The organism is Agrobacterium sp. CMT1 (genome assembly GCF_037203725.1).
In the GTDB taxonomy this organism is placed as follows: Bacteria; Pseudomonadota; Alphaproteobacteria; order Rhizobiales; family Rhizobiaceae; genus Agrobacterium; species Agrobacterium pusense.
Genome location: NZ_JBBCAR010000018.1, coordinates 57672 through 171050, shown reverse-complemented (window position 1 = coordinate 171050; position 113379 = coordinate 57672). Strand labels below are relative to the sequence as shown.

Sequence of the window (113379 nt, the reverse complement as noted above, 5' to 3'; positions counted from 1 at the left end):
TCATGTCGCTCTGCTATGTTGGATTTCCGCTGGCCGCCTATGGTCTCAGCTACTGGCTTCCAACCATCGTGAAGAGCTTTGGCGTTTCCAACACCGCGAACGGTTTCATCAACATCATCCCCTGGGTGATCGTTGCCGTTGCCTTGTTCGTCGTGCCTCTGGCGGCCGATAAGGCAAAGAACAAGACGCCCTATATCGTTGGTCCTGCCTTTATCGGTGCGTTTTGCCTGCTGATGTCGGCATTGCTGAGCGACCCGGTGTTGCAGTTCGCTTTCCTCTGCATCGCCGCTGCAGGTATCTTTGCAGGCCAGCCGGTGTTCTGGAGCCTGCCCGGCCGCTTCCTCAAGGGAGCGGGCGCTGCTGCGGGTATCGCCGCCATCAATTCGGTCGGCAATCTCGGTGGCTTCGTGGCGCAAAACGTCGTGCCCTGGATCAAGGATCAGACCGGCAGCACCATTGCGCCGATGTTCTTCCTTGCCTTCTGCCTCGCGCTTGCCGGTGTGCTAGTCATCATCGCCACCCGCAAGATGGGCAATCAGGCTCAAACCGCCTGAACCAAAAGAGAGGGATGGCCGGATTGCTTCCGGCTGTCCCCTTTCCCTCATCCTTGTTTCGAGCGCATCGCCTTTTCAATCCGCCGCAATATCAGTGATAGGCCTATGGTCAAGATCAGGTAGATATAGGCGACGATCGAATAGGTCTCGAAAAACCGGAAAGAACCGGCGGCATAGACTTTTCCCATTTGGGTGATGTCGGTGACGCCGAGCACCGAAACAAGTGAGCTGTCCTTCACCATCGACACGAAATCGTTCGAAAGCGGCGGAAAGATCGTCCGGGTCGCCTGTGGCAGAGTGATCAGCCTGAAGCGCTGATAGCGGCTGAAACCGAGGGCCTTTGCTGCCTCGATCTGCCCCTCCGGAACGGCCTGTATGCCGGCGCGGAATATCTCTGCAATGAAAGCCGCATAACCGATGGTCAGTGCGATGATCGCCCGCCAGATCAATGATACGTCCCGCACAAGCAAAGGCTCCACCCATCCCTGTGAGACAAGCGGAGCAGTCAGCCCGTTATAGAGCGCCACCAGGCCTGGCGTTCCCACAAAAGCGATGTAGAAAAGCAGAACGATGATCGGTATGCCGCGAACCACTTCGATGTAAAACCGTGCCACTTGCCGTGCCACGATATTATCAGCCATTCCGACGAGGGCGATGCAAAGGCCGAGCAATGTTGCCAGCATAAAGGCCGTGAACGTGACGGAAACCGTGATGCCGACACCTTTTGCCACGGTGCTGAACACCTGCGTGTAAATGCCATTGACAGCGATCATCGCGGCAAGGGCAATGCCGATCACGAGGATCGCGAGCAGCCACCAGGGAAAATCCTCGCTCGTGCTGTTCTGCGTGTTCCGCTTTGTTGTGGCGTCGTGCAGCGTCATTCGCCAAGCTTGTAGTCGAGGAACCACTTCTTATCGAGTGCGGCGAAGGTGCCGTCCGCCTTCAGCGCCGCGATCGCGGCATTGACAGGGGCAACGAGATCGGAACCTTTTTTGAAGATGAAACCGAAGTCATCGCCGCCAAGCGGACCACCGATCAGTTTGAGCGTGCCGTTTGACGCATCGACATAACCCTTGCCGGCAACGCCATCGGTGAGCACGAGGTCGACATCGCCTGTTTTCAACGCCTGAACGCTGGCGCCGAAGGTTTCCATCAGACGAAGGCGCGGATTTTGCTCGTTGCCATCCAGAACATCGTAAACGGCGGTGTAGAAGGGCGTGGTGCCGGCCTGTGCGCCAACGAGACCTTTATCGAAGGCGGCGAAACTCTTTGCGTCGGTAAAGCGGTTTTCATCTGCCCGCACCAGCATGAACATTTCCGAACGCATATAAGGGACGGAGAAATCCACTTTTTCCCTGCGGTCGTCCTTGATGCTGATTCCGGTCATCCCGATGTCGTATTGCCCCGCAGAAACTGACTGGATCATCGCGTCCCAGGAAATATTCTGATATTCGACCTTGAAATTCAGCCGTCTGGCGATCTCTTCCATCGCATCATATTCCCATCCGATGGCTTTTCCGCTTTTCGGGTCGACGAATTGCAGCGGCGGATAGGCATTTTCCGTGACCACGACGACGGTGCGTCCCTCAAGATCCGGCAGATCGACGGCGCCGGCGAGTGCAGGCGTCATGGCCAATACGGCGAGGGCGGCGAGAAACGGGCGTCTGGCGATCATGAAAGGCTCCGGAGCGATTTTTCTCAAATTGCACGCTTGCCGGAGCGAGAGCAAGACATGTGAGCGCAACAAAAAAAGGCGGTCCCAAGACCGCCTTTTCCGTAAATCCAGTAAACTGGAAATCTTATTCTGCTGCGGTTTCTGCAGCCTTTGCTGCTTCTTCTGCTGCCTTGGCTTCAGCAGCTTCGGCTGCTGCCTTTTCGGCGGCGAGAGCCTGTGCTGCTGCTACCTTTTCAGCTTCCAGACGTGCCTTTTCTTCGGCAGCTGCCTGGCGCTCGGACTCGTTCAGCTTACGGGCGCGCGTACCGGTGTTTTCAACGATACGGGCAGCCTTGCCGCGACGGTCGCGCAGATAGTAGAGCTTCGCACGACGAACCTTACCGCGGCGAACGATTTCAACGCCTTCGACCAGCGGCGAGTAGATCGGGAATACGCGCTCTACGCCTTCGCCGTAGGAGATCTTGCGAACGGTGAAGCTTTCGGAAAGGCCGCCGCCGGAACGGGCGATGCAAACGCCTTCATAAGCCTGAACGCGGGTACGGTTACCTTCGGTAACGCGCACGTTGACGCGCAGCGTGTCGCCCGGAGAAAACTCAGGCAGGGTGCGCTTTGCTTCGATCTTGGCAGCCTGTTCGGCTTCCAGCTGCTGAATGATATTGGTCATGTTAACCTCTGATTTCTTCTGAAACAGCCAGAGCGCTCAACGGTTGCCTGTCGGTCGATGCCTTCAGGCCATGCCTTGCGGCAGGAGCGGGTTCGCCATTCTTTGCTTGCGGTTAAAGGGGTAAACCCCAATTCCACGCGGGCACATACACGAGGATGCACCGTTTGTCATCCCTTCATGACAATTTTTATCAATTCTTCGCCGCGCTCTGACAGTTGCGAAGCGGCTTTCGGCCGGATATGGCATGAAAACCTTGGGAGGGGCCATGTCCATATTCATCGTTCTCATGCTGTTTGCAACCGGCTTTCTGTCAGGTGTCGTCAATGCGATTGCCGGCGGCGGCACATTCCTGACCTTCGGTGCGATGACGCTGGCCGGCCTGCCGCCGATTGTCGCAAACGCCACGTCGGCGATCGTGCAGTTTCCGGGCTACGTCACGTCCGTCATCGCCTATGGGCCGGAGATACGCGCCCATTGGCGCGAGGCGATCCTTCTGTCGGCTGTTTCCGTCGTCGGTGGGCTGGGTGGATCGGTCCTGCTTCTGTCGCTCGACAACCCCTCCTTTCGTCAGCTGGTTCCATGGCTGCTTCTCGCCGCCACCGCCGTTTTTGCCGCCGGCCCGTGGCTCAGGCCGAAGGCAAGCACCGAGCGCTCTCCCGGCAATCTGCCGAGCCTCGTCTTCCAGGGGCTTGCCTCCATCTATGGCGGCTTTTTCGGCGCAGGAATGGGCATCATGATGCTTGCCATCCTCGGAATAACCTCGGGCGGAAGCTATCATCATCTGAACGCTTTGAAGAACCTGCTGTCGGTGGTGATCGCGGTCATCGCGATTACGATCTTCGTCAGCGGCGGTGTTGTCTCCTGGTGGGCGGCGCTCATCATGTTTCCCGCGGCAGCGCTTGGCGGCTATGCGGGCGTGCACACGGCGCGGCGGGTGCCGCAGTGGGTCATTCGCTGGCTGGTGATTGCGGTCGGGCTGGTGCTGACGGCTTATTATTTCGTCTCGACCTGAGGCTTCTCAAGAAGGTCGGGCCGCCTTTCCTTCGTCAGCTTCAGCGCCTGTTCATGACGCCATTTGTCGATGACGGCGTGATTGCCGGAGGTGAGAACGGCGGGGATATCGCGGCCTTCCCAGACCTGCGGGCGGGTATAATGAGGATGTTCCAGCAGCCCGCCCTCGAAGCTTTCATGCACGCCGGAAAGGTCATTGCCCATGACGCCCGGCAGGATGCGGACGACGGCGTCCAGCAGCGTCAGCGCCGCCGGCTCACCGCCGGAGAGGATGTAATCGCCGATCGACACCTCCTCCAGCGCGCGCGCCTCGATGACCCGCTGGTCGACGCCTTCAAAACGGCCGCAGACGATGATTGCGCCGTCACCCGCCGCAAGTTCGCGCACACGGTTCTGGGACAAAGGCTTGCCGCGCGGGCTCATCAGCAGGCGCGGGCGCGTGTCACCATTGGAAACGTGGTCGATGGCCGCGGCCAGGACATCGGGTTTCAGCACCATGCCAGCGCCGCCGCCTGCGGGCGTGTCATCGACGCTTCTGTGCCTGTCGGTGGCGAATTCGCGGATCTGCACGGCGTCCAGCGACCATTGTCCCCGCTCCAGCGCCTTGCCGGCCAGCGAATATCCGAGATGTCCCGGGAACATTTCCGGGTAAAGCGTCAGCACGGTAGCCTTGAAGGTCATCGGTTACTTCTTGCCGAACGGCGGTACGCCGGTTTCGTCCTTGTCGTCGGGATTGTCGATCAGGCCGGCGGCCATCGGATCGATAAGAATGCGTCCGGCTTCGAGGTCGATCTCCAGCACCGCCGCCTCTGAAAAGGGAATGAGGGCCGGGCGACGGCCCGCACCCTTCAGCTCCAGCAGATCACCCGCGCCGAAATCATAGACCGCACTGACGGCGCCATAACTCTTGCCTTCGGCATCAACTGCCTCCAGCCCTTCGAGATCGGCATAATAGAATTCGTCGTCATCAAGCTCGTCGTCGGGCAGATTGTCGCGTTCGATGAAGAGTTCGAGCCCATTCAGGCTTTCGGCCGCATTGCGGTCGTTGACGCCCCTGAAGCGCACAATGACAACGTTCTTGCCCTCGCGAATTTCCAGAATTTCAAAAATGCGGCCATCGGCGCTGACCAGATTGCCGTAATCGCCGAGCGCCAGCGGGTCATCAGTATATGTGCTGACACGGACTTCGCCACGCAGACCCTGCGCGCCACCGATTTTTGCCATGAGTATCGGGTTTTCCAGCTTTGCCATCGGGCCGTCCGTCTTCTGGTATTGGTTGCGTCAGCTTTAAGGTTTGTTGACGCCAAAATAAACAAAAAACGGGCGGCGTGGAAATCCACGCCACCCGTTCCTCAAAAGTTTCCGTGCAGATTATTCTGCAGCAGAGGCTTCCGCAGCGGCAGCGGCTGCATCTTCAGCCTTCTGCTTCTTTTCAGCAACGCGTTCCAGAGCGCGCTTGCCCGGCTTTGCCTTTTCCGGGTTGCTGCGAGCGGCGCGCTCGGCAAGGCCGGCTTCTGCGAGGAAGCGCAGAACGCGGTCGGTCGGCTGTGCGCCCTTGGCGATCCATTCCTTGATGAGGTCAGCCTTCAGCTCAACGCGCTGCGGGTTGTCCTTGGCAAGCATCGGGTTCCAGGAACCGACCTTCTCGAGGAAGCGGCCGTCGCGGGGCGAACGGGCGTCAGCAACAACGATCTGGTAATACGGGCGCTTCTTGGAACCACCGCGTGCGAGACGAATTTTCAGTGCCATGTCATTTACTCCTTAGGATGGCTTGTCCGCCTTTCAGGCGGTCTTTTCTGTGCCGCCATGTTCGGCGGCGATTGCTTCATGATGCCGGATGACTTCCTTGATGATGAAGTTCAGGAACTTCTCGGCGAAATCCGGGTCCAGATTGGCGTCCTTTGCCAGGTGGCGAAGGCGTTCGATCTGGTATTCCTCGCGCGCCGGGTCTGCCGGCGGCAAATTGTATTTTGCCTTCAGCACGCCCACCGCCTTGGTACAGCGGAAACGTTCGGCAAGAATGTGAACCAGTGCGGCATCGATGTTGTCGATCGACTGGCGGTATTCGGAAAGCTGGGCTTTCACCTCTGTATTGTTCATTGGCGTCCCCCTCACTTCTTTTTCGGAAAGCCGGGAAGGCCCGGCATGCCGCCAAGACCCGGCAGCTTTGTGCCTCCGAGGCCCGGCAATCCGCCCGGCAGACCGCCAAGGCCGGGCATTCCACCCGGCTTGCCGAGGCCGGCGGCTTCCGCCTGCTTCTGGAGCGCTTCAAGCTGCTTCGGATCGATGTTGGACAAATCAGGCATGCCGCCGCCCATCATGCCACCGAGACCCATCTTGCCGGCAAGGCCGCCCATCATCTGCTTCATGATGCCGCCTTTGCCCTTGCCGCCCATGGCTTTCATCATGTCGGCCATGCCGCGATGCATCTTCAGAAGCTTGTTGATTTCGGCGGCATCGGTGCCGGAACCGGCAGCGATGCGCTTCTTGCGGCTGTGTTTCAGAATATCCGGATTGGCGCGCTCCGCCTTGGTCATGGAGGAGATGATGGCAATCTGGCGATCGAACATCTTGTCGTTCATGCCGGCTGAAGCCATCTTGTCCTTCATACCGGCCATGCCGGGCATCAGCCCCATGATGCCGCCCATGCCGCCCATCTTTTTCATCTGGGCAAGCTGGTCGGCCAGATCGTTGAGGTCGAACTTGCCCTTGGCCATCTTCTCGGCCATGGCGCGGGCTTTTTCCGCATCGATGTTTTCGGCGGCCTTTTCGACCAGCGAGACGATGTCGCCCATGCCGAGAATACGATCGGCGATACGGCGCGGGTGGAACTCGTCGAGTTCGTTCATGCGCTCGCCGATACCGATCAGCTTGATCGGCTTGCCGGTGACGGCGCGCATGGAGAGGGCCGCACCGCCGCGGCCGTCGCCGTCCATGCGGGTGAGAACAAGGCCGGTGATACCGACACGCTCATCGAAATTTCGCGCCAGATTGACGGCGTCCTGACCGGTCAGAGAATCCGCGACCAGCAGGATTTCATGCGGGTTGGACTTCTTCTTGATGTCGGCCATTTCCAGCATCAAGGGTTCGTCGATGTGTGTGCGGCCGGCGGTATCGAGAATGACGACGTCATGCCCGCCGAGCTTTGCGGCCTGCACGGCACGTGCGGCAATATCCGTCGGCGACTGGCCGGCAATGATCGGCAGCGTGTCGACGCCGGTCTGGACGCCGAGCTGGCGAAGCTGCTCCTGTGCGGCCGGACGACGCGTGTCGAGAGATGCCATCAGCACCTTCTTCTTGTCGCGGTCGGTCAGGCGCTTGGCGATCTTGCCGGTGGTTGTGGTTTTACCCGAGCCCTGCAGACCTACCATCATGATGACGACGGGGGCGGCCGCATGAAGGTCGATCGAGACGCCTTCGGTGCCGAGCATTTCGACAAGCTCGTCATGGACGATCTTGACGACCATCTGGCCGGGCTTGATGGATTTCAGAACGGCCGCGCCGACGGCCTTTTCACGCACTCTGTCGGTGAAGGAACGTACGACTTCCAAGGCCACATCCGCTTCCAGCAGCGCACGGCGAACCTCGCGCAGGGCGGCGGCAACATCGGCTTCCGTCAGCGCGCCACGGCCGGTCAGTCCATTCAGAATGGAACCAAGGCGGTCCTGGAGGTTTTCAAACATCGTTTCTTCCTTCTTCGTTCCGGGTTTCCGAAACGTCGGTGCTTTCGCTGGCAAAAACAAGACGCAAAGCCAAAAAGCACCCGAGGGCGCATCGCGCTGTCGGGTGTTGACCTCCGGGATCTCTTTATACCTTTTCGGGTCCCGGTCGGCGGCTTGGAGTCGTGAAACTGCCAGCTGATGGGCGGGATAAACAGGAAAGTGCCGGAAAAGTCAAGGCAGCGTTGGTTTCCGCCCGACAAAGCCTGCATTTCATCTTTGCGTGATCGGTCGTCGGCCGCCAGAGGCGGTGCTTGAACGGCGCCATTCTGCTCCCTATACATTTGTCATGAACCGTCGAAAATTTTTCCGTTTTTCCGCTGTTGGCCTGCTCGCTCTGGCGGGCGGCGGCCTTTATGCCCGTCGTTCAAGCGCCGGCGCTTATTATAGCGGCCCTATCTCCGATCATTTCGACGGGATACGCTTTTTCAATCCCGGTGGTACGCCGCCCAGCAACTTCATGGGTCTGCTGAAATGGCGCTTCAACGGTGAACGCGCCAAGTGGCCGGAAAGCTATGCGAGCCCGTTTCCGTTTGCGAAACCGGACAGCCGGGTCGAGGGTAAAGACATGCGTGTCACCTTCATCGGCCATGCTTCCTTTCTTATCCAAACAGCGGGCCTGAATATTCTCGTCGATCCCGTGTGGTCTGAGCGCACCAGCCCCTTCAGCTTCGCCGGGCCCAAGCGCGTCAACCCGCCCGGTATCCGTTTTGAGGATCTGCCGCCCATCGATCTCGTGCTGGTAACGCATAATCACTACGATCATCTGGATCTGGAGACGCTGAAGCGCCTGCATGTGGCGCACAAGCCGCTTTTCATCACGCCGCTCGGCAATGATGCCATCATCCGTACCGGCGTTCAGGCGGCGCGCATCGAGGTGGGCGACTGGGGGGATCTGATTGATGCCGGTGCGGTGAAAATTCACTTCGAGCCGTGCCATCATTGGTCGGCGCGTGGTCTGAACGACCGGCGCATGGCACTCTGGGCGGCGTTCGTCATCGAAACGCCGGGTGGGAAAATCTACCATATTGGCGATACCGGCTTCCACGAGGGCCTCAACTATCACGCCGCGCGCAAGAAGCATGGTGAGTTCCGCCTCGCCAACCTGCCCTTCGGCGCCTATGAGCCGCGCTGGTTCATGAAGGGCCAACACCAGAACCCGGCGGAAGCCGTGGAAGGCATGAAGCTTTGCGGTGCGGCGCATGTCTGCGGCCACCATTGGGGTACGGTGCAGCTGACCGATGAGGCGGTCGATGCGCCGCTCGCAGCCCTCAAGGTTGCGTTGACCGAACACGGGGTGGAGGAGAGCCGTTTCCGGCCGATGCGCCCCGGAGAGGTTTTCGACGTGCCTTCCGCCTGACAGCCGCCCCGTTTGCGACGCAACAGTCTGGTAATTTGCCGGTGTTTCCGCCATATAGGGCGAAAGCACGGGAAAATCCCGTATGAAAAGCGGTTTTCAGGTTTAAAGCGATGGCGAACACGGTCGAATTTGCGAAGATGAACGGGCTTGGCAACAAGATCCTGGTTGTCGATATGCGCGGCCGAAAGGATATGGTCACGCCAGAGGCAGCAATTGCCCTCAATGCCGATCCTGCCACCCAGTTCGACCAGATCATGGCCATCCACGATCCGCGTATCGCAGGAACGGATGCCTATATTGACATCCTCAACTGCGATGGCACCAAGGCGCAGGCCTGCGGCAACGGCACGCGTTGCGTGGTGCAGGCCCTGTCGTCCGAAACCGGCAAGACCAGCTTCACCTTCCAGACAGTGGCGGGTATTCTGAATGCCGTCGAGCATGAAGACGGCATGATATCGGTCGATATGGGGCTCCCGCGTTTCCGCTGGAGCGACATTCCGCTTTCGGAAGAATTCCACGATACCAGCCGCATCGAGTTGCAGATCGGGCCGATCGACGCGCCGATCCTGCATTCGCCCGCTGTGATGTCGATGGGCAACCCGCACGCCGTATTCTGGGTTGATCGTGATCCGATGGAGTTCGATCTCGAACGCTTCGGCCCGTTGCTCGAAAACCATCCGGTGTTTCCGGAAAAGGCCAATATCACGCTGGCGCAGGTGATTTCAGACAGCGCGCTTCGCACCCGCACCTGGGAGCGCGGCGCCGGGCTAACGCTTGCCTGCGGTTCGGCCGCCTGTGCTTCAGCTGTTTCCGCTGCCCGCACCGGCCGCACCGGCCGCAAGGTCAGCATCGATGTCGCCTCAAGCCCGATCCGCGTGCCGCTGACCATCGACTGGCGTGAAGATAACCACGTCATCATGACCGGCCCGGCCGAATGGGAATGGTCGGGCTCCGTCGATCCCATTACCGGCTTGTGGGCGCGGGATGCTGTCGAGCGGGGGGCTGTATGAGCGGGGTCGAGGTCATAACCTTCGGCTGTCGTCTCAACACCTATGAATCGGAAGTGATGCGGGCGGAGGCCGAAAAGGCCGGGCTTAACAATGCCGTGCTGGTCAATACCTGCGCGGTGACCGGGGAAGCGGTGCGACAGGCTCGTCAGGCGATCCGCCGCGCCCGGCGCGACAACCCACATGCGCGCATCATCGTGACGGGCTGTGCCGCCCAGACCGAGAAGCAGACCTTTGCCGACATGCCCGAGGTGGATGCGGTGCTGGGCAATGAGGAAAAGCTGAAAAGCGCCTCCTATCGCGCGCTGCCGGATTTCGGCGTTTCGGCGGAAGAAAAACTGCGCGTCAACGATATCATGAGCATCAAGGCGACCGCGCCGCAGATGGTGAAGCACATAGACGGGCATGTGCGCGCCTTCATCCAGGTGCAGAACGGCTGTGATCATCGCTGCACCTTCTGCATTATTCCCTACGGGCGCGGCAATTCGCGCTCCGTGCCGATGGGTGCGGTGGTGGATCAGGCCCGCCGGCTGACGGAGAGCGGCTACTGCGAGATCGTGCTGACCGGCGTGGATGCGACCAGTTACGGCGCCGACCTACCGGGTGAGCCTTCCCTCGGTTACCTCGCCAAGACATTGCTGAAGCAGATACCGGACATTCTGCGCCTGCGCCTTTCTTCCATCGACAGTATCGAGGCCGACCACCATCTGATGGATCTGATTGCCGGTGAGCCGCGTTTCATGCCGCATCTGCACCTGTCCCTCCAGCATGGCGACGACATGATCCTGAAACGCATGAAACGCCGCCATTCACGTGCCGATGCTATCCGCTTCTGTCAGGAGGTGCGGGCGCTCAGGCCAGATATCGCTTTCGGCGCGGATATGATCGCCGGGTTCCCGACCGAGACGGAGGAGATGTTCGAAAATGCCGCGACGCTTGCGGAAGAATGCGGGATTTCCAGCCTGCATGTCTTTCCCTACAGCCCGCGTGCCGGCACGCCAGCCGCACGCATGCCGCAGCTCGACCGCGCGCTTGTGAAGGAGCGGGCAGCGAGGCTGCGTGATCGCGGCGAAGTTCTCAAAGTGGCGCATCTGCAAAACATGGTCGGATCGGTGCAGACTCTCCTCGTCGAAAACAACGGTTTTGCCCATACGGACAATTTCACGCTGGTGGCGGCGCCCGATCTTGCCCCACGCACTCTTGCGCGGGTTGCGATTACCGGCCACAACGGCAAACATCTGAATATGAGGCTTCTAGCCGCAGATGCGGCCTGAGGCAGCGCAAGAAAAGAGACACGGGAACAACCATGGCCCTCGGCTTCATCAAAAAAGTCTTTTCGTTCGGCAAGGACAAGGCCGAAACGGAAGAGCGGCCGCAAGAGGATGCTGCGCTTGAGCGCGGCAATGAAAACGCCTCTTTCGAAGCGGCGCTGAACGACGCCGAAGCGCATGATGCTGTCGACAGGGATCCTGTTTCCGAACTGGAGATGGAGACGGCCGGCGGCCCGGCCCCCGACGAGGCGGAAGATCTAGCCTCCTCCGGCGAGAATGAAGACGAGGACGCGCCGCTTCTCCCCGGTGCCGAGCTTTCCGGCGATATGGGCCTGGTGCCACTGTCACTGCTACAGGCGGAAGCCGCTGCCGAGGAGCAGGTCGAGCCGATTCCGGAGGCTGCCGACGTCGTGCTTGATGCCGATGCGATGGATGCGCTGCTTGACGAGGCGGAAGCCGCGACAGCGCCTGAACCCATTGCGGTTCCACCAGCTCTGCCAAAGGGCTTTTCGTCCGCCAGTGAACGGCAGGAGCCTGCGCCTGCCGTAGCTGAGGTGAAACTGACGTGGTTCCAGCGCCTGCGAAACGGGCTTGCCCGCACGTCTTCGCAGCTAACCACACAGATTTCGGCGCTCTTCACCAAACGCAAGCTGGATGAGGACACGCTCGACGAACTGGAAGATCTTCTCATCCAGTCCGATCTTGGTGTCGAGACCGCCATGCGCATCACCGGCGCGTTGTCATCCGAACGCTACGGTAAGGATGTGAGCGGTGAAGATGTGGCGCGCATCATGGCTGGTGAAATCACCAAGGTGCTAAAGCCTGTTGCCAGACCTTTGGAACTCGATCTCTCGCACAAGCCGCATGTCATTCTCGTGGTCGGCGTCAACGGTACGGGCAAGACGACGACCATCGGCAAGCTCGCCGCCAAGCTTTCTGGCTCGGGCCTCAAGGTGATGCTGGCGGCCGGCGATACTTTCCGCGCAGCGGCGATCGAGCAGTTGAAGATCTGGGCCGACCGCACCGGCTCGGACTTCATCGGCACCAAGCTTGGGGCAGATGCCTCGGGTCTGGCTTACGATGCCTATGAGCAGGCTCGGGCGCAGAAAAGCGATGTGCTCATCATCGATACCGCTGGCCGTTTGCAGAACAAGACGGAACTGATGGCGGAGCTGGAAAAGATCGTGCGCGTGCTCGGCAAGCTCGATCCGGATGCGCCGCACACCGTGCTACAGACACTGGATGCGACAACGGGCCAGAACGCCATGAACCAGGTGGAAATATTCCGCAATGTTGCGGGCGTTTCGGGCCTGATTATGACAAAATTGGATGGCACGGCGCGGGGCGGTATCCTCGTCGCCATCGCTGCAAAACACAAGCTGCCGGTCTATTTCATCGGCGTGGGTGAAGGTGTTGACGATCTGGAGCCCTTCGAGGCGGAAGATTTCGCCAAAGCCATTGCGGGAGTTTGAGTATGGATATTGAAAGCAATTCCAAGGAAAGCGAAAAGATGGTGGCGGAAATCAGCCCGCTCCTGAAATTCGTGCTTGAGCTTGGCCCGCTCGTCGTTTTCTTTTTCGCCAATTCCCGCGGCGAATGGCTTGCCACCACTTTTCCGGTTCTAACAGAGTTCGGTGGCCCGATCTTCATCGCCACCGGCCTGTTCATGATCGCGACGGCGATTGCGCTCTCCGTTTCCTGGGTGCTGACGCGCAAGCTGCCGATCATGCCGCTGATTTCAGGCATCGTGGTCTTCGTGTTCGGCGCTCTGACGTTGTGGTTGCAGAACGACACTTTCATCAAGATGAAGCCGACCATCGTCAACACGCTGTTTGGCGTCATTCTGCTGGGCGGCCTGTTCTTCGGGCATTCGCTGCTCGGTTACGTCTTCAATTCCGCCTTCAAGCTTACGGATGAGGGCTGGCGCAAGCTGACGCTGCGCTGGGGTATCTTTTTCCTCTTTCTGGCGGTGCTGAACGAAGTTGTCTGGCGCATGTTCTCCACAGACGCCTGGGTGGCCTTCAAGGTCTGGGGCACGATGCCGATCACCATCATCTTCACCATGGCGCAGATGCCGCTTGTGATGCGCCATTCTGTCGAGCCGCTTGGCAAGGACGAAAAATGACAGTTGCGGAGATGCCGGCTTCCCGTTCGCGTTCGCTTAAATGGTTCGGCGTGGCCGCCGGGCTGCTTCTCCTGCAGATCATCATTCTCTACGCCATGGGCCGCATTCCGATTTGTGAATGCGGTTACGTGAAGCTGTTCGAGCCTGGCGTGAATACACCGGGCAACTCCCAGCACATCGCTGACTGGTACACCCCATCACATATTATCCACGGCTTCCTGTTCTACTGGTTTGCGTGGCTGCTGTTCCGCAACAAGCCGCTTTCCATGCGGCTTTCCCTTGCGGTGCTGGTAGAGGCCGCGTGGGAAATTCTTGAAAACTCGCCCATCATCATCGATCGCTACCGAACCGCGACGATGGCGCTGGGGTACACGGGCGACAGTATCCTGAACTCGGCGATGGACACGGTTTTCATGGCGTTGGGTTTCTTCTTCGCCGCCCGTGCGCCGGTGTGGCTAACGGTGGTGGTCGCCATCTTCTTCGAGATATTCACCGGCTGGCTGATCCGCGACAACCTGACGCTCAACGTCGTCATGCTTGTCTGGCCTGTTGAAGCCATAAAGGAATGGCAGAACGCGCTCCCGCAAATGTGAACGGTGTTCGTCGACATTGCAGTCCGAACGGCCCTGGAATCGCGCGATATATGCAGGCTTTCTTAAGGGCATTGCGGTAACATCCGGGTTCAAAGGCTCGTCTCTCCCTCCGGCAGAACCCATTGCAAGACAATTTCGCCTATCTTCTTCCCTTTATCATGCTGACATTCGGCGTGGTGTTTCTGTTCCTGCAGAGGACCGGGCAGGCTTCCGCCCGCTACTGGGGTATCGGATATCTTTCGGCGGCCTTTGCTTTTGCAACACCGCTGGTGCTTGGCGGGCTGCCTTTTGAAGTTCAGGCGATCCTTTCGAATCTGTTGTTCTTTTCCGCCTTCTTCCTCTATGGCCACGCGTTGCTCACCCATTTCGGGCGGCCGCTCTATACCAAGGCGCGGCTGTCGATCGTCGTGGTTGCGGTGTTGCTGGTTTCTTTCCATGTTTTCATCACGCCCGATCTGAAACGCGAACTCGTCATCGGCGATCTCGTTTGCGCCCTTTTGCTCGCTATCCCGGTCTGGCTCGTGCGAAAGCGCCCGGCTGCGCTTGCCGACAGGCTGATGGTGGGAATCGCCTGTCTCGTGGTGGTGGAGACGCTGGTGCGCATCGGCTTGCTGCTGGTGATGACGCCGGGAGGCTCGATGATCGAGCTCAGCGAGTTCTTCGAGTCGGATTATGCTTTCTACATGCAGCTTGCTGCGAGTATTTTTGGTTTCCTGCTCGCGCTTTCGGTGCTCGCGAGCCAGATTTCCGTCACCGTGGACCGGCATCAGCACGCGGCGGAGCATGACCCCCTGACGGACGTGCTGAACCGCCGTGGCTTCGACCGGCGTGTGCCCGACTTTCGCAATGATACGCCTGATGGCGCGGTGATTGCCTGCGACATAGACCATTTCAAGCGCATCAATGATGTCTACGGCCATGCGGCGGGAGACATCGTCCTCATCGGCCTTTCCGATCTTCTCACAAAAAATGTACCCGAGGATGCGCTGGTAGCGCGTTTCGGCGGCGAGGAATTCGTGGTGTTCCTGCCCGGTCAGACGGCTGATGCGGCCAGCCAGCTTGCCAATGGCATGCGGATAGGCCTGTCGTCACTGGATTGGCGCAACCGGGGTGTGACCAGTCAGATCACGGCGAGCTTCGGTGTTTCGGCGGTCGCGAGGGGCGATCATTCCATTCACGACGCCATCAAGCGTGCTGATGACAGTCTTTATGCCGCAAAACGCGGCGGTCGCGATCAGGTGGTGCTGGAAGGCATGCGTCTGCCGGCGGAAGGCCCGCCTCTGAGGGTCGTTAACAAGGCGTGATGCCTTACGAGCGGTTATTTCCCGGCTGCGGCCGCAATGGCCGGTCGCAGGTCGCGCTCGACGCTGCGGGCATCGAAGGGGCCGACCTTTTTGTAAAGGATCGTGCCGTCCGCGCCGACCAGGTAACTTTCGGGAATGCCATACACACCCCAGTCAATCGCCGCCTTGCCGCTGGGATCGATACCTATGGCAGCAAAGGGGTTGCCGAGCTCGCCGAGGAAGCGCAGGGCATTGTCCGGCTTGTCCTTGTAATTGATGCCGACGACAGTGATGCGGTCGTCTTTCGCCAGTTCCTGCAACAGCGGATGTTCCTGCCGGCAGGGAATGCACCAGGAAGCGAAGACATTGACCAGCGTCAGCTTGCCCTTGATGGCGGCATCCGTCAGTGCCGGCAGGTTCGAACCTTCCAGCGGCGGCAGCGACAGGGTCGGCGCCCTGGTGCCGATCAGCGCTGACGGTATGGCGCTGACATCCAGTCCGTTGACATCCTGATCATATAGCATCTTGCCGGCAACGAGGGCAAAGCCGCCGAACAGCAGCAAGGGAAGAAGCGCCAGCGCGTAACGTGCGCGGCCAGACGACCTGGATTTTGATGTGTCATTCTGGTTAGTCTGCGTCATTTGCCGTCACCAGCGGAACCGGCTCTTGCCCTGCGGCGCACGCCGGATGCTTCGAGTTCCTTCAGTTCCCGCTTGCGTGCCTGGCCGTCAACGACGACCCAGGCGATGAGACAGAGAACGACAAGGCCGGTCGCCGCATAGGACATGCCGATATAAAAGGCGTGTGTCATCCCTCAACCCTCCCGGTTCGCCATGCGAGCGGCAAGCCGGCGTTGCGCGGCCACGCGGCGGCGCCAGATTTCATTGCGCATGGCGGCGATATGCAGGGTGAAGAACAGCAACGTGAAACCGATCGCCATGGTCAGAAGCGGCCAGAGAAACTCCGCGTCGATGGCGGAGCCGCCCATCCGGATGACGCTTGCCGGCTGGTGCAACGTATTCCACCACTCGACCGAAAACTTGATGATCGGAATATTCACGAACCCGACGAGGATCAGCACCGCGCTGACGCGGGCGGCTCTGGATGGATCGTCCATGGCGCGGTTGAGTGCGATGAGCCCGACATACATCAGGAAAAGCACGAAAACGGAGGTCAACCGCGCATCCCACACCCACCAGGTTCCCCACATGGGTTTGCCCCAGAGCGAACCGGTGATAAGTGCGATGAGCGTGAAGGCTGCACCGATGGGGGCTGCGGCCTTATGGCTGACATCGGCTAGCGGATGGCGCCAGACGAGGGTGCCGATAGCGGATATTGCCATGACCGAATAACACATCATGGCCAGCCAGGCGGACGGAACGTGCACATACATGATGCGCACCGTGTAACCCTGCTGGTAATCTCCTTCCGAGGTGAAGGACATGTAGAGGCCGGCCGCCAGCACCAGCGCGGTCAAACCGGCGAGCCATGGCAGGATGCGTGCCGCCAGCGCCAGAAACCGCGTGGGATTGGCGAGATCGCTGAACTTGGTGATGGAGAAAGTCCGCTCGTTCATGCCGTTTGTGTAACCCGAGAATGGCCGCCCCGCAATTGATCCCTGTCAACAGGGTATCGTGCGTTGCGGTTTCCTCAATCCATAACATTGCGCAGTGCCAAAGCGGCGAAGAAAGGGCCGGTCACGGCTGAAAATAACGTGATCGCGCAGAGAATGAGAAAGGGTGGCAGGAAAGGCGCCGGGTCCTGCACTGCCGCGTAGGAAGCGCTGACACCGAAGATCAGCACCGGAATGGCGAGCGGCAGGACGAGGATGGAGACCAGAAGGCCGCCGCGTGGCAGGGCAACGGCAACCGCCGCCCCTACCGCGCCGATGAAGGTGATGGCGGGAGAGCCGACGAGAAGGGTGAGCATCACCGCGCCGATTGCCACCTCGTCCATGTTCATGAACAGGCCGAGAAGGGGCGATGCCAGCACCAGGGGCAGGCCCGTTGATACCCAGTGCGCCAGGCATTTGACGAAGACGGTCAGCACCAGCGGCGTTTCCTGCATCAGGATGAGATCGAGGGAGCCGTCGTCGCGTTCGGCCTGGAACAACCGGTCGAGGCCGAGAAGGGCGGACAGAAGTGCGCCGATCCAGACAATGGCCGGGCCGATACGAGCAAGCAGGTTGAGATCGGGTCCAACGCCGAAAGGGATGACGGCAACCACTGTCATGAAGAACAGGACGCCGATCAGCGCGCCGCCGCCGGCGCGGATGGAGAGCTTGAGATCGCGGAGGAAGAGAGCGGTCATTGGGGCGACCTCGGTGGGTGTAGTTTACCCCCCTCTGTCCTGCCGGACATCTCCACCTCAAGGGGGGAGATCGACTCGCGGTTAGGTCTCGTCCAACTCAATGCTCGAGAATCGAGTGGCTGTAGCCCCTCTTGCCGATCTCCCCCCTTGAGGGGGAGATGCCCGGCAGGGCAGAGGGGGGTAAGCCGCGTGCACATCGCCATCACGCCCAAGCCTCCACGCCCGCGAACCCGGTCATTTGTAACTCCTGCGCCTTCTCCAGCCCCAAAGGCTGATGGGTTGCCGCCAGCACGATCCCGCCTTTTGCAAGATGACCTTTCACAAGGTCGGTAAACATGTCGTCTGCCGCCCTGTCGAGCGCCGCAGTCGGTTCATCGAGAATCCATACCGGCCGCCATGCGACAAGGAGCTTTGCCATCGCGAAGCGGCGCTGTTGACCGGCGGACAGGTAACCGAAAGGCAGGTGGGTAATGCCGGCAAGGCCGACACTCTCGGCCGCTTCGTCAATCGCTACGCCCGCCGCGCCATGAAAGTCTCCAAGGAAATCCTTCCAGAAGCGCAGGTTCTCGGAAACTGTCAGTTCCGTCTTCATCGCATTGCGATGGCCGAGATAATGGCACGCTTCCGAAGGGCGCATCTCGGCTTCTATTCCTTCGCCGGCTATCTTCACTTGCCCCCGCTCGGGTCGCAACAGACCGGCCACCGTGCGCAGCAGCGTCGATTTTCCCGAGCCGTTACGCCCGGTCAGCACCAGCGCCTCACCGTCGCTTAACTTGAAGGAAATGTTCATGAATATGAAATCTTCGCCGCGTCGCACGCCAAGATTTTCCGCCGTCAGATGCATGCTGCGGTTCCGATTAAAATTTGCCGTTCGATCATAAAAAAATCGATTAGCGTCGTGGAATGGTCTGGCACGTTTGTCTGAAATTATCTATATGGGTGTCAACACGCCAGCGGCCGGCGTGAACATCATCTTGCGCCGGACTTGACGATTGCGAGGAGCAATTTTCACGTGCGGACAGCGGAAATGGTCGTACCCGCATCCTGATGTGCATGAGTGCATAGGTGTCCGCACGAACGTGTTGGCTATCAGTGTAAGCGGGGTTTTTATCCATGCCCAAATCACTCGACAGTTTCAAATGTCGTTCCGTTCTTACCGTCGATGGTAAGGACTATGTCTATTTCAGCCTGCCCAAGGCTGAAGCCAATGGCCTGAAGGGCGTTTCCAAGCTGCCCTATTCCATGAAGGTCCTGCTCGAAAACCTCCTGCGTTTCGAGGACGGCCAGTCCGTTACCAAGGAACACATTCTGGCGGTTTCCGAATGGCTCAACAACAAGGGCCTCACCGAAAACGAAATCGCCTACCGCCCCGCCCGCGTTCTCATGCAGGACTTTACCGGCGTTCCTGCCGTGGTCGATCTTGCTGCGATGCGTGATGGTATCAAAGCGCTGGGTGGCGATCCCGAAAAGATCAATCCGCTGGTTCCTGTCGATCTCGTCATCGACCACTCCGTTATCGTTGACGAATTCGGTACGCCGAACGCTTTTGCCCGCAACGTCGAACTTGAATATGAGCGCAATGGCGAGCGTTACCGCTTCCTCAAGTGGGGCCAGCAGGCATTCAAGAACTTCCGCGTTGTTCCCCCCGGCACGGGTATCTGTCACCAGGTCAACCTGGAATATCTCGGCCAGACCGTCTGGACCAAGGAAGAGGACGGCGAGACCATCGCTTATCCGGATACCTGCGTCGGCACGGATAGCCACACGACCATGATCAACGGCCTCGGCGTTCTCGGCTGGGGCGTCGGCGGTATCGAGGCTGAAGCGGCCATGCTTGGCCAGCCGGTTTCCATGCTTCTGCCTGAGGTCATCGGCTTCAAGCTGACTGGCAAGGTTAAGGAGGGCGTCACCGCGACTGACCTCGTTCTGACCGTCGTGCAGATGCTGCGCAAGAAGGGCGTCGTTTCCAAGTTCGTCGAATTCTTCGGCCCCGGCCTTGATTCGATGTCTTTGGCCGACCGTGCGACCATCGGCAATATGGGCCCGGAATATGGCGCGACCTGCGGCTTCTTCCCGGTTGACAGCGAAACCATCAATTACCTGACGATGTCCGGCCGTGCAAAGGATCGTATTGCCCTCGTGGAAGCCTACTCCAAGGCCCAGGACATGTGGCGCACCGGCGACGGTTCCGATCTTGTCTTTACCGACACGCTCGAACTCGACCTCGGCGACGTCGTACCGTCCATGGCCGGCCCGAAGCGTCCGGAAGGCCGCCTGCCGCTCGAAACCATCGCGCCCAATTTCGCGACTGCTCTCGAAAACGACTACAAGAAGCCCGGCCAGCTTTCGAGCCGCTACGCGGTTGAAGGCGAGGACTTCGATCTTGGTCACGGCGATGTGGCAATTGCCGCCATCACCTCCTGCACCAACACGTCCAACCCCTCCGTCCTCATCGCTGCCGGCCTTCTCGCCCGTAACGCTGTCGCCAAGGGGCTGACCTCCAAGCCATGGGTGAAGACGTCGCTTGCACCTGGATCACAGGTGGTTGCCGAATATCTCGACAAGTCGGGCCTTCAAAAGGATCTCGATGCGATCGGTTTCAACCTCGTTGGCTTCGGCTGCACGACCTGCATCGGCAACTCCGGCCCGCTGCCGGCGCCGATCTCCAAGACGATCAACGACAAGGGCCTGATTGCGGCCGGCGTTCTCTCCGGTAACCGCAACTTCGAAGGCCGTATCTCGCCTGACGTGCAGGCGAACTATCTGGCCTCTCCGCCCCTCGTCGTCGCTTACGCTCTTGCCGGTACGGTCCAGAAGGACCTGACCAAGGAGCCGATCGGCAATGATAAGGACGGCAACCCGGTCTATCTCAAGGATATCTGGCCGACCTCGAAGGAAATTCAGGAGTTCATCCTGAAATACGTTACGCGCGAGCTTTACGAGACGAAGTACGCCGACGTCTTCAAGGGTGATGCCAACTGGCAGGCCGTTCAGGTGCCGCCGGGTCAGACCTATGCCTGGGACGACAACTCGACCTATGTCCAGAACCCACCCTACTTCGTGGGCATGGGCAAGACGGGCTCGGGTCTCAAGAACATCAAGGGCGCGCGCGTTCTCGGTCTCTTCGGCGACAAGATCACCACCGACCATATTTCTCCGGCCGGTTCGATCAAGGCGGCATCGCCTGCCGGTGCTTATCTCACCGAGCATGGTGTCGGCGTTGCCGACTTCAACCAGTACGGCACACGTCGTGGCAACCACGAAGTGATGATGCGCGGCACCTTCGCCAATATCCGCATCCGCAACCACATGCTCGGCCCGAACGGCAAGGAAGGTGGCTACACCATTCACTATCCGTCCAAGGAAGAGATGTCGATCTATGACGCGGCCATGAAGTACAAGGCTGAGGGCGTTCCGCTCGTCATCTTTGCAGGTGTCGAATATGGCAACGGCTCATCCCGTGACTGGGCGGCCAAGGGTACCAACCTGCTCGGCGTCAAGGCGGTTATCGCGCAGTCCTTTGAGCGTATTCACCGTTCGAACCTGGTCGGCATGGGCGTCGTCCCCTTCGTCTTTGAAGAGGGAACGTCCTGGGCGAGCCTCGACCTCAAAGGCGATGAAATCGTTGAGATCGACGGTCTCGAAGGCGAGATCAAGCCGCGTGAAAAGAAGATCGCCAAGATCACTTACAGCGACGGCACGGTGAAGGAAGTTCCGCTTCTTTGCCGTATCGATACGCTTGATGAAGTGATCTACATGAACAATGGCGGTATTCTGCAGACCGTTCTGCGCGATCTGGCTGCGTAAAGCTTCGACAATCGAAGGCGCCGGGAGGAATCCCGGCGTCTTTCCGTTTCAAGTCGCTTGTTTTGTGATTGTCGCTCACCCCTTCGTGACTTTCTATTGAAGGGCGTTAGACGTTATTTTCCGGTTTGCATCCCGGCGGAATTGATCGCATCAATTCGTCTGGATCTCTTCCGGACAAAGGTTTTTGTAATGCCGCTGAAATTCCCCCTGTCGATATGTCTTCTCGGCACGTTGCTCGTCACCTCCGCGCAGGCGCAGGAGGCGGTGAAGGGCGTCGTCGAATTGTTCACATCGCAGGGATGTGCATCCTGCCCCCCGGCGGATGAGGCCCTGCGCAAGATGATCCAGAAGGGCGACGTCGTCGGTCTCTCCTACCATGTCGATTATTGGAACTATCTCGGCTGGACGGATTCGCTCGCATCCAAGGAAAATACCGAACGGCAATACGGTTACATGCGTGCACTCGGCCGCAACGGGGTCTACACGCCGCAGGCCATTCTGAACGGCCGTGACCACGTAAAGGGCGCGGATGTGCGCGGGATTTATGACAGGCTCGACTCGTTCAAGCATGAGGGCAAGGGATTGAACGTACCCGTCTCGTCAAAATTTGCGGGTGATGAGGTGGAGATCGATATCGGTGCCGGCAGCGGCAAGGCCGATGTCGTCGTCGCATATTTTACCCGGGAGCAGACCGTGGATGTGCAGAAGGGTGAAAATCAGGGGAAAAAAATGTCCTACTGGCATAGTGTTTATGACGTGCAGACGGTCGGCATGTGGGACGGTTCGCCGATGACGGTAAAGCTGCCGGCGAGCGTGGTGGCCAAGGTAAAAAAGGGCGGGTGCGCCGTGCTGTTGCAGACGGCGAATGCAAGCGGTGATCCCACGGCAATTGTCGGTGCAAGTATTTTATTGGGGAACGAAACGCCATAATCGCCGATCTGGCGATTGAAGATCCGGTCCGGGCACTGGGGGCTGGGGGTAAAGGGTCAATGCACCGGACCGGGTCATCTTGGTGCCTAGGCATCAATTGACAATGCGACTATTCCACCCAATTCAGGCCATGGTTTGACCGAAATACGGCAGGCGCCCGTAAAATGGGTGCCTAAATGGTTACCGTTTTTACCCTGCTTTTGCGCGGGACTGTTTGTCGGTGATGTTGGGGCAGATGCTCGTTGTCGCATTGTTTTCCTGCCTGCAGAGCTTTCGAAGCCGAGAAACCCCATCTGGTTCCTGTGAGCGCCGTAAGTCGACAACACTTGCAATTTCGAGCCGCCAAGCTCACATTGATCTGATGATTTGGGTGGAATCGGAGGTACTGGATGACCGATCAACCGGATGTGCAGCAGGCTCAAACCGCTTCACGCGACAGCTCCACCGTTATCGATCTCCGTGAATACAAGAAGAACAAGGATCCATTGCCGGTGACCTTTCACCGCCGCGAGCTGGATGCGATTTTGCGCATTTATGGCCGCATGGTGGGAGAAGGGGAGTGGCGGGATTACGCCATCGATCATCTGAAGGAAAAAGCGGTGTTTTCCGTCTTTAAACGGTCGGGAGAAATGCCGCTCTATAGGATCGAAAAGAACCCCAGGTTGGCGGCGAAGCAGGGAGCTTACAGCGTCGTGAATGTGGATGGCCGCATTCTGAAGCGCGGCCACGAGCTGCCGCAAGTCCTCAAGGTTTTCGACAAGGTTTTGAAACTTATCGAATGAGCTCCAGTAACGTCAGTCTCCTGCCTTAACGGACGATCAGGCGCATTGGGCGAAATGAGGTAATAAAAAAGGCGACCCTGAGGTCGCCTTTCTTTTTTCCGTAGGACCCAATCCCTTAGTCGTCGCGGTTCCCGAGGAACTGCAGGAGGAAGGTGAAGAGGTTGATGAAGTCGAGATAGAGCGTCAGCGCACCCATGATGGCCTTGCGGCCGGCGACTGCAACATCGTCGGCATCGAAATACATTTCCTTGATCTTCTGGGTGTCGTAGGCGGTCAGGCCTGCGAAGATCAGCACGCCAATCGCGGAAATCGCGAACTGCAGCGCGGAGGATGCAAGGAAGATGTTGACGATCGAAGCGATGATCAGACCGAACAGGCCCATGATCAAGAACGAACCCATGCCAGACAGGTCTTTCTTGGTCGTGTAACCGTAAAGCGAGAGCGCACCGAACGAGGCCGCGGTCACGAAGAAGGTCTGCACGATGCTCTGGCCGGTGTAGACCAGGAAGATCGAGGAGAGCGAAACACCCATCAGCGCGGCGTAAACCCAGAAGGTCGTCTGCGCAGCGGAAACGCTCATGTTCTGGATGCGGAAGCTAAGGAAGAAGACCAGTGCCAGCGGAGCGAGCATCACGACCCAACGAAGCGGCGACGCGAAAAGCAGCTGCTGGACAGCCGGATTGGAAGCGGCGAGCGTATAAGTGCCGAACGCGGCAACGCCGGTGATGACCAGAGCCAGCGCCATAAGGTTGTAAACCTTGAGCATATAGGCGCGAAGACCTTCGTCGATCAGCGCACCAGACTGTGCACGCGTCTGCGCCATGCGGTTCTGGTAGTTATTAAAGTCAGCCATTGTTTCCTCTTTTGAGCTCCGTAATTGCTACGGTGTCGGGATACCTCCCGGGCGCCGCTGCGGAGCTTCAGCAAGCCTGCTCAAGAATATGATGGCAGAACGTGTTCGATACAAGGCCTTTTCCCGCCGAAAAGACACCGTATGCGCGAAAAGCGCTCACGTTTTGGCGATCATTACAAAGAATTAATCGTTAAAGTTAAGCGGCGCACAACCGATGATCATTCACCGGCCTGTCTGAGAACAGGCGCTGCCTTCTGCCCGAGAATCCGCCAGGTGCCGATGAGGCCGATGCCCACAGTCATCACAAGGGCGACGACAAGGGTTCCGATTGCCACATCCGGCAGGAAGCTGGAGGGTAGCTTCATGATGCGGGCGATCACGAACCATGCGGAGACACCGCCGGCGAAAAGCGCGAAGACGGCGGTGGCGAGACCGAGGATCATGTATTCATAGGAGAAGGCGCGTATGAGCAGGCTTCGCGTGCCGCCCAGCGTTTTCAGGATGACGGCGTCATGCGTACGGGCGCGATTGCCGGCCGCAAGCGCGCCGGCGAGAACCAGGACGGACGCAATGAGCGCAACGGCTGCGGCGGCGCGGATCGCGGTCGCGAGCTGGCCGACAAGCCGGTTGACGACGTCGAGCGCATCCTTCACGCGGACGCTGGTGATCGTGGGATAAGTATTGGTGACGGCGCGCAATATGCGGCCTTCGTCGGCCGCAGTTGCGGAAGGATCGGCAAGTGTTGCCAGCCAGGCATGGGGCGCGCCGCGGAAAGTATTGGGCGAAAACACCATGACGAAGTTGATCGACAGGGATTCCCATTCGACATTGCGCAGATTGGCGATCTTCGCCGTAATGCTGCGGCCAAGCACGTTGACGGTAACGCTGTCGCCAATCTTCAGGCCCAGATCACCCGCCTCTTTCGCTGCGAAAGAGACCAGCGGTTCGCCGCTATAATCCGTTGCCCACCATGCGCCCTCCGTCAGCTTGGCATTTTCAGGAATGTTTTCGGAATAGGTGATGCCGCGGTCACCACGCAGCACCCATCGCCCGGACGAGGGTACGTCCATTTTCGTCACGTCTTCTCCGTTGAGAGCGAGGATGCGGCCGCGCAGCATCGGCACTTCCGTCAGGGTGCCATGCGGCGCTTCCTGTTTGAGAAGATCGCGGAAGCCTTGCACTTCGCTGCCCTGAATATCGACGAAAAAGAAATTCGGCGCTTTCTCCGGCAGGCTGTCCGTTAGTTCGCGGCGCAGGTTGCCGTCGATCAGTGTCAGCGTCACGAGGAGGGTCAGGCCGAGGCCGAGAGAAAGAACCACCGAGGGGGTGAGTGCGCCCGGTCGGTGAATATTGCCGATCGCCAGTCTCAGCGCAGCCGAATGAACGCGCGGACTGCGCTTGGCTATGGCCTTTACGCCGGAGGCAACCAGCCGCAGCACTACGAAGGCAAAGGCAATGGCCGCGAGGAAGACCGAGGCTATGAAACGGTCTTCCGCCGAGAAGACAGCAAGGGCCGCAAGCGCCGCCAGAAGCACACCGGTCGCGGTCAGATAAGGCCAGGACGGCAAGCTTCCCTCCTCGAAACCCTGTTCGCGGAAGAGCGCCGTAGCCGGCACCTCGCGTGCCTGACCGAGTGGTACGATGGCGAAGGCGAGTGTCGTCAGGAGGCCGAACAGGGCGGCGAGACCGAGCGCGCCGGGATAGAAGGCAAGTTCTTCCGGCACTGGCAGCACGCCCTCCAGAAACCGCATGGCGATGAGTGGCGCAACGGCACCGACCATAAGCCCGATGACAATGCCGACGGCCGCAATGAAGGCGATCTGGAAGAGATAGGTCATGGTGACCACGGAGGCTGGCGCACCCAGGCATTTCAGCGAGGCGATGGTGGTGCGCTTGGAATCCAGAAATGCGCGAACGGCATTCGCGACGCCGACACCGCCGACGATCAGGGCAGTGAGGCCAACCAGCGTCAGAAACTGCGAGAACCTGTTGACGTTTTCGGTGAGCGACGGGGCAGCCCGGTCGCTGGTGCGGATCGACCAGCCGGCATCGGGAAAGGCCTTGTTGGCTGCATCGGTCATTGCCGCCCGTGCTGCAGGATCGTTCAGCTTGATCTTGTAAGCGTGTTCGACGAGACTTCCCGTCTGAACGAGACCAGAGGCGAAAAGGGCGTCGCGGCTGACCATCAGTCGAGGAGCAAAACCGAAACCATCAGATAGGGCATCCGGCTCATCGATCACGGTGCCGTTCAGTTTCAACGTCACATTACCGAGCAGGATCTCATCGCCGACCTTGATTCCGAGCCGTTCCAGCAGAAGCGGCGCGGCAATCGCGCCATAGGTGTCGTCATTTCCGGCCAGAAGCTCGCTCAGCGGCCGGTTCGGCTCGGCCACGAACGTTCCATAGAGCGGGTAGGAGCCGTCAACGGCCTTTACTTCCGTCAGGGTCTGTTCTGAGCCATTGGCGAGGCGCGCCATGGAGCGTAGACCGGTGGAAACCGCGACGGTGCCGAGACTATCGAGGTAAGCGCGCTCTTCTGCCGTCACTTCCCTGTTGCGCAGCTCAAAACGCACGTCGCCTGCCAGTATGGACTGCCCCTCCGTGGCGATGGCGCTGGTGACCGCGCGCGAGACGGAATTGACGGCGGCGATGGCGCCGGTTCCAAGCGCGATGCAGGCGAGGAAGATGTAAAAGCCCCGCAGGCCGCCGCGAATTTCGCGCCGCGCGAGCCTTGCGGCGTTTCTGACATTTGCAAAAGACGGAAGAAAGATTCCGGTCATGCGGATACCGCCCGAGCCATCTGTGAGCGGGCGCTGTCGCCCTCGATTTCGCCGGAGCGGACCTTGATCTGCCGTGAGCATCGGGCCGCCAGCGAGGGATCATGGGTAACGAGGATCATCGTCATGCCGCGCTCGGCCTGTTTGGCAAACAGAAGATCGGCGATCTGTTTGCCCGTGTCGGTATCGAGGTTGCCGGTCGGTTCATCGGCTATCAATACGGCTGGCGACGGGGCGAGTGCGCGGGCGATGGCCACACGCTGCTGCTCGCCGCCGGAGAGCTGTCCGGGATAATGATTGAGGCGCTCGCCGAGACCGACAGCGACCAGTTCACGCTCGGCGATTTCGAACGGGTTCGGAACGTTTGCCAATTCCAGCGGCACTGCGACATTTTCCAGTGCGGTCATGTTGGCGATGAGGTGGAAGGACTGAAAAACGATGCCAATGTTGCGGCCGCGGAAATCCGCGAGCGCGTCCTCACCGAGCTCGTGCAGCGGCGTATCCGCAATGATGATTTCGCCGCTGTCGAGCCTCTCGAGCCCGGCAAGCACCATCAGAAGTGTCGACTTTCCCGATCCGGAGGGGCCGACGATGCCAACCGCCTCGCTCTCTCTGATTGAGAGATCGATGTTCTTGAGAACGTGGACGGAGGCGGCGGCATTGCCGAGCGTGAGGTCGGCTTTCTTCAGCTCTATGATGCTTTTCGTCACAATTCTCGTTCCTATATAGGGTGATGAAAACGGTCTGGCGGTAGATGCGGTCAGTATTTCAGGCAATGGGAACCAAGTTAGGAAAGCCGTGATGAGATTTAAAGCTGCCCTGTTTCACTTCATCGTCATTTTCGCCACCGCCCTTTCCGCCACTGCTGGCTTCGCCCAGGAGAGGACATTGCAGCTGGTTGGCCTCGGCGACAGCCTGATGGCGGGTTATCAGCTTCCCCCGACTGACAGCTATACCGCACAGCTTGAAGCTGCATTAAAGGCCAGGGGGATCAATGTCGCCATCGCCAACGCAGGTGTGTCCGGTGACACTTCCTCAGGCGGTCTGGCGCGGGCGGAATGGTCTGTTCCCGATGGCACTGACGGCGTCATTCTGGAACTGGGCGCCAACGACGCCCTGCGGGGAATTCCGCCGGAACAGACCGAAAAGAACCTCGACACCATCATTTCCGGTTTTCAGAAGCGCAACATAGCCGTGTTGCTGGTCGGTATTATGGCGCCGCCAAATATGGGTGATGATTATGCAAAGCGCTTCAATCCGATATTCCCGAAGCTTGCGGAAAAACACAACCTGCCGCTTTATCCCTTCTTTCTGGATGGCGTGGTGACGGATGATGCGCTGAAGCTGGACGACAAGATGCACCCCAATACCAAGGGGGTGGCAGTGATGGTCGAAAAATCTTTGCCGGCTGTTGAAAGCTTCATCAAGACAATCGGTGCGCAAAAAAAATAAGCACTTGCGCCCGTCTGCATTGCGTGATTCGCTATGCTTGTTCTGCCAAGAGATTCGGGGAGCTCGCCATGCCGAGACTGTTTACCGCCCTCGAAATTCCGCGCAATGCGGCGATGAGCCTCTCATTGTTGCGCGGTGGTCTGCCGGGAGCCCGGTGGATCGATGTGGAGAATTATCACATAACCCTGCGTTTTATCGGTGACATCGACGGTCGTACCGCCGATGAGGTCGTTGACAGGCTGGACCGGATAGACCGGCCGGAATTCCAGCTCAACCTCACCGGAATGGGCTCCTTCGGCTCCAAGAAGCCGCATTCCATCTGGGCTGGCGTTTCTCCCTCGCCCGAAATGCATGCGCTGCAGGCGGAAATCGAGAGAATCTGCCAAAGGATCGGTCTCCCGCCCGATCCGCGCAAGTTCATGCCCCACGTCACGCTGGCGCGGTTGCGCTCCTCCCGCGTGGACGATGTGGTGCAGTATCTTTCCGGACGCGGCAACTTCCGCACCTCACCCTTTACGGTAGGGCGCTTTGTGCTGATGTCGTCGAAGGAATCGGTGGGTGGCGGGCCCTATATCGTCGAAGAGGTGTTTCCGCTTCACGAGGCGCGGTCCAGCTCGATCTTTTCGAGCAGCGATCTGCATCCCGCCAAAAGCATGTTGTAAACTGTGAGGAATCCGTCCTCGGCCCCGTAGTAGGGATCGGGGATGTTCTCGCGATGCCCGGCGGCATATTCCATGAAAAGATGGATTTTGTGGCGGTGCCTTTCGGAGCTCAATCGCAGCAGGTTCGCCAGATTGTTTTCGTCCATGGCGAATACCAGATCGAAGGTCTCGAAATCCGCCGCAGTGACCTGTCTCGCCCGTTGAAGTGAAATATCGATACCGTGCCGGCGCGCCATGGCGATGGATCGCGGATCGGGCGCGTCACCCCTGTGCCATCCGCCGGTGCCGGCGGAATCGACGGTAAGCTGATGAAGCGCTGCGCTGTCGGCAAGGTTCCTCAAAATCCCTTCGGCCAGCGGTGAGCGGCAGATATTGCCCATGCAGACGAAGAGAATAGCTGTATGTTTCATGGAATATGCGTCGATCCGGTCGTTGAAGAGTTAATGGGTTTTAAAGCGGAGGCAAATTCATGAAATATCCCAGACTCGAGCCCGATGCCATCCGGCAGGCCCTGCAGAAACTGGAGGGTTGGTCCCTGCGGGAAGACGGGGCGGCGATCGTCCGTTCCTTCAAGTTTTCCAGCTTTGCGGAAGCCTTCGGTTTCATGGCTGAATCCGCACTCGTCGCAGAGCGGCTCAATCATCATCCCGAATGGTCCAACGTCTATTCGCGGGTCAAGGTATGCCTCACGACCCATGATTCGCAGGGTGTGACGGAGCGCGATTTTCTTCTGGCCGAGGCCATGCAGAAGGCCGCTGCCGGCCGAGGCAATTGAACGCTCCGCCTTAAATCCCATATAATAGCCGTGACCGGAGGACCGTCGATCATGGATGATGTAAAAATCGGTGAAATTCTTCTGCCGGGTGAAACCGACAGGCAGCGTGAGCGCGAAGAGGTTGTTCGGGCCAGGTTCTGGCCGAAGCTGAAACGTGTCATGTCGAAAGTGCCGTTTGCCCGCGATGCGGCCGCGGCCTATTATTGCGCGATCGATCGCGACACGCCGCTGCGCGCCAAGGGTATCATCCTCGCTGCGCTGGCTTATTTCATCATGCCTTTTGATGCCGTGCCGGACATGCTGGCCGTCGTCGGTTTTACTGATGACATAGCCGTCATTACCGCAGCGCTCGCGATGATCCGCGCCAATATCAAGATGGAACATTACGACGCGGCGGACGCCATGTTGAAGCGGCAGCAGGAAGCCGGGTAACGCCTCTGTGATCTGCCCGTTCCGGCGCGCCCGACGGGCGACAAATTCTTGCCTGAATTTATGTGTCATACACACGGAGGAAGGATGTCGCACGCCCTTCTCCTCAGGGCGTCGGGAGTCGCCAATCTGTAACACTGCAAGACGTTTCCGGCATTTTATGCGTGTTGTTGACGGTTTGGTAACCGCTTCCCGACCACAATGAGAAAAGACGATCCGCACCTGAACGTGGCCGATCCAGACTCTGGGCTCGCCGATGCTTCGGGCCAATGGAAGACAATAACCCGGCAGGAAATTCTATGTTTGTAAGAAGTGTAGCAACCGCAGCGGCCATTTTGCTGACCAGCGTCGGCGTAGCATCTGCACAGTCGCCCACGCGCATCCAGCAGTTCAATGCTTGGGGTGCCTATTCGTACAAATCGGGCAACAGCACCGTCTGCTACGTTCTTTCCATTCCCACCGCTAAGGAACCGGCGAGCGTCGACCACGGCGATATATTCTTCATCGTCTCCCAGCGCCCGGGCCAGAACATCTCCTACGAGCCGCAGGCCATGGTAGGTTATCCGCTGAAGCAGGGTTCGAAGGTCAATGTGACGATCGACAACAAAAATTTCGTCATGTTCACCAAGGACAAGGCCGCCTGGGTTGAAAACGCTGCGGAAGAACCGGCTCTCGTGGCTGCCATGAAGGGCGGCAAGTCCATGACCGTCAAGGCAGTTTCCGGCCGTGGCACCGCGACCTCCTATTCCTATTCGCTGTCGGGTATTTCGGCTGCTCTCAAGCAGATCGAGAGCTGCAAGTAACGCTGACCCTTCATCGCGTTTGACAATGGCCGGTCCTAGACCGGCCATTTGCGTTTTTGCCAGTTTGATGCTAAAGGCGCGGCAATATTGACAGGCGGATGCGCGAAAAGTGCTCCGCCTTTGATTTTCTCGACATGCAGACGATTTTCCGCCTTCCCGACAGGCCGGTCGTGCGACGCATGGAACGATGGGATAACGTGATGTCCGTAATGCAAGCTCCTGCCGGTCTGGCAGTCAAAACCCCGCTGATCGCCAATAGCGATCTCATGTCCGGCAAGCCGTCGCTGATCGGCATGACCCGTGAGGAGATGGGTGAGGCGCTCGCGGAAATCGGTGTGCCGCAAAAGCAGGTGAAGATGCGCGTCAGCCAGTTGTGGAACTGGCTTTATGTGCGCGGCGTTTCCGATTTCGACAATATGACCAATGTCGCCAAGGAGCTTCGCGAGAAGCTGAAGGCGGCCTTCACGATCGCCCGACCTGAAATCGTCGAGGAGCAGATCTCCAATGACGGCACCCGCAAATGGCTGATGCGCTTTCCGCCGCGGGGCGCTGGTCGTCCCGTCGAGATCGAAACGGTTTATATTCCGGAAGAAGGGCGCGGCACGCTGTGCATTTCGAGCCAGGTGGGCTGTTCGCTGACCTGTTCTTTCTGTCACACCGGCACGCAGCGTCTGGTGCGCAACCTGACGGCCGAGGAAATCCTCTCGCAGCTGTTGCTGGCGCGTGATCGGCTCGGTGATTTTCCCGATGGTTCGACGCCGGTTGGCGCTTATGTGCCGAGCGAAGGCCGCAAGGTTTCCAACATCGTGATGATGGGCATGGGCGAGCCGCTTTACAATTTCGAGCATGTAAAGACCGCGCTTCTGATCGCCACCGACGGCGATGGCCTGTCGCTTTCCAAGCGCCGCGTCACACTCTCCACCTCGGGTGTGGTGCCGGAAATCTTCCGCACCGGCGATGAGATCGGCGTCATGCTGGCGATTTCGCTGCATGCGGTGCGTGATGAGTTGCGCGACATGCTGGTGCCCATCAACAAGAAATATCCGCTGAAGGAACTGATCGAAGCCTGCCGCAGATATCCGGGCCTCTCCAACGCCCGGCGCATCACCTTCGAATATGTGATGCTCAAGGACGTCAATGACAGCCTGGAAGACGCCAAGATGCTGGTGCAGCTTCTGAAGGGGGTTCCGGCCAAGATCAACCTCATTCCGTTCAACCCGTGGCCGGGCACGAATTACCAGTGCTCGGACTGGGCGCAGATCGAGAAGTTCGCCGATTTCATCAATCAGGCAGGTTACGCCTCGCCGATCCGCACGCCGCGCGGCCGCGATATCCTAGCGGCCTGTGGCCAGCTGAAGTCGGAATCCGAGCGCATGCGCAAGACCGAAAGGCTGGCTTTCGAGGCGATGATGATCGCCAACCACGGCGCAGACGACTGAATAAGCCGGTTTTGCCTCATAAAGCTGGGTTTCCGGCGGTTCTCCGATTGATTTCGGCCTGTCTTGTTCCTAAGAAGACGAAAACAGGGAACCAACAGGAGGATATCCATGCGCGCATTCATTCTGGCTCTCGCCGCTGCGAGCGCCATCGTTCTGCCGGCGAAGGCTGAAACCGTCACCGTTGCCGTGACCGCCATCGTCGAACATCCGGCACTCGATGCCGCCCGCGATGGCGTGAAGGCTGCCCTTGCCGAAGCGGGCTACAAGGAAGGTGAGAACCTCAAGTTCCTTTACGAATCCGCGCAGGGCAATCCCGGCACCGCAGCACAGATCGCGCGCCAGTTCGTTGGCGAGGCACCTGCTGTCATCGTGCCGATTTCCACGCCGTCCGCCCAGGCCGTCGTTGCCGCCACGCGCGACATTCCGGTTGTCTTCACGGCGGTTTCCGATCCGGTCGGCGCACAGCTCGTCAAGGATATGCAGAAGCCGGGCCGTAACGTCACCGGCCTTTCCGACATGTTGCCGGTCGGCGAACATCTGGCGCTCATCAAGGAAATCTCGCCGAACGCCAAGTCCATCGGCTTCATCTACAATTCGGCCGAGGCAAACTCCGTTTCGACACTCGCCCTCTTGAAGACCGAGGCCGAGAAGGCGGGTCTCAAGGTTGTTGAATCCGTCGCCACCAAGTCGGCTGAGGTACAGGGTGCGACCCGTGCGCTGGTCGGCAAGGCCGACGTGATCTACGTTCCGACTGACAACACCATCGTTTCGGCTTTCGAGGCTGCTGCCGGTGTTGCGTCTGAAGCCAAGATCCCGCTTTATGCCGCCGATACGGATTCCGTTGCTCGCGGTGCGGTTGCTGCCCTCGGCTTCAACTATTTCGATGTTGGCAAGCAGACCGGTGCCGTCGTTGTCCGCATCCTCAAGGGTGAAAAGCCGGGCGATATTCCGGCAACCGTTGCTGTTGGCACCGATCTCGTGATCAACAAGAAGGCCGCTGAAAAAGCAGGCGTCACCTTCCCCGAAAGCGTTACGAAGCGCGCTACCAAGGTCATCGACTGAACCGAAACCTGACTGAATAACGGGCGGCGGCAAACTCGCCGCCCGTTTTACGTGGCACGAGACGGTGCCCGTATCCGCCCGATGGCGGCAATAACAAGGACATTACCGTGAGCCAAATCGCCTTCTGGGGTGCCGTGGAGCTGGGACTGGTCTTCGCTTTCGTGGCGATCGGCGTTTACCTCGCTTTCCGGGTGCTTGATTTTCCTGACCTGACCGTGGACGGTTCGTTTCCGCTTGGCGCTGCCGTGGCAGCCGTGCTGATCATCGCCGGTCTGAATGCATGGGTCGCGACGGCGATTGCGATGGTGGCCGGTGCGGCTGCCGGCATCGTGACCGCCACACTCAATGTGCGTTTCAAGATTCTGAACCTGCTTGCCTCGATCCTGACGATGATCGCACTGTTTTCGGTCAACCTGCGCGTGATGGGAAAGCCGAATGTAGCGCTGCTCAATCAGGACACGATGATATCGCCGTTTTACGGCCTCGGCCTTTCTGAATATCTGGTGCGGCCGCTCTTCGTCGGCGCTTTGGTGCTGATTGCGGTCATTCTCGTCTGGCGTTTCCTTGAAAGCGATGCGGGTCTTGCCATGCGCGCGACGGGTGCCAATGCCCGGATGGCGCGGGCGCAGGGCGTGAAGACCGGTAGCCAGATCTATCTTGGCATGGCGCTTTCAAATGCGCTTGTGGCTCTTGGTGGTGCGCTGTTTGCCCAGACCAATGGTTTTGCGGATGTGACTTCCGGTGTCGGCACCATTGTTGTCGGGCTTGCGGCCGTCATCATCGGTGAAACCCTGTTTGGCGCGCGCGGCATCCTGATCGCGCTGATCGGCTGTGTCTTCGGCTCCATCGCCTATCGTCTCGCCATCCAGCTTGCTCTGTCGAGTGATGTGTTGGGTCTCAAGGCGTCCGATCTCAATTTTGTAACGGCGGTACTGGTGGCCATCGCATTGATCCTGCCCCGACTGCGCCGTGGGGGAGCAACATCGTGATTTCGCTTTCCGACATCCAGGTCGTCTTCGGGCGCGGCACGCCGCTGCAGAAGCAGGCGCTGTCCAAGATAGACCTAACCATTGAGGATGGCTCCTTCGTCACGGTCATCGGTTCCAATGGTGCGGGCAAATCCACACTTCTCGGTGTTCTGGCCGGCGATGTGCTGCCCACGGCGGGCAGGGTGATGATCGGTGGCGCCGATGTTACCCGCAAGCCGACCGCCAGCCGGGCGGGGCGGGTGGCACGCGTGTTTCAGGACCCGCTGGCGGGCAGCTGCGGCGCGCTTACCATCGAGGAAAACCTCGCGCTGGCGGCATCACGTGGTGAACGTCGCGGTCTTTTGCCTGCGCTCGGACGTGGCCGGCGGGATTTTTTCAAGGAGCGTATCGCTTCGCTCAATCTCGGTCTGGAAAATCGTCTGAAGGACCGCATGGACCTTCTGTCGGGTGGCCAGAGGCAGGCGGTCTCTCTCGTCATGGCGACACTGTCAGGCTCGGACGTGCTTCTATTGGACGAACATACGGCAGCGCTCGACCCCGGCATGGCGGAATTCGTGATGGAATTGACCCGCAAGGTGGTATCGGAGCGCAAGCTGACGACGCTGATGGTCACCCATTCCATGCGTCAGGCGCTGGACTATGGCACGCGCACGATCATGCTGCATGCCGGTGAGATCGTGCTCGACGTTTCCGGCGACAGCCGCAAGGATCTTGAGGTGGAGGATCTGATCGACATGTTCCGCAAGATACGCGGCCAGAAGCTCGATGACGATGAGTTGCTGATTGGTTGATTCTAAAAAAGGCGCCGTAAGGCGCCTTTTGTTTGCCGTCAGCGCGCCTGCGTGAAGAAAATCTTCACGGCGAAAAGCGAAAAGACGCCGGCGATCGTATAATCCAGTCCGCGCAGAATTTTCCGGTTGCGTTGCAGCCAGGCGGAGAGAACATCTGCGGCGATCACGATGCCGATGCCGATCGGCAGTGCGACGATGATTGACCAGATGCCGAGGAAAATCAGCTTGCCGGTCACATGCGGATCGGATGCGCTGACGAATTGCGGCAGGAAGGTCATGAAGAAGATGATGATCTTCGGGTTCAGCAGGTTGACCCAGATGCCGTTCAGCAGGGCGGATTTGAGGGAGGCCTGCGCTTTTTCGCCGGTGCCTTTGACCATCACAAAATCCGAGCCCTTGCGGACCGCCTGAATGGCGAGCCAGACAAGATAAGCGGCTCCGCCGGTCTTCAGGATCATGAAAGCCGTCGGCGAGGCGACGATGAGGGCGGCGACACCGAAGGCGACCAGTATCGTGTGCACGGTGATGCCGATATTGGTTCCTACCAGGGTCATGAAGCCCGCCGCCCGGCCTTCGCGCAGGGAGCGGCTGATCCAGAGCGTCATGTCCGGACCCGGCGTTACCGCCAGGAGAAGGATGGCGATGGTGAAGGCGATCAGTGTTGGCAGGCTTGGAACGAAATCCATCGCGGCACCCGTAAAGCTGGAGACGGCCGTTGTTTAACGTGATTGCGGATTTCTGCCAATGTTTTTGAGTGGCGGCCCTAGCGCAGCGGTGGATTAAGCAGGGCGGGGCACCGCAATTTTCAGATCGCGGCGGCCCCTAGGCGTCAGTTCTTGAGGAAGCTGGTGAAGGCGGCGGAATATTCCGTGTGCCAGCGCGAGAGCGGCGGGCGGTTCTGGACGATATCATAAGCCGCCCAGAGAATGCGTTTCTCGTCCGTCGGGCGGTCAACCTCGCCATCCGGGCAGAGAATGTAGAAATCGCCCCGGCCGATGCTTTCGAGCATGAACTCGATGGTCTGTTCGCCGGTCCAGGCGCCTTCCGGTTTTTCCGTTCTGCCTTGGGCTGTAAGGCCTGTGAAGACGAAGCCGGGGATGAGGAGATGAGCGGAAACTCTACCATTTGGAACATTGCGCAACTCGTGTTGAAGCGCTTCCGTGAAGGTTTTGACGCCCGATTTCGAGACATTGTAGGCGGGATCGCCGGGAGGCGTGGTGATGCCCTGTTTCGAGCCGGTGTTGATGATGAGTGCCGGCTCACCATGGGCGATCATGCCCTGACCGAAGACACGGCTGCCATTCACAACGCCCATCAGATTGACGCTGATAATCTTTTCCCAGTTGGCCTGGGGACCGAAAATGGCGCTGCCAGGCTGGATGCCGGCATTGTTCATGAGGACGTGAACGCGCCCGAAACGCTGAATTACGGCGCGTTCCAGCGCCTCCAGCTCATCGAGTTTCGAGACGTCGGTCGGGATCGCAACGATTTGCGCCTCGCCGTCCCGGGCAAGTGCCAGAACGTCCGCATGCGCGGCGGCGAGTTTCTCGCCATCGAGATCGACGAGCACGACACTCATGCCGAAACCGGCGAACTTACGGGCGGCGGCGAGTCCGATGCCAGAGGCCGCACCTGTTATGACGGCGACATTATCTTCCTTGAATGCGGGGTGGATGGTCGTCATAGGTTTCTCCTTCGCGTCGTTTCTGCTGTTTCCAGCGGTTTGCAACGTTGCCTGAACCTGAGTGGCTTCATTCACGGTTTTCAAGTCGATCGCGCCGCTTCATCATAAAGCGCGAATTTTCTAAATGCATGTGACAACGGCTTCGTTCCCCTCGGTGTAGCTGTCGTCACGTGCATCACGCGTGTCCATCAATTGTTTTGTCGCTTATCTCACGGAAAAGCGCTTCACACATTTCGGGTTGCACTGTAAAAGTGCCAAAATCCCAAGGAAATGGCGGTGTCCCGATGCCGTCATCATGCAGATGGACATCACTATGGCACTCCCGAAAGACGTTAAGAAAGTCGTTCTCGCCTATTCCGGCGGCCTCGACACCTCGATCATTCTGAAATGGCTTCAGACGGAACTCGGCGCTGAGGTCGTTACCTTCACCGCCGATCTCGGCCAGGGCGAAGAGCTTGAGCCGGCACGCAAGAAGGCCGAGATGCTGGGCATCAAGGAAATTTTCATCGAGGACGTCCGTGAAGAGTTCGTGCGCGATTTCGTGTTTCCGATGTTCCGCGCCAACGCCGTCTACGAAGGCGTCTATCTGCTCGGCACCTCCATTGCCCGGCCGCTGATTTCCAAGCACCTGATCGAAATCGCCAGGAAGACCGGCGCCGACGCCATCGCCCATGGTGCGACCGGCAAAGGCAACGACCAGGTCCGTTTCGAGCTTTCGGCCTATGCACTGAACCCTGACATCAAGATCATCGCCCCGTGGCGCGACTGGACGTTCAAGAGCCGTACCGACCTCCTGAACTTTGCCGAACAGCACCAGATTCCGGTTGCCAAGGACAAGAAGGGCGAAGCGCCGTTCTCCGTCGACGCCAACCTGCTGCACTCCTCTTCCGAGGGCAAGGTTCTGGAAGACCCGGCGGTGGAAGCTCCTGAGTATGTGCATATGCGCACGATCTCCCCGGAAGCCGCTCCCGACAAGGCAACCGTCATCAAGGTTGGTTTCCGAAAGGGTGATGCCTGCTCGATCAATGGTGTCGAGATGTCGCCTGCAACGCTTCTTGCCACGCTCAACAATTATGGCCGCGAAAACGGCATCGGCCGTCTCGATCTGGTCGAGAATCGCTTCGTCGGCATGAAGTCGCGCGGCGTTTACGAAACGCCCGGCGGTACCATCCTTCTTGCCGCGCATCGCGCCATCGAGTCCATCACGCTCGACCGGGGTGCTGCGCATCTGAAGGACGAGCTGATGCCGCGCTACGCCGAGTTGATCTATTACGGCTTCTGGTTCTCGCCGGAGCGCGAAATGCTGCAGGCCCTGATCGACAAGAGCCAGGAGCATGTGGAAGGCGAAGTGACGCTGAAGCTCTATAAGGGCAACGTCATGGTAACCGGCCGCGAGAGTGCCAAGTCGCTCTACTCCGACGCGCTGGTGACCTTTGAGGACGACCACGGCGCTTATGACCAGAAGGATGCGGCAGGCTTCATCAAGCTCAATGCGCTGCGTCTTCGCACGTTGGCAAAGCGCAATCTCAGCAAGTAATTCTTTTCTTGAAAAAATAACGAAACCCGCTGGTGGTGACACCGGCGGGTTTTTCATGTCGCTCTTCTGGAGACGATGCGGAAGCCGATGTAGCTGGCAACGGCCGTGAATTCCATCATGGGAATGATGACGCCGAAGCCGGTCAAAGGTGAACCGATGAGGGAGGCTGCAGCACCGCCGGCGAAGCCCGATCCCATCTGGATAAATCCCATCATGGCCGATGCCGAACCGGCGATATGCGGGAAGGGCGCAAGCGCTGCTGTCACCATCGAAGGGGTTAGCAGGGCGATGCCGACAGTCGCGACTGCAACGGGCCCCATGATCGAAAGGAACGATGGCGGCATCAGGAAAACTGACAATAAAATAAGGAGGCCGCCGGTTCCGGAAAAACAGAGGCCGATCACGACCGAGCGCCGGTCTCCCAGTCGGGGGGCGATGTAACGCAGGGCAATCGAGCCGAAGAAGTAGGCGCCTGTCTGCATCAGCATGCCGATGCCGAAGGCGGTGGGTGTCATGCCGACCTCGTTGATAAGGATGAAAGTCAGCATGGTGGCCTGCGCATAAAGCGCGCCGATGGAACCACCGAGCACCAGTGCAGCCAGAAGGAAACGTGGCGCGCTGAGCAGCGTGCCATAGGCCGACAGGAGCCGCCTGGGCCGGATCAGGCTCCTGTCCGGAACCGTTGTTTCCCGCAAAAAAATCACGACGGATAAAATGGCGATGGCTCCGAGCCCGACCATCAGAAAAAACACGGATTTCCAGCCGAAAGCCGCGAGTGAAAGTCCACCGATCGTCGGTCCGAGAGCAGGGCCGACCGCCAGCATGATACCAATGAGATTCATGATGCTGGAGGCTTCGGCGCCGGTAAACTGGTCGCGCACCACGGCACGCGCCACCGTCATACCGACCGAAGCACCGATGCCCTGAACCAGCCGGGCGAAAAGCAGCACTTCGATCGTCGGCGCGGAAATGGCCACCAGGCCGCCGCCCAGAAAGATCAGGAGGAAGACGATGCTTGCCTTTCGCCGACCGAAGGCATCCGATGCCGGCCCGGCGAGCAGTTGCGCCAGCGCGAACCCGGCAAAATAGAGGGACAGGCTGAGCTTGACGGCGGACTGGTCAGTGGCAAAAACCCGCGTCAGTTCCGGCATGGCGGGTGTGTAAATCGCCATGGATATGGGCGCAAGCGCCGTCAAAAACGCACCAAGCATCGCCGTGCGTTTCGTGGACATGATCGGTTTTGGCGACATGGTGATCAGCCGTTCTGCCCCGGTTGTTCCGGCTGCAGATTGTCACGAAGGGTTTGCAGAAAGTGGCGGAACAGCGCCACCTCCTCGTCATTCAGGCCCTGGGTGGCGTGGCGGACGAGTTCATCTATTTCCTGCCGCACGGCTTCCAGCATGTCGGCTGAGGATTTGGTCAGCACAATACGCTTGGAGCGTCTGTCCTGCGGGTCCTGCTGCCGCTCGATGAGATCGAGGGACTGCAACTTATCAAGATAGGCGCAGATCGTCATGGGTTCTATTCCGAGGCGAGCGGCGATGTCCGACTGTTTGCTGCCGTCAACGACAGCGACCGTCAGCAGTGCGCGCGCCTCGCCGGGGGTCAGGCCCAGTCCGGCCTCGGATATACGGCGCTCAAAAGCACTGTTCAGCAGGCGTGCACCGCTGTTCAGCAAAAATGCCAATGAATCTTTTTCGCGTTTCGTGCCCATGCTTCGCCTTTTCGTAAGTCAGCCTTACTAAAATCCGGGCGATAATCAATGGTACACAAATCATATTACCGAAAATCGAGTAAACTATATGTCACTTCCATTGCGGTGTGCCCCGCAACGCGGTTCAGGGCCGTCACGCCAAAGCAAAAAAAGACAGAACGTCCTGCATTTTTTCAACCTCGTCTGCGGTGCCGATGGAACGGGCAATTTCAGCTCGGTCGGAAAAATAGGTCAGGAAGTCGAATTCCGTGTCCTCGGTCACATCAGCTATGTCGATGACCTCACCGCTGGCACTAAGGGTTTGTGCCGGAAGTTCGGACGAAAGTTCAAAAAGGGTGTCCTGGCTGATTTTTCCCGCATGGTAATAATCTCGGGCGATTTCGCGCAGGTCGCGCGGGCTGATGCGGGTAAAATCTATCCCTCTTACCGTCTCTTCAAAGCCTGAGGCTGCATCGGATTTTCCGGCCTTGCCGAAATCGGCAATGCCCACGGATCTTGCGTTTCTGGAATTGTCCCTGAAAAGGAAATTATTAGAGGCCCTTAAAGAATAAATCTCCATAATACATATCTCCGTCATGGGATATTATTTAAAGAAGCAGACCATGATGTCGTCATATCGGTCAATACTTGGCAATGAGGGCGAGTGCGTATTCCACACCAAATTCCGATATTGAATTGGCGGCGGCGGCGTGCCCATATGGCTAAACCGGAATTGTACGAGGAACATGAAATGCCATCTGAGACCGCGCTTTATCCCGCACTCGTTCACTGGAACGGTCACAATGGTCTGCCAAAATTCGATGCAGTCAGGGATGAGGATTTCGCTCCGGCCTTTGAAGCCGCACTTGGTTCCCATGAGCAGGAGATCGATGCGATCGCAGCCAATGTTGAGGTGCCCACATTTGCAAACACTGTAACTGCGCTTGAGGTCGCGGGTGACGATCTTTCACGCATTTCGGCGCTGTTCTGGAACAGGGCAGGAGCGAACACCAATGGCGTGATCCAGGCGCTGGAGCGGGAGATTGCTCCGAAAATGTCGCGGCACTATTCTAAGATCGGCATGAACGAGGCTCTGTTCAAGCGCATCGATACCTTGTGGGAAAAACGCGAGACAATTGGGCTGACGGGTGAGGAAAACCGTGTTCTCGAACGGCACTGGAAGGGTTTCGTGCGCTCCGGCGCGAAATTGCCGAAAGACCGGCAGGAGCGGCTGGCGGCGATCAATGAGGAGCTGGCCGGTCTCGGTGCAAAGTTCGGGCAGAATGTACTGGCGGATGAAAAGAACTGGAAGCTCTTGCTTTCCACGGAAGAGGAACTTGCCGGCATTCCCGGTTTTCTGCGCGACGCAATGGCGGGTGCGGCCCGTGAGCATGGCGAGGATGGCATGTTCGCCGTCACCCTTTCCCGTTCCATCATCGAGCCCTTCCTGACATTTTCCGAACGTCGAGACCTGCGTGAACAGGCCTTCAGGGCATGGGTGGCGCGCGGTGAAAACGGCGGCGAGACCGACAATCGAGAGATCGTCCGCCGCACGCTTGAACTGCGAGAGGAGAAGGCGAAGCTTCTCGGTTATGCGAATTTCGCCGCCTATAAGCTTGACGACACGATGGCAAAGACGCCCGATGCCGTGAACGGCCTTCTGGGGCAGGTCTGGGAAAAGGCCGTTCGCCGCGCGGGTGAGGAGGAGGCTGAGCTTGCCGCCATCATCGCCGCGGAGGGCAAAAACCACGACGTTCTGCCATGGGACTGGCGACATTACGCCGAAAAGCTCCGCGCTCAGAAATTCAATTTCTCCGAGGCGGAACTGAAACCTTATCTGCAGCTGGAAAAGATCATTGAAGCCTGCTTCGATGTGGCCGGGCGGCTGTTTGGAATTCGTGCCGTCGAGGTCAAGGGTGTCGCCGCCTATCACCCGGACGTCCGGGTTTTCGAGATCCGCGACGACCAGGGCGATCTGAAGGCCATGTTCCTCGGCGATTATTTCGCGCGGCCCTCAAAGCGATCAGGCGCATGGATGAGTTCGTTCCAATCGCAGCACAAGTTGCCGCTGAAAAATGGTACGGTCGGAGAAATCCCGATCATCTATAATGTCTGCAACTTCGCCAAACCGGCCGAAGGTAAGCCCGCGCTTCTTTCGCTTGACGATGCGCGTACACTCTTCCACGAATTCGGCCACGCGCTGCATGGCATGTTGTCCGATGTCACCTACCCCTCGGTGTCGGGAACGGGCGTATCGCGCGATTTCGTCGAATTGCCCTCGCAGCTTTACGAGCACTGGCTGACTGTGCCGGAAATCCTGGAAAAATATGCCCTGCATTACGAAACCGGTGCGGCAATGCCGAAGGCGCTGCTGGACAAGGTTCTGGCCGCACAGACCTTCAATGCCGGCTTCAGCACGGTGGAGTTTACCTCTTCGGCGATTGTCGACATGGCGTTCCACACGCGCGACAGCGTCGACGACCCGATGGCCGTGCAGGGTGAGGTTCTTTCAACGCTCGACATGCCTGAATCCATCGTCATGCGCCATGCGACACCGCATTTTCAGCACGTTTTCTCCGGCGACGGTTATTCCGCTGGATATTATTCTTACATGTGGTCGGAAGTGCTGGATGCCGATGCCTTTTCCGCCTTCGAGGAAACCGGCAATGCCTTCGATAGCGATATGGCGCGACGGCTGAAGGACAACATCTACTCCGTCGGTGGTTCCGTGGATCCGGAGGAAGCCTATCTCGCCTTCCGCGGCAAGATGCCGAGCCCGGACGCGATGCTTTCGAAGCGCGGTCTCCTATAAGAGACTGTCATATTTCTGAGCTAGAAGCTGAGCGCAGGGGGCTTATGACATGAGCCCCCCTTTCGCATTTGCAAAAAAAAGGTTATGAGCGCGCCAAACTAAATTGGCGTTTCTCATCAATATAGCGCCCAACCTCAGAGATTTTGAACAATGGCACTTCGCAACATCGCGATCATCGCGCACGTTGACCATGGAAAAACGACGCTTGTTGACGAGCTTCTGAAGCAATCCGGTTCGTTCCGTGAAAACCAGCGCGTGATGGAACGCGTGATGGATTCCAACGACATCGAAAAAGAGCGCGGCATCACCATTCTCGCCAAGGCCACCTCGATCGAGTGGAAAGATACCCGCATCAACATCGTCGACACCCCCGGCCACGCCGACTTCGGCGGTGAAGTCGAGCGTATCCTGTCGATGGTGGACGGCGCCATCGTTCTCGTTGACGCTGCCGAAGGCCCTATGCCGCAGACGAAGTTCGTGGTTGGCAAGGCGCTGAAGGTCGGCCTTCGCCCGATCGTCGCCATCAACAAGATCGACCGTCCGGATGCCCGCCATGAGGAAGTCGTAAACGAAGTCTTCGACCTTTTCGCGGCTCTGGATGCAACCGACGAGCAGCTCGACTTCCCGATCCTCTACGGCTCGGGCCGTTCCGGCTGGATGAACGTCAATCCGGAAGGCCCGACTGATGAAGGTCTTGCGCCGCTCCTCGATCTCGTCGTCAAGCACGTGCCGGAGCCCAAGGTTGAAGAAGGTCCGTTCCGCATGATCGGCACGATCCTCGAAGCCAACAACTTCCTCGGCCGCATCATCACCGGCCGTATCGCTTCCGGTTCGATCAAGCCGAACCAGGCGGTCAAGGTTCTCGGCCAGGATGGCAAGCTGATTGAAAATGGCCGCATCTCCAAGATTCTTGCTTTCCGTGGCATCGAGCGCACCTCGATCGAAGAAGCCCATGCAGGCGACATCGTCGCCATCGCAGGTCTCTCCAAGGGCACCGTCGCCGACACGTTCTGTGACCCGGCCGTCATGGAGCCGATGCAGGCGCAGCCGATCGATCCGCCAACCGTTACCATGTCCTTCATCGTCAACGATTCGCCGCTCGCCGGCACCGAAGGCGACAAGGTGACGAGCCGCGTCATCCGCGACCGTCTGTTCAAGGAAGCCGAAGGTAACGTTGCGCTGAAGATCGAAGAATCCGCCGACAAGGATTCCTTCTTCGTATCTGGCCGTGGCGAATTGCAGCTGGCGGTTCTGATCGAAAACATGCGCCGCGAAGGTTTTGAGCTTGCCGTTTCGCGTCCGCGCGTCGTCATGCACAAGGATGAGAACGGCCAGCTGATGGAGCCGGTCGAAGAAGTTGTCATCGACGTGGATGAGGAGCATTCCGGCGTCGTCGTGCAGAAGATGTCCGAGCGCAAGGCCGAAATGGTCGAGCTTCGCCCCTCGGGCGGCAACCGCGTCCGTCTGGTGTTCTTCGCGCCGACCCGTGGTCTGATCGGTTACCAGTCGGAACTTCTGACCGACACGCGCGGTACGGCCGTCATGAACCGCCTGTTCCACGACTACCAGCCTTACAAGGGCGAGATCGGCGGTCGCGTCAACGGCGTTCTGCTGTCGAACGAGTCGGGCGAAGCTGTTGCCTATGCTCTGTTCAACCTCGAAGATCGCGGCCCGATGATCATCGATGCAGGTGAGAAGGTTTATGCAGGCATGATCATCGGCATTCACAGCCGTGACAACGACCTCGACGTGAACGTGCTGAAGGGCAAGAAGCTCACCAACATCCGCGCCGCCGGCAAGGATGAAGCCGTGAAGCTCACCCCCCCGATCAAGTTCACGCTGGAGCGCGCGCTTTCCTGGATTCAGGATGACGAACTCGTTGAAGTCACGCCGAAGTCTATCCGTCTTCGCAAGCTCTATCTCGATCCGAATGACCGCAAGCGTTTCGAAAAGGCAAAGCTTGCTGCCAGCTGATCGGGTCGATCCCTGTTTCGAAAACCCGGCCTTGCGCCGGGTTTTTTTATGCATTCTTTTTTATGTGTGCATGAGTCGAAAGGAGCTTTGCCAAAGGTTAAGGATGCGTTAATTTTTTCTGGTCGTCCACATGAATAGGCTGTGGGTAAGCTTGCCGGCGTTAACCTTTATGACTGGTAAGTTTCAGTGGCCGGGGCCAGAATCGCGTTATGAAAACGTTATCCATCGATGTTCGCCGTGCTGAACCGCATGATGCGCGCGCCATATCCGAGGCGCACCGTCTGTCGTGGCAACAGGCCTATGCCGGGCTTATCCCGCATCGGCCGTTGACGCAGATGCTCGAGCGCCGTGGCGAAATCTGGTGGAAAAAGGCAACCAAGGGTTCAGCAACCATGCTGGTGGTTGAAGTGGCGGGCGTTGTTGCCGGCTACGCGACGCTGGGCCTCAGCCGGGCGCGCGGACTGCCGCATGACGGCGAAATTTACGAACTCTATCTCCGTCCGGAATATCAGGGCATCGGCCTCGGATCACTGCTTTTCACGGAAGCGCGCCGGTTGCTGACCTCGCTTGGCTGCAACGGTATTGTCGTCTGGTGCCTTGAGGACAGCGATGTAGCCAATCGCTTTTTCCGCTCGCATGGCGGGCGCGACATTGCCGAAGGCATGGAAGATTTCGGTGGCAAATCACTTCGCAAGGTCGGTTTCGTCTGGAACTGACGGCGCAAATTCCGGGATTGTCGTTTCGCGTCCGGTCGTGACCGCATCGCTGGCACCCAATTTATCCATTATGCCTTATATGCCCACAGCCGTGTTGCAATGCGCAGACTTTCCCAGTATCGAAAACCAAATCCAACCCGCGAATGAGGGAAGCGAATGCGTATCGATGCAATTTCCGTAGGCAAAAATCCGCCGGAAGACGTTAATGTTATCGTTGAAGTGCCGGTCGGTGGACACCCGATCAAGTACGAGATGGACAAGGATGCCGGTGCGCTGATCGTTGATCGCTTCCTCTACACGCCGATGACCTATCCGGGTAACTATGGTTTCGTACCGCACACCCTGTCCGACGATGGCGATCCGATCGACGTTCTCATCTGCAACACCCGCCCGCTGGTACCGGGCTGCGTCATCAATGTTCGTCCCATCGGCGTGATGATCATGGAAGATGATGGCGGCAAGGACGAGAAGATTCTGGCGGTTCCGGTTCCGAAACTGACCCGTCGTTACGACAAGGTCAATAATTACACCGATCTTCCGGAAATCACGCTGAAGCAGATCGAGCACTTCTTCGAGCACTACAAGGATCTGGAGCCCGGCAAGTGGGTGAAGATGGGCGGCTGGCAGGATGTTGACGTTGCCAAGAAGCTTATCGTCGAAGCCATCGAGCGCTACAAGGCGCAGGGCTGATCTGGTCTAAAGCTCTTTCAATCGGTCTTCAAAATCCTCCGGGTCGGTGTCGATCCGGAGGATTTTTTTGCGCGCTGTTTCGCCCGAAACGAAGCTGATGGCGGTTTTGGGTACGCCAAGTTTCTTTGCCAGCAAAACAGCCAGGGCCTTGTTCGCCTTACCGCCTTCCGGCACGGCGCTGACCCGGGCCTTTAGCTGTGCGTTTCCGTCCGCATCGAGCTCGACTCCATCAATCGCGTCCCGCCCGCCATTCGGCGTGAGGCGAACGGAGAGCCGGATATGATCACCGTGTTTTTGCCAGCAGCCGTTCACGCGAACATCGGGTACAGCGTGTTCCACATGAAGGAGCGGATGAAGAAGATGATCAGGAGCACGATGATCGGCGAAATGTCGATGCCACCGAGATTGGGCAGAACGCGACGGATGGGGCGCAGAACCGGTTCCGTGACATTGAACAGAAAGCTGCCGATGGCGTTCACGAACTGGTTGCGGGAATTGATGACGTTGAAGGCGTAAAGCCATGAAAAAATGGCGCTGCCAATCAGCACCCAGGTATAGAGGTTCAAGGCCAGATCGATGGTCTGAAACAGGGCAAGCATCAATATCTCCGTATCTTGGTTGCAAGACATTTAGACATTCGTCGCTGAACCGGCAAGTGTTGCGCCGAATCGTAATCATCACCGGTTAGATCCACCTGCTGTGATCGTGGTCTAACTCATAACCGGGCGGCAGGATTTCACGCAAAAACCGCTCACACTTTGCGCGATCGCGATGGTGAGGGCTGGTGATTCCTGTCATATCGCTTTATTGCCATCACACATTTTCTTCGCGAGCACCCAGCCGATGTCTCTTCCTTCTGCCGAAAACCGTTTCGGTGCATTCCGGCATTCATCCTATCGACGTTTCTTCAGCGCCCGGTTTTTTTCGGCCTTTGCCATACAGATCGTCAGTGTTTCGGTTGGGTGGCAAATGTATGAAGTGACCGGCAATGCCTTTTATCTCGGCCTGATCGGTCTTTTCCAGTTTCTGCCGTCCCTTCTTTTGATCCTTGTTACGGGAACGGTTGCCGACCGTCACAATCGCCGGCGTATTATGGCCATATGCCTGATGGTTGCGGCGCTCTGTGCCGTCGCTCTTCTGGCGCTGACACTCGCGCACAGCTTTTCCCCTTGGCCGGTATTCGCCATTCTTGTCGTCTTCGGCATAGAGCGCGCTTTCATGGGACCGGCGGTCCAGTCGCTGGCGCCCAATCTCGTGCCGGTAGAGGATTTGCCGAACGCCATCGCCTGGAATTCTTCTTCCTGGCAGATGGCCTCCATTCTCGGTCCCGTTGCCGGCGGCCTGCTTTATGGTCTCGGCGCCTCCGTTGCCTACAGTGTGGCGCTCGTGCTTTTTATCGTCTCCGCAGGACTTGCGGTGGCGATCCGCAAGCCGGAACAACGCGGCCCGGCAAAGGCGATCAGCCTCGAAACCATGCTCGCCGGGTTTAAATTCATCTCGCAGGAAAAGATCGTCCTCGGTGCAATATCGCTCGATCTCTTCGCGGTGTTGCTGGGTGGCGCGGTTGCATTGATGCCGATCTTTGCCAAGGAAGTGCTGACGCTCGGCCCGTGGGGCCTCGGGCTTCTGCGCGCGGCGCCCGGTATCGGCGCCATCACCGTCGCCGTTATTCTGGCATTCAAGCCCATTCGTCACCATGCCGGCCTGCTGATGTTCGCTGGCGTTGGCCTTTTCGGCGTTTCAACCGTGGTCTTCGGACTTTCGCAAACCGCGTGGCTGTCCATCGCCGCGTTGGTAGTCATGGGCGCATCGGACATGGTATCGGTTTATGTGCGAGAAACGTTGATCGCGCTTTGGACACCGGATGAGGTACGCGGGCGTGTGAACGCGGTGAACATGGTCTTCGTCGGCGCATCGAACGAACTGGGTGAGTTTCGTGCCGGCACCATGGCTCATGTTGTGGGCGCCGTTCCAGCCGTTGTCATCGGCGGGGCTGGCACGCTCGCCGTGGCGGTCATCTGGGCGCTCGGCTTTTCCAAGCTGCGCAAGATCGACAATCTCGACGCGCCGCACTGACAGCTATGGGTCTCAGATCGTCTTGGCTTTTCTTCGAAGCGCAAAAACGATCCAACTTTTTGTCTTCACGGATTTTCCGGACGTAACACCGCAGCGCACCTTTACCGGAAATGCTCTAGCGCTGCGCCTTGCCCTCAAAAACCAGATCGAGAAAATTGCTGAGCCATGCCCTGAGCGGCGTATCGAACAGCATGCGGCCTTCCAGATGCTGGCTGCCCACCTGGGCATTGGGCATGCCGAAACGCTGCGCGCCGCGCACCACCCAGCTATGCATCATGGCACGGGTCAGCTCGGCGTGAAACTGCAGGCCCCAGGCATTTTTTCCATATCGATAGGCCTGATTGGGGTAGGTTTCGCCCGATGCCAGAAGTTCGGCTCCACGCGGCAGCTCAAAGCCTTCGCGATGGAAGTGATAGACCATCTTCGGCCAGTGCGGCATCAGAAGCCGCCCATGTTCGGTGGCATGGAGCGGATACCAGCCAATCTCCACCTTGCCGTCCCTGTCGGCTTCCACCCTGCCGCCCAAATGTTTGGACAACATCTGCGCACCGAGACAGATGCCGAGAAAAGGCTTGTTTTCCTTCAGCGGCACTTTCAGCCAGTCGATTTCGGCTTTGACATAATCATGCGGATCATTGGCGCTCATCGGGCCGCCGAAAATGATGGCTCCGGCGTGTTTTTCCAGCGTCTGTGGCAGGTCATCGCCGAGCGCGGGACGCCTTATATCCAGACGATACCCTTTTTCCACCAGCATCTGGCCGACGCGACCGGGCGTGGAGCGTTCCTGATGCAGGACGATGAGCAGTGAAGGTTGTTGTTTCTGTTGCCTGGAGGGGTCAAACAGCATCGTCTTCGTTTTCGCTTTCTTCAGCGGGTCCGGACCTCGTGGCAGCCTGCTGACGTTGCAGGACCCTGTCGCGCACGGAAACACCCAGCAGATCCGCGACACGCCAGATCACATGGTCTTCCATCTCGCTTCGTTCGCCGTCAGCGTAAACAATATCCCATAATATGCCAATAAGCTCCACGCGCTGATCTTCATCCAGGTGGCGACGGATATCGGTGGTAAAGCGGTAATAATCGACGGCTTCCTTGCCGGCCTCCTGGCCGGCGGCGAGCAGGGCATCAAGCTTTCCGCCATCGAGATGATAATATTCATGCAGAATTTCGCGAAGACGATCACGCTCGCTTTTCGAGATGGTGCCATCGGCTTCCATGACCTGGAAACAGAGGGCGGCTACCGCCACCCTCAGATCATCGGGACTGAAATCACCTGCCTGCGGGCCGACGAGGTTCTGAATAAACGACTGTATTTGCTGGAACATCGATAGCCTGCTCGTCAGAAGAGTTTGAGCCGTGTCTTGGGTTCGGCTTCCGCGCCGGATTTCTTCACACCCGGATCATCCGGCGCACCGCCGAAAAAGGGCACTGCTTCGGCCTTTTCATTCGCCGCTTCGGTTTCCACCGGCGCTTCGATCGTGACGGGCTTTTTCTCCGTCGGAGCCGAAACACTCGGTTTTACCTCTATGGGCTCAGCCGAAGCCTGCTTTGGCTCCGCACGGGTCTCGGGCGCGGTTTCCACGACGACCGTCTTTACCGTCGGTTCGGTCCTTGCGGGTGCTGCGGCAATCGCGTTTTCGATTGTCAGATCTTCAACAGGGCCTTCCAGCTGCCCGAAAGGCGCTTTCCATTCGAAGGCATCGAGACGACCCGTGACAGGCGAGACCGGCAGCCATTTTTCAGAGACGATACCGTCGGCGACCCATGCCGGATCACGCGGCGCGCGCAGTGCCTGCGCCATCCAGTAGCGCACACGGCCCTGATCCCCGGTTTCGGCGTCCTCGATATCGGCCATCAAGAGGAAGATGCTTTCGCGCGGATCGATCCGGGCGGCGGTCTCGGCCTTCGCCCGGGCCTTGGCGAATTCCTTGGCGTCGAGCGCCGCCTGCGCCACTGCAAACAGGGATTCGATGTTGTTGGGCTTCAGACTTTCAAGCCGCTCTGCCCGCTTCAGACGGTCGATGGCGGTATCGCCGCTGCGGGCGCGTACGTAAAGTTCGGCGATCTGCGGATGCGGATCGTTTTTCCAGACGGGTTCAAGAATCGCGGCGGCCTTGCGCAGATTGTCTTCGCGCAGGTAGGACTTTGCCGCGATAAGCGCTGCCGGGACGAGGCCTTTTGCAAGCTTGAGAGCGTGCTTCGCGTCCTCGCGCGCACCTACCGGGTCGCTTTCCAGTTTCTCGCCGGCCTTGGCAGTGAGAAGCACGGCTTTCAGCCGCTCCGCCTCGCCGCGTTCGATGACGCTGGCCGCCTTCTGCTGATCAAGCAGACGGATGGCATCGTCCCACTGCCCATTGCGGCATCGGTTTTCCAGCGTCGCCTGTGCCGCCCATGGCAGATAGGGTGCTTTTTCCGCGGCGTCCTCGGCATATTGCTGGGCGGCTTCGTAAGCGCCCTGACGACGTGCCTCGATATAGAGGCCGCGAAGGCCGAGTTCACGCGTTTCGGGATCACGCGCCATGGCCTCGAACTTACGGCGCGCCTCATCATATTTGCCTTCGATGAGATCGGCCTGTGCATCGAGCAGGTGAATTAGCGGCTCCTGATCGGCACTCAGTAGTCCCTGCGTGCGGGCCGTCATCTTCCGTGCAAGAATGGCATTGCCAGCGCCAGCGGCGATGAGGCCAGTGGAGAGCGCCTGATAACCGCGGTCGCGCTTGCGCGCGCGGAAATAACGACGGGCGGCATTAGGCGAAGTCCATACGGCGTTGACGATCCACCAGAGCAACATGGCAGCAGCGATGAGCGCCGCGATGATGGAGGCTGCGACCATCAGGCTCATTTCGATCAGCTGACCTTGCCAGACGATGGAAAGGACGCCCGGCCTGTCAGCCAGCCAGGAGAAACCGAAACCGAGGGCCAGAACGATAACGGCGAAAGTCAGAATTCTGGTCATGCCCTTACCCCTGCCTGCCGGTGCTGGTGATGGCGCGGTTCAACGTGCTGCCCACCAGATTTTCGACCTCGACGCGCGCATCCAGAGATTTCTTGTAATCAGCGGATGCCGTCTTGGCGGCATCCGGAAGACCGTTCCACTCAAGTGCCGCGCCCTGAAGATCGCCATTGCGCAGCTTGTTTTCCATGCGTGCGATCCTGGCTTCGGGGGTTTCGCCTTCGATGTTTCCGACGGGTCGCACCTTCACCAGCGAAAAGGCGCTTTCGGTCAGGCGTTCCATGATGCCCTGATTGGGGTCAGGCTGGTTTATGGCTGAGAGCATCGCATTGGCGACATCGGGGAACTTCTGCATCAGCTCCGAGCGTGATGGTACGCCGGTTGCGGCGAAGGATTGCAGCGATGCGATGGCCGGATCGTCGGGCGTTACCTTGGACAGGGTATCCAGTTCCGTCAGGAACGGTCCACCGCGATCGATCGCGGCCTTCAGCGCGGCCGATGCTATAGCGCGGGCGACTTCGATATCGTCGCGCGGCTCGTTGATCTTGGCTTCAGCGTCAGCGAGACGGCGTGTCAGTTCCGCTGTCGCCGAAGTCTGCGCAGACCGTTCCGACTGGAGAGCCGCTTCGAGGGCGGTGACTTTCTCTAACAGCCCATCGACCTGCGAGGCCTCCCCCTTCACGCCTTCAAGGGTTGCGATGCGCTGTTCCAGCGCCGAGGTGTCGGAGGCTGGCGCATTGGCAAGCTGCTGGCGCAAGCTGTCCAGATCGGTTTTAAGGGCAGCGATTTCCTCGCTTCCCGCCTTGCCCGCATTAAAGGAGGGCAGGATGCCTGCATATTGCATGCTGCCGGCGGCGGCGAGCGCCACAAGGCCGCCGACGATACCTGCCGCGATCAGGCCCGAGGTCGCCGCCTGTTTGCTATCGACCCGCTGCGGTATGGAGGGCTTTGCCGGTCCTGAGGACGAGGTCGCGGTCGAAGGCTTTGCCGTGGTGGCGCCGCCGGATGCGCTGGTGGAGGCTGTGGATCCGGAGGCAGGCTTTGCTGTTGCAGCAGCGGCAGCGCTCGTCTGGGCGGTGCCTGTCGAAGATTTAGTATCGGTTTGAGCCGGAGCGGGGGAGGGCGTGACAGGCGCTTTCTGTCCGTTATCCAGGTTCTCCGCCTTCGGTGTCGCCGCCACGGCGTCCGCTTTCCCGACATTGGGCTCGGGCTCGAGAGGGGGTCTCTTTGGCTGATCCCATATCGGTGCGGCATTGCCTGTTGCGGTTGCTTCCGATCTGATATCCGAAACTGCGGAATCCGCCGCGGTCTCCGGGGTTTTGTCACCGGGCTTTTTGTCGGTCTCGGCGGCATCCACGTCGGCGGAAACTGCTTTCACGTCTTTGGCGTCCAGGTCGATCGTGACCGGTTCGGCTTTGGACTTGGAGTGGCGTGGCGGCTTTCCCGATACCATGACAACCTCATTTCTGCCTGCAGTACTCTAAACCTAGTCAGTGACGGCGGCAAAGGAAAGAGGCGAGCTCGAATTAGGTTCCAGAGTTGCGGTGCAGAAGTTCAAACATTGCAGCCTCGCTCGGCTCTTTGGCAGCAACCGCGTTGACGCGGAAGATTTCCGGAACGAGAGAAAACACGTTGCGGCTGATGCAGATGAATTGTGTTCTCGCCAACGCCTTTTCGTATGTTTCCGTCGATACATGACGGAAAAATGCCCGCGCCGCTTCCGATGAATAAAGCAGGACCACATCCGCCGCGTTTTTCACCAGGGCCGTTTCGAGCACAGTTTCAGGAACGTCGCAGGGCAGCATCTCGTAACAGTCGACCGTTTTGAAGGCAATGCCGGCGGCGGCAAGGCCTTCCTCGAAGACGGCGCCACGGGGTCGACCGGCGAGATAAAGCAGGGGTTCTTTCTCGGAAAACAGGGCCGCGCGTTCAGTCATCAGCGCGTTCAGACTTACGGCGTCGCCGGAAGCGGTGAGAATGTGTTTGAAACCGATTTTTTCCGCCGCTTCAGCCGTTGCCCTTCCGACGGCGAACAGCGGTTTTGACAGATTGGGAACCAGCCGGTCTAGTGATGTCTCCAGTGCCCGCAAAGCCTCTGCGCTGGTCACGGCGATGGCCGCCATTGGGTGCGACAGCGCCGAGATGGCGCGCTCGTGATGATGGACGGGATAGAACAGCGGCAGTAGCGCCGGCGTGTGGCCGAGCGCTTCGAGTTTTGCGGCCGTCCTTTCGCCCGAACGCTGCGGCCGGGTGACGACGATCCGCATTGGCTCAGCCCCAGCCTTCGAAGAAACTGCTGCCTGCCTTGGCGCGTACCTCTTCGCCGGCCTGTTGGCCCAGTCTCGCCGCATCCCTGCGGTTGCCAGAGATTTCGATGCCATGGCTCGTCTGGCCATCGGGGGTGAGGATGAGGCCGTAAAAATGCAGTTCCTCGCCGTCACAGGTGGCATAACCGGCAATCGGCGTGCGGCAGGAGCCGTCAAGCGCCGCCAGAAAGGCGCGCTCACAGCTCACTGAATCATGAGTGGGCCTGTCGTTTATGGGCGCGAGCAGTTCGTCCATGCGCGTATCGCCGATGCGGCTTTCCACGCCGATTGCGCCTTGGGCTGGAGCAGGAGGGAATTCCTTCGGGTCAAGAATTTCCGTCGGAACATTGTCCTTTCCGAGCCGCTTCAGGCCGGCAAGGGCAAGAAGTGTCGCGTCCGCCTGGCCTTCCTCCAGCTTACGCAGCCTTGTATCGACCTGACCGCGAAAAATGATCACGCTCAGATCCGGCCGCAGGCGACGGATCAGCGCCTGGCGACGCAGGGACGCGGAGCCGACCACGGCGCCATGCGGCAGTTCGAGCAGCTTCGGCGCGGTGCGGCCGATGAAGGCGTCGCGTATGTCTTCACGCGGCAGGAAGGCGGACAGATAAAGGCCTTGCGGCAAAACGGTCGGCATGTCCTTTGAGGAATGCACGGCCATATCGAGTTCGCCTGACAGGAGCTGGCTTTCAAGCTCTTCGGTGAACAGGCCCTTGCCGCCGATTTCGGACAAGGCGCGATCGGTTATCCTGTCGCCCTTGGTGGATAGCACGACAATTTCGAACATGTCTTCCGGCAGACCATGCGCCGCCATCAGCCGGTTGCGCGTCTCATAAGCCTGCGCGAGCGCCAGCGGGCTGCCGCGCGTGCCGATTCGGAAAGGTTTTGTTTGCATCCGCGTCTATCCATTGTTACCGGAGTTGTCTTAGACCAACTCCGCGCATGATCGCAATGAACGAACAGATGTGATGACCCCCTTTCTTCGTATCCTCGGCATAGAGACAAGCTGTGACGAAACCGCTGCATCCATTGTGGTTCGGCATGCGGATGGGCGCGGCGAGATCGTCTCCGACGTCGTTTTGTCGCAGCTTGAGGAACACAGCGCCTATGGCGGTGTGGTGCCGGAAATTGCCGCACGGGCCCATGTCGAGGCGCTGGATACGCTCGTGGAAGAAGCGCTGGAGCAGGCGGGCGTGACCCTTGCCGACGTCGATGCCGTTGCTGCTACCTCCGGCCCCGGGCTGATCGGCGGCCTGCTGGTGGGCCTGATGACGGGCAAGGCCATCGCAAAAGCAGCAGGCAAGCCGCTTTATGCGATCAACCATCTGGAAGGACATGCACTGACGGCGCGCCTCACCGATGGTCTATCTTTTCCCTATCTGATGCTGCTCGTGTCCGGTGGCCATACTCAGCTGGTGCTGGTGCGTGGCGTTGGCGATTATGAGCGCTGGGGCACCACCATCGATGATGCGCTCGGCGAGGCCTTCGACAAGACCGCGAAACTTCTCGGCCTGCCCTATCCCGGGGGCCCTGCGGTTGAGAAGGCGGCGGCAAAGGGCGATCCCGACCGCTTTCCGCTTCCTCGTCCGATGGTCGGCGAGACCAGGCTCGATTTTTCCTTTTCCGGCCTGAAAACGGCGGTACGGCAGGCGGCGACCGCGATCGCGCCGCTGTCCGAGCAGGACATTGCCGATATCTGCGCATCGTTCCAGAAAGCGGTCTCACGCACACTCAAGGACCGGATTGGCCGTGGTCTTGCCCGTTTCAAGCAGGAGTTTCCGCATATGGAAACCCAGCCTGCCCTGGTCGTCGCAGGCGGCGTTGCGGCCAATCAGCAAATCCGCCAGACGCTGCAGTCGCTTTGCGATACTCATGGCTTTCGTTTCGTTGCGCCGCCGCAGCGGCTCTGCACCGATAATGCGGCCATGATCGCATGGGCCGGGCTGGAGCGAATGGCCGACGGCCGAGAAGCCGATCCGCTGGAAATCCCGCCGCGCTCGCGCTGGCCGCTCGACGGCAGTGCGGAGACATTGATCGGTTTCGGTAAAAGGGGAGCCAAGGCCTGATGCAGCGGGAGAAAATCGTCGTCATCGGCGCTGGCGCCTTCGGAACTGCGCTTGCCGTCGTCATCGCGCTGGAAAACCGGCACGACGTGATCCTGCTCGGCCGCGATCCATCCCTGATGGCCGACCTCAGGAGCGACCGCGTACATGAGGCGGCGCTGCCTGGCGTCGAACTGCCGGATGTGCTTGAATTTTCCGCCGAGCCGGATGTTCTGACCAGTGCCGGCATCGTCCTCTTTGCGATGCCTTCGCAGGCTCATGCCGATGCGGCTCGTCATTATGGTCCTTATCTGGCTAATGACTCGATCGTCGTTACCTGCGCGAAAGGTATCGACCGGAGTTCCGGTCGGCTGCTCACGGAACTTCTGGAAGCGGAATTGCCCCGTCATCCGATCGCGGTTCTCTCCGGTCCGGGCTTCGCGGCCGATATTGCGCGAGGTCTACCGACAGCCATGGCGATTGCGGCGGAAGATGCAACAATAGCCGAGCGGCTTGCGACTACGATCTCCGGCAAGACCTTCCGGCTTTATGCCTCGACAGACCGCATCGGCGTGCAGCTTGGCGGCGCACTGAAAAATATCCTCGCCATTGCCGCCGGCATCGTTGAAGGCGCGGGCCTTGGCGATTCCGCCCGGGCGGCGCTGATATCGCGCGGGCTTGCCGAAATGTCGCGTCTCATCGTTGCCATGGGCGGCAAGGCCGATACGGTACGCGGCCTCTCCGGTCTTGGCGATCTGGTGCTGACCGCCACTAGCCACCAGTCGCGCAACCTGCGTTTCGGCATCGCGCTTGGCCGCGGTAATGGCAAGGACATGTCCGGCGGGCTGGTAGAGGGTGCCTTTGCGGCTGCCGTCGCCGCCCGGCTGGGAGAAAGTCACACCGTGGACATGCCGGTTACCGAAGCGGTGGCCGCTATCATCGACGGAAATCTGGATGTGGCGAGCGCCATGCAACAATTGATGACACGGCCCATCACAACCGAATAAGGCATAAGGAGACGAAAATGCTGTTCGCTTTTATCTGCAAGGACAAGCCCGGCCACCTGAACGTGCGCATGGAAACGCGCCCGGCGCATCTGGAGCATCTGAACAGGCTCAATTCCGAGGGCACGCTGAAGATCGCCGGGCCTTTTCTCGATGCCGAAGGCAAGCCGAATGGCAGCCTCGTCATCGTTGAAGCCGCCGATATCGATGCGGCCAAGGCTCTTGCCGAAGCCGATCCCTATGCAAAGGCTGGCCTGTTCGAAAGCGTGGACGTGAAGCCCTATAACTGGGTCTTCAACAATCCGGGAGCTTGAGCGGGCATGGCGAATTATTGGCTTTACAAGTCCGAGCCGTTCAAATGGTCCTGGGAAATGCAGAAGGCCAAGGGCGAGGCGGGCGAAGAGTGGACCGGCGTGCGCAATTATCAGGCGCGCAACAACATGCGCGCCATGAAGATTGGCGACAAGGGCTTCTTTTACCACTCCAATGAGGGACTGGATGTTGTCGGCATCGTCGAAGTCTGTGCGTTGTCGCATCCGGACTCGACCGCCGAAGGTGATTTGAAGTGGGATTGTGTCGACATCCGCGCCGTCTGCGATATGCCGCAGCCGGTTTCGCTAAAGGATGTTAAGGCCAATCCGAAGCTGGCGAATATGTCGCTTGTCACCTCCATGCGGCTTTCCGTGCAGCCGGTGACGGAAGAGGAGTATCTTGAGGTCTGCCGCATGGGCGGGCTCGCAAATCCTCCGAAATCCCCGGATTGAAGCGTCGGTGAGGACCGATCCCGAACGCTTCATCCTCGACAATACCGGCATCATGCATCCGCCTCATGTGCCGGAACTCTCCCTTCATCTCGCGACCGAAGCGCATGAGCTCTGGCTGAAGACGGAAGAGGAACTGGAGCAGATTGGCTTGCCGCCGCCTTTCTGGGCTTTTGCCTGGGCCGGCGGGCAGGGTCTTGCCCGTTATGTGCTCGATCACACGGAAAGCGTAAGCGGCAAGCGTGTGGTGGATTTTGCCAGCGGCTCCGGGTTGGTTGCCATAGCTGCTGCAAAGGCCGGTGCTGCAACCGTGCTTGCCGCCGATATAGATCCGTGGACGGAAACGGCTGTTCGTATGAATGCAGGCCTGAATGGGGTTGATATCGGCTTTACCCATGCCGATCTGATCGGCCGCGCCATTGAGGCTGATGTCCTGCTGGCAGGAGATGTCTTTTACGACCGGGCCTTCGCGGATCTCCTCGTGCCATGGTTTATAAACCTGACTGACCGGGGCGTCAGCGTTCTCGTTGGAGATCCAGGCAGGGCGTACCTGCCGAAACAGCGTCTTGAGGCCCTCGCGACCTATCAGGTTACCGTCAGCCGTGCGCTGGAAGACAGCGAAGTGAAGAAGACCATCGTCTGGCGCTTCCTCTGATCAGGGGCGAATAATGCAGACACCGTGCTGGTAAACGCAGGCATCATCCGCATTATCGGTATTCACGGTAATGATTTTTGCTCTGGGCGCCGGCAATAAACGGGGTCCGGTCGTGGCAATCTGCGGCGATATTCCGCTGCCAGTCGCGAAATAATTGCCGTTGCCTCGAACTCTTAGCGCGGAAATGCTTCCGACATAGGTGCCCCCAGGCAGCGTGGACGGCAGGCCGTCGGTTGAAAAGCTGACTTGCGATTGACTGTGACGATAGGAATTCCGACTATGAAAATCGCCCGCCAAAGAGGGCAGCGCGTAAGTTGAAATCCCGCCTGAAACGATCATGACCAAGGCAACGATTCGGTACTGTAACATGAGCTTCATGCTCCGGTTTTTTTGAGTTAACCAATCGTAAATTACACCTTTTCGGAATTACGTAAAGGTAAATATTTTGAGGGCGTAAATCTTGGAAACGCTCGATTTTTTATTTTCATGCAAAAAAATTCCAAAAAAAAGTCGCGAACCAATCGATTAAATTGGAATCCGCCATGAAATGTGCTTGTGGTGATGCGCCCATGTGATTAAACGTCGCGGTTGGTGCAATGCACATTCTTTCGTCATGTGCTGTTGCTTGGGGGCGTCCTGTCTTGTGGACGCACGGGAAAACGCCGCGAGGTTCTGATGGCGAATGTGACAAATAACCGGCCTCTGTCGCCGCATCTTCAAATTTACAAACCGATTCCAACGATGGTGGCCTCCATCATCCACCGCGTAACCGGTGGCGCGCTCTATTTCGGTACGCTCCTGGTCGCCTGGTGGCTTATCGCGCTGGCATCCGGTCCAGCTTATTATGACTGGGTCAGCTGGGCGATGGGCACCATCATCGGCAAGATCGTTCTCGTCGGCTACACCTGGGCGCTGGTTCACCACATGATCGGCGGCCTGCGCCACCTGATGTGGGACCTCGGGCACGGCTTCGAGAAGCACTTCACCACCAAGCTGGCAAAGGCCTCCTTCGTGGCGTCTATCTGTCTGACCGCGCTGATCTGGGTCATCGTCCTGATCGTGCGCTGAGGAGATACTTACATGGATATGCGTACACCTCTCGGGAAGGTTCGCGGTCTCGGCTCCGCCAAGGAAGGCACCGACCATTTCTGGCGTCAGCGCCTGACGGCCGTTTCGAACATTCCGTTGCTGACCTTTTTCGTTGTCTTTCTGATCAAATATGCCGGCGCGCCCTATCCGGAAGTCGTCGCTGCGCTTTCCAACCCGCTCGTCGCTGTCATCATGGCTCTGGTGCTGGTCTCCGGTCTCATCCACATGAAGCTCGGCATGCAGGTCATCATCGAAGACTACATTCACGCCGAAGTTCCGAAGCTCGTTCTTCTGATGCTGAACACATTTTTCGCGATCCTCATCGGTGGCCTGTCTGTCTTCGCCATCCTGAAAATCGCATTCGTAGGATAAGTTCGTCATGGCTTCGATCAGTTCACCTTCCCAGAATGGCAAGGCCTACACCTATGTCGATCACTCCTATGACGTGATCGTGGTAGGCGCCGGCGGCGCCGGTCTGCGCGCTACACTCGGCATGGCCGAACAGGGTTTCAAGACCGCCTGCATCACCAAGGTTTTCCCGACGCGCTCCCACACCGTCGCAGCGCAGGGCGGCATCGCCGCATCTCTCACCAATATGACGCCCGACTGTTGGCAGTGGCACCTTTACGACACCGTAAAGGGCTCCGACTGGTTGGGCGATGTCGACGCGATGCAATATCTCGCCATGGAAGCGCCGAAGGCGGTCTATGAGCTGGAGCATTACGGCGTGCCTTTCTCGCGTAACGAAGAAGGCAAGATCTACCAGCGCCCCTTCGGCGGCCACATGCAGAATTACGGTGAAGGCCCACCGGTGCAGCGCACCTGTGCCGCCGCCGACCGTACCGGTCACGCCATTCTGCACACGCTTTATGGCCAGTCGCTGCGCAACAATGCGGAATTCTTCATCGAATATTTCGCGCTCGACCTCATCATGGCGCCGGATGGCCGCTGCACTGGCGTCGTTGCCTGGAACCTCGATGACGGCACGATCCACCGCTTCGCTGCCAAGATGGTCGTTCTGGCGACCGGCGGTTACGGCCGCGCCTATTTCTCGGCGACGTCTGCCCACACCTGCACCGGCGACGGCGGCGGCATGATCGCCCGTGCGGGCCTGCCGCTTCAGGACATGGAATTCGTGCAGTTCCACCCGACCGGTATTTATGGCGCGGGCTGCCTCATCACCGAAGGCGCGCGCGGCGAAGGCGGCTATCTCGTCAACTCCGAAGGCGAACGCTTCATGGAGCGTTATGCACCTTCGGCAAAGGACCTTGCCTCGCGTGACGTTGTCTCGCGCTGCATGACGATGGAAATCCGTGAAGGCCGCGGCGTCGGCAAGAACAAGGACCACATCTTCCTGCATCTCGATCATCTCGATCCTGCGATCCTGCATGAGCGTCTTCCGGGTATTTCCGAAAGCGCGAAGATCTTCGCCGGCGTTGACGTGACCCGCGAGCCGATCCCGGTCCTGCCGACGGTTCACTACAACATGGGCGGCATTCCGACCAACTATTGGGGTGAAGTGCTGAACGCCGATGCCAACAACCCGGAACGCATCGCGCCCGGCCTGATGGCGGTCGGCGAAGCCGGTTGCGCCTCGGTTCACGGCGCCAACCGTCTTGGCTCCAACTCGCTGATCGACCTTGTGGTCTTCGGTCGTGCCGCCGCCATCCGCGCCGCTCAGGTCATCAATCGTGACGAGGCGATTCCCGCTCTCGATACGGCTGCCTGCGACAGGATCATGGAACGCTTTGACAGCCTGCGTTATGCCAACGGCTCGACGCCGACGGCGGTGCTGCGTGATAAGATGCAGCGCGCCATGCAGGACGATGCGGCCGTGTTCCGCACGCAGGAATCGCTCGAAAGCGGCTGCCGCCGTCTCTCGGAGATCTGGAAGGAACTGCCCGACGTCAAGGTCACCGACCGTTCGATGGTCTGGAATTCCGATCTGGTCGAAACGCTCGAGTTGCATAACCTCATGGCCAATGCCATCACCACGGTCTACGGCGCGGAAGCGCGCAAGGAAAGCCGCGGTTCGCATGCCCGCGAGGATTTCGTCGACGGTCCGTTCGGTGGTCGCGACGACGTGAACTGGCGCAAGCATACGCTTGCCTGGGTCAGCCCCGAAGGCGACGTGAAGCTCGACTATCGCCCGGTTCACACCGACCTGATCGCCGACGGCATCGATCCGAAAAAGATCGAGCCGAAGGCGCGTGTCTACTGATTTGAGGAACTGGATATGGTTGAACTTGCTCTCCCCAAGAATTCCCAGATCAACGAAGGCAAGGTCTGGCCGAAGCCGGATGGTGCCAAGAATGTGCGCGAATACCGCGTCTATCGCTGGAACCCGGATGACGGCCAGAACCCGCGCATCGACACTTTCTATATTGATGTCGATGATTGCGGACCGATGGTTCTCGATGCGCTTCTTTACATCAAGAACAACATCGACCCGACGCTGACGCTGCGCCGCTCCTGCCGCGAAGGCATCTGCGGTTCCTGCGCGATGAACATCGACGGCACCAATACGCTCGCCTGCACCAAGGGCATGGACGAGATCAACGGCACGGTGAAGGTTTATCCGCTGCCGCATATGCCTGTCGTGAAGGACCTTGTTCCTGACCTTTCGAACTTCTACGCCCAGCACCGCTCGATCGAGCCCTGGCTGAAGACGGTTTCGCCCACACCCGCCAAGGAATGGAAGCAGAGCCATGAGGATCGCCTGAAGCTGGACGGTCTTTATGAGTGCATTCTCTGCGCCTGCTGCTCCACGTCCTGTCCCAGCTACTGGTGGAATGGCGACCGTTATCTGGGTCCGGCCGTTCTGCTGCAGGCCTATCGCTGGCTGATCGACAGCCGCGATGAGGCGACCGGCGAGCGTCTCGACAATCTCGAGGACCCGTTCCGTCTCTATCGCTGCCATACGATCATGAACTGCGCGCAGGCTTGCCCGAAGGGCTTGAACCCGGCCAAGGCGATTGCGGAAATCAAGAAGATGATGGTTGAGCGCCGCGTCTGAGGACGAATCGCCTACCACAGAGATTTATCGGGCCGCGGTCTCGACCGTGGCCCTTTTTTCAACCCGGCGTGGGAAAATTCGGTAAAAATTGACCGAAATGGTAATTATCCCGGCCATCGCTTGCGCAAGATAAGGCTTTGGTAATAATTCAGCCTTCTTGTTTGATCATCGTCTTTCCGGAAGCGAGAGAATCGGGAGCTTGATATGCAATTCAGATATGTGGTGACGGGCCTTGCGGTTGTGATGAGCCTTGCCGGTTGCCAACGTACCTCCTACGATTACAACAACAACGCCAGCAACAATCCCGGTTATACGCCGCCCCTGCAGGCGCAGCCGGTGCCCTCCGTTCAGTCTGGCGCCCTGCCGCCGCCCGGTGGTGCCAACGGCAGCCAGTTCCCGTCGGCGCCTGCTTCGGCGACACCCGGCGGCACCAATGTTGCATCCGCTGCTCCACCGGCAACAGCTCTCGATGTGACCAAGGAATCCATGGTCGGCAACTGGCGCGTTTCTAATGGCGGGGCCAATTGCGATATGTTCCTGACGCTCACCAATCTGGGCAGCGGATCGCGTGGCGGCACGCGTGGTTGCTCCGGCGAGCTGACGGCGATGGGGTCCTGGGAAGTATCCGGCAAGATGGTCGTCTTCAAGAATCGCTCGGGTGACACTATCGGCCGCGTCTACAAGAGCGCAGACGCACGCTTCGACGGCACGACCAATAGCGGGCAGCCGCTCAGCCTCAGCCGATGAGTCGTTCCGGTGCAGCCGGAACGTTCATTCTGCTCTAAGCCATTCCATTCGTCGCGGGTTCTGTGCTGCATCCGCGACCGGGGCGTCTTTTCATGAAGCCATTGCCTGATTACAATCATAGTGTCGTTGAACAGCTCAACGCATTGACGGCAGCTGGCACCTTGCAGGCCGATGCCGCCCAGCTTGGTGTGGCGGCCCATCTCGACAGAATTCTCGCCGATCTGAAGGCCCGCAAGCCTGCCAAGAAGAAGAGCGCGCTCGGCTGGATGTTCGCACGCAAGGCCGGTCCAGCAACGACGGTGAAAGGGCTTTATGTCTATGGCAGCGTCGGCCGCGGCAAGACGATGCTGATGGACATGTTTTACGAAATGGCGCCCGTTTCTTCCAAGCGGCGTTGCCATTTTCATGAATTCATGGCGGATGTGCATAATCGTGTGCATGCGCACCGGCAGAAGCTGAAGAATGGCGAGACCAAACAGGCCGATCCGATTCCGCCTGTCGCCGCCCAGCTTCTGGCGGAGGCCGAACTCCTGTGTTTCGATGAATTCACCGTGACGGATATTGCTGATGCGATGATCCTCGCGCGGCTATTCAGCGAGCTCTTCGCCAATGGCTGCACGTTGGTGACGACCTCCAATGTCGTTCCGGACAATCTCTACAAGGATGGTCTCAATCGCGGCCTGTTCCTGCCCTTTGTCGAGCTGCTGAAGAAGCATGTGGAGGTGGTGACGCTGGACAGTCCCACCGATTATCGGATGGAGAAGCTGGAAAGCCTGCCGGTCTATGTGACGCCGCTTGATGGCGCGGCCGATCAGGCGATGGATATGGCGTGGCGGCACATGACCGGCGGGCACCTTGTTGCGCCAACCGAGATACCCATGAAGGGTCGTTCCATCCTGGTGCCGCGCGCCAGCGGCCGTGTGGCGCGTTTTTCCTTTTCCGACCTTTGCGAGAAGCCGCTCGGGGCTTCCGACTTCCTTGCCATCGCCAATCGTTTCGACACGGTCTTCATCGACCACATTCCATTTTTGAACGCGGACAAGCGGAACGAAACCAAGCGTTTCATCATCCTCATCGACGCGCTTTATGATCACAGCGTCAGGCTGTTCGCGTCGGCGGCAGCGATGCCGGAAGATCTGCTCGGCAAACGCAAGGGAACGGAAGGTTTCGAGTTCGATCGCACCGCCTCGCGTCTGTTTGAAATGCGTAGCGCCGATTATCTGGCGCTTCATCAAGAAAAACGGCAGAAAGTTTGACACTTTCGTGACGCATTTTCTTACGTTTACGTAAGAAAATATTGATCTAAACGATTGAAAATACTCAGCAGAAAAGAATCTGTTGCCTATTTTGGCCAATGGGTCTAATCGGAGTGCGACAATTTGGCTGCCGGTTTGGCGCGGTGAAATTGAATTGAAGCTCAAGAGGAAGCATTCGATGGCTCGCAAAAAGATTGCACTTATTGGTTCTGGCATGATCGGCGGCACGCTGGCGCATCTGGCCAGCCTGAAGGAACTGGGCGATATCGTCCTCTTCGATATTGCTGACGGCATCCCGCAGGGCAAGGGCCTGGATATTGCCCAGTCCGGCCCGGTTGAAGGCTTCAATGCAAAGCTCACCGGCGCATCCGATTACGCTGCCATCGAAGGCGCTGACGTGTGCATCGTCACCGCTGGTGTTGCCCGCAAGCCCGGCATGAGCCGCGACGATCTTCTCGGCATCAACCTCAAGGTCATGGAACAGGTCGGCGCCGGCATCAAAAAATACGCGCCGAACGCTTTCGTCATCTGCATCACCAATCCGCTCGACGCCATGGTCTGGGCGCTGCAGAAGTTCTCCGGCCTGCCGAAGAACAAGGTCGTCGGCATGGCCGGCGTTCTCGACAGCGCGCGTTTCCGCCTCTTCCTCGCCGAAGAGTTCAACGTTTCGGTTGAAGACGTCACCGCCTTCGTTCTCGGCGGCCACGGCGACACCATGGTGCCGCTCGCCCGTTACTCCACCGTTGCTGGCGTTCCGCTGACCGATCTCGTAAAGATGGGCTGGCTGACGGCCGAGCGTCTCGAAGAGATCATCCAGCGCACCCGTGACGGCGGCGCCGAAATCGTTGGTCTCTTGAAGACCGGCTCGGCCTATTACGCCCCGGCTGCCTCGGCAATCGAGATGGCTGAATCCTACCTCAAGGACAAGAAGCGCGTTCTGCCCGCCGCTGCCCACCTTTCGGGCCAGTATGGCGTAGACGACATGTATGTCGGCGTTCCCACCATCATCGGTGCAGGCGGTATCGAGCGCATCATCGAGATCGAACTCAACAAGGAAGAAGAAGCTGCCTTCCAGAAGTCCGTCGGCGCTGTCGCTGGTCTCTGCGAAGCCTGCATCAACATCGCTCCGTCGCTGAAGTAACAACTTCAAGCGGTTCCAAACAGGGATTATTCCATGAATATTCACGAATATCAGGCCAAGGCTCTTCTGAAGGGCTACGGCGCGCCGGTTGCCGAAGGCGTTGCCATTCTCAAGGTCGAAGAAGCCGAAGCTGCCGCAAAGCAGCTTCCGGGCCCGCTCTATGTCGTCAAGAGCCAGATCCATGCTGGCGGCCGCGGCAAGGGCAAGTTCAAGGAACTCGGCCCGGACGCCAAGGGCGGCGTTCGTCTGGCCAAGTCCATTGAAGAAGTCGTTTCCCACGCCAAGGACATGCTCGGCAACACGCTGGTAACGGCGCAGACGGGCGATGCCGGCAAGCAGGTCAACCGCCTCTACATCGAAGACGGCGCTGATATCGCTCGCGAACTCTATTGCTCGCTGCTGGTAGACCGTTCGGTGGGCCAGGTTGCCTTCGTGGTTTCCACCGAAGGCGGCATGGACATCGAAGCCGTCGCCCACGACACGCCTGAAAAGATCCACACCATCGCCATCAACCCTGAGAAGGGCGTTTCCGATGCCGACGTTGCTGCGATCTCCAAGGCGCTTGAGCTCGACGGCATTGCTGCCGAAGATGCCAAGTCGCTCTTCCCGATCCTCTACAAGGCCTTCAGCGAGAAGGACATGGCTCTTCTCGAGATCAACCCGCTGATCGTCATGGAAAATGGCCATCTGCGCGTTCTCGACGCCAAGGTTTCCTTCGACGGCAACGCCATGTTCCGCCATGACGACGTCAAGGCGCTGCGCGACGAAACCGAAGAAGACGCCAAGGAAATCGAAGCCTCCAAGTGGGACCTCGCTTACGTGGCGCTCGACGGCAACATCGGCTGCATGGTCAACGGCGCTGGCCTTGCCATGGCGACGATGGACATCATTAAGCTTTACGGCAAAGAGCCGGCAAACTTCTGCGACGTCGGCGGCGGCGCCGGCAAGGAGAAGGTTGCGGCAGCTTTCAAGATCATCACTGCCGACCCGAAGGTCGAGGGCATCCTCGTCAACATCTTCGGTGGCATCATGAAGTGCGACGTTATCGCCGAGGGCGTTATCGCCGCGGTGAAGGAAGTCGGTCTGCAGGTTCCGCTCGTTGTTCGCCTCGAAGGCACCAACGTCGAACTTGGCAAGAAGCTTCTGAACGAATCGGGCCTTGCGATTACGGCTGCTGACGATCTGGACGACGCAGCCAAGAAGATCGTCGCGGCGATCAACGGCTAATTGAGGGACTGGAAATAATGTCTATTCTCGTTAATAAAGACACCAAGATCCTCGTTCAGGGTCTGACCGGCAAGACCGGTACCTTCCACACCGAACAGGCGCTTGCCTATTACGGCACGCAGATGGTCGGCGGCATTCATCCGAAGAAGGGTGGCGAAACCTGGACCGGTTCCAAGGGCGAAACCCTGCCGATCTTCGCAACGGTTGCCGAAGCCAAGGAAAAGACCGGTGCAGATGCATCCGTGATCTATGTTCCGCCGGCAGGTGCAGCAGACGCGATCATCGAAGCCATCGATGCGGAAATTCCGTTCATCACCTGCATCACCGAAGGCATCCCGGTCATGGACATGGTCCGCGTCAAGGCTCGCCTCGACCGTTCGAAGTCCCGCCTGCTCGGCCCGAACTGCCCCGGCATCCTGACGCCGGAAGAATGCAAGATCGGCATCATGCCGGGCTCCATTTTCCGCAAGGGTTCGGTCGGTATCGTATCGCGCTCCGGCACGCTGACCTATGAAGCCGTGTTCCAGACGTCCAACGAAGGCCTCGGCCAGACGACGGCTGTCGGCATCGGCGGCGACCCGGTCAAGGGCACCGAGTTCATCGACGTCTTGGAAATGTTCCTCGCTGACGACGCCACGCAGTCGATCATCATGATCGGCGAAATTGGCGGTTCGGCTGAAGAAGATGCGGCGCAGTTCCTGATCGACGAAGCCAAGAAGGGCCGCAAGAAGCCGATGGCCGGCTTTATCGCAGGCCGCACGGCTCCGAAGGGCCGCACCATGGGCCACGCCGGTGCTGTCGTTTCCGGCGGCAAGGGCGATGCGGAATCCAAGATCGCTGCCATGGAAGCAGCGGGCATCAAGGTTTCGCCTTCCCCGGCGCGCCTCGGCAAGACGCTGGTTGAAGTCCTCAAGGGCTGAGACCACATGAAACCGGTAACGGGCGGCGCGGCTTCAAGCTCGCGCTGCCCGATGCCGCAAGAAGACAAACAGACGGCATACCGCCCCGGCGGCAGACAGCAATAATCAAAGCGGCAGGCCGGTCGAACGGCCCTAACGGCATCGAGGAGGCGGACGGACAAGTCCGCAAGAACACAATGGCAAGGCAAGAAGCGAACGAGCAGTTTCAGATCACGTCGTTTCTGGACGGCGCGAATGCAGCCTATATCGAGCAGCTCTATGCCCGGTACGAAGAGGACCCCTCTTCCGTGTCGCCGGAGTGGCAGAGCTTCTTCAAGGCACTGTCCGATAATCCGGAAGATGTGAAGAAGGCGGCCAAGGGCGCCTCCTGGAAGCGTGCCAACTGGCCGATCCCGGCAAATGGCGACCTGGTTTCCGCACTTGATGGCAACTGGGCCACGGTCGAAAAGGCCATCGAAAAGAAGGTTCAGGCAAAGGCTGAGGCCAAGAGCGCCGATACCGGCAAGCCGGTCAGCGAAGCCGAAGTGCTGCAGGCGACCCGTGACAGCGTTCGCGCCATCATGATGATCCGCGCCTACCGCATGCGCGGCCACCTGCATGCCAAGCTCGATCCGCTCGGTATTGCCGTTGCCGTCGAGGACTATAACGAGCTTTCGCCGAAGTCCTACGGCTTTGAAGAAAGTGATTACGACCGCAAGATTTTCATCGATAACGTGCTCGGCCTCGAATATGCGACCGTGCGCGAGATGATCGATATTCTGGAGCGCACCTATTGCTCCACTATCGGCGTCGAATTCATGCACATGTCCAGCCCGGAAGAGAAGGCCTGGATTCAGGAGCGCATCGAAGGTCCGGACAAGGGCGTTGCCTTCACGGCCGAAGGCAAGAAGGCCATTCTGTCAAAGCTGGTCGAAGCCGAAGGTTATGAGCAGTTCCTCGACGTGCGTTTCAAGGGCACCAAGCGTTTCGGCCTCGATGGCGGCGAATCGCTGATCCCGGCGCTCGAGCAGATCATCAAGCGCGGCGGCCAGGAAGGTCTCGAAGAAGTCGTTCTCGGCATGGCCCACCGCGGCCGCCTGAACGTTCTGACCAACGTCATGGGCAAGCCGCACCGCGCCGTATTTCACGAGTTCAAGGGTGGTTCGTTCAAGCCAGACGACGTCGAAGGTTCGGGTGACGTGAAGTATCACCTTGGTGCCTCCTCGGACCGCGAGTTCGACGGCAACAAGGTTCACCTGTCGCTGACGGCCAACCCGTCGCATCTTGAAATCGTCAACCCTGTCGTCATGGGCAAGGCCCGTGCCAAGCAGGACCAGCTGGCCAAGGTGTGGGAAGGCGATGTCATTCCGCTTTCCGAGCGCGCCAAGGTTCTGCCGCTGCTTCTGCACGGCGATGCCGCTTTTGCGGGCCAGGGCGTGGTTGCTGAAATTCTCGGCCTCTCCGGCCTGCGCGGTCACCGCGTTGCCGGTACCATGCACTTCATCATCAACAACCAGATCGGCTTTACGACGAACCCGGCCTTCTCCCGTTCGTCGCCCTATCCGTCCGACGTCGCCAAGATGATCGAAGCGCCGATCTTCCACGTCAACGGTGACGATCCGGAAGCTGTGACCTATGCGGCCAAGGTTGCCACCGAATACCGCATGAAGTTCCACAAGCCCGTCGTCGTGGACATGTTCTGCTACCGCCGCTTCGGCCACAACGAAGGCGACGAGCCGGCGTTCACGCAGCCGAAGATGTACAAGGTCATCCGCGGCCACAAGACCGTCGCGCGCATCTATGCCGACCGTCTGATCGCCGAAGGCCTGCTCAGCGAAGGCGAATTCGAGAAGATGAAGGCCGACTGGCGCGCCCATCTCGAGCAGGAATTCGAGGCGGGGCAGTCCTACAAGCCGAACAAGGCCGACTGGCTGGACGGTCAGTGGTCCGGCCTGCGTGCCGCCGACAATGCGGATGAGCAGCGTCGCGGCAAGACCGGCGTGCCGATGAAGCAGCTGAAGGAAATCGGCAAGAAACTGTCGACCATTCCCGAGGGTTTCAACGCCCACCGAACGATCCAGCGTTTCATGGAAAACCGCTCGCAGATGGTCGAGACCGGCGAAGGCATCGATTGGGCGATGGCGGAAGCGCTTGCTTTCGGTTCGCTCGCCGTCGAAGGCCACAAGATCCGCCTCTCCGGTCAGGATTGCGAACGCGGCACCTTCTCGCAGCGCCATTCGGTTCTCTACGATCAGGAAACCGAAGAGCGTTACATCCCGCTCGCGAACCTCGCGCCGACGCAGGCCCGTTACGAAGTCATCAACTCGATGCTTTCGGAAGAAGCCGTCCTTGGTTTTGAATATGGCTACTCGCTCGCCCGTCCGAATGCGCTGACGCTCTGGGAAGCCCAGTTTGGCGACTTCGCCAACGGCGCACAGGTGGTGTTCGACCAGTTCATCTCGTCGGGTGAACGCAAGTGGCTGCGCATGTCCGGTCTGGTCTGCCTGCTGCCGCATGGTTACGAAGGCCAGGGTCCGGAACATTCGTCCGCCCGTCTGGAGCGCTGGCTGCAGATGTGCGCGGAAGACAACATGCAGGTTGCCAACTGCACGACGCCGGCAAACTATTTCCACATCCTGCGCCGCCAGGTGAAGCGCGACTTCCGCAAGCCGCTGATCCTGATGACGCCGAAGTCGCTGCTGCGTCACAAGCGCGCCACCTCTTCGCTGGCCGAGCTTGCAGGCGAGTCCTCCTTCCACCGTCTCCTGTGGGACGATGCTGAAGTCATCAAGGACGGCCCGATCAAGCTGCAGAAGGATTCGAAAATCCGCCGTGTCGTCATGTGCACGGGCAAGGTCTATTATGATCTGCTGGAAGAACGTGAGAAGCGCGGCATCGACGATATCTATCTGCTGCGTATCGAACAGCTCTATCCGTTCCCGGCCAAGGCGCTCATCAACGAGCTGTCGCGCTTCCGCAATGCGGAGATGGTCTGGTGCCAGGAAGAGCCGAAGAACATGGGTGCGTGGTCGTTTATCGACCCTTACCTGGAATGGGTCCTGGCGCATATCGACGCCAAGTACCAGAAGGTCCGTTACACGGGCCGTCCGGCTGCCGCCTCTCCGGCGACCGGCCTGATGTCCAAGCATCTGGCGCAGCTTGCTGCGTTTCTGGAAGACGCGCTGGGAGAGTGAGAACTCTCCCGCATCGCCCCGCAAAAAAGACACCTGAATAACGGAACTAGATCATGGCCACTGAAATCCGCGTACCAACCCTCGGCGAATCCGTCAGCGAAGCGACCGTCGGCACCTGGTTCAAGAAGGTCGGCGACATCGTCAAGGCCGACGAACCTCTCGTTGAACTGGAAACCGACAAGGTTACCGTCGAAGTCCCGGCGCCTGCCTCTGGCGTTCTGACTGAAATCGTTGCGCAGAACGGCGAGACCGTTGGGCTCGACGCGCTTCTCGGCCAGATCGCCGAAGGTGCTGCCGGCGCTGCGACCTCCGCACCGGCTGCCGAACCGGCAAAGGCTGCTGCTGCCGCGGCCGCCGCTCCGGCCCCCGCTGCTTCCGCCGCCAGCGCCATGCCGCCGGCACCTGCCGCTGGCAAGCTGCTTGCTGAAAACAACCTGTCTGCCGATCAGGTCGACGGTTCCGGCAAGCGTGGCCAGGTGCTGAAGGGCGATGTGCTCGCTGCTGTCGCCAAGGGCGTTTCGGCTCCGGCCGCTCCGGCTCCTGCTGCTGCACCGCGTCCGGTTTCCGCCGAACAGGATCAGGTTCGCGAAGAGCGTGTGAAGATGACGCGCCTGCGTCAGACCATCGCCAAGCGCCTCAAGGACGCGCAGAACACCGCCGCCATGCTCACCACTTACAACGAAGTGGACATGAGCGCGGTTATGGACCTGCGTAACCGTTACAAGGACGTGTTCGAGAAAAAGCATGGCGTCAAGCTCGGCTTCATGGGCTTCTTCACCAAGGCCGTGACCCACGCGCTGAAGGAACTGCCTGCCGTCAACGCCGAAATCGACGGCACGGACATCATCTACAAGAACTATTGTCACGTCGGCATGGCTGTCGGCACGGACAAGGGTCTTGTCGTTCCGGTCATCCGCGATGCCGACCAGCTTTCCATCGCCGGCGTCGAAAAGGAACTCGGCCGTCTTGCGAAGGCGGCGCGCGATGGTTCGCTCGGCATGGCCGACATGCAGGGCGGCACCTTCACCATCACCAATGGTGGCGTTTACGGCTCGCTGATGTCTTCGCCAATCCTCAATGCACCGCAGTCGGGTATTCTCGGCATGCACAAGATCCAGGAGCGTCCGGTCGCCATCGGCGGTCAGGTCGTCATTCGCCCGATGATGTATCTGGCGCTCTCCTACGATCACCGTATCGTTGACGGCAAGGAAGCCGTGACCTTCCTCGTTCGCGTCAAGGAAAGCCTCGAGGATCCGGAACGTCTGGTTCTTGATCTCTAATCGCTCTTGCTTTTCGTTTCAGCGGGGCTTCAAGTGAAGTCCCGCTGGAAGTCTAACAGGGAGAGCAGACGTGCAGCCGACATTTCTAGCCGCCTCGCCTTTTTTGCCGCTTGTCGGTCTGAGCGTCCTTCTCCTCGTCGTGCACGTCATGTTGCAGGGGATGACGGCGACCAAGGAATTCGGGCTTGAATGGAATGCCGGCCCGAGGGATGGCAGCCGAGAGCAGCAGGGCAGGCTTTCCGGCCGTGCGTCACGCGCGTCTGCGAATTTCCGGGAAACATACCCGGCTTTTCTGGCGCTCGCTTTCGGGGTCATCATGGCGGGTGATCCTGCCGGTCTGGCGCTCACTGGCGCCTGGATCTGGCTGATCTGCCGGGTGATCTACATTCCGCTCTATCTGGCGGGCGTCCCCTATATACGGTCTTTCGTCTGGCTGGGGTCGATGCTCGGGCTGGCACTCATGTTTTTCGTGCTGATGTTCTGAAGGCTGCTTTACGATGCATCAATATCTCATCGAACTTGCATCCCTGATGGCGATTTTCTCCTTCGCGATCGTGTCGCCTGGCGCCGATCTCGCCATGGTCATGCGTCAGGCGATGGTGCATGGGCGCAAGCAGGCCATCATCACCAGCTTCGGCGTCGGGACATCGCTGATGTTCCATGTCACCTATACGATCCTCGGCCTTGGCCTGATCATTTCCCAGTCGATCTATCTCTTCAACATCGTCGAATGGCTGGGTGTCGCCTATCTGATTTATATCGGCATCAAGGCGCTGCGCGCTGGCAAGACCGAATTGCCCGCTGCCGAAGGTGAAGGCGTTCAGGCGAAAAGCAGTCAGACGGCGCTGAAGGCGTTTACGCTCGGTTTTGCGGCCAATGCACTCAACCCCAAGCCGGTGTTTTTCTTCCTGTCGATCTTTTCGACGGTGGTTCACGCCCACACGCCCGTTGGCATCAAATTCGGATACGGTCTCGTCATGGCAAGCTGCCTCATCCTTTGGTTCGTTGGCGTCAGCCTGTTCATGACGACACCACGAATGCGCGCCGCGTTTCAGCGCGCCAGCCAATGGATCGACCGCACCAGCGGGGTGGTTTTCATCGCCCTCGGTATAAAACTCGCAACGGAAAAAGCGGCCTGAGTTTCAGGTCAAACGGAAGCTGGGCAATGATCCGATATCTTGCCCCTATAAAGCAGGAACCAGAACATGGCATATGATGTAGTTGTAATCGGCACCGGCCCCGGCGGTTATGTTTGCGCGGTCAAGGCGGCGCAGCTGGGCCTCAAGGTCGCTGTCATCGAAAAGCGCGCGACCTATGGCGGCACCTGCCTCAATGTCGGCTGCATTCCCTCCAAGGCGCTGCTGCACGCGTCCGAAACCTTCGCACATGTTGCCCATGGTGTCGACTCGCTCGGCATCGAAGTTGCAGCGCCCAAGCTGAACCTTGAAAAGATGATGGGTCACAAGGACGGCGTGGTGAAGGCCAATGTCGATGGCGTTGCCTTCCTGTTCAAGAAGAACAAGATCGATGCTTTCCAGGGCACCGGCAAGGTTGTGTCGGCCGGCAAGGTTTCCGTCACCAACGACAAGGGCGAGACACAGGAAATCGAAGCAAAGAATATCGTCATCGCCACGGGTTCTGACGTTGCCGGCATTCCGGGTGTTCAGGTTGATATCGATGAAAGCGTCATCGTGTCCTCCACCGGCGCAATCGCTCTCTCCAAGGTTCCGGAAAAGCTGATCGTTGTCGGCGGCGGCGTCATCGGCCTTGAACTCGGTTCGGTCTGGTCGCGTCTCGGCGCCAAGGTTACCGTCGTCGAATATCTCGACAACATTCTCGGCGGCATGGATGCCGAGGTTTCCAAGCAGGCGCAGCGTCTGCTCGCCAAGCAGGGCCTCGATTTCAAGCTCGGCGCAAAGGTAACGGCTGTTGAAAAAACCGCTGCCGGCGCCAAGGTCGTGTTCGAGCCGGTCAAGGGCGGCGCTGCCGAAACGCTGGAAGCAAACGTCGTGCTGATCTCCACCGGCCGCAAGCCCTACACCGAAGGTCTCGGCCTTGCCGAAGCTGGTGTCGTGCTCGACAGCCGTGGCCGCGTTGAAATCGACGGCCACTACAAGACCAATGTCGATGGCATCTATGCGATCGGCGACGTGGTGAAGGGCCCGATGCTGGCGCACAAAGCGGAAGACGAGGGTGTTGCGCTTGCGGAAATCCTTGCCGGCCAGCGCGGTCACGTGAATTACGACGTCATTCCGGCAGTCGTTTACACGCAGCCGGAAGTGGCTTCCGTCGGCAAGACCGAAGAGGAACTCAAGGCCGCCGGCGTCGCTTACAAGGTTGGCAAGTTCCCCTTCACCGCCAATGGCCGCGCCCGCGCCATGCAGGTGACGGATGGTTTCGTGAAGATCCTTGCCGACAAGGAAACCGACCGGGTTCTCGGCGGTCACATTGTCGGCTTCGGCGCTGGCGAAATGATCCACGAGATCACCGTACTGATGGAGTTTGGCGGTTCCTCGGAAGATCTCGGCCGTACCTGCCATGCGCACCCGACCATGTCGGAAGCCGTGAAGGAAGCGGCGCTGGCAACGTTCTTCAAGCCGATCCACATGTGATCGGCGTTTGAGCCCGACGCTCGAATATTAAATTTCCGTCATCTGCTGAACCCCGGCTTGCCATGCAGGCCGGGGTTTCTCATACTCGCGCTAAAGCCTGTCTAACCTTTTGATAAAAGGCAATAAAATGGCGCATTCCACTCAAGTTTCCTTCTCCATTCCGCAGCGTGTCATCCATTGGACAATGGCGCTTCTGATTTTCTTCAACCTCTTGTTTCCCGATGCCATGGCCCATGCCTACCGGCTGATGCGGCGGGGCGAAACAGTGACGCCAGATCAGATTTCTTCTGCCAATATCCATGCCTATGTCGGCTTCGCCGTGCTGTTTCTTGCGGTACTGCGCTTCTGTCTGCGGCTGATCCAGGGCGTTCCGCCACATCCGCCTGAGGAGCCGCGTGTCGCGCAGATTGCCGCCAAGGTGGCGCATTTTACGCTTTACGCGCTGTTCTTCATCCTGCCACTCTCTGGCATCGCCGCCTATTACTTTGGCGTAGGCGCGGCAGGAGAGCTGCACTCCGGCCCGTTCAAGGTGCTGATGTGGGTTTTGATCGCGGGCCATGTCGCGGCTGTCCTTGTTCACCAGTTCTATTGGCGCACCAGTCTCCTCCGGCGCATGACACACGGCTGAGCGGCGGTTTGTCACGTTCCCCCTGCCGCGTAAAAACGGCATGTTTCCCTTGCTGCAAAGGAGCGGCTGGGGATCAAAGATGCCAAATATTGAAGATATATTGCCAGGTGCCGATTGGTACGATTGCTTTCAGGGTGAATTGACAACGCCTGTAACGTCCTCGCTCGATGTGAGCAGGCTTTTTCTGGAGCATCCTCCGGCATGGATCAGCGGCCTGATGTCGCTTCGAAACGGTATCGTTTCGATGGTCGGTTTAAAAACGGTCGAGCTGGCGGCGGGCAGTTCTGCGGGCGGGTTCCCGGTCATCACCTCCACGCCAGAGCGAACAGTCCTCGGCTTTGATGACCGCCACCTCGATTTTCGCATCGTCATCGATCTCGAAGATGCGGCAGACCGCCAGCTGGCGAGCGTCACCACCATTGTCCGGCGCAAGAACCTGTTCGGTCGGTTTTATCTTCTTCTCGTTGGTCCGTTTCACCGCCGCATCGTGCCTGCGACGATGCGACCGTTCTGCGCCTCTATCCGGCCCGTCGAAACAGGAACTGTTCCGGTCACTCAACCCGCGTCAGCGTGAAGCCTTTCGCGCGCAGCAGTTCCACGAGGCCTCCTTCGCCCGGCAGGTGCAGCGCGCCGACGGCCATGAAGACATTACCCTCGGCAAGCTCATCGGTGGAGCGGTCCGCCATCACATGGTTGCGATCGGTGATGATGCGCTGTTCGAAAGCGGCGTAGCCCTTATCGTTGTCGGCGGCCTTCTTGGGATCCAGACTTTTCAGCATCGGCATGGTCATGCCGATGTCGCCCGCGACGTAAAGATCGGTCATGGTCGTCATCACGTCATCCATGCGGTCGCCAAGCTCAAGCGTTTCGATAAGCGCCTGCAGATGAAATTCCATCGGCAGTTCGGACATGGCGGTCAGTTGTTCGACCATTGTCTCCAGCCCGACGAGGCGCTTTCCGTTCGCAACCGCATCTTCGGCAAGCTTCTTGTCGAGAAAGGAAAGGCCCGTTGCCTTGCGGGCAAACTCGCAGGCGGGAAGGGCAACGAAGCTCGAGAGCATCCAGGGCTTCATGCGCGACACGGCATTGAGTGGAATGCCGCGCTCCTTCAGGCCCTTTTCGAGGCGCGCGACATTGTCGGGCGGCAGGATGTCGGTGATCGATTTTCCGTCCAGAAACATGGTGAGTTCGGGCTTGCCCAACAGGGATGCCGCTATTTTCTTGTCATCAAGGATCTCGTCCGATTCCACGATGACAGTCGCTGCCTTCTCAAAGGCGGGGCTGGCGGCGGCCGGCATCTCCAGAACGCGCGGATCGGTCACATGCATGGTGCCGAGAAGATAGGATGGGGCCGTATCTGCCTTTTCGATGCGCCAGAAATTGCCCTTGCCGTTCGGGATCGCGGCCGCTTCCTGTTCAATCTTTGCGAAAGCTTGCGGATCGGTTTTGCGCATCTCTACGAGAATATCGCTGCCCGTGCAGGTGATCTTCCGCTCTGTGGCCCCCGCTTCACTGAGTGACAGCAAGGTCATGAGCAGGATGGCAACGGCGGTGACATGCAGGGCGGCCAGCAGCCAGAGCAGCGCGTCGCCAGTCTTGCCCATCAGGGTGGCGGTGAGATTTTGAGGCTTTATCAGGCTGTGCATCGGTCCAATCCGGTTCTTGTTCGCTTATAGAACGGCGGTTTGGACGTCTGGTTAATGTCTATGGTTAACCATTTCCTGCATCATGCGCGAGGGTGTGCGTTGTCGTAGATCTCCAACAGTCTCGCCGTATCGACGCCGGTATAGACCTGTGTGGTGGAGAGGCTGGCATGGCCGAGCAGTTCCTGAATGGTGCGCAGATCCCCACCGCCGGCCAGAAGATGGGTGGCGAAGGAATGGCGCAACGCATGCGGGGTGGCGTTTTCCGGCAGGCCGAAAGCGCCGCGCAGCTTCTGCATTTCACGCTGGATGATGGCAGGCTGAAGCTTGCCGCCGCGTGCCCCGAGGAACATCGGTTCGTCCGCCGACAGGGCATAGGGGCAGAGCTTTTTGTATGTATCGACCGCTTCCGTCACCACTGCGAGCAGCGGCACGATCCGCGTCTTGTTGCCCTTGCCGGTGATGCGCAGGCTGCGCGCGCCGGGTGGGAAATCGGCCGGGGTAAGACCCAGTGCCTCGGAAATGCGCAGGCCACAGCCATAAAGCAGCGACAGAACCGCAGCGTTGCGGGCGGCAATCCAGGGTTCTTCGTTCAACTGTGCCTCGGCCGTGGTGATCTTCAGCGCCTGACGGTCGGTCAGCGGTTTTGGCAGCGATTTCGGCTGTTTTGGCGCGCGCATTGCGGTGGCGCCGGCGGCATTGACAAGGCCTTTTCGCTGAAGGTGGTGCAGTAGGGAGCGCAGACCCGCCAGATGCCGCCCAAGCGACCGCGCGCCGGCGCCCTCCTTGCGTCTATTGGCCAGAAAGGCGCGAAGATCAACGGGGCGCAGATCGGCAATATCGCTTATGGAGGCTGGTTTGCCGATGTAGCCGGTCAGGAACGTCAGGAACTGACGCGTATCGCGCTCATAGGCCTCGACGGTGTTGTCGGAGAGGCGGCGCTCGCCTGCAAGCGCCGTCAGCCAGGCTTGGCGCTCGGCGAGCAGATCGGGTTCGGCGAATGTCAGGATTTCGGTCACGCGGCGCTCCATTCCACAATTCGAAACTATGCGCTTATGGTCAGCATTTGGTTAAGAGGTGGACTTTGCGTGGTGCGCCCACTACATCCGGGCGGTTTCCTTTTTCCTGTCGCCGGGGCATGGTCGCCACATCATGGCAAAAGATTCGTCCGATCTGTTTGGGGCTCTGTTCGACCCGCCGTCGCCCACGCGCACGGTGCCCGTTCTTGTGCCCATGCCGGCGCCCGGGCCCTATAGCTACGCTGTGCCTGAAGATATGGTGGTGGAAACTGGTTCCGTCGTCCAGGTGCCGCTTGGCCCCCGACAGGTGTTTGGCGTGGTGTGGGACGAAACCGGAGAGAAAGCTGTCGATCCGAAGAAGTTACGGCCCATTACCAAGAGTTTCGAGTGCCCGCCCATGAAGACGGAAATGCGCCGCTTCGTGGACTGGGTCGCCGCCTATACGCTTTCTCCGCCCGGCCTCGTGGCACGCATGGCGTTGCGTGCGCCCGCCGCTTTCGATCCCGAACCGATGATCGAGGGGCTGCGGCTGACCGAAGGTAGGCCGGAGCGCCTGACCCCCGCCCGCGAACGGGTGATGGAGCTGGCGGCCGAAGGGCACGGCTGGACGAAGAGCGGGCTTGCCCACGCTGCAGGTGTTTCGAGCAGTGTCATCGACGGGCTTGTCAAACAGGGCGTGTTCGAGACGATATTCCTGCCCGCGCCGCCAGTGGTGCCCGAGCCTGACCCCGATTATGTCGAGCCGCGTCTGGAAGGCCCGCAGAGACAGGCGGCATCGGAGATTCTCGAGGATGTGCGCAAGGGCGGTTTTCACGTCTCGCTCATCGATGGCGTGACCGGCTCCGGCAAGACCGAGGTCTATTTCGAAGCCGTGGCCGAGACGCTCAGGCAAGGCAAGCAGGTCCTCATCCTGCTGCCCGAAATCGCGTTGACGGCGGCGTTTCTGGAGCGTTTTCAGGATCGTTTCGGCGCCAAGCCGGCCGAATGGCATTCGGACCTGTCGCCGCGGATGCGCGAAAAGGTCTGGCGGCAGGCGGTGACCGGCGAGGTGAAGGTGGTGGCTGGGGCACGTTCGGCGCTTTTCCTGCCGTTCGACAATCTTGGTCTCATCATTGTCGATGAAGAGCACGACCCCGCTTACAAGCAGGAAGATCGCGTCTTCTATAATGCCCGCGACATGGCGGTGGTGAGGGCGCGTATCGCCGAATTCCCCGTCGTGCTGGTTTCGGCCACGCCTTCGGTGGAAAGCCAGGTCAACGGCAGTTCGGGGCGTTACAACACCATTCACCTGCATACGCGTTTCGGCGATGCGGCAATGCCCGATCTGCATCTTGTCGATATGCGCCGCCATCCGCCAGAGCGGGGAGGGTTTCTATCTCCCGTTCTGCTGCGCGGAATCGGCAAGACGATCGAGAAGGGCGAGCAGGCGCTGCTGTTCCTCAATCGACGCGGTTATGCGCCGCTGACGCTGTGCCGCGTCTGCGGCCATCGTTTTCAGTGCCCACAATGTTCCAGCTGGCTGGTGGAGCATCGTTTCCGCAATCAGTTGCAGTGCCATCAGTGCGGCCATAATGAGCCGACGCCCGACCATTGCCCGGAATGCGGCACCTTCGATCATCTCGTGGCCTGCGGGCCGGGGGTTGAGCGCATCGCCGAAGAGGTGGAGAAACATTTCCCCGATGCCCGCACCATCGTGCTCTCTTCCGATCTCATGGGCGTCAAGCGGTTGCGGTTGGAGCTGGAGGCGATCGTCAAAGGCGAGGCGGATATCGTCATCGGCACGCAGCTCGTCGCCAAGGGGCATAACTTCCCGCTGATGACGCTCGTTGGCATCGTCGATGCCGATCTCGGCCTTGCCAATGGCGACCCGCGTGCGGCGGAGCGAACCTTCCAGCTGCTTTCGCAGGTGACGGGGCGAGCCGGACGAACGGGGCGCAAGAGCCATGGCCTGCTCCAGACCTATCAGCCGCAGCATCCGGTCATGCAGGCGATCGTCTCCGGTGACGCCTCGGCTTTTTACGAGAGGGAGATAGTGGAGCGCGAAAAGGCTGTCCTGCCGCCCTTCGGACGGCTTGCCTCGATCATCGTCTCAGCCGATACGCGCGCAGAGGCGGAGACACATGCGCGTGGATTGCGGGCTGCGGCCCCGCAGGTAAACGGCATCATGCTGCTTGGCCCGGCGGAAGCGCCGCTCGCGCTCATCCGCGGCCGCCATCGCTTCCGGTTGCTGGTGCACGGGCGACGCAACTCCGACATGCAATCGTTCCTGCGAACGCTTCTGGCAAATGGCCCTAAAGAGCGCGGCAGCGTGCATGTTCAGCTGGATATCGATCCGCAAAGTTTCCTTTGAACTTTAGCAAAGAAGGGCTTTTTCCTGCTGTCATGACCGTGTCATAAGGCCAGCGGGAAACAGAATGATTTGGGGAACGATATGGAGTTTTATTTTCCGACCGAGTTCGGCGAACAATTGGCCTTCGGCGCGGCGGTGGTATCAGCCATCATCGGGCTGTTTTTCATGTTCGCACCCGGCTTGACGCTTCGCGCTTTCGGTCTGCTGCCCGCCGGCGAACGTCGGGATGGCTATGCGCTGGTGCGCTCGTCGCTTGCCGGCTTTTATCTGGGCCTCGGCGCCGCCGCCCTGCTTCTCGCCCAGCCCATGGTCTATCTCGCCTTCGGTGCGGCATTCGGCCTCAGCGTCTTCGGCGGGATACTCTCCATCCTCTCGGATGGTGGCGCAACCATGCGGAATCTCTTACTTCTGGTTGTGCACTTTCTGCTCGCCGCACTCTCGTTGAGCTACGTGTTCGGGCTGGTGTGAAGCCGGGTTTTTACCTTTTGTGCCGCACAGGCACCGCATCCTGAGCGAAATCGGAAAATTTAACGCATTCCCCCTTGCCCAAACGGCGCTTTCCGCTATTACGCGTGTTGCGAGTCCCGGCATCCTATGCTAGACGGACCGCGAAATTGGGAAAAGGCAGGGGGGAATTCCGGTCTTTTTCGGGGAAATTGAAACGATTTCAAGAATTTGATGCGGTGGATCCCCATCGTTGATGGTCTTGGACGATTAGCAGGGAAAAAGTGCCCGTGGCAGAGACCTCCCAGGTAACATCCGGTGTAGCGGAAAGGTATGCGTCGTCGCTTTTCGAGCTTGCTTTGGAAGCGGGTACGGTCGAAGCGGTTCAGGCCGAACTGGACAAGTTTGGCGCACTTCTCGACGAAAGCGACGATTTGAAGCGTCTGGTTGCGAGCCCGGTGTTCTCCGCCGAGGACCAGTTCAAGGCAATCACCGCTATTTGCGAAAAGGCCGGCATCACCGGTCTTGCGCTGAATTTCCTCAAGGTTGTTGCGAATAACCGCCGTCTCTTTGCCGTTCCCGGCATGATCCGCGCCTACCGCACCATTGCTGCCGCCCACCGCGGCGAAATTACCGCCGAGGTCACCTCGGCACATGCGCTCGACGAGGCGCAGGAAACTGAACTGAAGGCGGCGCTGAAGAGCGTTACCGGCAAGGATGTGGCGGTTTCCGTTACCGTCGATCCCTCGATCCTCGGTGGTCTGATCGTCAAGGTCGGCTCCCGCCAGATCGATACGTCTCTTCGCACCAAACTTTCCACCCTTAAGCTTGCACTGAAAGAGGTTGGCTGATGGATATCCGCGCCGCGGAAATTTCCGCAATTCTGAAAGATCAAATCAAAAATTTCGGCAACGAGGCGGAAGTCTCGGAAGTCGGCCAGGTGCTTTCCGTCGGTGACGGTATTGCTCGCGTTTACGGTCTCGACAATGTTCAGGCTGGTGAAATGGTCGAGTTTCCGGGCGGCATCCGCGGCATGGCGCTCAACCTCGAAGCCGACAATGTCGGTGTGGTTATCTTCGGTTCCGACCGTGACATCAAGGAAGGCGACACCGTAAAGCGGACTGGCGCTATCGTTGACGTTCCCGTTGGTCCGGAACTGCTGGGCCGCGTCGTTGACGCGCTCGGTAACCCGATCGACGGCAAGGGCCCGATCAACGCCGCCAAGCGTTCGCGCGTTGACGTCAAGGCTCCCGGCATCATTCCGCGCAAGTCGGTTCACGAGCCGATGTCGACCGGCCTCAAGGCCATCGATGCGCTCATCCCGGTTGGTCGCGGCCAGCGCGAGCTTGTCATCGGCGACCGCCAGACCGGCAAGACCGCAATCATTCTCGACACGATCCTGAACCAGAAGGCCATTCACGACAATGGTCCTGACGGCGACAAGCTCTATTGCGTCTACGTCGCTATCGGTCAGAAGCGTTCGACCGTCGCCCAGTTCGTGAAGGTTCTGGAAGAGCGCGGCGCGCTGCAGTACTCGATCATCGTTGCTGCGACCGCTTCTGATCCGGCTCCGATGCAGTACCTGGCACCGTTTGCCGGTTGCGCCATGGGCGAATATTTCCGCGACAACGGCAAGCACGCCCTCATCGGTTACGACGACCTTTCCAAGCAGGCCGTTGCTTACCGTCAGATGTCGCTTCTGCTGCGCCGTCCTCCGGGCCGCGAAGCTTATCCGGGCGACGTTTTCTACCTCCACTCCCGTCTTCTCGAGCGCGCTGCAAAGCTCTCCGACGAAATGGGCGCCGGCTCGCTGACAGCTCTGCCTGTCATCGAAACCCAGGGTAACGACGTTTCGGCCTTTATTCCGACCAACGTGATCTCGATCACCGACGGCCAGATCTTCCTTGAAACCGACCTGTTCTATCAGGGTATCCGTCCGGCTGTTAACGTCGGTCTGTCGGTTTCGCGCGTTGGCTCTGCCGCCCAGATCAAGGCGATGAAGCAGGTTGCCGGCTCGATCAAGGGTGAACTCGCCCAGTATCGCGAAATGGCCGCCTTCGCCCAGTTCGGTTCGGACCTCGATGCCTCGACGCAGCGCCTGCTAAACCGCGGTGCACGCCTGACCGAACTTCTGAAGCAGCCGCAGTTCTCGCCGCTCAAGACGGAAGAACAGGTTGCGGTGATCTTCGCCGGCGTCAACGGTTACCTCGACAAGGTTCCGGTCGCACAGGTCGGCAAGTTCGAGCAGGGTCTGCTCTCCTACCTCCGGTCGGAAGGCAAGGCGATCCTCGACACCATCCGCACGGAAAAGGCTATCAGCGACGATACCAAGGGCAAGCTCAAGGGCGCTCTTGATAGTTTCGCCAAGTCTTTCTCTTAAATCAGGGCTCTTTTACTCGGACGGATAACGGATGCCTTCACTAAAGGATCTGAAAAACCGCATTGCCTCCGTAAAGGCGACGCAGAAGATTACCAAGGCGATGAAAATGGTCGCCGCGGCGAAGCTTCGGCGCGCCCAGGAAGCTGCGGAGGCCGCCCGGCCTTATTCTCAGCGCATGAGCGCCGTTCTTGCCAACATCGCGAATGCGGTCGAGGCGGACGTTGCTCCGGCGCTGATGACCGGCACCGGCAAGAACGACGTGCATCTGCTCGTCGTCTGCACGGCTGAGCGTGGTCTTTGCGGCGGTTTCAACTCGCAAATCGCCCGTTTTGCCCGCGATCACGCCCGCAAGCTGATTTCGGAAGGCAAGACGGTCAAGATCATCACGGTCGGCAAGAAGGGTTACGACGCCCTGCGTCGCGAATTTGCAGCCAACATCATCGAGCGCATCGAGCTGCGCGACGTGAAGAAGGTTGGTTTCGAAAATGCCGACCAGATCGCCAAGAAGGTGATCTCGCTCTTCAACGCCGGTGAGTTCGATGTCTGCACGCTGATTTATTCGGAATTCAAGTCCGTCATCAGCCAGATCCCGACCGGCCTGCAGCTCATTCCGGCCGCAACGCCCGTTGTGGAAGAGGATGCCGCGACGCAGAACGCCGTCTACGAATATGAGCCTGATGCGGCTTCTATTCTGGAAGACCTTATTCCGCGCAACATTTCGGTTCAGGTTTTCCGGGCTCTGCTCGAAAACGTTGCCGGTGAAATGGGCGCCAAGATGAGCGCGATGGATAACGCAACGCGCAATGCCGGTGAGATGATCAACAAGCTGACGCTGTCCTACAACCGTCAGCGTCAGGCTCAGATCACCAAGGAACTCATTGAAATCATTTCGGGCGCGGAAGCGCTCTGAGGTAAGGAAAGAGGGTAAGGATAATGGCTAAGGCAGCTACCCCCAAGAAAACCGCAGCGGTGAACGGCGCGGGCAAGGTTACCCAGGTTATCGGCGCTGTTGTCGACGTGGCGTTCGAAGGCGAACTGCCTCCGATCCTGAACGCGCTCGAAACCGAGAACAACGGCAACCGCCTGGTTCTGGAAGTCGCGCAGCACCTCGGTGAAAACGTCGTTCGCACGATCGCCATGGACTCGACCGAAGGTCTCGTTCGCGGTCAGAGCGTTTCGAACACCGGCGCTCCGATCTCCGTTCCGGTTGGTCCGGAAACGCTCGGCCGTATCATGAACGTCATCGGCGAGCCGGTTGACGAAGCTGGTCCGATCGTGACCGCTTCCAAGCGCGCCATCCATCAGGACGCTCCTGCTTACGTCGAACAGTCGACCGAAGCACAGATTCTCGTCACCGGCATCAAGGTCGTCGACCTTCTGGCTCCTTACGCCAAGGGTGGTAAGATCGGCCTGTTCGGCGGCGCGGGCGTTGGCAAGACCGTTCTCATCATGGAACTCATCAACAACGTTGCCAAGGCACACGGCGGTTACTCGGTATTCGCTGGCGTTGGTGAGCGTACCCGTGAAGGTAACGACCTCTACCACGAAATGATCGAATCGAACGTCAACAAGCTCGGCGGCGGCGAAGGCTCCAAGGCTGCGCTGGTTTACGGCCAGATGAACGAACCGCCGGGCGCCCGCGCTCGCGTCGCTCTGACCGGTCTGACGATCGCTGAAAACTTCCGCGACGAAGGCCAGGACGTTCTGTTCTTCGTGGACAACATCTTCCGCTTCACGCAGGCTGGTTCGGAAGTGTCGGCTCTGCTCGGCCGTATTCCTTCGGCTGTGGGTTATCAGCCGACGCTGGCAACCGACATGGGCCAGATGCAGGAACGCATCACCACCACGACCAAGGGTTCGATCACCTCGGTTCAGGCCATTTACGTCCCCGCCGACGACTTGACCGACCCGGCTCCTGCTACCTCGTTCGCCCACCTGGACGCCACGACGGTTCTGTCGCGCTCGATCGCTGAAAAGGGCATCTACCCGGCCGTTGACCCGCTCGACTCCACCTCGCGCATGCTCGACCCGATGATCGTCGGCGAAGAACACTATGAAGTGGCTCGTAAGGTTCAGTCGACCCTTCAGCGCTACAAGGCTCTTCAGGACATCATCGCCATCCTCGGCATGGACGAACTGTCGGAAGAAGACAAGCTGACGGTTGCCCGCGCCCGTAAGATCGAGCGCTTCCTGTCGCAGCCGTTCTTCGTTGCCGAAGTCTTCACCGGTTCGCCGGGCAAGCTCGTTGCGCTCGAAGACACGATCAAGGGCTTCAAGGGCTTGGTCAACGGTGAATATGACAGCCTGCCGGAAGCTGCCTTCTACATGGTCGGTTCGATGGAAGAAGCCATTGAAAAGGCCAAGAAGCTGGCTGCCGAGGCTGCCTGATCATGAATTGGCGGGCGCGTGGTTCAGCCGCGCGCCTTGCCGACAATGGTGGCGAAACCGATAAGGCTTTGTCGGCGTTGTAACAGACAAGTCCGTGACGCCCGCGTAATTGAAAAGAAGTGAATAGCCATGGCTGACAGTTTCAAATTCGATCTCGTTTCCCCGGAGCGTCTGCTCGTTTCCGAAACGGTTACGGAAGTCGTCATCCCGGCCACGCTGGGTGAAATGACCGTTCTGGCCAACCATGCGCCGACGATGACCACGATCAAGCCGGGTCTGGTAACGGTGAAATTCGCTTCTGGTGAAACGCATAAATATGTCGTCTTCGGTGGCTTCGCCGATATTCTCCCGACGGGCTGCACGCTTCTTGCCGAATCCGCGGTTTCGGCCGATGACATGTCTCCCGACACGTTGCAGCGTCGCATCGATGCGGCCAAGGCCGAAATCGAAGAAGGCAATCATCACCACGAGCATCTGACGAAGCTTGAAAAGCACCTTTACGAACTGACGAACCTGCATGAGGTTCTCGTCGCTGCTTGAAAGCACCGGGCGGGTTCGAAAGAATGACTGCCCACAAAAAATCCGAACCAGAAAGCGGCCGTCTCGGTCGCTTTTTTTGTTTTGACCTGCTGCTTAACGGGTCAGCGAGTACGATTGCCTTCGTCCTCCTCAACCTGCCCACATAAGCTTCAAAATCACGTTGACCGGGTGCATCAATTATCGCCTACGGACCATGAGTCTAGCAAAGGCGCGCTTCAACGATTGCGTTTCAACCGGGCAGCCTCGGAAACCGATTCCGATTTTCAGAGCTTTCGGTTAGATGTGATATCCCGAAGGAATGCTGCTCGGGTGCGCAACACGAAGCAGATTTGGTGATGGAGGAGTGATCGGCGTGTCGGCAAAAGCGAGCTACAGAGGGGTCGCGAGAACCGCGTTGCGGTCAGGGACCCTGATCGAGGGCGATAGAGCGGTGCCCGAGGAAGTGCCGGTTGCTTTTTCCTATGGTGGCAGCACCCATGCCGTGATGATGGCCAGCCCCGCAGATCTTGTCGATTTTGCAGTCGGATTTAGTCTGACGGAAGGCATCATATCCACACGGGCGGAAATCCGGTCAATCGAGGTGATCGAGGCGGGGCAGGGCTTCGACGTTCAGGTGGATTTGCAGGATGCCAATGCGGATGCGCTCAGGGCGAGACGGCGGCATATGGCAGGCCCTGTCGGCTGCGGTCTTTGTGGCATCGAGTCGATAGAACAGGCGGTCCGAGTGGTCCCGGTCCTGAGCGGCTCTGAACTCTCCCTCTACGGGGATGATATTGTTGCTGCGATGAAAGCACTGAATGAAGCGCAAAGCCTTAATCGCGAAACGAGAGCGGTTCACGGCGCGGGTTTCTACAATCCTAAAAAGGGGCTGCTTGCTGTTCGTGAAGACGTCGGTCGCCATAATGCGCTCGACAAGCTTGCAGGTGCAGTTGTCAATGCAGGCCTGCCGCCGAATGCCGGCATTGTGGTTGTGACCAGCCGCCTGTCGGTAGAAATGGTCCAAAAGACCGCCATCCTTGGCAGTCCCATTCTGGCGGCGATTTCCGCGCCCACCGCGCTCGCCATCGAAACCGCTGAAAGCTCGGGTATCACCCTTGTCGCACTCGTGCGGGGTGAAGATTTTGAGATCTTCACCAGGGCGGATCGTATAATTTTATGACGTAGAGGCCGCCGCTACCGACGGCCTTCAGACTTCAAAGAGACCCTTAGAATTCCGCCCATTCGGCTGCTGCGTTTCCATGAGACCTTGGTAAAGCAGCATATCGCGGTTGCGGCACCGGCAGCCTGGTGAGGACGGCTGGCTTGTCGACGGGGCGTGCGGGTGACGCGTCGTGCGCGATTCTGAACTGCCGCAGCAATTCATGCAGATTTTCCGCTTCTGTAGCGAGCCCGTGGCTGGCGGCGGTGGTTTCTTCTACCATCGCAGCGTTTTTCTGGGTGGCCTGATCCATAACGTTGACGGCCTGATTGATCTCCCTGAGACCGTTCGCCTGTTCGCGGGATGCTTCAACGATGGCCGAGACATTAGTGTCGATCTCGCCCATCTGCGACTGGATGTCCCGCAGGGCGTCGCCGGTTCTGCCCACCAGATCCACGCCGTTGGAGACCTGCTCGCGAGAGGTGTTGATGAGGGATTTGATCTCCTTGGCGGCAACGGCGGATCGCTGTGCGAGTTCCCGGACCTCCTGTGCGACGACGGCGAACCCCTTGCCCGCTTCCCCGGCGCGCGCTGCTTCGACGCCCGCATTGAGGGCCAGAAGATTGGTCTGGAAAGCGATGTCGTCTATAACGCCAATGATATTGGTGATTTCGCCTGAGGACCTCGAAATCGCATCCATGGCGGAAATTGCCTGCTGAACGATGTCGCCGGAATGCTCGGCATGTTCTCTTGTCCGCAGCACCAGTTTACCGGCCTCACCTGCGCGGTGGCTTGCATCGGTTACGGTGGTGGTGATCTCCTCCAGCGCCGCAGCGGTCTCCTCCAGTGAGGCGGCTTGCTGTTCGGTGCGTTGCGAGAGCTGATCGGCGGCGATGCGGATTTCGCCGGATCCGGATGCGATTGTCGAGGCATTGTGTGCGATCGTCTGCATCGTGGCCTGCAGCTTGGCGACGACCTCGTTGAAATCTGCCCGCAGTTTTTCCATGCTGGGCACGAAGCTGTTGTCGAGGCGTTGTACAAGGTCGCCTTCGGCCAGCGCCCGCAGGGCATCTGCAAGCATGCGAATGGCGCTCATGCGCGGTGTGACGTCGGTGGCAAATTTCACCACCTTCACCACTTTACCGGTTTCACCGACAACCGGATTATAGGCGGCCTGGATCCATATTTCTTTGCCGTTCTTCCCGTAGCGGACAAACTCGTCCGAGATGAATTCGCCTGATGCCAGTCGTTGCCAGAAATTTGCATAGGCGGGCGAGGTGGCATAGGCAGGATCACAGAACATGCGGTGGTGCCTGCCCTCGATTTCCTTGAGGTCATAGTTCACCGCAGCGCAGAAGTTTGGATTGGCGGTGATGATCGTACCGTCAGGAAAGAACTCAATGGTGGCTTGCGAGCGGGAGAGCGCCTCCAGTTTGCCCGCATCTTCCGCGGCCGTGATCTTTTTTGCGGTGATATCTGTTGCGATCTTGACCACTTTATAGGGCTTGCCCGAACGGAAAACCGGGTTGTAGGAGGCCTCGATCCAGATCACCGAGCCGTCCTTGCGGATACGGCGGAATTCCCTGGCCTGAAACTCGCCCCGGGCGAGAGAGTCCCAGAATTCCTGATAGGCGCGAGACGCGGCAAGCTCGCTGTCGCAGAATATGCGGTGGTGCTTACCGACGATCTCGGTGAGATCGTAACCCAGTGCCGCGCAGAAATTCTTATTTGCGGTGAGGATATTACCTTTGAGATCGAATTCGATGACCGCCTGCGATCTTGATATCGCATCGAGCATATTTCTACTGTCTGCGCTTTTTCCTAACCCCAGCATTACAAGTCCCCCAAAGTCAGCCCACGGCGCGGCAAGCCGCAAAGAAGATGCGGTCCACGCCATATCACGTTGAACACCGAACAGGTTTTGCCGCCGAAGGCAGCAATGCAGGCACTTCTCTATGTTGGCCCTGGGTCAGGTATCGGCCCGCGTAATAGGCTTACCGGCGCGGTACTGATCTATGGCGTTAATATTAGATATCTATAATATTAAAATGTTCTTATTTAATAAAATGCGTGAAAGAAAAAACAAAACCGCCGGCAGGTGCTCCGGCGGTCTGAATTGTTCCTTATCATTCTTCAGCGAGGCCTGCGCAGACCTTGTCAGGCCGCGAGATCTTCCGCTTCAGTGCCCTTGAACATTTTCGCAAGGTTCAGGAAGCAGATCATGCCATGTTCGTTGGCGATGATCCCTTCGGAATAGGACTTGTCGAAGGAGGCTGAAATTTCGGGAACCGGCTGGACCTGGTTTGCCGGGATCGTCAGAATGTCTGAAACGCGATCCACCAGCATGCCGATGACCATGTTATGCACTTCGGCCACTACGATTGCGCTGCGCTCATTGGCAACGGTGCTTTTCATGCCGAGTTTGTGAGCCAGATCGATGATCGGGATAACAGAGCCGCGCAGGTTCATGACGCCGATGACGTCTTTCGGTGCGTGGGGAATGGGCGTCGAAGGCGCCCAGCCGCGGATTTCGCGAATGGTCGTCGTCTTCACGCAGAATTCCTGATCATGCAGGCGGAATGCGATGATTTCGAGCGTCTCACCGCCAAAATTGGTAGAGTTAATCATTGCCATCAGAATTCTTCCCAATGCTCGCTGTGGAGGCCGGCGCAAGTGCACCGACACTTGCAATGCGAATTTGGCGTTCTGCCTGGTGCCTGAACAGCCGGAAACAATATTTCCGTCTTCAATGGAAGATTCCTAGCATGAGATGGTTTCGCAAACCTAAATGCGAACCATCTCAATACTCTTTCTCGTAAAATATGCCTGCTGCGCCTTCGCCATCGCCGCCCGCTTCCCCGCGCAGCTTCACACCGCGTCCTACGTCGAGATTGATGATGGCTTTTGCGCCGGATTCGCCGCTTTGCTGCAGCTCCAGATAGGTTCTTTCGTTCAGGTATTTACCGGCGGAAACACGGGCCTGTCCTTCGGAATCGGTCGAAATATCAAGATCATCGACGCCGAGATTGCTTCTGAGCTTGTCGAACAGCGATGTGGAACGCCCGCCGGCCAGTTGAGCGGCGGCATCCGCCAACCGTGCGATCTGCAGCGCGGATAGTTTTGACATGGACTGGCCGAAGATCAGCTGTGCCATCACCTCATCCTGTGGCAGAGCGGGAGCCGAGGAGAACGCAAAGGTCGGATCGTTGGCAGTACCGGAAACAGATACGGTGATGGTCGTTGAACCAACCGTTGAGTCCGCCTTCATGTCGAGGACCGGAACGAGGCCGCCACCGAAACTGATATTTCCTGTCGTGAAATCAAGGCGGCGAGTGAGGATTTCAAGCCTGCCCCGACGCATTTCGAAGCCGCCTGAAATGACCGGAACCGCTGCCGTGCCACGGATCGTCAGATTGCCGGTCAGTTCTGCATCGATACCCCGACCGCGCACGAATATACCGCTCGGTGCATTGACCTGCAGATCGAGATTGATGGTGGACGAGCTCCCGCTTCCGCCCTGATCGGCTCCAAGCGCCTTGGCCTGCGCGCGTACCTTGGGTGGTGCGTTCTTGTGCTTGACGTCGATCTCCGTCAGTGAAGCCGGCAGCTTCTCCGGAATGGTGATGGCGCTTCTGTCCAGCGTCAGGTTGCCGCCCAGCACGGGGGAATTCAGCAACGGGCCTTTCAGCGTCAGCGTGCCGCTCACCACTGTCGTTACCAGCGTGCCGTCGTTGTAACCGGCGCGATTAAGCGTAATCGATATATCGGCAGGAAAACCCGAACCACCGGTTATGCCGACGCTGCCGATTCCCGAGATCGTTCCACCGCCTGCCAGCCTGCCGGTCAATCGGGAGATGACGGCACGATCACGGTCGAAGGTGATGGTGGCGCCCAGATCGTTAATGGTCAGGTTTCGGCGCACGTCGGTCAGGCGCGTGCCATCAGTGGTGATGCTGCCGCTAATGACAGGTGCGGAAGCGCTGCCGGAAATCTTCACGTCGATGGCGGCGGTGCCATCCACATCGAGGCCCTGCGCTGCTGTTTGTGCCGCGACGGCTGAGAAAGGCAGTCTGCCGGAAAACGCCATCGAAAGCGGACGATTGCCGGCGATACCGAGCGAGCCGCCGCCTGAAAGCGCCATGCCGCCCTGACCGGAGACATTCGTGTCGATCTGCAGGGTGCCACCGGAAAATTGACCGTTCGCCTTGATGCCGAGGGCGGCGAGACCCGCCGCGCGCGTCTGCGCGACCTCGGCATTTACCCAGTTGAGATTATAGTCGACCGCAGGGTTCGATGCCGCACCCTTGGCCTTCACCGTGCCGGAGATGCTACCCGCCGCATCCAGTCCGGTGGCAAAGGCATTTGCGAGACTTGCGGGCAGCGAACGGATATCGGCATTGATATCAAGCGTCGACCCGGCGGTGCCGTTGACCTCGACACGTCCTTCGCCCGTGATGATGGTCAAATCGGAGATCCGGGCCGTACCGTTCTGGATGGCAATGGTGGTGGGTTTTTCAAGGCGCACGGCAATGCCCTTGGGCGCGGCGGAAAAGGCGTCGAGTCTTACCGTCATGGGCGATCCGCCCGTCTCGGCGCTGCCATTCACCACCAGCGGTGCGTTGTCGTAACGACCGTTGACGTTGAACTGCGTCGTTGTGCCGGAATGACCGATTGTGGCTTTCAGGTCAGATATCGCAGCCGCGCCGGCATTGACGGTATCGGCGTTGACCTTGCCGTTGATGGCGATTGCCTGAAGGTCGTCTATTGAAATATCGGCTGCCAACCCGGAGATCGTTGTCGTGCCCTGACGGATGCTGCTGCCATTGGCTTTGATCGTCGCGGCGATCCGGCCATTGGCGTTGCTAAGGGCGATGTCGCCGGCAATATCGCCATCCGCCTGCTGCGCAGCGAGAGCGGCGAGTAGCGCAAGGTCGGGAAAGTTGAAGGAAAGATTGCCGGATGGCAGAAACTGCTGCGAGAATTGCAGTTGCCCGTTCAAGATATTCCGGCCTACCGCCACGCGCAGCTCGGGAATCGCAGTGCCGTTTTCGGTTTGCACCAATTCGGCATTGGCATCGATCTTCTGTCGGTCAAGGCTGCCGCTGGCGGTAAGTTTCGCCTGAGGAGCGGCGGGATCGGCCTTGCCTGTCGCATTGACTTGCAATGATTCAAGCGTACGTCCGGCAAGGATTGCGCTCTCGGAAGTCAGGGTCACGTTGAAATCTGGCGCTGCCAGCGCGCCGGTGGCCTCGATCGCAAAATCGGCGACGCCCTTTGCCTGTGGCGTCAACTTTTCAAGAGCGAGAAATTTACCCGTCAGGCTGGCGCTCAATGCATCGTTTTCGAGGCCGGCATTGCCTGTCGCCTCAATCGTTCCCGACTTGACGACGATGTTTTCAACGCTGGTGCGTCCACCGATGGTCACGTCGACATCACCCTGGAGGGCGATGGTGGTGTCAAACTTTTCCGCGAGAGCCGGTGGAAGGGTGGCGGGCAGCGCGAAGAGCTGCACGCTTGAGGTGAGGCGGTTGCCGGTAAGGTCGAAACTGCCGTTCAGTGTTCCGCCAACGCTGGCGCTTTCAAGCGTCGCGCTGTCAAAGCCGATGGCGGATGGGCTCAGGCGGAGCGGTGCATTGATGGTAAGCGGCGCACGCACCAGCCGATCAATATCCGGGCTGACAAAGGACGATTGCGCTACGGAGAGAGCGGTGGCGATTGTGCCGCTCCGGTCAGCGATATTGAGATCAGCGCTTTGCGCCGTCAGTTTGACGTCGTCCAGCCTGCCTTGCGGCAAAGAGAGGCTGCGCAGGGAAACGGTCGTGTCAAGATGTGCGGCGTCTGCCCCACCCTTTAACGAAAGATCGAGGCCGTTGATGAGGGCCTGCACCTCCCCATCGCTCAGCGGCCAGCGAAAATCGACGGGCCCGGCTGTGCCGATGAGGTTGGCGGCAAGGTCGTTCTGGCCGTTCGGATCAATGGTGCCGGAGGCCGTCAGCAGCAGGGTGCCGGTTTCCAGTGTACTGCTGCCGATTTCGATGCGCCCCTGTGGGGAAAGGGTGGCGTTTGCGTCGAGCTTTGTCTCACCGGCAAAAAGCTGCCGGAAGGCGGGCGGCAGAAGCAGATCGGGCTGGCCGCCACCCGCAACTTCGATGCGGCGGGTGCCATCCTCCGCGAGGAGGTGCCGACCGGTGACGTTGACAACAGGGTTACCAGCGACGTTGCCGCGCATGCTGCCGGTCCAGTTTGAAAGCGGTCCTTCGCCGTTAAGGTCGATGGCGACCGCAGGTGTGCCGGGCAGAGACAGCAGCGTGGCAAGAAGTCCGCCCTCAGGCTCCCGCATCTCCGCTTTCAGCTTCAGGACATTTTCGTTGGGAAGAAATGCGATGTCGGCGTTAACGGCCGCATCCGGGGCATTCAGCCGGTGGGCCGTGAGCGACAGTCTGATATCGTCGCTGGCGGCCTTGAGGTTGCCTTCGGCCGTCAGTTCAAAGGGGCGGCCGAGAAGGGGCTGGCCGAGACGAATATCGGGAAAGCTGAAATTGTCGATCGCTATTTCAATCGGCAGAGAGGAACTGCCGGAGCTTTTGCTCGTCGTTTCCTCCACCGGAACCGGTTGGCGCTGGACATCGATCGATCCCGCCGATACCCGGTCCGCATGGAAGGTGCCGGCAAGAAGCGAGAAGGGTGACCAGTCGACGGCGATCTGGTTTACGCGGGCATAAGGGCCCTGCCGATCCGAAAGAGTGACGTTGTCGAGCCTCAGATGCCCCGTCAAAAGCCCGCTGGGCGGAGAAATCTCGATTATCTGATCGGGTGTCGATACAAGCGATGAAATCTGCTTTGCGGCTATTCTCGCGCCCATCGGCGTAAAACCGACGAAAAAGGCTGCAAGCAACAGAAGTACCACGCCGCACAAGGCAGCGTAGCCCAGCCATTTCAGCAATCGAATCAACGTTTTCATAAAGGGTAATCTACACTCTGTTGCAAGGGTGTTCGACTGCGGCGTTTAAAAAGACTGACCGATGCCAGCATAAATGCCGAAACTGTTGCCGCCATCGTATTTGTCTAGCGGCGTGGCGACATCGAGACGCAGAGGCCCGAAGGGTGTCGCGTAACGCAGCCCGATGCCGGCGCCAGCCCGAATGTCGGAAAAGTCCGGGGTCACGTCTTCCGAGACCACACCCGCATCGATAAAAGGCACGATACCGATCGTGTCGGTGACCTTGATGCGGGCTTCAATGGAGCCAACGACATAGGAGCGACCGCCGGTCGCGTCGCCTGCCGCATTATAAGGCGATATTTCCTGATAGCTATAGCCGCGCACCGACCCGCCGCCCCCGGCATAAAAGCGGCGGGTGGTGGGGATGTCCTGCAGGTCGCTTCCGCCGACGAGCACGCCGCCCGACAGTTTTCCGGCCATGATCAGCCTGTCTTCGGCGCCCAGCCCCTTGTACCCGGTAATCGAACCTTCGAAAGAGGAGAAGAAGGTCCCGTTCAGGGCCTCATAGCTGGGCTTGGCGGCCACCGATGCACGAAAGCCTTCGGTCGGGTTGAGCTTGTCGTCGCGGGTATCGCGAACGAATTCCAGCGGAATGGATGAGGTAAGATATTCGTTCTTTCCGAAGGCGTCGTCTGTATCGGCCCACTGCACCTCCAGGCCCGCGGCAGCCGTGTCGGTATCGTTTAGTTCATAACTGAAACCGGCAGTCCCAGTCAGCGTCTTGGCTTCGTAGGTGTCCGGATGCTCGGTCTTGGCAATCAGGCTGGTCTTGAATGTCGTGCGGGGATTGAACATTCCGGGCTTCGTAAAGGTAATGCCCGCCGAATAGTCCATGCCTTCCACGCTCGATGCCTCTGCAATGCGCGAGACCGAGCCCTCGATGCGCAGAGATTCGGCCTGGCCGAACAGGTTTCTGTGGCCCCAGTAGCCCTGAAGACCAATGCCTTCGGTGGTGGAATATTGTGCGCCGACGCCGAAATAGCGGTGCTTGCCTTCGGACACTTCGATGGTCAACGGAATGGTGCCGTCGCGGGCGAGCGTTCCTGCCTCCTTGATCGTCAGGCTGGAAAAAACACCGAGCTGGCGCAGGCGATCGGCGGCCTTGCGCAGTTTTTCCGGCGAATAGGGCTCGCCGCCATTGAGGCGCGAATAGCGGCGGATGAAATCCCCATCGACGGTTTTTTCACCGGTGACGGTGACCGTGCCGAGTGGGGCGACGGGGCCGCCTTCGGCCGCCATGGTGATGTCGACAGTGTTTGTCGCGTGGTTTGCAACGGCCTCGCGTTTCGTCAGCTTGGCAAGCGGGCGGCCTTCGGCCTTCAGATCATCGATCAGCTTGTTGCCGGCGCGGATGATCGCCAGGGAGCCCGCATCGCCGCCCGTCGTCAGGCCGTATTCCTCGAGATCGCGGCCTGTGACGTCGCCTTCGAGACGGATATTGCCGAGTGTGAATTTGGGACCGGGCGTAACGGTTATGATCACGGGAACGGGCGCGCTATGGTCGAAAACCGGGTTGGGCGGCAGGTCGTCGACATTCCTCCCGGCCACGGTGACATTGACAATACCGCCATAGCGGGCGTTTTCATAAAGCGCTGCAATCAGCCTGTCCCTGTCGTCCCTTGCCTTTATCAGGAGTCCGAGATCGCCTGAGGCAGGCTTGTCCTTGTCGGCCAAAAGAAGGGAACTGTTTTCGAGGCTGTCCGTCAGGGATTTGTCGGCGTCGGGAGCGTTGAGCGTGATGGCATATTTGACGGGGTTGATAACCTCGACCTCCGGTTCTTCCGAACCCCACAGGCGCATGCCGAACAGTTTAAAGGCAAAGGCATCACGCGTAAAAGCCGGATACAGGGCGAACGTCACAGCAACCGCAAGCGCGGTGCCAGCTTTCCGATACGCAATACCTGTCTTCGGGTTAGTTCGTGTTCTTCGCATAAGCTGCTTTATGGTTGAGCCTTTATTGTCGCCCTAACCCGTTTCCTCTCCGTTAACATTGCAATTTAATCATAAATAAACGGCTTTGAGGACCCTCGGCATCTGTTTTGCAGCCCATAACGCAAAAAAGCCCCGGATGACCGGGGCTTCTGTGCAACGGTATTTCGCGAAGCGATTAGCGGCAACGTGCCGTGTAACGCTGGCCGTACTGGTCGCGGTAATAGCAATAGCCCGGCTCGGAAGCGTTGCCAATCAAAGCACCACCGACGCCACCGATCGCTGCGCCAACAGCTGCGCCACGAACGTTGCCAGTGACCGCGCCACCGATAACGGCGCCGGAAACGGCACCAATCGAAGCACCCTTTTCAGTCTGCGTGCAGCTTGCAAGCGACAGGCCGACCAGCGCAAATATGATTGCCTTTTTCATGAAACTCTCTCCAACGTTACAATGAGCTCTTTGGCTCGGTAGGCGTCCCATATTTATCTGCGGCGACTGCTACCTCCGACCGCCACAGATAACTAACAATTCGATGTCGTTTAGGGAAGCCTCCACTTAAGGCATTCCTCCGAGCGTAAATCGATTGTGCCCCAAACAACGGCGCGGCGCAAAAAAGGTTCCAAAAATCCGCTTTTTTGATGTGAATCAATTTTGCGCTTTTCATGAGCGGCTATAAACGGTTTATTGGAATGGTTCAAAACAACGGCGAATTGACGCAGTGGCGGCTAAAATAGCCCGGAAGGGTTGACGGTCCCGGCAACGAGGCAGAGAACGAGCTGGTCAATTCTGGAGCATGGCATGGACTTCGAGGCATTTTTCACGACGGAACTGCAAAGCCTGCATTCTGAGGGACGCTATCGCGTTTTTGCGGATATCGAACGCCAGCAGGGCAATTTCCCCCGCGCGACCCGGTATAACGCCAATGGTGAACGCAAGGACGTTACTGTCTGGTGTTCCAACGACTATCTCGGCATGGGCCAGAACCCGAAGGTTGTCGAAGCCATGAAAGCCGCCATTGATCACTGTGGCGCGGGTGCGGGAGGCACCCGGAATATTTCTGGCACCAACCACTATCATGTCCTGCTCGAGCGCGAACTTGCTGACCTCCATGGCAAGGAATCGGCGCTGATCTTCACCTCAGGCTATGTGTCCAACTGGGCTACCCTCGGCACGCTCGGCCAGAAGATACCTGGCCTGATCATCTTTTCGGACGCGCTCAACCATGCCTCAATGATCGAGGGCATCCGTTATGGCCGTTGTGAGCGGGTGATCTGGAAGCACAATGATCTCGAGGACCTCGAGGCCAAGCTCCAGGCCGCTGATCCGAACGCGCCGAAGCTCATCGCTTTCGAATCCGTTTATTCCATGGACGGCGATATCGCGCCGATCAGGGAAATCTGCGATCTTGCCGATCGTTATGGCGCCATGACCTATCTCGATGAAGTCCACGCTGTGGGCATGTACGGCCCGCGCGGCGGCGGCATTGCCGAGCGCGAAGGCCTGATGGATCGCCTGACGATCATCGAGGGAACGCTCGGCAAGGCCTTCGGCGTCATGGGCGGTTACATTACCGGCTCCACCGCGGTCTGCGATTTCATCCGCTCCTTCGCTTCCGGCTTCATCTTCACCACGGCATTGCCGCCGTCGCTCGCCGCCGGGGCGATTGCTTCGATCCAGCATCTGAAGGCAAGCCCTTTCGAGCGGGCCCGTCATCAGGACCGCGTGCGGAAGCTGCGTGGACTTCTCGATGCGCGCGGCATTCCGCATATGGACAATCCAAGCCACATCGTGCCGGTCATGGTGGGCGATGCTGCCAAGTGCAAATGGATATCTGATATCCTGCTCGACAGTCACGGCGTCTATGTGCAGCCGATCAATTATCCGACCGTGCCGCGTAAGACCGAGCGTCTGCGCATCACCCCGACCCCGCTGCATAGCGACGCGGACATCGAGCATCTGGTCGGCGCGCTGCATCAACTCTGGTCGCATTGTGCGCTGGCGCGTGCGGTGGCGTAAGGAAACTCTTCGGATAGGGAAATCGGGCCGCGTTTACGCGGCCTTTTCTTTGGTGGAGATGAGTTCGCCGGCATGGCGGCGGGCTTCCTCATCTGCCGCGAATACATCTTCGATCGTGCCAGCGCTGCGGCCGTCATCCATCCGGTCCATAACCGTTTCCACGATGTCCGCCATATCGAGGAAACCGATGGCGCCGTCGACGAAGGCGTGAAAGGCGGTCTCCTCGGCGGCGTTCAGGGCGGCACCCTGTAAGCCACCGCGCTCCAGCGCGGTTCGCGCCAGCCGAAGTGCCGGGAACCGTGCCTCATCCGGCGCCTCGAAATCGAGCCTCGCCAGTTTTGCGAAATCCAGCCGTTCGACGTTCAGCTGTCCGCGCTCAGGATAGGTAAGGGCGTAAGAAATGGCGGTGCGCATATCGGGAGATCCGAGCTGCGCGATGTAAGAGCCGTCGCTGTAGCCAACCATCGAATGCACGATCGACTGCGGATGGACTATTACCTCAACCTGATCCGGCCTGAGATCGAAGAGATATTTCGCCTCGATCATCTCCAGTCCCTTGTTGAACATGGACGCGCTGCCGATGGAAACCTTCAACCCCATTGACCAGTTGGGATGGGCGCGGGCGACGTCCGCCGTGACATTGGTCATTTCTTCGCGCGACCATGTCCGGAACGGGCCGCCGGAAGCCGTCAGGATGATGCGTTCCACAGCCTCTCTGTGATCGCCCGTGAGGCACTGGAAGATTGCGCTGTGCTCGCTGTCGACCGGGATCAGCCTGCCGCCACCCTGCTTGACCGTGCGTACAAAAACATCGCCCGCCGAAACGAGGCACTCCTTGTTGGCGAGGGCGATATCTGCGCCACGCTTGGCCGCAGTCACCGTGGGGGCCAGACCCGGGGTTCCGGCAATGGCCGCCATCACCCAGCCGGCATCCATCGAAGCCGCCTCTTCAAGACCGGATTTGCCTGCCGCGGTCTTTATGCCCGTTCCTGCGAGAGCGGACTTGAGGTCTTCGTAGTTGTCGTCCTCGGCGGTAACGGCAAGCTCCGCGCCGAATTGTCGCGCCTGCTCCGCCAGAAGGGCGATATTCCCGGCGCCGGTCAAAGCCACGATCTCGAATTGGCCCCTGCCGCCCAGTTGACGGACCACATCCAGCGTATTGGAGCCGATCGAACCCGTCGAACCCAAGATCGTCAGCTTGCGGGGCATTTCACTGGCATTCGTCATTTTCAGTCCGTCGGTCCGTTGCTGGTCGCAATTCTTCGGGCGTGCCGTTCTCCCGAAGGTACTGCACGTTTTCGGGCTATATGCTTTAGCCTCTACCCGCGAAAACAAGCCATAACAAGGACAAAGCCAGCCTATTGTTTTCGCGGATGGCAAAGCCATATGCAAGAAAAACGATGAGAGGATATTGATGCGGCGTTTTCTCGTTTCCAGCGGATGGATTTTTGCGGCGAGCCTTGTGCTGGTTGCGGCCTTTGTCCCTTTTGATCCGCGCCTCTCGGAAAGCGCGCAAGCGTTGCCCGGTGCAGTGGTGTCCTTTAATCGTGCGATTACCGATTTCGGAACTTTCCGCTGGATGCTTTATTCCACCGGCGCGCTGGCCATTCTCGCCTATGTCGCGGCGCGGGTTCTCAGCGCGCAGACCTATCATGGCCGGTTGCGGACAGCGTGGCGGCTTCTCTCCTATTTCTTTCTGACAATCGGGACCGCGAGCATTCTCGTTCATACGCTAAAGTTCCTGATCGGCCGGGCGCGACCGGAGCTCCTTCTGGAAATGGGGGCGTATAGCCTCACACCCTTCACCGGAGACAATCTTTATGAAAGCTTTCCTTCCGGCCATTCCACGGCTGCCGGGGCGTTTTTCGGTGTCTTTGCCATGCTTATGCCGCGCTTTCGCTGGGCGTTTCTTCTGCTTGCCCTTGTGATCGGCGTCTCACGTGTCATTGTCGGCGCACATTATCCGAGCGATGTGGCGGCCGGGCTGCTGCTCGGCATGTGGACGGCCATGGCCTTCGCCTTTATCTTCGCCAGGTCCGATATGTTGTTCCGGTTCGACGCACAGGGGTGGCCGCAACCGAAAAACGTGGCCTTACCTGCGCAAAAGACTTGATGGTGGTGGGGGATCGTATGGTTGCCTGGGGCCTTGACGCCGAAATGCCAGAGCGGAAGCGGATCATCACAAGGGTTGCCATTGCCGGCGCTGGCCCTGCCGGGCTCATGCTCGGGCTCCTCCTTGCGAGAGCAGGTATCGATGTCACCATCGTTGAAAAGCATGGCGATTTCCTGCGCGATTTTCGGGGCGATACCATTCATCCTTCCACTCTCGATATTGTTGAGCAGCTAGGCTTCATTCGGGAGTTTCTGGCGCTGCCGCATACGAGAGCGCAGAAACTTCATGCCGAGATTGCGGGTCAGACGGTCACCATCGCCGATTTTTCCCGGCTGCCTGCGAGAAACCGTTTCATCGCCTTCATGCCGCAATGGGATTTCCTAAGCTTTCTTGCCGGCAAGGCAGGGCAATATGAGAATTTCACGCTGCTCATGAATGCAGGTGTCTCGGGTCTGCGCGAGCGCGATGGCGTTGTTGCGGGTCTCGTGGTGGATACGTCCGACGGGCCGCTGGAGATCGATGCCGAGCTCGTGATCGGGGCGGATGGCCGCAATTCAATCGTGCGGGACAAGGCAGGTCTGTTGGTGGAAAGCTTCGGGCAGCCGACGGAGGTTCTCTGGATGAAACTATCCAGGCAGCCGGGCGATCCGGCGGAAACCATGGGGCATGCCGGCCCCCAGCAGGGTTTCGTCCTGATAGATCGCGGCGATTATTGGCAGTGCGGTTTTGTGGTCCGCCGCGGAACCTTCGCCGAGATGAGGGTTCAGGGTATCGCAGCGTTCCGCGATGCGGTGGCGAAAGTGTGCCCGCTGCCGCAGGAACGGCTTCTCGAACTTCAGACCTTTGAGGATGTGCATCTGCTGACGGTCAGGATCGACCGGCTGAAGCGGTGGTGGAAGCCTGGCCTCATCTGCATCGGTGACGCGGCTCACGCCATGTCGCCCATTGGCGGCGTCGGTGTCAATCTTGCCATTCAGGATGCCGTTGCCGCCGCAAATATTCTCATTCCCGTTCTTGCGCGGGGCGAAAAGCCAGGCGAGCGGGAATTGATGGCCATCGAAGCGCGGCGCTCATTTCCGACAAAGGCGACACAAAAGCTGCAATTGATGATGCGCAGCAGCCGGAAGAAGGATCAGGGCAATAGCCGCAAGGCGAAAGGGCCCCCCGCTTTCGTGCGCATGATTGCCCGCGTTCCGCTTCTCGCCCATCTCGCCGGCCGTTTGATCGGCCTCGGTTTCCGACGGGAGAAGTTGACCCGTTGATCCTTTGGTGGCGTGCAAGCGTCCGCTCAGGCCTCTTCGATCACCCGTGCATGTTTAAGCCCGAGAACGGCCGAGCCGATCAGTCCCGGTTCAATCCTGCAGATGGCAGGCACGACCAGCGGCCGGGCGAAGCGACGGAGAATTCGGGCTCTGACCGCTTCATCCAGTGTGGCAAGCAGTTCCCTGGAGTTTGACAGGCCGCCGCCGACCGGCACGATGGTTGCGCCGGTGACGTTGATCACCATCGCCAGCGGCGAAGCGAGAATATCGACAAGGATATCGATGGTTCTTGCGGCGTCCGGGTTGCCGCCCAGCCAGGCTGCGATGATCTCCTCGCTGGTCATGTCCTGCCGGTGGAGATGCATATGAAGCTTTTCCATGCCGCGGGCGCTGCCAATGGCATCGACACAACCCGTGAGACCACAGCCGCATTCGAACCGAGGCAACTCGACCGGCGGGTTGCCGGCCCGCGTCGCAGCCACGGGTCCGTGGCCCCATTCGCCGGCGAAGCCACCCTCGCTGTTGATGAGACGGCCGTCGATCACCAGACCTCCGCCGACACCGGTTCCGAGGATGACGCCAAAAACCACGCGATGACCCCGCCCGGAACCGATCTCCGATTCAGCCATCACGAAACAGTCGGCATCGTTGGAGACGATGACAGGAAGGCCCAGCGCCTGTTCCAGTTCGTCCTTCAGCGCGCGGCCATGAATACTTGGAATATTGGCGACAGTGGCCCTGCCGGTGTCGGCATCGATGACGCCGGCAATCGACAGCGACACGCAGGCGGGTGTGCCGCCACTATTGTCGATGACGGATTTCAGGCCAGCGGCAAAGTCTTCAAAGCTGGTCTTTGGAGTCGGGATGCGCGGCACGGGGCGAATATCGTCAGGAGCGTAAGCAATCGCGCCCTTGATGGTCGTTCCGCCTATATCGAAACAAACGATCATAATTCAGCCTCCAGAGCGAGCGGCATCGTGGATCTTTTCTCCGCCGATCCATGTCGAATGCATCTGAAGGTCAGGTGTAAGCATGACCAAATCCGCATCGAAACCAGGCAGAAGTCTGCCTTTGCCAGAAGCGCCGATCGCCTCGGCAGGATAGGCTGACGCCATTCTCAAGGCCTCTTCCAGCGGCGCGTCCAGCTTTTCGTGCATGAAGCGAATGCAGGAGAGCATATCGATATCCGCCCCCGCCAGCGTACCGTCTTCAAGCGTCAGCCGGCCGCCGTTGCGATAGACACGCCTGCCATTCAGTTCAAAACCATCATCGTCGGTGCCGATAGTCGACATGGCATCAGTGACGAGGAAGATGTGGGCCGGGCCATTCTTTGCGCGCAGCGCAATGCCCATCGCGGCCGGATCGACATGGAAACCGTCGGCGATCAATCCACAATCGAGCTTGCCGTTTGAAAGTGCCGCCCCCACGAGCCCCGGCTCGCGATGACCGAGCGGGCTCATGGCATTGAAAAGATGTGTGACCATCGAAGCACCTGCTTCGGCATAGGCAGTCACCATGTCGAGTCCTGTGTCCGTGTGGCCGAGACTGACGACGATGCCGGCTTCTGCCAGCGCCTTGACCTGTTCCAAGGTTACATTCTCTGGGGCAACGGTCGTCATCACGAAGGGGAGTTTTGCCTTGCATCCGGTCAGCACCGCCAGATCAGGCGCTTCCATTTTGCGGATCAGTGCCGGATCATGTGTGCCCTTGCGGGTAACCGAAAGATGCGGACCCTCGAAATGCAGTCCGAGAAAACCGGGCACCCTTTCTCTTTGGGCGTCAATGCCCGCTTCGGCGGCTCGCAATGTGATATCCGGCCGGTCGGTGATGAGCGTGACCATCAGCGCCGTGGTGCCGAATTTCGCATGGGCGGAGCAGATCCGGGCTATTCCTTTCGCATCCGGCTGGTTATTGAACATCACCCCACCGCCGCCGTTGACCTGAAGGTCAATGAAGCCAGGCGTGATCAGCAATCCTGGCGCGTCGATGATCTCGGCTTCTGCCGGTGCGGACATGCGGCCACTGATGTCGCCGACACGGCCATCCACGGTCACGAGCACCCTGTCGTCGTGCCATGCGGCACCATCGAAAATGCGGGCGCCGACAAATGCCTTGATGCCGCTCATTGAGTTTCCGTCACCTTCTTCAACGCCACCGGCGCATCCGGGTTGAAGCCGCGCAGGCGCGACAATTGCTCGATGAAGCCGTAAAACGGCGCGATCAACAACAATGCATCGGTCAGCGGATGGTTGGTTTCCACGAAGGGCAGGGACTTGGCGGGGCTGCCTTTTGAGGATGTAACGAAAACATTGGCGCCCTTGCGGGAGAGATTTGCGGCAATTTCCGTCACGGAGGTCTCGGCGCGGTCACGGGCGGCAAAGGCGATCACCGGAAATCTCGGCGCGACCAGCGAAACCGGGCCATGCATGACTTCCGCCGACGAATAGGCTTCCGCGTGCAGTTCGCAGGTTTCCTTGCATTTCAGCGCGGCTTCCGCGGCGATGGCGAGAGCAGGACCACGGCCAAGCATATAAAGCGATTCCTCACCCTTGACCGCCTCGCCGATGTGGCTCCAGTCAAGGGCGACGGCTCGGGCGAAATTCTGCGGCAGGGCGCTGATCGCCTTGGCAAGCAGGTTGTCTTCCGTCCATTCCGCAAGGATCGCGAGACCGGCAACGATGGAGTTGACGAAGGATTTGGTGGCAGCCACGGCTTTTTCCGGGCCAGCCTGTATATCGATCGCGTGATCGGCGGCATCGCCGAGCGCAGATGGCAGGGTGTTGACGAGCGAGAAAGTGAGCGCGCCGCCATCGCGCGCACTTTGCGCCAAGGCGACGATATCCGGGCTCTTGCCCGATTGCGAAACGGCAATGGCCGCCGCCCGTTCCAGCCGCAGCTTCGTCTGGTAGATGGAGGCGAGCGACGGGCCGAGCGAGGCGACCGGAAGCCCGGTCTGCAGTTCGATGGCATATTTCAGGAAATGGGCGGCGTGATCGGAAGATCCACGGGCGATTGTGACGATAACGGCCGGATCACGGGCCTTCAGCTTGGCGCCGGCTTCCTGGAAGTCCGAATTGGCATTGTCGAGCAGGCGGGCGACTGCATCGGGAATCTCATCGATTTCCTGGCGCATCAGGGTTGTCATTGTTTCTGTCCTTGATCACTGGTGGTCACTCGGGGCCCATCGTCAGTTCGGCGACGAGGTCATAGGCGTCGCTGCGGTACAGCGCACGGGATATTTCCATAAGGCGCCCGCTTTCCAGATAGGCCATTCGCTGAACGGAAAGCGCTGCCGAGCCCGGCGGAACGCCAAGCAGCAGGGTTTCTTCATCGGTAAGGTTACGGGCAGAGATGCGCTGGATGGCGCGCACCGGGCGAATGCCACTTTTCTCAAGCTCAAGATAGAGCGAATTTTCGACCTGTTGCGGGTCGGGCAGAATATCGCCTGGCAGGCTCGTGACTTCGAGCGCGATCGGCTGGTCATTGGCAAGGCGCAGACGGGTGAGCCGCGCCACCATGGCCGATTGTGAAAGGCCAAGCGCCATCATTTCGTCGCCGGTGGGGTGAAAGAGGCCTCTGTCCAGCCATCGGGTGCTCGCCGTCATGCCACGCCGGCGCATGTCCTCCGTAAACGAAGTGAGCTTGGTCAGAGGCTGTTGCATGCGGGTGATCGGCTTGACGACAAAGGTACCGGAACCGTGCCGCCGGACGAGGAGGCCGTCGCGCACGAGGTCATCCACAGCCTTGCGCACCGTGACGCGGCTGACGCAGGCACTTTCCGCAATGTCGCGCTCTGGCGGCAAGGCATCGCCATGTTTCAGGCGGCCACCATTGATGGCGTCTTCAATCGTCTGGCGCAGCTTTAGGTAAAGCGGGCCGCCACCCGATTGCAGATCCTCCAGATTAAGCGCTGCCCCGTTCATCCATAACCTCTGTTACAATACGATATGGCTGCTTCTGGCTATACCACACAAGTCGCCATCAGCAATACCAAAATAGAACCATTGGCGAACTTGTATTATTAATCGGAGCTTTTTTCGTTCTAATGCCTCAATTTAAGGCCTTATGATCGAAATTTCCGCATTAACCAAAAAAATTTTCTGAGCATTGTAATTGCTCTAGACGATTGGCATTTTTTTGGTATTGTTTTGGCATCGGTTGCCGGTGAATAGCTGTTGCGCGTCCTGCCGGCCTGGAAGAATCGGTTTCATATCCGCGACTTGCCAGAGTAAATCGAATTTTGCTTGACCGTTTTGAAAACTAATTTCATCATGGTTGGAAATTATCGCAGATAACTGAATAGCCAGCGGAGAATTGGCTGAGTCTGCGAAAATTATTTACGAATGAGCAGGGAACAAAGTTCATGAAGGTGGGAATTATCGGACTCGGATTCCGTCTCGGTTATCTGGGCTACGTTTTTCATGAGATCGACAAGGATTTCGAGATCGTCGGTTATGTCGATCCGGCGCCGGCGGGCCTGCCGGGTCTCAAGGAAAAGGGGATCTCGGCCGGCAAGGCTTACGACAGCCCCGAGGCCTTGATCGCCAATGAAAAATTCGATCTCCTGATGATCGGTTCGCCGAACCACATGCATCTCGACCATATCCGCATTGGTCTTGAGGCGGGTTGCACCATCTTCTCCGAAAAGCCGATCGTCGTCAGCATCGAGGAAAGCCTCGAACTTGCCCGGCTCCTCAACAAGCATGGTCACGAGCGGTTGCTGGTGGGTCTCGTTCTGCGATATTCGCCGCTTTACCGCGATCTGCGCGCCGCACAGGCTGAAGGTAAGCTTGGCGATGTCGTTTCCATCGAGGCTTCCGAGCATATTCCGCCCTATCACGGCGCATTCTTCATGCGCGACTGGCGGCGTTATGAGCACTATTCCGGCTCGTTCATGCTCGAAAAATGCTGCCACGATCTCGATCTCTACAATGGTGTTGTCGGCGCGCGACCCCGTTTCGTATCGAGCTTTGGCGGGCGCAAAAGCTTCACGCCGGCCAATGCGCCGCAGAATGATGGCATCAACGACATGGAGGTTTACCATCGCAAGCCGAGCGGCTGGATGGGATCCGACAAGGTTTTCGACAGCGACGGCGACATCATCGATTATCAGACGGCGATCGTCGAATATGAAAACGGCGCTTCGCTTGCTTTCCATACCAATCTCAACGTTCCCGATGATTTCCGCCGTTTCTGCGTCATCGGCGCCAAGGGCATGGCGGAGGGCGATTTCGTGCGCGGTTTTCTCAACGTGCACAATGCCCGCACCAATGAAAAGACCATGGCCAAGACCTATTCGGCGGCAACCACGCTCTCGCAGCATTATGGTGCGGACGAGCAGATGGCGGGGGATGTCATCGCCCATGTCGTAGAGGGCGCGCCGCTTCCGGTTTCCGCGCTCGACGCAATCGAGGCCGGTATTCTGGCGCTTGCGATGGATGAAGCGCGTCATGGCCGCAAGGTGGTCGATCTGAAGCCGGTTTGGGAGGCATATGATCTGGCCCTGCATGGGCAGCCGAAATCCCCTGCCGTGAAAACGGCTTGAGGGGCGGCGCGATGGAAGCGAAACGCAGCGCGGTCGTCTTTGCCTGGCTCCTTCTTCTGCCGGCGCTTTTATACATCACGGTTATCGTTGCTTATCCGCTTGTCGATACCTTCATCCTGTCCTTTACCGATGCGTCGCTCAGAAAAACGACAAATTGGGTCGGCTTCATCAATTACGAGAAGATCTTCAACGCTACTTTTGCCGATGTCATCACGCGGACCTTTATCTGGACGTTCTTTTCCGTCTCGATAAAGATGATCATCGGCACCTTTGGTGCAGTGCTGCTGAACTCCGCCGTTCCCGGCCGGGCGCTGTTTCGCATCCTGACAATGCCGCCATGGATCGTGCCGATGGCTATCGGCATCTTCATGTGGGGCTGGATGTATAACGGCCAGTTCGGCATGATTTCCGGCGTGCTGCAGAACCTCGGCCTGGTGGATGGTCCGGTCGCATTCCTCGCCTATGGCAGAACGGCATTCTGGGCAACGATCGTCACTGACGTCTGGATCGGCGTGCCGATGGTGACGCTCTATCTGCTGGCGGCCATCCAGGCCATTCCGCAGGATCTATACGAGGCCGCTTGGACAGACGGGGCAAGCCGCCTCTACCGCTTCCGCCGCATCACGCTGCCGCTGATGCTGCCCGCGATGATTACCATGTCGATGATCTCGCTGATTTCGACCTTTAATTCCTTCGATATCATCTGGATCCTGACGCAGGGCGGACCGACCGGCCAGACCACGACCATGATCATCGACACGTACAAGACGGCGATCGGCTCTTACAAATATGGTGAGGGTGCCGCGCGCGCCGTGCTGATCTGCATCTTCCTGTCGATCTTCACCTATTTCTACTTCCGCATTACCAGCCGCATCTCGCAGGAGGCCAGCCGATGACCGACAAGAATGCGATGATCAACCGCTACAGGTGGTATGAAATTGTCGGGATTTATTGCGGTATCGCCGTGTTCCTGACCTTCGTGCTGGCGCCCTTCGTTGAAGGATTCCTGGTTTCGCTGAAACCGCTCAGCCTGCTGTTTTCCTCGCCTTACAAGTTCTGGCCGACAAACGGTTCCTTCGAGGCCTACCGCACCATGTGGGTCAGCGTTCCGGGCTTCGCCCGCTACGTTTTCAACTCGTTCTTCATTTCGACGATCTCCACGATCATCGTTCTGCTTCTGGTGGTTCCGGCGTCATATGCCTTCGCCCGGTTCCAGTTTCGCGGCCGCGGGCAATTGCTCGGTGCATTTCTGGCGATCAACATGTTCTCCGGCGCCGTGCTCCTGATCCCGCTTTACCGGCTGATGCGCAATATGGGTGTGCTGAACACCTATCTGGCGATGATCATTCCCGGAGCCGCTTTCCTGATCCCGACCGCGATCTGGCTTTTGCGCACCTATATGCTGCGTATCCCGCGGGAACTGGAAGAGGCGGCCTATGTGGATGGCGCAAGCTACTTCTACACCTTCCGTCGGGTGATCCTGCCGCTTGCGATGCCGGGTATCGCCGTGGTCTCCATCACAACCTTCATCGGCGCTTATGCGCAGCAGTTCATCTTCGCGCTCACTTTCAATTCCAAGACCGAATATATGCCGCTGCCCATCGGCCTCTTCGCCTATTTCGGTCGTCAGGAAGTCATCTGGAATGAGTTGATGGCGGCCAGCTTCGTCGGCATTGCGCCGGCCATGGTCGTGATCTTCTTCATGCAACGATATCTCGTCAGCGGGCTGACCGCCGGCGCGGTGAAATAAACAACAACCGGAACGACCACCAAAACGGGAGACTACCTATGGCACTGAAACATTACGGATTGGCGCTCTGCGCTTTCGCATTTGCCGGTTCCACTGCCCTTACCACGGTGACGGCGCACGCGGCCGACAAGGAGATCAGCTGGATCTATTGCGGCGACAAGATGGACCCGATCCACGAAAAATATATCAAGGAATGGGAAGGCAAGAACGAGGGCTGGAAGGTTGTGCCCGAGGTCGTCGGCTGGGCGCAGTGCCAGGACAAGGCGACAACGCTTGCCGCCGCCGGCACGCCCGTCGCCATGGCCTATGTCGGTTCGCGCACGCTGAAGCAGTTCGCGCAGAACGATCTGATCGTTCCGGTGCCGATGACCGAAGACGAAAAGAAGAGCTATTACCCCAACATCGTCGACACGGTGACGTTCGAGGACACGCAGTGGGGCGTTCCCGTCGCATTCTCGACCAAGGCGCTATACTGGAACAAGGACCTGTTCAAGCAGGCGGGTCTCGATCCCGAAGTGCCGCCGAAGACATGGGCTGAAGAAATAGCCTTCGCCAAGCAGATCAAGGAAAAGACGGGTATTGCCGGTTACGGCCTCCCCGCCAAGACCTTCGACAACACCATGCACCAGTTCATGCATTGGGTTTATACCAACAACGGCAAGGTGATCGACGGCGACAAGATCACGGTCGACAGCCCGCAGGTTGTCGCGGCGCTGACGGCCTATAAGGACATCACGCCCTATTCCGTGGAAGGCCCAACGGCCTATGAGCAAAATGAAATCCGCGCCATCTTCCTCGATGGTAAGGTCGGCATGATCCAGGCCGGCTCGGGCGCCGCAACACGCCTGCAGGAAACCAAGATCAACTGGGGTATCGCGACCCTGCCGCTCGGCCCGGAAGCCAAGGGTCCCGGCACGCTGCTCATCACCGACAGCCTGGCGATCTTCAAGGGAACCGGGGTTGAAGAAAAGGCGACCGAATTTGCGAAGTTCATCACGTCGCCCGGCCCGCAGGGCGAATATGAGCTGCAGGGCGGCGCGGGCCTCACCCCGCTGCGTCCGTCTGCCAAGGTAGACGAATTCGTTGCGAAGGATCCCTTCTGGAAGCCGCTGATCGACGGTATCGCCTATGGTGGGCCGGAGCCGCTCTTCACGGACTACAAGGGTTTCCAGGACGTGATGATCGAGATGGTTCAGTCTGTCGTTACCGGCAAGGCAACGCCGGAAGATGCGGCAAAGAAGGCTTCTGGCGCTCTCGAGCAATATAAATAATCCGATTGCAACGGTTGCGGGCGTAATGCCCGCAACCGGTCCGTTTCGCCGTGAGATTGGTCGCCGCCCCCTGTGGCTGCTCTTTCTCGTGTTTTTCAACGGTTCCGGTCTGACGCGGTTTCCGCATCATTGTCCGGAACGTCTCTGAATGCGGCCAGATTTCGGCCGCTGACGGGAGAGGCAAGTCTTGGGTCAGCTTTATCTCAACAACGTCCGCAAGAACTATGGACATTTCGAAGTCATCAAGGGCGTCCAGCTCGACATCAGGGATGGCGAGTTCGTCGTTTTTGTCGGCCCCTCGGGATGCGGCAAATCCACTTTGCTGCGCATGATCGCCGGCCTTGAGGATATTTCCGGCGGCGACGTCGTCATCAACGGCGTGAAGGTCAATGAACTGCCGCCGGTCAAGCGTGGTATCGCCATGGTCTTCCAGTCCTATGCTCTCTATCCGCATATGACTGTTTTCGAAAACATCGCTTTTCCTTTGCGCGTCGAAAAGATGGAAGAGGGCAAGATCAAGGACAAGGTGGAGAGCGTCGCAAAGATTCTTCAGCTCGACCAGCGCCTGCAGCAGCGCCCCGGCATGTTGTCCGGCGGACAGCGCCAGCGCGTTGCCATCGGCCGCGCCATCGTTCGTGAACCGAAGATATTCCTGTTCGACGAACCGCTTTCCAATCTTGATGCCGCCCTTCGCGCCGATATGCGCATCGAGCTCACCAATCTTCACAAGACGCTCAAGGCAACGATGATCTATGTCACACACGATCAGGTGGAGGCCATGACCATGGCGGACCGCATCGTGGTGCTGAATGCCGGCGAAATCGCCCAAGTGGGCGCGCCGCTCGAACTTTATCACAAGCCGGCGAACCTGTTCGTCGCGGGGTTCATCGGTAATCCGAAAATGAACTTCCTGAAGGTCACCTGCAAATCCGTCGGTCCCGAGGGTGTAACGGTGGCTTATGAGGGCCAGACGATCACCGTGCCGGTGGAACCTCGCGCTGCTCTGGAAGGCGCCCAGCTAACGCTTGGCATTCGCCCCGAACATACCGGCCTCGAGCCGGCGGATCTCAACATCAAGGTGGCTCCCAGTGTCATCGAGCGGCTCGGTGTGAACACGATTGCCTATGGCGTCGCGCCGACAGGTGAAAATTATTGCGCGCTGCTTTCCGGCTCCGCACCCGTGGTGGTGGACGAGCCCATCGTCACCGGCGTCAAGGCATCGGATTGTCACCTGTTCGACGAAAGCGGCATTGCTCTCGAGCGGCGCGTCGATCTTTCCGTCCTCAAGCTGATACAATAACGGCTGGGAGTCGGGCCATGCACTCTGTCCTAACGCGCCCGGCTTTTCCTGATGCGATCGGTGTCCGGCGATTTTTGCCCGTCACCGGGCGAAAAAATAACGCCGGGCTTTTGGCCCGGCCTTCACTGAACTCCAGCATCTCCGTTGGATCACGGCATGGGGTTGGGCATGTAGCCGGTAAAGCCGCTGATCTTCCAGCGTCCTTCATGCAGCCGGCAGTAATAAAGCGTCTGCCACTTCATGACGTCGAAACCGCCATCGGCCCTGCGAATTCCGCCGTCGAATTTCTTGCGAACCAGCGCGGTTTCGCCTTCCACTTCGATTTCCTCAAGCGTGGTGGTGGTGAAGATCGCATGGCGTGGGTCTTCAGCAAATTGCTGGGTTTGGAAATCCTCCGCCTGCCGCAGCCATTCGTCGCGATAGGCGGCAAGGGAGGGGAAAGACAGGCGCCAGTTGTCAGGATTTGCATCCCGACTGGCATTGATGCCGAGGAAGCCGTCTTCAACGAAATCATCCGCTACCCTGGACCAGTCGGCTGCAAGGAAAGCGTCGATGTCCCGCGTTACCAGCATCTCCCAGATGGAATGGCGGGCGCTGTCGGTTTCGGCGAAGGGGTTTTGGAAGGGATCGCGCATGATTCTGGTCCGTTGTTGAAATTATTTTCAGGAATTGGAAATTTCTCTGGTGATTATTGTTGGCATATGCTCATCTTCCAATCAACAGAGAAAACTGTTTTCATATTGAGGATGTCAGGCGTGTCTTCGGGAGGACGGAACAACGGCGGTTCCCGGCTTTATTCGGTTGACGGGCGGCCTGGATTAGGGTGCATCGGAAACGGGGCCAAGCCTTAAGTTTTGGCGGAACGGAGACCGGTGAGCATGGATATTTTCGCAAGAATACAAGAAGACAGGGGACAATTCTCGCAATCGGAGCGGCGGATTGCCGATATTCTGGTTTCGGATTTCGAATTCGCCGTCAATGCGTCGATCATTGAACTTGCCGCCCGCGCCGAAGTGTCTCCGCCGACGGTGACGCGGTTCTGCCGCCGGCTGGGCTGCCAGAGCTTTTCGGATTTTAAGGTCAGTCTCGCCAAGACGGCCTATGTCGGTATCCGGTACCTCACCTCCGAACCGTCCAGCACCGGCCCCTCGGACGTCGCGGAAGAGGTGCTTGCCAAGGCTCAGGAAGCACTTTTCCTGTTGCACAGGACGCTCGATCCTGCCCTTGCCGATGAAGCGGCGATCAAGATCGCCAATAGCGGCATGATCTATGCCTTCGGCGCGGGCGGCAATTCCTCAATGATCGCTTCGGAAATCCAGAACCGGCTTTTTCGCCTGGGTTTGCGTGTCTCCACCAGTGCCGATCACAGCATGCAGCTGATGATGACCGCCGCGGCCCGAAAGGAGGACGTGATTATTGGCTCCTCCTTTTCCGGCCGCAACATGGAGCTGGTGAAGTGTTTCAGGCTGGCTCGCGACATGGGGGTTACCACCATCGCGCTTACCCAGAGCGACACGCCGCTTGCCGCGGCCGCGGATATGGTGGTGGGTGTCAACGTGCCCGAGGGAAACAATATCTTCCGCCCGACTTCATCGCGCTACGCCTATCTGGCCGCCGTCGATGTTCTGGCGACGCTTGCTGCTTATCACCATCGGCAAAGATCGATGGTGACGTTGCGTCACATCAAGCAGCAGCTCGTGGAGCATCGCGATTCGGATGACAAGCAATTGCTCGGCGACTGAAGGTGGGATGATGAAAACGTGGGCTGCTCGGCCCGAGACCCCGCAACAGGGGTCGTGAAACTTCAAGGGAGTTGCAGGAGATGAAGGACAGGAAAGACCAGCTCGCCATCGTGACCGGCGCGGCAGGTGACATCGGGCGGGCGATTGCCGCGGCGCTTTCTGAAAGCCATGCGAAGGTGGTGCTGGTTGATATCGATGCTGAAGCCCTTTCCAATGCGCTTTCTCTGCTTTCCGGATCTGGTTTCGTTGCAAAAACCTGCGATGTCACCGATCCTGCAGATCTTTCGAGGCTGGCGGCTGACGTCGCGGAGCTGGGCGATGTGGCGACACTCGTCAACAATGCCGGTGCCGCGAGGGCTGTCAGTCTGCACGACACGACCGCCGAAATATGGCGGCAGGACAATGCCCTTAATCTCGAAGCACCGTTTCTCTG

General features: G+C 59.0%; 110 protein-coding genes (2 of these 110 running past the window's edge). 66 read left to right on the top strand and 44 right to left on the bottom strand.

Annotated features, from left to right (window positions below; translation table 11 throughout):
• Positions 1–554, top strand: the 3' portion of a protein-coding gene (locus WA845_RS22060; protein ID WP_022556971.1) for an MFS transporter. It extends 724 nt beyond the left edge of the window; 554 of the gene's 1278 nt are visible here — the last part of the coding sequence; its start codon lies off the left edge, out of view; its stop codon occupies positions 552–554.
• Positions 555–601: 47 nt separating this feature from the next.
• Here the strand turns inward: WA845_RS22060 and WA845_RS22055 are convergent, their stop codons facing one another.
• The 3 genes from WA845_RS22055 to rplS form a co-directional block, all read right to left on the bottom strand.
• Positions 602–1435 (bottom strand): ABC transporter permease subunit, encoded by an 834-nt coding sequence (locus tag WA845_RS22055; protein WP_112553146.1) that lies wholly within the window; start codon positions 1433–1435, stop codon positions 602–604.
• Positions 1432–2229, bottom strand: a complete 798-nt coding sequence (locus WA845_RS22050; RefSeq protein ID WP_004443949.1) for a transporter substrate-binding domain-containing protein — start codon at positions 2227–2229, stop codon at positions 1432–1434. Before WA845_RS22050 ends, WA845_RS22055 begins: the two co-directional genes overlap by 4 nt.
• 124 nt (positions 2230–2353) lie before the next feature.
• Entirely contained in the window at positions 2354–2893 is a 540-nt protein-coding gene (gene rplS / locus WA845_RS22045) for a 50S ribosomal protein L19 (protein WP_003505101.1), read from the bottom strand.
• A 265-nt stretch (positions 2894–3158) separates the two neighbouring features.
• Between rplS and WA845_RS22040 the strand changes: the two genes are divergently transcribed.
• Entirely contained in the window at positions 3159–3905 is a 747-nt protein-coding gene (locus WA845_RS22040) for a TSUP family transporter (RefSeq protein ID WP_112553148.1), read from the top strand.
• Here WA845_RS22040 and trmD read toward each other — a convergent pair.
• The 5 genes from trmD to ffh all read right to left on the bottom strand — a co-directional run bounded on the left by trmD (position 3887) and on the right by ffh (position 7587).
• Positions 3887–4585: a tRNA (guanosine(37)-N1)-methyltransferase TrmD gene (trmD, locus tag WA845_RS22035; protein ID WP_035207958.1), complete on the bottom strand. Its 699-nt coding sequence runs from the start codon at positions 4583–4585 to the stop codon at positions 3887–3889. The two genes, WA845_RS22040 and trmD, sit on opposite strands and share 19 nt — an antisense overlap.
• Before the next feature lie 3 nt (positions 4586–4588).
• Positions 4589–5155 carry a ribosome maturation factor RimM gene (rimM, locus tag WA845_RS22030; RefSeq protein WP_006698269.1) on the bottom strand — a complete coding sequence of 189 codons (567 nt, stop codon included), beginning with the start codon at positions 5153–5155 and terminating at the stop codon, positions 4589–4591.
• 120 nt (positions 5156–5275) lie between these two features.
• Positions 5276–5653 carry a 30S ribosomal protein S16 gene (gene rpsP, locus WA845_RS22025; protein WP_004443943.1) on the bottom strand — a complete coding sequence of 126 codons (378 nt, stop codon included), beginning with the start codon at positions 5651–5653 and terminating at the stop codon, positions 5276–5278.
• 33 nt (positions 5654–5686) lie between these two features.
• Positions 5687–6004, bottom strand: coding sequence for a chorismate mutase (locus WA845_RS22020; RefSeq protein ID WP_003505091.1), 318 nt, complete (start codon positions 6002–6004; stop codon positions 5687–5689).
• 11 nt (positions 6005–6015) lie between these two features.
• The gene (gene ffh, locus WA845_RS22015) at positions 6016–7587 is read right to left on the bottom strand and encodes a signal recognition particle protein (RefSeq protein ID WP_004443941.1); all 1572 of its coding nucleotides are present in this window, start codon (positions 7585–7587) and stop codon (positions 6016–6018) included.
• Between the two features lie 325 nt (positions 7588–7912).
• Between ffh and WA845_RS22010 the strand changes: the two genes are divergently transcribed.
• From WA845_RS22010 to WA845_RS21980, 7 genes are all read left to right on the top strand, one after another.
• On the top strand, positions 7913–8983 hold the full coding sequence (locus WA845_RS22010) for an MBL fold metallo-hydrolase (RefSeq protein WP_112553150.1): 1071 nt from the start codon (positions 7913–7915) through the stop codon (positions 8981–8983).
• Between the two features lie 110 nt (positions 8984–9093).
• Positions 9094–9993: a diaminopimelate epimerase gene (dapF, locus tag WA845_RS22005; RefSeq protein ID WP_006698267.1), complete on the top strand. Its 900-nt coding sequence runs from the start codon at positions 9094–9096 to the stop codon at positions 9991–9993.
• Positions 9990–11264, top strand: coding sequence for a tRNA (N(6)-L-threonylcarbamoyladenosine(37)-C(2))-methylthiotransferase MtaB (gene mtaB, locus WA845_RS22000; RefSeq protein ID WP_112553152.1), 1275 nt, complete (start codon positions 9990–9992; stop codon positions 11262–11264). Before dapF ends, mtaB begins: the two co-directional genes overlap by 4 nt.
• 32 nt (positions 11265–11296) lie before the next feature.
• Positions 11297–12733, top strand: a complete 1437-nt coding sequence (gene ftsY, locus WA845_RS21995) for a signal recognition particle-docking protein FtsY (RefSeq protein WP_112553154.1) — start codon at positions 11297–11299, stop codon at positions 12731–12733.
• Between the two features lie 2 nt (positions 12734–12735).
• Positions 12736–13386, top strand: a complete 651-nt coding sequence (locus WA845_RS21990; protein WP_112553156.1) for a septation protein A — start codon at positions 12736–12738, stop codon at positions 13384–13386.
• Entirely contained in the window at positions 13383–13979 is a 597-nt protein-coding gene (locus WA845_RS21985; RefSeq protein WP_112553158.1) for a DUF2585 domain-containing protein, read from the top strand. The genes WA845_RS21990 and WA845_RS21985 overlap by 4 nt, the downstream gene beginning before the upstream one ends.
• Before the next feature lie 122 nt (positions 13980–14101).
• On the top strand, positions 14102–15283 hold the full coding sequence (locus tag WA845_RS21980) for a GGDEF domain-containing protein (RefSeq protein WP_022556966.1): 1182 nt from the start codon (positions 14102–14104) through the stop codon (positions 15281–15283).
• Between the two features lie 14 nt (positions 15284–15297).
• Here the strand turns inward: WA845_RS21980 and WA845_RS21975 are convergent, their stop codons facing one another.
• The 5 genes from WA845_RS21975 to ccmA all read right to left on the bottom strand — a co-directional run bounded on the left by WA845_RS21975 (position 15298) and on the right by ccmA (position 18416).
• Entirely contained in the window at positions 15298–15903 is a 606-nt protein-coding gene (locus WA845_RS21975; RefSeq protein ID WP_022556965.1) for a DsbE family thiol:disulfide interchange protein, read from the bottom strand.
• Positions 15900–16073 (bottom strand): heme exporter protein CcmD, encoded by a 174-nt coding sequence (ccmD, locus tag WA845_RS21970; RefSeq protein WP_004443917.1) that lies wholly within the window; start codon positions 16071–16073, stop codon positions 15900–15902. Before ccmD ends, WA845_RS21975 begins: the two co-directional genes overlap by 4 nt.
• 3 nt (positions 16074–16076) lie before the next feature.
• Complete coding sequence (locus WA845_RS21965; protein ID WP_337322575.1) at positions 16077–16838, bottom strand: heme ABC transporter permease; 762 nt, start codon at positions 16836–16838, stop codon at positions 16077–16079.
• Positions 16839–16912: 74 nt separating this feature from the next.
• Positions 16913–17572, bottom strand: coding sequence for a heme exporter protein CcmB (gene ccmB, locus WA845_RS21960; protein ID WP_004443913.1), 660 nt, complete (start codon positions 17570–17572; stop codon positions 16913–16915).
• A gap of 202 nt (positions 17573–17774) precedes the next feature.
• Positions 17775–18416: a heme ABC exporter ATP-binding protein CcmA gene (gene ccmA / locus WA845_RS21955; RefSeq protein ID WP_006698261.1), complete on the bottom strand. Its 642-nt coding sequence runs from the start codon at positions 18414–18416 to the stop codon at positions 17775–17777.
• Between the two features lie 269 nt (positions 18417–18685).
• Between ccmA and acnA the strand changes: the two genes are divergently transcribed.
• The 3 genes from acnA (at position 18686) to WA845_RS21940 (ending at position 23091) form a co-directional block, all read left to right on the top strand.
• Entirely contained in the window at positions 18686–21379 is a 2694-nt protein-coding gene (gene acnA, locus WA845_RS21950) for an aconitate hydratase AcnA (protein WP_022556961.1), read from the top strand.
• Positions 21380–21568: 189 nt separating this feature from the next.
• Positions 21569–22309, top strand: a complete 741-nt coding sequence (locus tag WA845_RS21945; RefSeq protein ID WP_112553277.1) for a DUF1223 domain-containing protein — start codon at positions 21569–21571, stop codon at positions 22307–22309.
• Between the two features lie 389 nt (positions 22310–22698).
• Positions 22699–23091 carry a DUF2794 domain-containing protein gene (locus WA845_RS21940; RefSeq protein WP_004443903.1) on the top strand — a complete coding sequence of 131 codons (393 nt, stop codon included), beginning with the start codon at positions 22699–22701 and terminating at the stop codon, positions 23089–23091.
• A gap of 115 nt (positions 23092–23206) precedes the next feature.
• On the opposite strand, the gene WA845_RS21935 is transcribed toward WA845_RS21940, so the two are convergent.
• The 3 genes from WA845_RS21935 to WA845_RS21925 all read right to left on the bottom strand — a co-directional run bounded on the left by WA845_RS21935 (position 23207) and on the right by WA845_RS21925 (position 27431).
• The gene (locus WA845_RS21935) at positions 23207–23944 is read right to left on the bottom strand and encodes a Bax inhibitor-1/YccA family protein (RefSeq protein WP_006698258.1); all 738 of its coding nucleotides are present in this window, start codon (positions 23942–23944) and stop codon (positions 23207–23209) included.
• Between the two features lie 218 nt (positions 23945–24162).
• Positions 24163–26724, bottom strand: coding sequence for an FtsX-like permease family protein (locus WA845_RS21930; protein ID WP_112553164.1), 2562 nt, complete (start codon positions 26722–26724; stop codon positions 24163–24165).
• Positions 26721–27431 carry an ABC transporter ATP-binding protein gene (locus WA845_RS21925; protein ID WP_037090183.1) on the bottom strand — a complete coding sequence of 237 codons (711 nt, stop codon included), beginning with the start codon at positions 27429–27431 and terminating at the stop codon, positions 26721–26723. The genes WA845_RS21930 and WA845_RS21925 overlap by 4 nt, the downstream gene beginning before the upstream one ends.
• Before the next feature lie 91 nt (positions 27432–27522).
• On the opposite strand from WA845_RS21925, the gene WA845_RS21920 reads away from it, so the two are divergent.
• Together WA845_RS21920 and thpR are read left to right on the top strand one after the other, a co-directional pair.
• Complete coding sequence (locus tag WA845_RS21920) at positions 27523–28173, top strand: GDSL-type esterase/lipase family protein (RefSeq protein WP_112553166.1); 651 nt, start codon at positions 27523–27525, stop codon at positions 28171–28173.
• Positions 28174–28241: 68 nt separating this feature from the next.
• Complete coding sequence (gene thpR, locus WA845_RS21915; protein WP_004443895.1) at positions 28242–28835, top strand: RNA 2',3'-cyclic phosphodiesterase; 594 nt, start codon at positions 28242–28244, stop codon at positions 28833–28835.
• On the opposite strand, the gene WA845_RS21910 is transcribed toward thpR, so the two are convergent.
• Positions 28769–29245 (bottom strand): arsenate reductase/protein-tyrosine-phosphatase family protein, encoded by a 477-nt coding sequence (locus tag WA845_RS21910; protein WP_112553168.1) that lies wholly within the window; start codon positions 29243–29245, stop codon positions 28769–28771. The two genes, thpR and WA845_RS21910, sit on opposite strands and share 67 nt — an antisense overlap.
• A 59-nt stretch (positions 29246–29304) precedes the next feature.
• Here WA845_RS21910 and WA845_RS21905 point away from each other — a divergent pair, with 59 nt between their 5' ends.
• From WA845_RS21905 to WA845_RS21875, 7 genes are all read left to right on the top strand, one after another.
• Positions 29305–29610, top strand: coding sequence for a 4a-hydroxytetrahydrobiopterin dehydratase (locus WA845_RS21905; RefSeq protein WP_004443891.1), 306 nt, complete (start codon positions 29305–29307; stop codon positions 29608–29610).
• Positions 29611–29661: 51 nt separating this feature from the next.
• Complete coding sequence (locus tag WA845_RS21900) at positions 29662–30042, top strand: YkvA family protein (protein WP_112553170.1); 381 nt, start codon at positions 29662–29664, stop codon at positions 30040–30042.
• A 296-nt stretch (positions 30043–30338) separates the two neighbouring features.
• Positions 30339–30842, top strand: a complete 504-nt coding sequence (locus tag WA845_RS21895) for an invasion associated locus B family protein (RefSeq protein WP_003523183.1) — start codon at positions 30339–30341, stop codon at positions 30840–30842.
• Between the two features lie 266 nt (positions 30843–31108).
• A complete protein-coding gene (rlmN, locus tag WA845_RS21890) occupies positions 31109–32281 on the top strand; it encodes a 23S rRNA (adenine(2503)-C(2))-methyltransferase RlmN (protein WP_077987047.1) in 1173 nt (390 codons plus the stop codon).
• 108 nt (positions 32282–32389) lie between these two features.
• On the top strand, positions 32390–33343 hold the full coding sequence (locus tag WA845_RS21885) for an ABC transporter substrate-binding protein (protein WP_004443882.1): 954 nt from the start codon (positions 32390–32392) through the stop codon (positions 33341–33343).
• A 107-nt stretch (positions 33344–33450) separates the two neighbouring features.
• Positions 33451–34332 carry an ABC transporter permease gene (locus WA845_RS21880; protein ID WP_004443879.1) on the top strand — a complete coding sequence of 294 codons (882 nt, stop codon included), beginning with the start codon at positions 33451–33453 and terminating at the stop codon, positions 34330–34332.
• The gene (locus WA845_RS21875) at positions 34329–35123 is read left to right on the top strand and encodes an ABC transporter ATP-binding protein (RefSeq protein WP_022556955.1); all 795 of its coding nucleotides are present in this window, start codon (positions 34329–34331) and stop codon (positions 35121–35123) included. Before WA845_RS21880 ends, WA845_RS21875 begins: the two co-directional genes overlap by 4 nt.
• Before the next feature lie 38 nt (positions 35124–35161).
• On the opposite strand, the gene WA845_RS21870 is transcribed toward WA845_RS21875, so the two are convergent.
• Positions 35162–35809, bottom strand: a complete 648-nt coding sequence (locus tag WA845_RS21870; protein ID WP_112553172.1) for a LysE family transporter — start codon at positions 35807–35809, stop codon at positions 35162–35164.
• A 143-nt stretch (positions 35810–35952) separates the two neighbouring features.
• Positions 35953–36807 carry an SDR family NAD(P)-dependent oxidoreductase gene (locus WA845_RS21865; RefSeq protein ID WP_282455144.1) on the bottom strand — a complete coding sequence of 285 codons (855 nt, stop codon included), beginning with the start codon at positions 36805–36807 and terminating at the stop codon, positions 35953–35955.
• 313 nt (positions 36808–37120) lie between these two features.
• Between WA845_RS21865 and WA845_RS21860 the strand changes: the two genes are divergently transcribed.
• On the top strand, positions 37121–38344 hold the full coding sequence (locus tag WA845_RS21860; RefSeq protein WP_004443869.1) for an argininosuccinate synthase: 1224 nt from the start codon (positions 37121–37123) through the stop codon (positions 38342–38344).
• A gap of 53 nt (positions 38345–38397) precedes the next feature.
• On the opposite strand, the gene WA845_RS21855 is transcribed toward WA845_RS21860, so the two are convergent.
• From WA845_RS21855 to WA845_RS21845, 3 genes are all read right to left on the bottom strand, one after another.
• A complete protein-coding gene (locus WA845_RS21855; protein WP_004443867.1) occupies positions 38398–39594 on the bottom strand; it encodes a multidrug effflux MFS transporter in 1197 nt (398 codons plus the stop codon).
• 5 nt (positions 39595–39599) lie between these two features.
• The gene (locus WA845_RS21850) at positions 39600–40058 is read right to left on the bottom strand and encodes a MarR family winged helix-turn-helix transcriptional regulator (protein WP_006698248.1); all 459 of its coding nucleotides are present in this window, start codon (positions 40056–40058) and stop codon (positions 39600–39602) included.
• A 133-nt stretch (positions 40059–40191) separates the two neighbouring features.
• Positions 40192–40617, bottom strand: coding sequence for a hypothetical protein (locus WA845_RS21845; protein ID WP_037090200.1), 426 nt, complete (start codon positions 40615–40617; stop codon positions 40192–40194).
• 171 nt (positions 40618–40788) lie between these two features.
• On the opposite strand from WA845_RS21845, the gene WA845_RS21840 reads away from it, so the two are divergent.
• From WA845_RS21840 to ppa, 4 genes are all read left to right on the top strand, one after another.
• A complete protein-coding gene (locus WA845_RS21840) occupies positions 40789–42849 on the top strand; it encodes a M3 family metallopeptidase (RefSeq protein ID WP_112553176.1) in 2061 nt (686 codons plus the stop codon).
• 150 nt (positions 42850–42999) lie between these two features.
• Entirely contained in the window at positions 43000–44823 is a 1824-nt protein-coding gene (typA, locus tag WA845_RS21835; RefSeq protein WP_004443860.1) for a translational GTPase TypA, read from the top strand.
• 209 nt (positions 44824–45032) lie between these two features.
• Positions 45033–45539 carry a GNAT family N-acetyltransferase gene (locus tag WA845_RS21830; protein ID WP_006698245.1) on the top strand — a complete coding sequence of 169 codons (507 nt, stop codon included), beginning with the start codon at positions 45033–45035 and terminating at the stop codon, positions 45537–45539.
• Positions 45540–45695: 156 nt separating this feature from the next.
• Positions 45696–46229, top strand: a complete 534-nt coding sequence (gene ppa, locus WA845_RS21825) for an inorganic diphosphatase (protein WP_004443856.1) — start codon at positions 45696–45698, stop codon at positions 46227–46229.
• A gap of 6 nt (positions 46230–46235) precedes the next feature.
• Here ppa and WA845_RS21820 read toward each other — a convergent pair whose 3' ends face one another.
• Positions 46236–46541, bottom strand: a complete 306-nt coding sequence (locus WA845_RS21820) for a DUF167 family protein (protein WP_162719097.1) — start codon at positions 46539–46541, stop codon at positions 46236–46238.
• Positions 46538–46828, bottom strand: a complete 291-nt coding sequence (locus tag WA845_RS21815; protein WP_004443850.1) for a YggT family protein — start codon at positions 46826–46828, stop codon at positions 46538–46540. Before WA845_RS21815 ends, WA845_RS21820 begins: the two co-directional genes overlap by 4 nt.
• 244 nt (positions 46829–47072) lie before the next feature.
• Between WA845_RS21815 and WA845_RS21810 the strand changes: the two genes are divergently transcribed.
• Positions 47073–48305, top strand: coding sequence for an MFS transporter (locus WA845_RS21810; RefSeq protein WP_112553281.1), 1233 nt, complete (start codon positions 47073–47075; stop codon positions 48303–48305).
• 115 nt (positions 48306–48420) lie between these two features.
• Here WA845_RS21810 and WA845_RS21805 read toward each other — a convergent pair whose 3' ends face one another.
• From WA845_RS21805 to hemC, 6 genes are all read right to left on the bottom strand, one after another.
• On the bottom strand, positions 48421–49152 hold the full coding sequence (locus WA845_RS21805; protein ID WP_042936033.1) for a glutamine amidotransferase: 732 nt from the start codon (positions 49150–49152) through the stop codon (positions 48421–48423).
• On the bottom strand, positions 49142–49630 hold the full coding sequence (locus tag WA845_RS21800; RefSeq protein ID WP_004443844.1) for a tellurite resistance TerB family protein: 489 nt from the start codon (positions 49628–49630) through the stop codon (positions 49142–49144). The genes WA845_RS21805 and WA845_RS21800 overlap by 11 nt, the downstream gene beginning before the upstream one ends.
• A gap of 14 nt (positions 49631–49644) precedes the next feature.
• Positions 49645–51261 (bottom strand): heme biosynthesis HemY N-terminal domain-containing protein, encoded by a 1617-nt coding sequence (locus WA845_RS21795; RefSeq protein WP_112553178.1) that lies wholly within the window; start codon positions 51259–51261, stop codon positions 49645–49647.
• Between the two features lie 4 nt (positions 51262–51265).
• On the bottom strand, positions 51266–52711 hold the full coding sequence (locus WA845_RS21790; protein ID WP_337322574.1) for a COG4223 family protein: 1446 nt from the start codon (positions 52709–52711) through the stop codon (positions 51266–51268).
• A gap of 73 nt (positions 52712–52784) precedes the next feature.
• Positions 52785–53525: a uroporphyrinogen-III synthase gene (locus WA845_RS21785; RefSeq protein WP_112553182.1), complete on the bottom strand. Its 741-nt coding sequence runs from the start codon at positions 53523–53525 to the stop codon at positions 52785–52787.
• 4 nt (positions 53526–53529) lie between these two features.
• Positions 53530–54459, bottom strand: coding sequence for a hydroxymethylbilane synthase (gene hemC / locus WA845_RS21780; protein ID WP_006698237.1), 930 nt, complete (start codon positions 54457–54459; stop codon positions 53530–53532).
• A 73-nt stretch (positions 54460–54532) separates the two neighbouring features.
• Between hemC and tsaD the strand changes: the two genes are divergently transcribed.
• From tsaD to WA845_RS21755, 5 genes are read left to right on the top strand one after another with little or no spacing between them, the layout of a single operon-like run.
• The gene (tsaD, locus tag WA845_RS21775; RefSeq protein ID WP_022556946.1) at positions 54533–55630 is read left to right on the top strand and encodes a tRNA (adenosine(37)-N6)-threonylcarbamoyltransferase complex transferase subunit TsaD; all 1098 of its coding nucleotides are present in this window, start codon (positions 54533–54535) and stop codon (positions 55628–55630) included.
• A complete protein-coding gene (locus WA845_RS21770) occupies positions 55630–56613 on the top strand; it encodes an NAD(P)H-dependent glycerol-3-phosphate dehydrogenase (protein ID WP_112553184.1) in 984 nt (327 codons plus the stop codon). Before tsaD ends, WA845_RS21770 begins: the two co-directional genes overlap by 1 nt.
• 17 nt (positions 56614–56630) lie before the next feature.
• Positions 56631–56924: a YciI-like protein gene (locus WA845_RS21765; protein ID WP_004443827.1), complete on the top strand. Its 294-nt coding sequence runs from the start codon at positions 56631–56633 to the stop codon at positions 56922–56924.
• Positions 56925–56930: 6 nt separating this feature from the next.
• Entirely contained in the window at positions 56931–57374 is a 444-nt protein-coding gene (locus WA845_RS21760) for an EVE domain-containing protein (protein WP_004443825.1), read from the top strand.
• A 7-nt stretch (positions 57375–57381) separates the two neighbouring features.
• Complete coding sequence (locus WA845_RS21755; protein ID WP_112553186.1) at positions 57382–58026, top strand: class I SAM-dependent methyltransferase; 645 nt, start codon at positions 57382–57384, stop codon at positions 58024–58026.
• Here the strand turns inward: WA845_RS21755 and WA845_RS21750 are convergent, their stop codons facing one another.
• Complete coding sequence (locus tag WA845_RS21750) at positions 58027–58395, bottom strand: hypothetical protein (protein WP_162719103.1); 369 nt, start codon at positions 58393–58395, stop codon at positions 58027–58029.
• Between the two features lie 306 nt (positions 58396–58701).
• On the opposite strand from WA845_RS21750, the gene sdhC reads away from it, so the two are divergent.
• The 16 genes from sdhC (at position 58702) to WA845_RS21670 (ending at position 75689) form a co-directional block, all read left to right on the top strand.
• Entirely contained in the window at positions 58702–59094 is a 393-nt protein-coding gene (gene sdhC, locus WA845_RS21745; protein ID WP_004443817.1) for a succinate dehydrogenase, cytochrome b556 subunit, read from the top strand.
• Between the two features lie 12 nt (positions 59095–59106).
• The gene (gene sdhD / locus WA845_RS21740; protein ID WP_004443814.1) at positions 59107–59487 is read left to right on the top strand and encodes a succinate dehydrogenase, hydrophobic membrane anchor protein; all 381 of its coding nucleotides are present in this window, start codon (positions 59107–59109) and stop codon (positions 59485–59487) included.
• 7 nt (positions 59488–59494) lie between these two features.
• Positions 59495–61336, top strand: a complete 1842-nt coding sequence (sdhA, locus tag WA845_RS21735) for a succinate dehydrogenase flavoprotein subunit (RefSeq protein ID WP_137069004.1) — start codon at positions 59495–59497, stop codon at positions 61334–61336.
• 15 nt (positions 61337–61351) lie between these two features.
• Positions 61352–62131 (top strand): succinate dehydrogenase iron-sulfur subunit, encoded by a 780-nt coding sequence (locus WA845_RS21730; protein WP_004443810.1) that lies wholly within the window; start codon positions 61352–61354, stop codon positions 62129–62131.
• A 204-nt stretch (positions 62132–62335) separates the two neighbouring features.
• Positions 62336–62878, top strand: coding sequence for a protease inhibitor Inh/omp19 family protein (locus tag WA845_RS21725; RefSeq protein ID WP_004443808.1), 543 nt, complete (start codon positions 62336–62338; stop codon positions 62876–62878).
• A gap of 92 nt (positions 62879–62970) precedes the next feature.
• Entirely contained in the window at positions 62971–64134 is a 1164-nt protein-coding gene (gene zapE, locus WA845_RS21720) for a cell division protein ZapE (protein ID WP_004443806.1), read from the top strand.
• A 178-nt stretch (positions 64135–64312) separates the two neighbouring features.
• A complete protein-coding gene (gene mdh, locus WA845_RS21715) occupies positions 64313–65275 on the top strand; it encodes a malate dehydrogenase (protein WP_004443804.1) in 963 nt (320 codons plus the stop codon).
• 33 nt (positions 65276–65308) lie between these two features.
• Positions 65309–66502, top strand: a complete 1194-nt coding sequence (gene sucC, locus WA845_RS21710; RefSeq protein WP_006698232.1) for an ADP-forming succinate--CoA ligase subunit beta — start codon at positions 65309–65311, stop codon at positions 66500–66502.
• 17 nt (positions 66503–66519) lie between these two features.
• The gene (gene sucD, locus WA845_RS21705; RefSeq protein ID WP_006698231.1) at positions 66520–67422 is read left to right on the top strand and encodes a succinate--CoA ligase subunit alpha; all 903 of its coding nucleotides are present in this window, start codon (positions 66520–66522) and stop codon (positions 67420–67422) included.
• 176 nt (positions 67423–67598) lie between these two features.
• Positions 67599–70595, top strand: a complete 2997-nt coding sequence (locus WA845_RS21700) for a 2-oxoglutarate dehydrogenase E1 component (protein ID WP_004443801.1) — start codon at positions 67599–67601, stop codon at positions 70593–70595.
• A 53-nt stretch (positions 70596–70648) separates the two neighbouring features.
• Entirely contained in the window at positions 70649–71875 is a 1227-nt protein-coding gene (odhB, locus tag WA845_RS21695) for a 2-oxoglutarate dehydrogenase complex dihydrolipoyllysine-residue succinyltransferase (protein WP_337322573.1), read from the top strand.
• Between the two features lie 70 nt (positions 71876–71945).
• A complete protein-coding gene (locus WA845_RS21690) occupies positions 71946–72359 on the top strand; it encodes an MAPEG family protein (RefSeq protein ID WP_004443796.1) in 414 nt (137 codons plus the stop codon).
• A 13-nt stretch (positions 72360–72372) separates the two neighbouring features.
• Entirely contained in the window at positions 72373–73014 is a 642-nt protein-coding gene (locus WA845_RS21685; protein WP_112553194.1) for a LysE family transporter, read from the top strand.
• A 66-nt stretch (positions 73015–73080) separates the two neighbouring features.
• The gene (gene lpdA, locus WA845_RS21680; protein WP_004443790.1) at positions 73081–74487 is read left to right on the top strand and encodes a dihydrolipoyl dehydrogenase; all 1407 of its coding nucleotides are present in this window, start codon (positions 73081–73083) and stop codon (positions 74485–74487) included.
• 127 nt (positions 74488–74614) lie between these two features.
• Positions 74615–75115, top strand: a complete 501-nt coding sequence (locus WA845_RS21675) for a cytochrome b/b6 domain-containing protein (protein ID WP_112553196.1) — start codon at positions 74615–74617, stop codon at positions 75113–75115.
• 79 nt (positions 75116–75194) lie between these two features.
• Positions 75195–75689 carry a DUF2867 domain-containing protein gene (locus tag WA845_RS21670; RefSeq protein ID WP_112553198.1) on the top strand — a complete coding sequence of 165 codons (495 nt, stop codon included), beginning with the start codon at positions 75195–75197 and terminating at the stop codon, positions 75687–75689.
• Here the strand turns inward: WA845_RS21670 and WA845_RS21665 are convergent.
• Positions 75667–76761 (bottom strand): TraB/GumN family protein, encoded by a 1095-nt coding sequence (locus WA845_RS21665; RefSeq protein ID WP_112553200.1) that lies wholly within the window; start codon positions 76759–76761, stop codon positions 75667–75669. The genes WA845_RS21670 and WA845_RS21665 overlap by 23 nt on opposite strands.
• Before the next feature lie 80 nt (positions 76762–76841).
• Complete coding sequence (locus tag WA845_RS21660) at positions 76842–77789, bottom strand: tyrosine recombinase XerC (protein ID WP_112553202.1); 948 nt, start codon at positions 77787–77789, stop codon at positions 76842–76844.
• A gap of 121 nt (positions 77790–77910) precedes the next feature.
• On the opposite strand from WA845_RS21660, the gene WA845_RS21655 reads away from it, so the two are divergent.
• The 8 genes from WA845_RS21655 to fdhD all read left to right on the top strand — a co-directional run bounded on the left by WA845_RS21655 (position 77911) and on the right by fdhD (position 87038).
• Positions 77911–80127 (top strand): primosomal protein N', encoded by a 2217-nt coding sequence (locus tag WA845_RS21655; protein ID WP_112553204.1) that lies wholly within the window; start codon positions 77911–77913, stop codon positions 80125–80127.
• Positions 80128–80208: 81 nt separating this feature from the next.
• Complete coding sequence (locus WA845_RS21650; RefSeq protein WP_004443775.1) at positions 80209–80595, top strand: AGROH133_08824 family phage infection protein; 387 nt, start codon at positions 80209–80211, stop codon at positions 80593–80595.
• A gap of 260 nt (positions 80596–80855) precedes the next feature.
• Positions 80856–81422, top strand: a complete 567-nt coding sequence (locus WA845_RS21645) for a F0F1 ATP synthase subunit delta (RefSeq protein ID WP_337322572.1) — start codon at positions 80856–80858, stop codon at positions 81420–81422.
• On the top strand, positions 81422–82951 hold the full coding sequence (gene atpA, locus WA845_RS21640; RefSeq protein WP_004443771.1) for a F0F1 ATP synthase subunit alpha: 1530 nt from the start codon (positions 81422–81424) through the stop codon (positions 82949–82951). Before WA845_RS21645 ends, atpA begins: the two co-directional genes overlap by 1 nt.
• Positions 82952–82982: 31 nt before the next feature.
• On the top strand, positions 82983–83861 hold the full coding sequence (locus tag WA845_RS21635; protein ID WP_004443770.1) for a F0F1 ATP synthase subunit gamma: 879 nt from the start codon (positions 82983–82985) through the stop codon (positions 83859–83861).
• 23 nt (positions 83862–83884) lie between these two features.
• Complete coding sequence (gene atpD, locus WA845_RS21630; RefSeq protein WP_004443768.1) at positions 83885–85339, top strand: F0F1 ATP synthase subunit beta; 1455 nt, start codon at positions 83885–83887, stop codon at positions 85337–85339.
• 129 nt (positions 85340–85468) lie between these two features.
• Positions 85469–85879, top strand: coding sequence for a F0F1 ATP synthase subunit epsilon (locus WA845_RS21625; protein ID WP_004443766.1), 411 nt, complete (start codon positions 85469–85471; stop codon positions 85877–85879).
• A 343-nt stretch (positions 85880–86222) separates the two neighbouring features.
• Positions 86223–87038 carry a formate dehydrogenase accessory sulfurtransferase FdhD gene (gene fdhD / locus WA845_RS21620; protein WP_112553208.1) on the top strand — a complete coding sequence of 272 codons (816 nt, stop codon included), beginning with the start codon at positions 86223–86225 and terminating at the stop codon, positions 87036–87038.
• Positions 87039–87084: 46 nt separating this feature from the next.
• Here the strand turns inward: fdhD and WA845_RS21615 are convergent, their stop codons facing one another.
• The 5 genes from WA845_RS21615 to WA845_RS21595 form a co-directional block, all read right to left on the bottom strand.
• On the bottom strand, positions 87085–88851 hold the full coding sequence (locus WA845_RS21615) for a methyl-accepting chemotaxis protein (protein WP_112553210.1): 1767 nt from the start codon (positions 88849–88851) through the stop codon (positions 87085–87087).
• Between the two features lie 323 nt (positions 88852–89174).
• Positions 89175–89651, bottom strand: coding sequence for a chemotaxis protein CheW (locus tag WA845_RS21610; protein ID WP_003504949.1), 477 nt, complete (start codon positions 89649–89651; stop codon positions 89175–89177).
• A 166-nt stretch (positions 89652–89817) separates the two neighbouring features.
• A complete protein-coding gene (locus WA845_RS21605) occupies positions 89818–93978 on the bottom strand; it encodes a translocation/assembly module TamB domain-containing protein (RefSeq protein ID WP_112553212.1) in 4161 nt (1386 codons plus the stop codon).
• A gap of 45 nt (positions 93979–94023) precedes the next feature.
• On the bottom strand, positions 94024–95949 hold the full coding sequence (locus tag WA845_RS21600) for a BamA/TamA family outer membrane protein (RefSeq protein WP_112553214.1): 1926 nt from the start codon (positions 95947–95949) through the stop codon (positions 94024–94026).
• 175 nt (positions 95950–96124) lie between these two features.
• Entirely contained in the window at positions 96125–96376 is a 252-nt protein-coding gene (locus tag WA845_RS21595) for a YMGG-like glycine zipper-containing protein (protein WP_004443753.1), read from the bottom strand.
• A 369-nt stretch (positions 96377–96745) separates the two neighbouring features.
• On the opposite strand from WA845_RS21595, the gene hemA reads away from it, so the two are divergent.
• Positions 96746–97963, top strand: coding sequence for a 5-aminolevulinate synthase (hemA, locus tag WA845_RS21590; protein WP_004443751.1), 1218 nt, complete (start codon positions 96746–96748; stop codon positions 97961–97963).
• A gap of 33 nt (positions 97964–97996) precedes the next feature.
• Here the strand turns inward: hemA and dxr are convergent, their stop codons facing one another.
• The gene (gene dxr / locus WA845_RS21585; protein WP_112553216.1) at positions 97997–99190 is read right to left on the bottom strand and encodes a 1-deoxy-D-xylulose-5-phosphate reductoisomerase; all 1194 of its coding nucleotides are present in this window, start codon (positions 99188–99190) and stop codon (positions 97997–97999) included.
• A gap of 187 nt (positions 99191–99377) precedes the next feature.
• Here dxr and WA845_RS21580 point away from each other — a divergent pair, with 187 nt between their 5' ends.
• Complete coding sequence (locus WA845_RS21580; RefSeq protein WP_077987018.1) at positions 99378–100076, top strand: phosphatase PAP2 family protein; 699 nt, start codon at positions 99378–99380, stop codon at positions 100074–100076.
• Between the two features lie 17 nt (positions 100077–100093).
• On the top strand, positions 100094–101338 hold the full coding sequence (locus WA845_RS21575) for an FAD-dependent oxidoreductase (RefSeq protein WP_443111973.1): 1245 nt from the start codon (positions 100094–100096) through the stop codon (positions 101336–101338).
• 26 nt (positions 101339–101364) lie between these two features.
• Here the strand turns inward: WA845_RS21575 and WA845_RS21570 are convergent, their stop codons facing one another.
• Genes WA845_RS21570 through WA845_RS21555 form a run of 4 tightly spaced genes read right to left on the bottom strand, consistent with a single transcriptional unit; the run spans position 101365 to position 105261 of the window.
• Positions 101365–102288: an ROK family protein gene (locus WA845_RS21570; RefSeq protein WP_006698215.1), complete on the bottom strand. Its 924-nt coding sequence runs from the start codon at positions 102286–102288 to the stop codon at positions 101365–101367.
• 3 nt (positions 102289–102291) lie between these two features.
• Positions 102292–103464, bottom strand: coding sequence for an N-acetylglucosamine-6-phosphate deacetylase (nagA, locus tag WA845_RS21565; protein ID WP_337322571.1), 1173 nt, complete (start codon positions 103462–103464; stop codon positions 102292–102294).
• Entirely contained in the window at positions 103461–104483 is a 1023-nt protein-coding gene (locus tag WA845_RS21560) for an SIS domain-containing protein (protein ID WP_004443735.1), read from the bottom strand. Before WA845_RS21560 ends, nagA begins: the two co-directional genes overlap by 4 nt.
• 25 nt (positions 104484–104508) lie before the next feature.
• Complete coding sequence (locus WA845_RS21555) at positions 104509–105261, bottom strand: GntR family transcriptional regulator (RefSeq protein ID WP_006698212.1); 753 nt, start codon at positions 105259–105261, stop codon at positions 104509–104511.
• Positions 105262–105701: 440 nt separating this feature from the next.
• Between WA845_RS21555 and WA845_RS21550 the strand changes: the two genes are divergently transcribed.
• The 5 genes from WA845_RS21550 (at position 105702) to WA845_RS21530 (ending at position 111204) form a co-directional block, all read left to right on the top strand.
• A complete protein-coding gene (locus tag WA845_RS21550; RefSeq protein ID WP_112553222.1) occupies positions 105702–106883 on the top strand; it encodes a Gfo/Idh/MocA family oxidoreductase in 1182 nt (393 codons plus the stop codon).
• Between the two features lie 11 nt (positions 106884–106894).
• On the top strand, positions 106895–107779 hold the full coding sequence (locus WA845_RS21545; RefSeq protein WP_004443728.1) for a carbohydrate ABC transporter permease: 885 nt from the start codon (positions 106895–106897) through the stop codon (positions 107777–107779).
• The gene (locus WA845_RS21540) at positions 107776–108633 is read left to right on the top strand and encodes a carbohydrate ABC transporter permease (RefSeq protein WP_004443724.1); all 858 of its coding nucleotides are present in this window, start codon (positions 107776–107778) and stop codon (positions 108631–108633) included. The genes WA845_RS21545 and WA845_RS21540 overlap by 4 nt, the downstream gene beginning before the upstream one ends.
• Positions 108634–108671: 38 nt before the next feature.
• Positions 108672–109904 (top strand): ABC transporter substrate-binding protein, encoded by a 1233-nt coding sequence (locus WA845_RS21535; RefSeq protein ID WP_072495129.1) that lies wholly within the window; start codon positions 108672–108674, stop codon positions 109902–109904.
• A 187-nt stretch (positions 109905–110091) separates the two neighbouring features.
• Positions 110092–111204 carry a sn-glycerol-3-phosphate ABC transporter ATP-binding protein UgpC gene (locus tag WA845_RS21530; protein ID WP_112553224.1) on the top strand — a complete coding sequence of 371 codons (1113 nt, stop codon included), beginning with the start codon at positions 110092–110094 and terminating at the stop codon, positions 111202–111204.
• Positions 111205–111353: 149 nt separating this feature from the next.
• Here the strand turns inward: WA845_RS21530 and WA845_RS21525 are convergent, their stop codons facing one another.
• A complete protein-coding gene (locus WA845_RS21525) occupies positions 111354–111839 on the bottom strand; it encodes a hypothetical protein (RefSeq protein WP_112553226.1) in 486 nt (161 codons plus the stop codon).
• Positions 111840–112082: 243 nt separating this feature from the next.
• Here WA845_RS21525 and WA845_RS21520 point away from each other — a divergent pair, with 243 nt between their 5' ends.
• Both WA845_RS21520 and WA845_RS21515 read left to right on the top strand, forming a co-directional pair.
• Entirely contained in the window at positions 112083–112946 is an 864-nt protein-coding gene (locus WA845_RS21520; protein WP_006698207.1) for a MurR/RpiR family transcriptional regulator, read from the top strand.
• Between the two features lie 80 nt (positions 112947–113026).
• Positions 113027–113379, top strand: partial view of an SDR family oxidoreductase gene (locus tag WA845_RS21515; RefSeq protein WP_045533303.1) — the start only. 430 nt of this gene lie beyond the right edge of the window; only the first 353 of its 783 coding nucleotides appear in the window; its start codon is at positions 113027–113029; its stop codon lies beyond the right edge, outside the window.

What these genes read in the sequence shown, in the direction of transcription:
- ffh (WP_004443941.1), bottom strand. Translation starts at nt 7,587, where the DNA reads ATGTTTGAAAACCTCCAGGACCGCCTTGGTTCCATTCTGAATGGACTG.
- WA845_RS21905 (WP_004443891.1), top strand. Translation starts at nt 29,305, where the DNA reads ATGAAATATCCCAGACTCGAGCCCGATGCCATCCGGCAGGCCCTGCAG.
- WA845_RS21785 (WP_112553182.1), bottom strand. Translation starts at nt 53,525, where the DNA reads ATGCGGATCGTCGTCACCCGGCCGCAGCGTTCGGGCGAAAGGACGGCC.
- WA845_RS21540 (WP_004443724.1), top strand. Translation starts at nt 107,776, where the DNA reads ATGACCGACAAGAATGCGATGATCAACCGCTACAGGTGGTATGAAATT.
- WA845_RS21685 (WP_112553194.1), top strand. Translation starts at nt 72,373, where the DNA reads ATGCATCAATATCTCATCGAACTTGCATCCCTGATGGCGATTTTCTCC.
- WA845_RS21985 (WP_112553158.1), top strand. Translation starts at nt 13,383, where the DNA reads ATGACAGTTGCGGAGATGCCGGCTTCCCGTTCGCGTTCGCTTAAATGG.
- WA845_RS21860 (WP_004443869.1), top strand. Translation starts at nt 37,121, where the DNA reads ATGGCACTCCCGAAAGACGTTAAGAAAGTCGTTCTCGCCTATTCCGGC.
- tsaD (WP_022556946.1), top strand. Translation starts at nt 54,533, where the DNA reads ATGACCCCCTTTCTTCGTATCCTCGGCATAGAGACAAGCTGTGACGAA.
- WA845_RS21930 (WP_112553164.1), bottom strand. Translation starts at nt 26,724, where the DNA reads ATGACCGGAATCTTTCTTCCGTCTTTTGCAAATGTCAGAAACGCCGCA.
- WA845_RS21810 (WP_112553281.1), top strand. Translation starts at nt 47,073, where the DNA reads ATGTCTCTTCCTTCTGCCGAAAACCGTTTCGGTGCATTCCGGCATTCA.
- WA845_RS21895 (WP_003523183.1), top strand. Translation starts at nt 30,339, where the DNA reads ATGTTTGTAAGAAGTGTAGCAACCGCAGCGGCCATTTTGCTGACCAGC.
- WA845_RS21615 (WP_112553210.1), bottom strand. Translation starts at nt 88,851, where the DNA reads ATGCTGGGGTTAGGAAAAAGCGCAGACAGTAGAAATATGCTCGATGCG.
- ftsY (WP_112553154.1), top strand. Translation starts at nt 11,297, where the DNA reads ATGGCCCTCGGCTTCATCAAAAAAGTCTTTTCGTTCGGCAAGGACAAG.
- nagA (WP_337322571.1), bottom strand. Translation starts at nt 103,464, where the DNA reads ATGAGCGGCATCAAGGCATTTGTCGGCGCCCGCATTTTCGATGGTGCC.
- mtaB (WP_112553152.1), top strand. Translation starts at nt 9,990, where the DNA reads ATGAGCGGGGTCGAGGTCATAACCTTCGGCTGTCGTCTCAACACCTAT.
- WA845_RS21935 (WP_006698258.1), bottom strand. Translation starts at nt 23,944, where the DNA reads ATGGCTGACTTTAATAACTACCAGAACCGCATGGCGCAGACGCGTGCA.
- WA845_RS21575 (WP_443111973.1), top strand. Translation starts at nt 100,094, where the DNA reads ATGGTTGCCTGGGGCCTTGACGCCGAAATGCCAGAGCGGAAGCGGATC.
- lpdA (WP_004443790.1), top strand. Translation starts at nt 73,081, where the DNA reads ATGGCATATGATGTAGTTGTAATCGGCACCGGCCCCGGCGGTTATGTT.
- WA845_RS21660 (WP_112553202.1), bottom strand. Translation starts at nt 77,789, where the DNA reads ATGGAGCGCCGCGTGACCGAAATCCTGACATTCGCCGAACCCGATCTG.
- WA845_RS21670 (WP_112553198.1), top strand. Translation starts at nt 75,195, where the DNA reads ATGCCAAATATTGAAGATATATTGCCAGGTGCCGATTGGTACGATTGC.
- typA (WP_004443860.1), top strand. Translation starts at nt 43,000, where the DNA reads ATGGCACTTCGCAACATCGCGATCATCGCGCACGTTGACCATGGAAAA.
- atpA (WP_004443771.1), top strand. Translation starts at nt 81,422, where the DNA reads ATGGATATCCGCGCCGCGGAAATTTCCGCAATTCTGAAAGATCAAATC.
- WA845_RS21945 (WP_112553277.1), top strand. Translation starts at nt 21,569, where the DNA reads ATGCCGCTGAAATTCCCCCTGTCGATATGTCTTCTCGGCACGTTGCTC.
- WA845_RS21675 (WP_112553196.1), top strand. Translation starts at nt 74,615, where the DNA reads ATGGCGCATTCCACTCAAGTTTCCTTCTCCATTCCGCAGCGTGTCATC.
- sdhA (WP_137069004.1), top strand. Translation starts at nt 59,495, where the DNA reads ATGGCTTCGATCAGTTCACCTTCCCAGAATGGCAAGGCCTACACCTAT.
- WA845_RS21605 (WP_112553212.1), bottom strand. Translation starts at nt 93,978, where the DNA reads ATGAAAACGTTGATTCGATTGCTGAAATGGCTGGGCTACGCTGCCTTG.
- WA845_RS21580 (WP_077987018.1), top strand. Translation starts at nt 99,378, where the DNA reads ATGCGGCGTTTTCTCGTTTCCAGCGGATGGATTTTTGCGGCGAGCCTT.
- WA845_RS21805 (WP_042936033.1), bottom strand. Translation starts at nt 49,152, where the DNA reads ATGCTGTTTGACCCCTCCAGGCAACAGAAACAACAACCTTCACTGCTC.
- thpR (WP_004443895.1), top strand. Translation starts at nt 28,242, where the DNA reads ATGCCGAGACTGTTTACCGCCCTCGAAATTCCGCGCAATGCGGCGATG.
- WA845_RS21990 (WP_112553156.1), top strand. Translation starts at nt 12,736, where the DNA reads ATGGATATTGAAAGCAATTCCAAGGAAAGCGAAAAGATGGTGGCGGAA.
- WA845_RS21625 (WP_004443766.1), top strand. Translation starts at nt 85,469, where the DNA reads ATGGCTGACAGTTTCAAATTCGATCTCGTTTCCCCGGAGCGTCTGCTC.
- WA845_RS21830 (WP_006698245.1), top strand. Translation starts at nt 45,033, where the DNA reads ATGAAAACGTTATCCATCGATGTTCGCCGTGCTGAACCGCATGATGCG.
- WA845_RS21730 (WP_004443810.1), top strand. Translation starts at nt 61,352, where the DNA reads ATGGTTGAACTTGCTCTCCCCAAGAATTCCCAGATCAACGAAGGCAAG.
- WA845_RS21910 (WP_112553168.1), bottom strand. Translation starts at nt 29,245, where the DNA reads ATGAAACATACAGCTATTCTCTTCGTCTGCATGGGCAATATCTGCCGC.
- WA845_RS21570 (WP_006698215.1), bottom strand. Translation starts at nt 102,288, where the DNA reads ATGATCGTTTGTTTCGATATAGGCGGAACGACCATCAAGGGCGCGATT.
- WA845_RS21665 (WP_112553200.1), bottom strand. Translation starts at nt 76,761, where the DNA reads ATGCACAGCCTGATAAAGCCTCAAAATCTCACCGCCACCCTGATGGGC.
- WA845_RS21700 (WP_004443801.1), top strand. Translation starts at nt 67,599, where the DNA reads ATGGCAAGGCAAGAAGCGAACGAGCAGTTTCAGATCACGTCGTTTCTG.
- ccmB (WP_004443913.1), bottom strand. Translation starts at nt 17,572, where the DNA reads ATGACCGCTCTCTTCCTCCGCGATCTCAAGCTCTCCATCCGCGCCGGC.
- WA845_RS21865 (WP_282455144.1), bottom strand. Translation starts at nt 36,807, where the DNA reads ATGACGACCATCCACCCCGCATTCAAGGAAGATAATGTCGCCGTCATA.
- WA845_RS21795 (WP_112553178.1), bottom strand. Translation starts at nt 51,261, where the DNA reads ATGACCAGAATTCTGACTTTCGCCGTTATCGTTCTGGCCCTCGGTTTC.
- hemA (WP_004443751.1), top strand. Translation starts at nt 96,746, where the DNA reads ATGGACTTCGAGGCATTTTTCACGACGGAACTGCAAAGCCTGCATTCT.
- WA845_RS21800 (WP_004443844.1), bottom strand. Translation starts at nt 49,630, where the DNA reads ATGTTCCAGCAAATACAGTCGTTTATTCAGAACCTCGTCGGCCCGCAG.
- WA845_RS21610 (WP_003504949.1), bottom strand. Translation starts at nt 89,651, where the DNA reads ATGGCAATGATTAACTCTACCAATTTTGGCGGTGAGACGCTCGAAATC.
- WA845_RS21815 (WP_004443850.1), bottom strand. Translation starts at nt 46,828, where the DNA reads ATGCTTGCCCTGTTTCAGACCATCGATCTGGCCTTGAACCTCTATACC.
- odhB (WP_337322573.1), top strand. Translation starts at nt 70,649, where the DNA reads ATGGCCACTGAAATCCGCGTACCAACCCTCGGCGAATCCGTCAGCGAA.
- WA845_RS21850 (WP_006698248.1), bottom strand. Translation starts at nt 40,058, where the DNA reads ATGGGCACGAAACGCGAAAAAGATTCATTGGCATTTTTGCTGAACAGC.
- trmD (WP_035207958.1), bottom strand. Translation starts at nt 4,585, where the DNA reads ATGACCTTCAAGGCTACCGTGCTGACGCTTTACCCGGAAATGTTCCCG.
- WA845_RS21595 (WP_004443753.1), bottom strand. Translation starts at nt 96,376, where the DNA reads ATGAAAAAGGCAATCATATTTGCGCTGGTCGGCCTGTCGCTTGCAAGC.
- WA845_RS21750 (WP_162719103.1), bottom strand. Translation starts at nt 58,395, where the DNA reads ATGTTACAGTACCGAATCGTTGCCTTGGTCATGATCGTTTCAGGCGGG.
- WA845_RS21545 (WP_004443728.1), top strand. Translation starts at nt 106,895, where the DNA reads ATGGAAGCGAAACGCAGCGCGGTCGTCTTTGCCTGGCTCCTTCTTCTG.
- dxr (WP_112553216.1), bottom strand. Translation starts at nt 99,190, where the DNA reads ATGACGAATGCCAGTGAAATGCCCCGCAAGCTGACGATCTTGGGTTCG.
- WA845_RS21525 (WP_112553226.1), bottom strand. Translation starts at nt 111,839, where the DNA reads ATGCGCGATCCCTTCCAAAACCCCTTCGCCGAAACCGACAGCGCCCGC.
- WA845_RS22050 (WP_004443949.1), bottom strand. Translation starts at nt 2,229, where the DNA reads ATGATCGCCAGACGCCCGTTTCTCGCCGCCCTCGCCGTATTGGCCATG.
- WA845_RS21550 (WP_112553222.1), top strand. Translation starts at nt 105,702, where the DNA reads ATGAAGGTGGGAATTATCGGACTCGGATTCCGTCTCGGTTATCTGGGC.
- sdhD (WP_004443814.1), top strand. Translation starts at nt 59,107, where the DNA reads ATGGATATGCGTACACCTCTCGGGAAGGTTCGCGGTCTCGGCTCCGCC.
- zapE (WP_004443806.1), top strand. Translation starts at nt 62,971, where the DNA reads ATGAAGCCATTGCCTGATTACAATCATAGTGTCGTTGAACAGCTCAAC.
- WA845_RS21965 (WP_337322575.1), bottom strand. Translation starts at nt 16,838, where the DNA reads ATGAACGAGCGGACTTTCTCCATCACCAAGTTCAGCGATCTCGCCAAT.
- WA845_RS22040 (WP_112553148.1), top strand. Translation starts at nt 3,159, where the DNA reads ATGTCCATATTCATCGTTCTCATGCTGTTTGCAACCGGCTTTCTGTCA.
- WA845_RS21600 (WP_112553214.1), bottom strand. Translation starts at nt 95,949, where the DNA reads ATGCGAAGAACACGAACTAACCCGAAGACAGGTATTGCGTATCGGAAA.
- WA845_RS21855 (WP_004443867.1), bottom strand. Translation starts at nt 39,594, where the DNA reads ATGTCGCCAAAACCGATCATGTCCACGAAACGCACGGCGATGCTTGGT.
- WA845_RS21920 (WP_112553166.1), top strand. Translation starts at nt 27,523, where the DNA reads ATGAGATTTAAAGCTGCCCTGTTTCACTTCATCGTCATTTTCGCCACC.
- WA845_RS21635 (WP_004443770.1), top strand. Translation starts at nt 82,983, where the DNA reads ATGCCTTCACTAAAGGATCTGAAAAACCGCATTGCCTCCGTAAAGGCG.
- mdh (WP_004443804.1), top strand. Translation starts at nt 64,313, where the DNA reads ATGGCTCGCAAAAAGATTGCACTTATTGGTTCTGGCATGATCGGCGGC.
- WA845_RS21560 (WP_004443735.1), bottom strand. Translation starts at nt 104,483, where the DNA reads ATGACAACCCTGATGCGCCAGGAAATCGATGAGATTCCCGATGCAGTC.
- atpD (WP_004443768.1), top strand. Translation starts at nt 83,885, where the DNA reads ATGGCTAAGGCAGCTACCCCCAAGAAAACCGCAGCGGTGAACGGCGCG.
- WA845_RS21975 (WP_022556965.1), bottom strand. Translation starts at nt 15,903, where the DNA reads ATGACGCAGACTAACCAGAATGACACATCAAAATCCAGGTCGTCTGGC.
- ccmA (WP_006698261.1), bottom strand. Translation starts at nt 18,416, where the DNA reads ATGCATCTGACGGCGGAAAATCTTGGCGTGCGACGCGGCGAAGATTTC.
- sucD (WP_006698231.1), top strand. Translation starts at nt 66,520, where the DNA reads ATGTCTATTCTCGTTAATAAAGACACCAAGATCCTCGTTCAGGGTCTG.
- WA845_RS21725 (WP_004443808.1), top strand. Translation starts at nt 62,336, where the DNA reads ATGCAATTCAGATATGTGGTGACGGGCCTTGCGGTTGTGATGAGCCTT.
- WA845_RS21655 (WP_112553204.1), top strand. Translation starts at nt 77,911, where the DNA reads ATGGCAAAAGATTCGTCCGATCTGTTTGGGGCTCTGTTCGACCCGCCG.
- WA845_RS21520 (WP_006698207.1), top strand. Translation starts at nt 112,083, where the DNA reads ATGGATATTTTCGCAAGAATACAAGAAGACAGGGGACAATTCTCGCAA.
- acnA (WP_022556961.1), top strand. Translation starts at nt 18,686, where the DNA reads ATGCCCAAATCACTCGACAGTTTCAAATGTCGTTCCGTTCTTACCGTC.
- WA845_RS21940 (WP_004443903.1), top strand. Translation starts at nt 22,699, where the DNA reads ATGACCGATCAACCGGATGTGCAGCAGGCTCAAACCGCTTCACGCGAC.
- WA845_RS21870 (WP_112553172.1), bottom strand. Translation starts at nt 35,809, where the DNA reads ATGGATTTCGTTCCAAGCCTGCCAACACTGATCGCCTTCACCATCGCC.
- sdhC (WP_004443817.1), top strand. Translation starts at nt 58,702, where the DNA reads ATGGCGAATGTGACAAATAACCGGCCTCTGTCGCCGCATCTTCAAATT.
- WA845_RS21535 (WP_072495129.1), top strand. Translation starts at nt 108,672, where the DNA reads ATGGCACTGAAACATTACGGATTGGCGCTCTGCGCTTTCGCATTTGCC.
- WA845_RS22010 (WP_112553150.1), top strand. Translation starts at nt 7,913, where the DNA reads ATGAACCGTCGAAAATTTTTCCGTTTTTCCGCTGTTGGCCTGCTCGCT.
- WA845_RS21555 (WP_006698212.1), bottom strand. Translation starts at nt 105,261, where the DNA reads ATGAACGGGGCAGCGCTTAATCTGGAGGATCTGCAATCGGGTGGCGGC.
- WA845_RS21885 (WP_004443882.1), top strand. Translation starts at nt 32,390, where the DNA reads ATGCGCGCATTCATTCTGGCTCTCGCCGCTGCGAGCGCCATCGTTCTG.
- dapF (WP_006698267.1), top strand. Translation starts at nt 9,094, where the DNA reads ATGGCGAACACGGTCGAATTTGCGAAGATGAACGGGCTTGGCAACAAG.
- ppa (WP_004443856.1), top strand. Translation starts at nt 45,696, where the DNA reads ATGCGTATCGATGCAATTTCCGTAGGCAAAAATCCGCCGGAAGACGTT.
- WA845_RS21650 (WP_004443775.1), top strand. Translation starts at nt 80,209, where the DNA reads ATGGAGTTTTATTTTCCGACCGAGTTCGGCGAACAATTGGCCTTCGGC.
- WA845_RS21765 (WP_004443827.1), top strand. Translation starts at nt 56,631, where the DNA reads ATGCTGTTCGCTTTTATCTGCAAGGACAAGCCCGGCCACCTGAACGTG.
- WA845_RS21845 (WP_037090200.1), bottom strand. Translation starts at nt 40,617, where the DNA reads ATGGAGATTTATTCTTTAAGGGCCTCTAATAATTTCCTTTTCAGGGAC.
- rplS (WP_003505101.1), bottom strand. Translation starts at nt 2,893, where the DNA reads ATGACCAATATCATTCAGCAGCTGGAAGCCGAACAGGCTGCCAAGATC.
- rlmN (WP_077987047.1), top strand. Translation starts at nt 31,109, where the DNA reads ATGTCCGGCAAGCCGTCGCTGATCGGCATGACCCGTGAGGAGATGGGT.
- WA845_RS21760 (WP_004443825.1), top strand. Translation starts at nt 56,931, where the DNA reads ATGGCGAATTATTGGCTTTACAAGTCCGAGCCGTTCAAATGGTCCTGG.
- rpsP (WP_004443943.1), bottom strand. Translation starts at nt 5,653, where the DNA reads ATGGCACTGAAAATTCGTCTCGCACGCGGTGGTTCCAAGAAGCGCCCG.
- WA845_RS22020 (WP_003505091.1), bottom strand. Translation starts at nt 6,004, where the DNA reads ATGAACAATACAGAGGTGAAAGCCCAGCTTTCCGAATACCGCCAGTCG.
- sucC (WP_006698232.1), top strand. Translation starts at nt 65,309, where the DNA reads ATGAATATTCACGAATATCAGGCCAAGGCTCTTCTGAAGGGCTACGGC.
- hemC (WP_006698237.1), bottom strand. Translation starts at nt 54,459, where the DNA reads ATGCAAACAAAACCTTTCCGAATCGGCACGCGCGGCAGCCCGCTGGCG.
- WA845_RS21840 (WP_112553176.1), top strand. Translation starts at nt 40,789, where the DNA reads ATGCCATCTGAGACCGCGCTTTATCCCGCACTCGTTCACTGGAACGGT.
- rimM (WP_006698269.1), bottom strand. Translation starts at nt 5,155, where the DNA reads ATGGCAAAGCTGGAAAACCCGATACTCATGGCAAAAATCGGTGGCGCG.
- ccmD (WP_004443917.1), bottom strand. Translation starts at nt 16,073, where the DNA reads ATGACACACGCCTTTTATATCGGCATGTCCTATGCGGCGACCGGCCTT.
- WA845_RS21900 (WP_112553170.1), top strand. Translation starts at nt 29,662, where the DNA reads ATGGATGATGTAAAAATCGGTGAAATTCTTCTGCCGGGTGAAACCGAC.
- WA845_RS21790 (WP_337322574.1), bottom strand. Translation starts at nt 52,711, where the DNA reads ATGGTATCGGGAAAGCCGCCACGCCACTCCAAGTCCAAAGCCGAACCG.
- WA845_RS21770 (WP_112553184.1), top strand. Translation starts at nt 55,630, where the DNA reads ATGCAGCGGGAGAAAATCGTCGTCATCGGCGCTGGCGCCTTCGGAACT.
- WA845_RS22055 (WP_112553146.1), bottom strand. Translation starts at nt 1,435, where the DNA reads ATGACGCTGCACGACGCCACAACAAAGCGGAACACGCAGAACAGCACG.